Source organism: Streptomyces sp. NPDC056987 (assembly GCF_042673865.1).
GTDB lineage: Bacteria > Actinomycetota > Actinomycetes > Streptomycetales > Streptomycetaceae > Streptomyces.
Genome location: NZ_JBHURV010000016.1, coordinates 1 through 87387, shown reverse-complemented (window position 1 = coordinate 87387; position 87387 = coordinate 1). Strand labels below are relative to the sequence as shown.

Genomic DNA, 87387 nt, shown 5'->3' with positions numbered 1-87387 from the left:
ACTACCTCCCCCCGGTTAAAAAAAACCCCCCCCCCCCCTCCGGCGGTGTGGGGGGGGGGGCGGGCGGGGCCCCCCCCCCCCCCCCCGACCCGGCACCGCACGGCTGTGGCTGCGTACATCATCCGACGCGTATTCGCCGCGGTGTTGCTGCTGCTGGTGGTCAGCGCAGTCACGTTCGCGATCTTCTTCCTGGTGCCCCGGCTGGGCGGCCAGACGACCGACTCACTGGCCGCCCAGTACGTCGGCAAGGGCGCCGACCCCGACGCCATCGCCGCCATCAAGGCGAACCTGGGGCTGGAGGATCCGCTCTACCTCCAGTACTGGCACTTCATCAAGGCCATCATGGTCGGCGCCGAGTACAACTTCGGCCCCAACCCCACGGTGTGCAACGCGCCGTGCTTCGGCTACTCCTTCAAGACCCATGTCGAGGTGTGGCCCGAGATCCTCCTGCGCGTGCCGGTCACCTTCTCGCTCGCCATCGGCGCGGCGGTCATCTGGGTCGTCTCCGGTGTCGCCATCGGCGTTCTCTCCGCGCTCAAGCGGGGCTCCATCTTCGACCGCCTGGCCATGAGCGTCGCCCTCGCCGGCGTCTCGCTGCCGATGTTCTTCACCGGCATGGTCTCCCTCGCCCTCTTCAGCTTCCACTGGACGATCTGGGAAGAGCTGGAGTTCGTGCCCTTCTCCGAGAGCCCCGGTGACTGGGCCTGGAACCTCATCCTCCCCTGGTGCACCCTCGCCTTCCTGTACTCCGCCCTCTACGCGCGGCTCACCCGTGCCGGGATGCTGGAGACCATGGGCGAGGACTACATCAGAACCGCGCGGGCCAAGGGGCTCCAGGAGCGCACGGTGGTCGTCAAGCACGGCCTGCGCGCCGCGCTCACCCCGCTCATCACCATCTTCGGCATGGACTTCGCGCTGCTCCTCGGCGGCGCGGTCATCACCGAGCGTGTCTTCGACTTCCAGGGGATGGGCGCGTACGCGATCCAGGGCGTGACCAAGAGCGACCTGCCCGTCGTGATGGGTGTGACGCTGGTCGCCGCCTTCTTCATCGTTCTCTGCAATCTGCTGGTGGACCTCGTGTACGCCGCGATCGACCCCCGGGTGAGGCTCTCATGAGCGACGTGAGCAAGAAGAAGGACGCGAGCGGGGACGACGCGGGTACGGGTACGGGAGCCACCGCCGGCGCCCCGCCGGCGAAGGACGCGTTCCTCTCCGTACGGGACCTGCGCATCCACTTCGACACCGACGACGGCCTCGTGAAGTCCGTCGACGGCGTCAGCTTCGACCTCCAGGCGGGCAAGACCCTCGGCATCGTCGGCGAGTCCGGCTCCGGGAAGTCCGTCACCTCGCTCGGCATCATGGGGCTGCACACCTCCGAGCGCGCCCGCATCTCCGGCGAGATCTGGCTGGACGGCGAGGAGCTGATCGGCGCGGGCCCCGAGCGGGTGCGCCAGTTGCGCGGCCACAAGATGTCGATGATCTTCCAGGACCCGCTCTCCGCGCTGCACCCGTACTACAGCATCGGCGCGCAGATCGTGGAGGCGTACCGCGTCCACAACAAGGTCGACAAGAAGACCGCCAAGAAGCGGGCCGTCGAGATGCTCGACCGGGTCGGGATCCCCGAGCCGGCCCGGCGCTACAACGACTACCCGCACCAGTTCTCCGGCGGTATGCGCCAGCGCGCGATGATCGCGATGTCCCTGGTGAACAACCCCGAGCTGCTCATCGCCGACGAGCCGACGACCGCCCTCGACGTGACCGTCCAGGCGCAGATCCTCGACCTCATCCGGGACCTCCAGAAGGAGTTCCACTCGGCGGTCGTCATCATCACCCACGACCTCGGCGTCGTCGCCGAGATCGCGGACGAGCTGCTCGTGATGTACGCCGGGCGCTGCATCGAGCGCGGCGCGTCGGAGAAGGTCTTCTACCAGCCGCAGCACCCCTACACCTGGGGTCTGCTGGGCTCGATGCCCCGCATCGACCGCGAGCAGACCGACCGGCTGGTGCCGGTCAAGGGAACCCCGCCCAGTCTGATCAACGTCCCGTCCGGCTGTGCCTTCAACCCGCGCTGCCCGTACGCCGACGTCCCCAAGGACGACCTCACCCGTACGGTCCGTCCCGACCTGCGGGAGATCACCGACGGGCACTTCTCCGCCTGCCACATGTCGCGCGCGGAGCGGGAAAAGATCTGGACCGAAGAGATTGCGCCGAAGCTGTGACTGAGCTGACGAAGAAGATTCCGGAGCAGGTCGCGGCGGACGGGGCCGCCGCGGGCGGTCCCTCGGAGGGCCCGGAGCCGATCCTCAAGGTCACCGGCCTGGTCAAGCACTTCCCGATCACCAAGGGCGTGCTGAAACGCAAGGTCGGCGCGGTCCAGGCGGTCGACGGGCTCTCCTTCGACGTACGTCCCGGGGAGACCCTGGGCGTCGTCGGCGAGTCCGGCTGCGGCAAGTCGACCATGGGCCGCCTGATCACGCGGCTGCTCGAACCGACCGGTGGCACGGTCGAGTTCCAGGGCAAGGACATCACCCACATGTCCGCGGGCGCGCTGCGGCCGATGCGCCGCGACATCCAGATGATCTTCCAGGATCCGTACGGCTCGCTGAACCCGCGCCACACCATCGGCGGGATCGTCTCCACCCCCTTCAAGCTCCAGGGCATCGAGCCCGAGGGCGGCGTGAAGAAGGAGGTGCAGCGGCTGCTGGAGCTGGTGGGCCTGAGCCCCGAGCACTACAACCGCTACCCGCACGAGTTCTCCGGCGGACAGCGCCAGCGCATCGGCATCGCGCGGGCGCTGGCCCTCAACCCGAAGCTGGTCGTCGCCGACGAACCGGTCTCGGCGCTGGACGTGTCGATCCAGGCCCAGGTGGTGAACCTGCTGGACGACCTCCAGGAGGAGCTGGGGCTGACGTACGTGATCATCGCGCACGATCTCTCGGTCATCCGCCATGTCTCGGACCGGATCGCGGTGATGTACCTCGGCAAGATCGTCGAGCTGGCGGACCGCAAGTCGCTGTACGAGTCGCCCATGCACCCGTACACGAAGGCGCTGCTGTCGGCCGTGCCGGTGCCCGACCCGAGCCGGCGCGGCGGCAAGAGCGACCGGATCCTGCTCAAGGGCGATGTCCCGTCGCCGATCTCGCCGCCGACCGGCTGCCGGTTCCACACCCGTTGCTGGAAGGCGACGGAGGTCTGCAGGACGACGGAGCCGCCGCTGATCCAGCTCGCGCCGGGCCACCAGACGGCCTGCCACCACCCGGAGAACGCGCCGGACCAGCGTCCGCAGGACACGGTCTCGGTGGCATCGCGGGAGACGATCGAGCTGGCGGACGTGGCGGACAGTGCAGACGTGGCCGACGGTGCGGAACCGTCGACCGAGGCCAAGACCGAGGCCAAGACCGACGTCAAGCCGGAGGCCAAGCCCGACACGTCGGCCGAGGCCACGTCGGACTCCGGTTCGGACGCCGGCGGCACCTCCGAGTAGCGGACCGTACGAGGAGCAGCCCCTACGAGGGGCGCACCGTACGAGGAGTACTGAGCGACACCCGAGGCCCGGCGGACATCCGCCGGGCCTCGGCCATGCGGTCCGGCGGGCCGTCGGCCCTGCGGTCCGCCGGGAAGGGTGGGCCCGATCGGGGGTGTCCGGCGGGAGCGGCACAATGTCCGGGTGCTCCACACCCTCTTCACCCTGTTCACCCCGTCCGTCCAGCACGCGCTGGACCTCGCCGGCATCTTCGTCTTCGCGATCTCCGGCGCCCTGCTCGCCGTACGCAAGAACTTCGACGTCTTCGGCATGGCGGTGCTGGCCGAGATCACCGCGCTGGGAGGAGGGCTGCTCCGCGATCTGATCATCGGGGCGGTCCCGCCCGCCGCCTTCACCGATCTCGGCTACTTCTCCATGCCGCTGGTGGCGACCGTGCTGGTCTTCTTCCTCCATCCGCACGTCGAGCGGATCCAGGGCGCCGTCAATGTCTTCGACGCGGCGGGGCTCGGGCTCTTCTGCGTCACCGGGACCGTCAAGGCGTACGAGTACGGGCTCGGTCTCACCTCCTCGGCCGTGCTCGGTCTGGGCACGGCGGTCGGCGGCGGAGTACTGCGCGACGTCCTCGCCAACGAGGTGCCCTCGCTGCTGCGCTGGGACCGCGACCTCTACGCGGTGCCCGCCATCGTCGGCGCGACGATGGCGGCGCTCTGCATCCGCTTCGACGTGCTCAACGGCCTCACCATGGGGATCGCCGTCCTGACCGCGTTCGTTCTGCGGCTGCTCGCGATGCGCTTCCACTGGCGGGCGCCGCGCGCCTGGAACCGGCGCTCGGCCACGGTGGAGGAGCCCGCGTGACCCCGCCGAGCCGGAGCGCCGCGGAGCGCCTCGTACCGATAACTTAAGCTACCGCTTAGTAAATTCATGTTGTACGGTTGCGTTCCATGGCACAGGCATCCATTGGTGACAGCGAGTTCGATCGCGAGACGGCCGTCACCCCCGGCGCCCCGGGCGTCTACGACACACAGCTCTTCCCGGGCTGGACCGTCATGAACATCGTCAACGGCGGCTATCTGCTGGCCGTCATGGGCCGCGCGCTCGGTGACGCGCTGCCGCACTCCGACCCGTTCGCGGTCTCCGCCCACTACCTCACGCCCTCGGTGCCGGGACCGGCCGTCGTGCGGACCGAGGCCGTCCGCACCGGCCGTACGCTCTCCACCGGCCAGGCCTCCCTCTTCCAGACCGGTGAGGACGGGAGCGAGGTGGAGCGGATCCGGTTCCTCGCCTCGTACGGTGACCTGGACGCGCTCCCCGACGACATACGCACGGCGGCGAAGCCGCCCGAGATGCCACCGCTGGAGCGGTGCGTCAGCACCTCCGAAGGGCCCCTGCCGGACGGTGACTTCACCATTATCGACCGGCTCTCCATGTGGCTCGACCCCGCCACGGTCGGCTGGGCCGTGGGCGAGCCCTCCGGCCGGGGCGAGATGCGCGCCTGGTTCGGGCTCGCGGACGGCCGCGAGCCCGACCCGCTCTCGCTGCTCTTCACCGTCGACGCGCTGCCGCCGACCTCCTTCGACCTGGGCCTGCGGGGCTGGACCCCGACCGTCGAGCTGACCGCCCACATTCGCTGCCGCCCGGCGCCGGGGCCGCTCCGGGTCGCCATCACCACCCGTAACCTGGCCGGAGGCTTCCTGGAGGAGGACGCGGAGGTCTGGGACAGCGCGGACCGGCTGGTGGCCCAGTCCCGCCAACTGGCCCGTGCCCCCCGCGCCTGACGCGCCTCCCGGACGGTAGGCAATCCCGGACGGCAGGGAACCCCGGGTGGCAGGGAACCCTGGACGATAGGGAACCCCGGTTGGCAGGGAATACCGGCCGATAGGAAGTCCGGGCGGTAGGGAATCCTGGGCAGGTGAAGTCCGACCGGCTGCTCTCCATCCTCCTGCTGCTCCAGACCCGCGGGCTCGTCCCGGCCGCGGAGCTGGCCGCGCGGCTCGAAGTCTCCGTACGAACCGTCTACCGGGACGTCGAGGCGCTGGCCGTCGCCGGAGTCCCCGTCTACGCCGAGCGCGGGCGGCACGGCGGCTTCGCGCTGCTGCCCGGCTTCCGTACCGATGTGACCGGGCTGACCGCCGACGAGTCCCGCGCTCTGTTCGTCCTCGCCGCTTCGGGCGCCCATACCGCGCTCGGTCTTGACCGGGCGCTCGGCTCGGCCCTGCGCAAGGTGATGGCCGCCCTGCCGGAACCGCACCGCCCCGCCGCCGAGTTGATCAGCCGCCGGATCCTGGTCGATCCGGAACGCTGGATGCGCCCGCAGGGGCCGCCCGTCGAACTCGACGAACTGACCACGGCGGTCTTCACCGACCGGCGGCTGCGGCTGCGCTACCGGCACGGAGGCACGGCGACGCCGCGCGCCTACACCGTCGATCCGTACGGTCTCGTCGTCAAGGCAGGCGTCTGGTACCTCGTCGCCGACCACCGGGGCGCGCCCCGGCTGTTCCGCGCGGAGCGCGTCCGGAAGGCCACCGTCACCGACGCGCCCGTACGGCGGCGGGCGGGCGCTGAGCTGGCGGACGTCTGGGCGGCGCTGCGCAGAGGTGTCGAGATCCGGCCCGCGCGGGTGCGGGTCCGGGCGAGGGTGCGGGTCTCGCGCATGGACATGTTCCACCGGATCCAGGCGGCGCACCTCACCGAGGAGCCGGTGGTGGAGACCGGCGGGGAGTGGGCGGGGGTGCGGCTCGCCTATCCCGAACTCGGCGCCGTGCGCTCACTGCTGGCCTTCGGCGAGCACGTCGAGGTCCTGTCGCCGCCGGAGGCGCGGGAGCAGATGGCCCGCGCGGCGGCTGCCACTATGGAGTTGTACGCGGCCGATCCGCCCCCGGACGCACGGGAGGGCGGGCGCGAGGCGGAACGTCAGGACTGACGCGCGGGGCTGACGCGTAGGACTGACGCCCGGGACGAAACCGGCCACTGATCAGAAAACGGCCGACCGCCGCCGTGAGTTCCGCCGGCGCGTCCTCCTGCACAAGATGGCCGGTATCCGCCAGTAGCCGCAGCTCGGCGCCCGGAATCAGCGCCGCCAGCTCCGCGCCCTTGGCCGCCGGGATCCAGGTGTCCTCCGCGCCCCAGCAGATCAGCACCGGCAACTCCAGCTCCCCGTACCGATCCTGGATCTCGTCCGTGTACCGCTGGTCGTTCTGCCGGATCTGCCGGTAGAAGGCGGGCTGCCCCGCCACCCCGCACCAGTCGTCGACCAGCCGTTCCAGGACCGCAGACGACAGCCCCCGGTGGCTCGCCGAGGAGACGTACTCCCGCACCAGCGCCCGGTGCAGGGCGGGCGGCAGTTGGGCGAAGACGTCGCCGTGCGCCCCGAGCAGCCGGTACGCCGCCGAACCCCAGGGCGCCAGCGCCACCGGGTCGACCAGCACCAGCCGTTCGTACGCCGCGCCGTGCAGGAGCCGGGCCCGGAGCGCCACGCACCCGCCGAAGTCATGCGCGACGACGGCCGGTGGGTGCCCCGCGTCACCGCTCAGGCCCCAGTGCCCGAGGAGTTCGGTGAAGACCCGCGCCTGGGCCGCCAGCGACACATCCTGCCCCGCCCTCTTCTCCGAGGCCCCGTACCCCGGCATGTCCCAGACCAGGACCCGGTGGTCCGGCGCGAGCGCGCGGGCGAGGGCACGCCAGACGTACGAGGAGAACGGCGTCCCGTGCAGCAGCACGACGGGCGGCAGTCCGGGTGAGCCGAATGCGGCCCAGCGCACCTCGCCGGACGAGCTGGGGAACGTACGGTCGAGCCTCCACTCAGTCATGAGCGTCATGCTAGACACTCCTTACGGTGCCCGGCCAGCCCCCGGTACCGGCCGATACCCGGCCGTCCTGACCCGGTCGGAGCCGGCCTGTGGCGGCTGCGCGCCGTACCGGCTGCGTGGGTGCCCGTCCGCGCTCGTAGAATCGAGCCCACCATGGCTTACCTCGACCACGCCGCGACCACTCCGATGCTGCCGGAGGCGATCGAGGCGATGACCGCCCAGTTCGGCCTCGCCGGCAACGCCTCCTCGCTCCACGCCGCCGGGCGCAGGGCCCGCCGTACCGTCGAGGAGGCCCGTGAGACGTTCGCGGAGGCCCTCGGCGCGCGCCCCAGCGAGGTGGTCTTCACCTCGGGCGGCACGGAGGCCGACAACCTCGCCGTGAAGGGGCTGTACTGGTCCCGCCGCGACGCCGACCCGGCCAGGACCAGGGTGCTCGCCAGCCCGGTGGAGCACCACGCCGTTCTCGACGCCCTCGAATGGCTCGGCGAACACGAGGGCGCCACCGTCGAATACCTCCCCGTCGACTCCTACGGGCGGGTGCTGCCCGACGTGTTGCGGGCGGCGATCGAACGGAACCCGCTCGATGTCGCCCTCGCCACCGTCATGTGGGCGAACAACGAGATCGGGACGATCCTGCCGGTCCCGGAACTGGCCCGGGTGGCGGCGGAGTTCGATGTTCCGCTGCACTCGGACGCGGTCCAGGCCTTCGGCCAGACCGAGCTGGACTTCGGTGGTTCCGGGCTCGCCGCGATGACCGTATCCAGCCACAAGATCGGCGGCCCGTACGGCATCGGCGCCCTGCTGCTCGGCCGGGATTACACCCCGGTGCCCGTGCTGCACGGCGGCGGCCAGGAGCGCCATGTCCGCTCCGGCACCCTCGACGTGCCCGCCGTCGCCGCCTTCGCGGTCGCGGGCCGGCTCGCCGCCGAGCGGCGCGAGGAGTTCGTCCGCGAGATCGGCGCCCTGCGGGACGAACTGATCACGGCCGTACGGGCCGCCGTCCCCGACGCGGTCCTCGGCGGCGACCCCGACCACCGCCTCGCCGCCAACGCGCACTTCAGCTTCCCCGGCTGCGAGGGCGACTCCCTGCTCCTGCTGCTCGACGCCCAGGGCATCGAGTGCTCGACCGGCTCCGCCTGTACCGCGGGGGTGGCCCAGCCGAGCCATGTCCTGCTGGCCACCGGCAGCGACCCGGACCTGGCCAGGGGCACCCTGCGGTTCTCCCTCGGTCACACCTCCACGGCGGCGGACGTCGAGGCGGTCGCCCGGGCCATCGGCCCGGCGGTCGAGCGCGCGCGCAACGCGGGCCTGAGCTGACACGACGCTGAGCCGCCGGCCCGCCCGAGCCGCCGGTACGGAGCCCTGGGCTCCGGGCGGCTCAGGCCCCTCACGGCGGTCAGGCCCCCCGTGTCGGCTCAGGCCCCTCGCGCGGCCACCGACCCCGACGGCGAGGGGGAGGGCTCGACCGGCTCCGCCTCCCGTACCAGCTGCAGATAGCGGGGCCAGTCCCAGTGCGGCCCGGGGTCCGTGTGGTCCGTCCCGGGGACCTCGACATGCCCGATGATGTGCTCGCGGTCGACGGGTATCTCGTACCGCCGGCATATGTCGGCAGTCAGCCGCGCCGACGAGCGGTACATCGCGTCCGTGAACGACTCGGGCTTGTCCACGAAGCCCTCGTGCTCGATACCGATCGAGCGTTCGTTGTAGCTCCTGTTCCCCGCGTGGTACGCCACGTCCAGCTCGCGGATCATCTGCGCGACCTGTCCGTTCTCACCGACCACGTAGTGCGACGCGGCGCCGTGCCCGGGGTCCTGGAAGACCTTCAGCGCCACCTCGTAGCTGCCCTGGACGACATGGACGACCACCCGGTCGATGCGGAAGTCGTCGGGCCGGTCAGCCCGGCGCCAGTTCGCCGACGAGGCCGCCACCCACTCCGAGGGGGCGTAATCCAGCTCACCCTCCTTGCGCGGCTTCCCGACCCCCGGCACCTGCCACCAGAACCGCGCCAGCTCGTCCCGCGCCAGCACACCCCCGCCGACCACGGCCGCCGCGCCGCCGATCAGCACCGCCCTGCGGGCAATCTTCTTCCCGTCCCGGGGCGCGGGCGCCCGGCGGCTGCCCCTCGCGCCGCTGCCGGCCGTACCCTGCTCGTTCTCGCCCATATGATCGTCAACGCATATCCGCGCGACTGTGGTTCCCCCGGGCCGTACCCTGGTTGGGCTATGACTCAGAATTCCCAGCGTTCCCTGCGCGTACTCGCCGCCATGTCGGGCGGCGTGGACTCCGCCGTCGCCGCCGCCCGCGCCGCCGAGGCGGGCCACGACGTCACCGGCGTGCACCTCGCGCTCTCCGCGAACCCGCAGTCCTTCCGTACCGGTGCGCGCGGCTGCTGCACCATCGAGGACTCCCGGGACGCGCGCCGCGCCGCCGATGTGATCGGCATCCCGTTCTACGTGTGGGATCTCGCGGAACGCTTCCGCGAGGACGTCGTGGAGGACTTCGTCGCGGAGTACGAGGCGGGCCGTACCCCCAACCCGTGCCTGCGCTGCAACGAGAAGATCAAGTTCGCGGCCCTGCTGGACAAGGCGCTCGCCCTCGGCTTCGACGCGGTGTGCACGGGCCATTACGCGACGGTCGTCACCGCCGCCGACGGCTCGCGCGAGCTGCACCGGGCCAGCGACATGGCCAAGGACCAGTCGTACGTCCTGGGTGTGCTGGACGAGCGGCAGCTCGCCCATGCGATGTTCCCCCTCGGTGACACGCTCACCACGAAGGACGAGATCCGCGCCGAGGCGGAGCGCCGGGGCCTGGCCGTGGCGAAGAAGCCCGACAGCCACGACATCTGCTTCATCGCGGACGGTGACACCCAGGGCTTCCTCGCGGACCGCCTGGGCCGGGCCGAGGGCGACATCGTCGACGAGTCCGGTACGAAGATCGGCAGCCACGACGGCGCATTCGGCTTCACCATCGGCCAGCGCAAGGGCCTGCGCATCGGCCACCCGGCCGCCGACGGCAAGCCGCGCTACGTCCTGGACATCTCCCCGGTCGACAACCGCGTCACGGTCGGCCCCGCCGCCGCCCTCGACGTCATCGCCCTGACCGCCCTCAAGCCCCGCTGGTGCGGCACCGCCCCCGTCGGCCCCGGCGGCTACACCGCCCAGCTGCGCGCGCACGGCGGCGAGACCCCGGTGACGGCCGAGCTGATCGACGGCACCCTCCACGTCCGCTTCGGCGAACCGGTCCGCGGGGTCGCCCCCGGCCAGGCGATCGTCCTGTACGACGGCCCCCGCGTCGTCGGCTCGGCGACCATCGCCACCACGGAACGCCGCACGGGGGCGCTGGCGGGCTGACGCCCGGTGCCCCGGTTCGTCATACGGTCATGCCGCCACACCGAATCGGAGAGGCGTCCCCCGAGCAGTTCTTCGGAGCGCCTCCGGAGCGCGCGGGCGAGATCGGCGGCGAGGGCCTGAGGGCCCGTGGCGCCACGGCCTTGCGCTGGTAGTGGTAGTCCCCCGGTCACGCCGCGAAGAACTCCTCCAGGACCGGCGCCAGCACGTGCGGGGCCACCTCGTGGGTCTGGCCCGTCAGGGTGCGGTGCCGGCCGCGCGGGAGGGCGCGGGCCGCCGCGCGGGCCGCGTCGCGGACGACCGGGGGGCTCGCGCCGCCGTCCACGATCATCGCGCGGGTGGTGACCGCCGAGAGGCGGCGGAGCGGGATCAGGCCCTCGCCCAGCACCTGGTTGTCGTACGCGAGGGTGTGGGCCACCGCCGCCAGGTCCGCCCACAGGGGGGAGCGGCGCATCACCTCGATCGTCGCCGGGTGCAGATCCATGGCCGACAGGAACAGCTCCACCGCGTCGTCCCGCAGCCCGCGTGCCAGCAGCTCCGTCAGCCGCTCCGTGTACGCGGCCCTCGCCCGCAGGGCGGCCGGGTCGGTCGCGTACGGCGGTTCGTACACCGCGAACTGCGTCACCGGCAGCCCCGCCGCCACGGCCTCCAGGACCAGCGCGCCGCCCGAGGACACCCCGTACAGCGCCGCGCTGCCGCCCGCCGCCGCGAGCAGCGCCGCGAGGTCCTCGACCTCACGCTCCACGGCGTACGGGGCCCGGTCGCCGCTCGCGCCCCGGCCGCGCCGGTCGTAGGTGATCGTCGCGAAGCGCGGCGCGAGCAGCCGGGCCAGCGGAGCCTCCGACTCCGCCGTGCTGAACGCGCCGCCCACCAGAATCACCGGCGGTCCCTCGCCCGACCGCCGGTAAGCGATCGGGGTGCCGTCCCCCGACTTCACCTTGCACACGTTGTCCATGGAGAGTCAGACCGGCGGACCGCGCCCAACTCATCGCTCCACGGCAGAAGTTTTTCGCAGTGGATTTCCGCCGGCCTTCTCAGGCGGCCACGACCTCGGTGTCGTAGAAGCAGAAGTGGTCCTTGACCTGCGCCACTTCGGCCTTCGGGGTCGGGTAGCCCCAGACCAGGTCCGGCGCGTCCGGCAGCGACCAGTAGGACGCGTCGCCCTTGAACGGACAGTGGGTCGTGGTGTCCGAGGGCGTCAGCAGCTCCGTCCGTACGTCCTGCGGCGGGAGGTAGTAGCGGACCGGGCAGCCGGTCTCGCGCAGCACCAGCGGGGCACGGCTCTCCGCGACGACCTGTCCGTCCCGTACGACGCGCACGTGCTCCGTGCCCTGCTCGACCGTGATGCGGTGTCCTGCGGCCATGGTGATCGGTCCCTTCGGATGGGTGGTTCCGGTTCCCTCCTACTGTTCAGCAATGCCGCGCGCCGCGCTCTTCCCGGAGGGCGGCGGCTCGGTGCCGAGCCGGTCGGCGGGCACACGCTCGATGCGGGTCCAGCCCCTCCAGCCCCGCTCCTCCAGGATCGCCACGACCCGCCTGGCGCCCGGTGAGGACTCGACCATGCTGGAGTCCAGCAGGTCGACGAGCTGGTCGTCGAAGACGTCGGTGCCCAACTCGCCGGCCTCCACAGCGCGCATCATCAGGCGCTCCACGATGTCGGCGATCTCGACCACGCGCGGATCGTCGACCGGCCGGTCGAGTGCCCCGTTGAGAAGGCTGTAGAGCTTCACCATGTCAGGGTCGTCCAGTTCCGCGTGCTTCTTGGCGATCACCGCGTCCATCAGATGCGGCACCTGGGCGGCGATCATGATCCAGGCGTCCCGCTCCATCTCGATGTACCGCTCCTCGACGCCGAGGCCGCGCACCCGGTCGAGGTAGTCCACGACGCTCTGGGGGAGCGCCAGGTGCTCTCCGGCGGCGAGCCGGGCGAGCCGTCCGCGGGTGTCCCGCAACCGCCGGATCTCGGCGCGCAGGTCCTTGTCGATCGTCTGGACGCCCTCGGCGAACTCCTCCGGGCCGGCGTCGAGGAGTTCCTGCACCCGGGCCAGCGGCACGCCGGCATCGGCCAGGGTGCGGATCCGGATCAGCCGTACGATCGCGGCGGCGTCGTAGCTCCGGTAACCGGACCGGTCGCGCTCGGGCTCCGGCAGCAGCCCGATCCGGTGGTAGTGGCGAACCGCCCGCACCGTCACCCCGGCGTACGCCGCGAGCCGGCTGATGGTGAGCATGGGTCTCAGCCTGCCTCAGGTGAGCTTCCGGCGGTAGGCGCCCATCGCGAAGACGTACGCCACGACGAGGATGCCGACGCACCACGCGAGGGCGGTCCAGATGTCGTCCCCGACCGGCCGCTGGGCGAAGAGGTCGCGGATCGTGTTGACGATCGATGTCACCGGCTGATGCTCGGCGAACCAGCGCACCGGGCCGGGCATGGTCTCCGTGGGCACGAACGCCGAGCTGAGGAACGGCAGGAAGATGAGCGGGTAGGCGAACGCCCCCGCGCCCTCGACCGACGTCGCGGAGAGCCCGGGGATCACGGCGATCCAGGTCAGGGCCAGGGTGAACAGAAGCAGGATGCCGGCGACCGCGAGCCAGGCCGGCACTCCCGCTCCTGAGCGGAAGCCCATGAGCAGAGCGACGCCCACGACGATCACGAGCGAGATCACGTTGGCGACCAGGGAGGTGAGGACATGGGCCCACAGCACACCTGACCGTGCGATCGGCATGGACTGGAATCGTTCGAAGATTCCGCTCCTCATGTCGGTGAACAGCCGGTACGCGGTGTAGGAGATGCCCGACGCGATCGTGATGAGCAGGATGCCGGGCAGCATGTAGTTGACGTACGAGACCGACCCGGTGTCGATCGCGCCGCCGAAGACGTAGACGAACATCAGCATCATGGCGACCGGTGTGATGACGGTCGTGATGATGGTGTCCATGCTGCGTGTGACATGGCGCAGCGTCCGCCCCGTGAGAACAGCGGTGTCGCCGAAGAAGTGCGCGTTCATTGCTGTCCCCTAGTTGTCGGTGCCGGTGGTGTCGCTCTTGTCGTCGCCGCCGATGATCGCGAGGAAGATCTCCTCCAGGGTCGGCTGCTTCTCGACGTACTCGACCGTGGCGGGCGGGAAGAGCCGCTTGAGCTCGGCGAGGGTGCCGTTCACGATGATCCGGCCCTGGTGGAGGATGGCTATCCGGTCGGCCAGCTGCTCGGCCTCGTCCAGGTACTGCGTGGTGAGCAGCACCGTCGTGCCGTGGCCCGCGAGCTCCTTGACCGCCTGCCACACCTCGATGCGCGCCTCGGGGTCGAGCCCGGCCGTCGGCTCGTCCAGGAAGATCACCGGCGGATTCCCGATGAGGCTCATCGCGATGTCCAGCCGGCGGCGCATCCCACCCGAATACGTCGACACCCGGCGCGCGCCCGCCTCGGTCAGCGAGAAACGCCTCAGCAGGTCGTCCGCGATCGCCGCCGGGTCCTTGAGGTGGCGCAGCCTGGCGACGAGTACGAGGTTCTCCCGGCCGCTGAGGATCCCGTCGACGGCCGCGAACTGCCCGGTGAGGCTGATGGACTCGCGTACGTTCGCGGATTGCGTGGCGACGTCGAAGCCATGGACGCTCGCCGTTCCCGCGTCGGCCTTGAGGAGCGTGGCGAGGATCCTCACGGTCGTGGTCTTGCCCGCCCCGTTGGAGCCGAGCAGGGCGAAGATGCTGCCCGGCGCCACGTCGAAGTCCACGCCGCGCAGCACGTCGAGCTTCCCGTACGACTTCTCCAGACCCCGCACGCGCATCGCCGGACCGGCGATCGATTGGGCCGTCATGGTCATCCGCCTCCTTTGCGGAGCTGTTCCAGGCGACTGCGAGGAAGCTCCTGCCGGAAGGATGGAGGGTTGACCCGGCGTCAAGGTCAAGCCCGCTCCGACCACGGCGCCGGAACCCCTGAGACCGCCCTGCCGGAGGCTCCGCGCGGTGGGCGCTCGCCGATCCACTCCTCGGCACGGGGCGAGCCCGTACCGTTCACCCCATGAATATCTGTGTCTTCCTCTCCGCCGCCGACCTCGACGAGCGCTACACCCGCCCCGCCCGCGATTTCGGCGAGCTGATCGGCAAGGGCGGCCACACCCTCGTCTGGGGCGGTTCCGACAGCGGGCTGATGAAGGTCGTCGCGGACGGCGTGCAGGACGGCGGGGGCCGGCTGGTCGGGGTGTCGGTGGACTTCCTCCAGAGCGTGGCCAGGGCGGACGCCGACGAGATGGTGATCGCGAAGGACCTCGCGGAGCGCAAGGCCCTGCTGCTCGCCAAGTCCGACGCCGTGGTGATCATGGTCGGCGGTACGGGGACGCTGGACGAGGCCACCGAGATCCTGGAGCTGAAGAAGCACGGCATGCACCGCCACCCCGTCGTGCTGCTCAACACGGCCGGTTTCTACGACGGGCTGAAGGAGCAGTTCCGGCGGATGGAGGACGAGGGCTTCCTGCCGCTGCCCCTCACCGACCTGGTCTTCTTCGCCGAGGACGGGGTCGGTGCCCTCGCCTACCTGGAGGAGGCGGTCGGCGTTCAGTGACCGCCGAGGTGATCCCCGAGCTGATCGCGAGGTGATCGCCGAGGGCGTGCGGTCGTCGGGTTCCGGTGATGCGACGATGACCGCATGGCTACCCATCTCATCACCGGTGCGGGCTCGGGCATCGGCGCCGCCGTCGCGCGCCGCCTGCACGGACGCGGCGACGACCTGATCCTGTTCGCCCGCGACGCCGGGCGCGCGAAGGAACTCGCGCGGGCCTTCCCCGGCGCCCGCACCCTCGTCGGCGACCTGGCCAACCCCGAGCGGCTCTCCTGGGCGCTCGGCCAGCAGGAACTCCCCGACCGGCTCGACTCGCTGCTGCACATCGCGGGCGTCGTCGAACTCGGCGAGGTCGGGGAGCTGACGCCGAAGGCGTGGCACGGACAGCTCACCGTCAACCTGATCTCCCCGGCCGAGCTGACCCGGCTGCTCCTGCCGCAGCTCCGCGTCTCCCGGGGGCAGATCGTCTTCGTCAACTCGGGCGCCGGGCTGACCGCCCACGCGCAGTGGAGCGCGTACGCCGCCTCCAAGCATGGACTGAAGGCACTGGCCGACGCGGTACGCGCGGAGGAGCGGCCCCAGGGCGTACGGGTCACCTCCGTGTACCCGGGCCGTACCGCGAGCCCCATGCAGGCCAAGGTGCACCAGCAGGAGGGCAAGGAGTACGACGCGTCCCGCTGGATCGACCCCGAGTCGGTCGCGACGACCATCGTGGCCGCGCTCGATCTGCCGCGCGACGCGCAGATCGACGACGTGACCGTACGGCCGGGCCGATGAGCGGGCCGATGAGCGGGCCGATGAGCGAGTCGATGAGCGGGCAGATCAACGGGGCGAACGGGGCGTCCGACGGCTCCGGGCCCGCCGTACCTCTCTGGGGGCCCGCCACCGGGGTCGGCTCCATGCCCGGCGGCGACGCGCGGGAGGCCGCCCGGGCCGTCACCGGCACCTTCGAGGACTTCCCGTACCTCCCCGAACTCCCCGCCCGGGGGCCGGGCGCCGACATGATCGGCCGTACGACCGGGCTCCTCGCGGAGATCTACGCCCGCGTGGAGCCCAGCGGCTGGCGGATCGGGGACCGGCCGGGCCGGGACACCAAGCGGGCCAGGTCCTGGCTGGGGGAGGACCTCGACGCGCTGGAGGAGTTCACCCAGGGGTACGAGGGGCCGCTCAAGGTCCAGGCCGTCGGACCGTGGACGCTCGCCGCCGCGCTGGAGCTGCGGGGCGGCGAGTCGGCCCTCGGCGACCCCGGAGCCTGCCGGGACCTGACCGCGTCGCTGGTGGAGGGGGTGGCCGGGCACCTCGCGGACGTACGGCGCCGGGTGCCGGGCGCCGTACCCGTACTCCAGATCGACGAACCGTCCCTCACCGCCGTGCTGCGCGGGCAGATCAGGACCGCCAGCGGCTACCGCACCCACCGGGCGGTGGACCGGCAGGTCGTGGAGGGCGCGCTGCGCGAGATGACCGCGCTCGCGCCGGGGGCCGTGGTCGTCCACTCCTGCGCGCCGGACGTGCCGTTCGCGCTGCTGCGCAGGGCGGGCGCGGCGGCCGTCTCGTTCGATTTCGGCCTGCTCACCGAGCGTGACGACGAGTCGATCGGGGAGGCGGTCGAGGCCGGTACGAAGCTGTTTGCCGGGATCGTGCCCGGCGTCGAGAGCCCGTTGTCAGACCCTGCCGGTAGCGTCATGGGTGTCAGGACGCTGTGGCGCAGGCTGGGGCTGGATCCGGGGACCCTCACGGGCTCCGTGGTGCTCACGCCGACCTGTGGGCTCGCGGGTGCCTCACCCGCGTACGCGCACGCCGCGCAGGCGCACTGCGTCAGGGCCGCGAGATCCCTCGCGGACAACCCTGAGTGACGGTCCCGGATGACGGGCCATGGTGATCGGGAGGACGAGACGGTGGCTGGCGAACAGCAGAGCGTGGTGCCCGCGGAGGCACGGGAGCGGCACGGCCTCCTCGCCGAGCAGATCGAGGAGCACCGCTTCCGGTACTACGTGAAGGATCAGCCGATCGTCAGCGACGGCGAGTTCGACCGGCTGCTGCGCGCCCTGGAGGCGCTGGAGGAGACGTACGCGGAGCTGCGCACGCCCGACTCGCCGACCCAGAAGGTCGCGGGGGCGTACGAAACGGACTTCACCGCGGTCCAGCACCGCGAGCGGATGCTCTCCCTCGACAACGCCTTCGACGACGAGGAGCTGGGGGCGTGGGCCGACCGCGTCGCCAAGGACGTGGGCACGCCGGACTTCCACTACCTGTGCGAGCTGAAGGTCGACGGACTCGCGGTCAACCTGACGTACGAACACGGCAGGCTGACCCGCGCGGCGACCCGGGGCGACGGCCGCACGGGCGAGGACATCACGCCCAACGTCCGCACGATCGCGGAGATCCCGCACCGCCTCGAAGGGGAGCGGATCCCCGCGCTGGTGGAGATCCGCGGCGAGGTCTACTTCCCGATGGAGGCCTTCCAGGAGCTGAACGCGCGTCTGGTGGAGGCCGGTGACAAGCCGTTCGCCAACCCGCGCAACGCGGCGGCGGGTTCGCTCCGCCAGAAGGACCCGAAGATCACCGCGACCCGCCCGCTCCACATGGTGGTGCACGGCATCGGGGCCCGCGAGGGCTTCGACATCGACTGCCTCTCCCACGCCTACGAACTGCTGCGTGAGTGGGGGCTGCCGACCGCCCGGCACAACAAGGTGGTCGGATCGGTCGCGGAGGTCCGGGAGTTCATCGCGTACTTCGGGGAGAACCGCCACTCCGTGGAGCACGAGATCGACGGCGTGGTCGTCAAGCTCGACGAGATCCCGCTCCAGGGCCGGCTGGGCTCCACCTCGCGCGCGCCGCGCTGGGCCATCGCCTGGAAGTACGCGCCGGAAGAGGTCAACACGAAACTGGTGAACATCCGGGTCGGCGTGGGCCGTACGGGGCGGGTCACCCCCTACGCCCAGGTCGAGCCGGTCACGGTCGCCGGATCCGAGGTCGAGTTCGCGACCCTGCACAACCAGGACGTGGTGCGGGCCAAGGGCGTCTGGATCGGCGACACGGTCGTGCTGCGCAAGGCCGGTGACGTCATCCCGGAGATCCTCGGCCCGGTCGTCGACCTGCGCCCGGACGACGCCCACGAGTTCGTGATGCCGACCGAGTGCCCCGAGTGCGGTACGCCGCTGCGCGCGATGAAGGAGGGGGACATCGACATCCGCTGTCCCAACGCGCGTACCTGCCCCGCCCAGTTGCGTGAGCGGCTGTTCTATCTCGCCGGGCGTAAGTGCCTCGACATCGAGAACTTCGGCTATGTCGCCGCGGCGGCCTTGACGAAACCGCTGGAACCGGCCATTCCACCGCTGCTCGACGAGGGCGATCTCTTCGACCTCACCATCGAGCGGCTGCTGCCCATCACGGCGTACGTGCTCGACCAGGACAGCGGGCTGCCCAAGCGCGATCCCAAGACCGGCGAGGAGAAAATCGCCACCGTCTTCGCCAACCAGGCGGGCGAGCCCCGGAAGAACGCCCTCGCGATGCTGGAGAACATCGCGGCGGCCAAGGAGCGCCCGCTCGCCCGGATCATCGCCGGTCTGTCGGTCCGTCATGTGGGGCCGGTCGCCTCCGAGGCGCTGGCCAGGGAGTTCCGTTCGATCGACCGGATCGACGCGGCGACGGAGGAGGAACTGGCGGACGTCGCCGGCGTCGGACCGATCATCGCGGCCTCGCTCAAGGAGTGGTTCGCGGTCGACTGGCACCGGGAGATCCTGCGCAAGTGGCGTGCGGCGGGCGTCCGTATGGAGGAGGAGGGCTCGGGCGAGGACGAGGGCCCACGGCCTCTGGAAGGGCTCACGGTCGTGGTGACGGGCACGCTGGAGCACTACACACGGGATGGCGCGAAAGAGGCGCTCCAGAGCCGTGGAGCGAAGGTGACCGGGTCGGTTTCGAAGAAGACCGCCTTCGTGGTGGTCGGTGAAAACCCCGGGTCGAAGTATGACAAGGCGATGCAGTTGAAGGTGCCCGTTCTGGACGGAGCGGGGTTCGCGGTCCTGCTCGAACAGGGCCCGGACGCCGCCAGGGAGGCCGCGCTCACCCCCGAGGAGCCCGCGGCCACCGGGGAGGAGGCCCCGTCGTCACCCGAGGAGGCTCCGGTTCCGCCGGTGGAGTGAGCCGGTTCCGTTCTCGCGGTGCGTGGCTTCACACCGTCGATTTCGGGCCGTCAACCTCACCCGTTCGGCGCATACCAGATGGATCAGGATGGGCCGGTCGCATTCGGGCAACAGATGTAGAGCGCTGCCCGTCGAGGCCTTTCGCGGCCTACTGTTGGGATGTGCGCCTGTCGAACACGGCTCAGTAGTCCGATTCCAGCCGTGTTGCACGACAACGTGCCATCGCGTGGCATCGGCTCCGCCGGCTGTGAGAGGGACGGGAATGAAACCGACCGAGAGCGCCGCCCCGGTCTCACCCCCGCGCGGATTCGCGGGATTTGGGGGCATAGCGGCCAGAACGCCCGTTCTGGTGGTGGGACTCGCCGTCGTCGTCCTGGTGACCGGCGTGGTGGGGACGCTACGGGACGGCCACGCGCTGTTCCCCGGCTCCGACGCCGGCTGGGCGCTGGCCGTCCTCACCGGAATCATCGTCGGCCATCTCGTCGCGCTCGGCCGCGACCGCTGGTGGGGCGGGACGGGCTCCGGCGCCGCGCTCACCCTCGCCGTGCTGCTGCTGTACGGCTGGGTCGCGGCCGGACTGGTCAGCGTGGCCGTCGTCGTGCTCGTCGGACTGGCCCGCAGACACCGCTGGCGCCAGGGCGTCCTGCACGGCGCCGCGGATCTGCTGGGGACCGGGGCCGCCGCGCTCGTCCTCGCGCTGTTCGGCGTGGTCCCCACCGTCGAGCGGCCCTGGCAGCCGCTCGGCTGGACCCTCGGTGACGTCCCGGAGGTCCTGCTCGCGGCGGCCGCCCAGCTCACCGTCACCCGGGTGCTGCTCCGGTACGCCCGGGCCCCGCAGGGCGCGGCGCTGCACGCCGCCGGGCGCCCGGCCCTCTACCGGCAGGGGCTCTTCGCGGTCGCGCTGCTCGGCATCGCCCCGCTGATCTGCGTCGTCGCGATGTCGCAGCCGGTGCTCCTGCCGCTCTTCGCCATCCCGCTGATAGCTCTCGACTCCACGCTGTGGATCGCCAGAGCCCGCGCCGAGGAACAGCTCCGCGACCCGCTGACCAAACTCCCCAACCGGCAGTGGCTGCTGGAGCGGACCTGGTCGGCCCTGGAGGAGGCGGAGGACCAGGGCGCCCGGTCGGCGCTGGTCCTGATCGACCTGGACCGGTTCCGTTCCGTCAACGACACCCTCGGCCATCTCGCGGGTGACCGGCTGCTGCTGCAGATAGCGGACCGGCTCCGGCTCGCCCTGCCGCGCGGGGCCGAGGCCGCGCGGCTCGGCGGCGACGAGTTCGCCGTGCTGCTCCCGACGTGCGACTCCACCACCAGCGCGCAGCGCGTCGCCCGCCATCTCGTGGCAGACCTCTCCTCCCCGCTCGACCTCGACGGCCTCACGCTCGTCCTGGAGGCGAGCGCCGGGGTGGCCGTCTATCCCGAGCACGCGCTGGACGCGGAGGGGCTGCTGCAGCGGGCGGACGTCGCCATGTACCAGGCGAAGCGGGACCGTACGGGCGTGGAGGTGTACGAGTCCAAGCGGGACTCCAACACCCCCGACCGCCTCGGGCTCCTCGGCGATCTGCGCCGTGCGCTGGACGCGCGGGAGGTGGAGCTGCACTACCAGCCGAAGGTCCGTTTCGACGGCCAGGTCGCCGGTCTGGAGGCGCTGGTGCGCTGGGTGCATCCCGAGCGTGGCCGCGTCCCTCCGGACGAGTTCATCGCGATCGCCGAGTCCTCCGGTCTGATGCCTCACCTCACGGAGTACGTACTGGACACCGCTCTCGCTCAGGTCGCCCGCTGGCGATCTCAGGGACTGATGGTGCCGGTCGCCGTCAACGTCTCGCCGCGGGACGTGCACACCCCCGGTTTCGCGGGCGCGGTGGCGGCGCGGCTGGCCCGGCACGGCGTCCCGGCGGGCTCCCTCCAGCTGGAGATAACGGAACACGTCCTGCTGGAGGACCCCCAGCGCGCCGCCGACACCCTCGCCGGTCTCACCGGGCACGGGGTCAAGATGTCGCTCGACGACTTCGGCACGGGGTACTCCTCGCTGGTCCATCTGCGGCGGCTCCCGGTGAGCGAGCTGAAGATCGACCGTTCCTTCGTGGCCCGGCTCGCGGTCGACACCGAGGACGCGGAGATCGTCCGCTGCACGGTCGACCTGGCGCACTCCCTGGGCCTGCTGGTCGTCGCGGAGGGCGTCGAGGACGACGAGACCTGGGAGCGGCTGCGGGACCTCGGCTGCGACGCCGTCCAGGGCTGGCTGGTGGCCGCGGCGATGCCGCCCCACGAGGCGACGGCCTGGCTGCTGGCCCGCGGCGAGCGCGGCTGGCAGCGCCCGGCCGAGCTGGAGGCGGCGCGGGCCCGTGAGTCGCTGGCCCGCGAACAGTCCGGCCAGGCGGTCACGTAGGGCCAGGCGGCCGCGTAGGGCCGGGCTGTGGTGGCGGTGAGGCGGGCGCGTACGGCCGGAGCGCGGTGCGGTGGGACGGTCCGGGAGGGCCCGTCCGCGGGGCGGTCCGGGCCGCCCCGCGGGTACGGGCGTCCCGGCCGTTTCGTGAGCTGGGGTGCCCGCCCCATAGGATTGGGGCACAACCCATCACACTCACCCCTGAGGATCGCTGCATGCCTGGCATCACGCGCGAGGAGGTCGCCCACCTCGCCCGGCTGGCGCGTCTGGAGCTGAAGGCCGAAGAGCTCGACCACTTCGCCGGACAGCTCGACGACATCATCGGCGCGGTCGCCCGCGTATCCGAGGTAGCCGACCAAGACGTACCGCCGACCTCCCACCCGCTGCCGCTGACGAACGTCATGCGCGCGGACGAGGTCCGCCCGTCGCTCACCCCCGAGCAGGCGCTTTCCGGCGCCCCTGCCCAGGAGCAGCAGCGTTTCAAGGTGCCGCAGATCCTGGGGGAGGACTAAACAGTCATGACCGACACCGTCAAGACGGACATCATCAAGCTCACCGCCGCCGAGATCGCCGCGAGGATCGCCTCCGGTGACCTCACGGCCGTCGAGGTCACCGAGGCGCATCTGGCGCGCATCGAGGCCGTCGACGAGAAGGTGCACGCCTTCCTGTACGTCGACCGTGAGGGCGCGCTCGCGCAGGCCCGCGCCGTGGACGCGAAGCGGGCGGCGGGCGAGAAGCTCGGCCCGCTGGCCGGCGTCCCGCTCGCGCTGAAGGACATCTTCACCACCGAGGGCATCCCGACCACCGTCGGGTCCAAGATCCTCGAAGGCTGGCTCCCGCCGTACGACGCGACGCTCACCAAGAAGCTCAGGGCCGCCGACGTCGTCATCATCGGCAAGACCAACATGGACGAGTTCGCCATGGGGTCCTCGACGGAGAACAGCGCGTACGGCCCGACCGCCAACCCCTGGGACCTCACCAAGATCCCCGGCGGCTCCGGCGGCGGCTCGTCCGCCTCGCTCGCCTCGTACCAGGCGCCGCTGGCCATCGGCACGGACACCGGCGGCTCCATCCGCCAGCCCGCCGCCCTCACCGGCACCGTCGGCGTCAAGCCGACGTACGGCGCGGTCTCCCGGTACGGCATGGTCGCCTTCTCGTCCTCCCTCGACCAGGGCGGCCCGTGCGCCCGTACGGTGCTGGACACCGCGCTGCTGCACGAGGCCATCGCGGGCCACGACCCCCTCGACTCGACCTCCATCGACGCCCCGGTCCCGCCGGTCGTCGAGGCCGCCCGCAACGGCTCGGTGGCCGGGATGCGCGTCGGTGTCGTCCAGCAGTTCCGCGGCGACGGCTACCAGGCCGGGGTCCTCCAGCGCTTCGACGAGTCGGTCGAGCTGCTGCGCGAGCTGGGTGCCGAGATCGTCGAGCTGGACTGCCCGTCCTTCGACCTCAGCCTCGCCGCGTACTATCTGATCGCACCGTCCGAGTGCTCCTCGAACCTCGCGCGCTTCGACGCCATGCGCTACGGACTGCGCGTCGGCGACGACGGCACGCGCTCCGCCGAGGACGTCACCGCCCTCACCCGCGAGGCCGGCTTCGGCGACGAGGTCAAGCGCCGCGTCATCCTGGGGACGTACGCGCTCAGCTCCGGCTACTACGACGCGTACTACGGCTCCGCCCAGAAGGTCCGTACCCTCATCACCCGGGACTTCGAGAAGGCGTTCGAGCAGGTCGACGTGATCGTCTCCCCGACCTCGCCGACCACCGCCTTCGGCATCGGTGAGCGCACCGACGACCCGATGGCGATGTACCTCGCCGACCTGTGCACCATCCCCGTCAACATGGCGGGCAACGCGGCCATGTCGCTGCCCTGCGGCCTCGCGCCGGAGGACGGTCTCCCGGTCGGTCTCCAGATCGTCGCCCCCGCCATGAAGGACGACCGGCTCTACAAGGTCGGTGCCGCCGTCGAGGCGGCCTTCGTGGAAAAGTGGGGACACCCGTTGTTGGAGGAGGCACCGTCACTGTGAGCAGTGCAATGAGCAAGGCCAAGGGCTTCAAGAAGTCCAAGACCGGTACGTACCTGTCGATCGGCGGCTCCGTGTTCGGCGCGGTCAGTGCCGTGAAGCAGATCAAGACGGCCCGCAAGGAGCAGGACACGCTCAAGCTGATCGACGCGACGGTCTCCGCGGTGGCCGTCGTGACGACCCTGGCGCTCCTGTTCCGCGAGCTGAAGCGCCTGGGCGACGACGACATCCTGCTGGGCTGACCGGCCGCCGGGGGACCCGCCTTCGGTGGCGGGCTCCCCGGCACCGCGGCGCCCGTGCCGCCGGGGCCCCGGGTGATGACGGAGTCGGGGGTGCTCGCGGACCGGGCGGCGCCGACCCGGGTGCGGCCGGCCACCGGCCTGTCGGCGCACCCGCATCCGCGCCCCGCCGATGTGGAACCGACGAAGTGGATCTCTCCGTACTCGGAAAGCTGTCGTCCTACCAGCGCCGGCCGGCCGACACCGATGAAGCATTGATGAGGAAGAAGTACCTGTGACCGTCACTGAACTTGTGTCGTACGAGGACGCCCTCGCGGACTACGACCCCGTCATGGGCCTGGAGGTCCACGTCGAGCTCGGCACCAGGACCAAGATGTTCTGCGGCTGCTCGACCGAGCTGGGCGCCGCGCCCAACTCGCAGACCTGCCCGACCTGTCTGGGCATGCCGGGCTCGCTCCCGGTCGTCAACGCGATCGGCGTCGAGTCCGCCATCAAGATCGGCCTCGCCCTCAACTGCGAGATCGCCGAGTGGTGCCGCTTCGCCCGGAAGAACTACTTCTACCCGGACATGCCGAAGAACTTCCAGACCTCCCAGTACGACGAGCCGATCGCCTTCAACGGCCATCTGGACGTCCAGCTGGAGGACGGCGAGATCTTCCGCGTGGAGATCGAGCGCGCCCACATGGAGGAGGACACCGGCAAGTCGACGCACGTCGGCGGGGCCACGGGCCGGATCCACGGCGCGTCCCACTCCCTGCTCGACTACAACCGCGCCGGCATCCCGCTCATCGAGATCGTCACCAAGCCCATCGAGGGCGCCGGTGCGCGCGCCCCGGAGGTCGCCAAGGCGTACGTCGCCGAGCTGCGCGAGCTCATCAAGGCGCTAGGCGTCTCCGAGGCCCGGATGGAGATGGGCCAGATGCGGTGCGACGTGAACCTGTCCCTGCGCCCGAACGGCCGCGAGGAGTTCGGTACCCGCTCCGAGACCAAGAACGTCAACTCGCTGCGCAGCGTCGAGCGCGCCGCCCGCTTCGAGATCCAGCGCCACGCCGCGGTGCTGAACGGCGGCGGCACGATCCTCCAGGAGACCCGGCACTTCCACGAGGAGGACGGTTCCACCACCTCCGGCCGGATCAAGGACAACGCCGAGGACTACCGGTACTTCCCGGAGCCCGACCTCGTGCCCGTCGCCCCGGCGCGCGCCTGGGTGGAGGAGCTGCGCGCCACGCTGCCCGAGCCGCCGCGCGTACGCCGCAACCGGCTCCGCGAGGAGTGGGGCGTCACCGAGCACGACATGCAGTCGATCCTCAACGCGGGAGCGATCGAACCGATCGTCGCCACGATCGGTGTGGGCGCCCCGGCCGACCAGGCCCGCAAGTGGTGGATGGGCGAGCTGGCCCGGCACGCCAACGAGTCCGGCCGCGCGCTGGACGAGCTGCCCATCACCCCCGAGCAGGTCGCCCGCGTCGCCGCGCTCGTCGCGGCCGGCGACCTCAACGACAAGCTGGCCCGACAGGTGATCGAGGGCGTGCTCGCGGGCGAGGGCGACCCCGACACCGTCGTCGAGAAGCGCGGGCTCAAGGTCGTCTCCGACGACAGCGCGCTCGGCGCCGCCGTGGACGAGGCGATCGCGGCCAACGCGGCCGTCGCCGACAAGATCCGCGCCGGTAAGGTCGCGGCCGCGGGCGCGCTGGTCGGCGCGGTCATGAAGGCCACGCGCGGCCAGGCCGACGCGGCGCGCGTACGCGAGCTGATCCTTGAGCGGCTCGCCCCGAAGGAATAGACAAGCCACCAACAAGCACAGGCAAGTGCAGGCAAGCACGGACAAGCACTGACAGGCGCAGACAAGCACTGACAGGTACGGACAAGCGCTGACCGGCACAGACAGGCACCACCGGGAGAGGCCGCGCGTCGCGGGCCGAACCCGGCTCGTACACCACACGCCACTGGGGGCGGTGCACCGGCAACGGTGCGCCGCCCCCGTGGCTTCGCACCCCTCGGCTCCGGGCCCGTCCGAACCACCACGATCACGAGGCAGAGCAGATCCCAGTGAACACCGTCGCCGCCGAGATCGTCTCCGTCGCCCTGCTCCTCGCCGTCCTGGCGTTCGCCGTCGTCCGTCCGCGCGGTCTGCCCGAGGCCGTCGCCGCCGTCCCCGCGGCCCTGCTGCTCGTCGCCTTCGGCGCCGTCTCGCCGCAGGAGGCGTGGGAGCAGACGCACACCCTGCTGCCCGTGGTCGTCTTCCTCGCCGCCGTGCTCGTCCTCTCCCAGCTCTGCGACGAGGAGGGGCTGTTCACCGCCGCGGGCGATCTGGTGGCGCGCCTGTGCGGCGGCAGTCCGCGCAAGCTGCTCGGCGGGGTGTTCGCCGTCGCCGCCGCCATCACCGCCGTGCTCAGCCTCGACGCCACGGTCGTCCTGCTCACTCCGGTGGTCTTCGCGACCGCCGCACGGGTCGGCGCCCGGCCCCGGCCGCATGTCTACGCCTGTACGCACCTGGCGAACTCCGCCTCGCTGCTGCTGCCGGTCTCCAACCTCACCAATCTGCTGGCGTTCACCGCGAGCGGGCTCTCCTTCACCCGGTTCGCCGCGCTGATGGCCCTGCCGTGGCTGGCCGCGATCGCCGTCGAGTACGTCGTCTTCCGCCGCTTCTTCGCCGCCGACCTGGCCGCGGGGGCGCACACCCCGAGGACGGACGAGCGGCGCGACGTCCCGGTCTTCACCCTCGTCGTGCTGGGGCTGACGCTGGCCGGGTTCGCCGTCACGTCGTTCGCCGGGATCGAACCGCTGTGGGCGGCCGTCGCCGGTACGGCCGTACTCGCCGTCCGCGCCCTGCGGCAGCGGCGTACCACCCCCGCGAAGCTGGTCCGTGCCGCGTCCCCGCTGTTCTGCCTCTTCGTCCTCGCGCTCGGCGTCGTCGTCAAGGCGGTCGTCGACAACGGGCTCGACACCGGGATCAGCCGGCTGCTGCCCGGCGGCTCCTCCCTGCTGTCGCTGCTGGCCATCGCCGCGATCGCCGCCGTACTGGCCAACGCGATCAACAACCTCCCGGCCATCCTGGCCCTGCTGCCGGTCCTCGCGCCGGCCGGCCCGGGGCCCGTGCTCGCCGCCCTGATCGGGGTCAATCTGGGGCCGAACCTGACCTATGTCGGATCGCTCGCCACCCTGCTGTGGCGGCGCATCCTGCACGAGCACGACGCCGAACCCCGGCTCGGTCACTTCACCCGGCTCGGACTGCTGACCGTGCCTGCCACGCTGGCCGTCTCCACCGTGGCACTGTGGGGCACTCTGCGACTGATCGGAGGCTGACCGCTGTGCCGCACCCACCTGCCGCGACCGATCCGCCGGCGGACGCCGCGCGGCGGACCACGCTCGTCTGGATCACCGAATCCACCTGGCCCGCCTGCGTCGACGTGGCCCGCGACCGCGTCCCGCACGACGCCGTGGTGCTGCTCCACGTCAGCGACGACGAGGTCGCCGAGGCGGCCCACCGCGCCTATGCGGGGCTCCTCGGCCGGGGCCACCGCCCGGACCGCGACCCCGGCGCGCGGCTCGAAGCCCTCTCCGGCACGGCCGCGGCCGATCTGCTGGAAGCCGCCGCGCACCGGCTCGGCCGGCCCTGTGAGCTCCTGGAACACCACGGCCGGGTGGAGCACGAGGTGGTACGGGCGGCGGCCGGCGCGGATCTGCTGGTCTGCGCGCGCGACGGCGAACGCGACCACCCGGGACCGCACAGCCTCGGCCACGCCACCCGCTTCGTCGTCGACCACGCGACCTGCCCGGTCCTGCTGGTCTGGCCGTACGGGGCGTAGCGGCCCCGGCCCCCGGGGCAACGGCCCGGCGCCCCGGGGACGTTCACCTGGTGGACGCGCCGGGGTCTTCCCACTGCCATCCGCCCTCACTACCGTCCCGGACATGTCACCGGAGATGGAGCGCGGAACGATGTCGCGCAGAAGAGTCCTCGCCCTCGGCTCGGGCGCCGTCGGCGCCGCGGCCGCCGGGTCGGTGCTGCCGCCGTCCCTCCAGGCGGCGCTCGCCGCGGGACCCGCGCCCGGCGGGATGCGGGCGATCAAGCACGTGGTCGTGCTCATGCAGGAGAACCGGTCCTTCGACCACTACTTCGGCACCCTGCGCGGCGTACGGGGCTTCGGCGACCGCAACGCCGTCGAACTGCCCTCCGGGAACCCCGTGTTCGCCCAGCCGGGCCCGGAGTCCGGCACCGTACTGCCGTTCCCCGTACGGGACGCCGCCGCGACGCAGCGCAAGGACCTCCAGTACATCGGCGCCCTGGACCACTCCTGGGAGGGCGGCGCCGAGGCCTGGAACGACGGCTGGATGGACCGCTGGGTCTCCGCCAAGACCGCCGCCACCATGGCCTACTACGACCGGCGCGACATCCCGCTCCACTACGAGCTGGCGGACACGTTCACCATCTGCGACGCGTACCACTCCTCCGTCCACACCTCCACGAGCCCCAACCGCAACCACCTCTGGAGCGGCTGGACCGGCTACGAGGCCGACGGGCGGCGCGCCGTCGGCAACGACGCGTACGACGAGGCGGCCCACCCCGGCTACCCGTGGCCGACCTACGCCGAGCGGCTGGAGAAGGCGGGCCGGAGCTGGCGCACGTACACCGAGTGGGAGAACTTCACCGACAACAACATCGAGTTCTTCACCACGTTCAAGGACATAGCCCGCAAGGCGCTCACCCGGGCCCGCGCCCTGCCCGGACAGCCCGGCGCCGCCGGCTTCACCTACATGGAGGCGTTCTACGCCGCCGTACGCGACGCCGACGCCGCCGGTGACACGGCCGGGCGCACGCGGCTGCTCGCGGCCCTGGAGGAGGGCGTCGCCACGCTCACCGCCCGCGAGCGGTCGCTCTTCGAGCGCGGGCTGCGCCGGGTCGAGACCGGGACGCTCGCCGCGGCGTTCCGCGCCGACGTGGCGGCCGGGACCCTGCCCGAGGTGTCGTACCTGGTGCCCTCCGCGGTCGACTCCGAGCACCCCGGCTCCTCGTCGCCGGTCGCCAGCGCCTCCCTCGTCTACCAGGTGCTCGACGCGCTCGGCGCGCATCCGGACGTCTGGCGGCAGACCGTCGTACTGATCAACTACGACGAGAACGACGGCTTCTTCGACCACGTGCCGCCGCCCGTGCCGCCCGTCGACGACCCCGACGAGCGCTGGCAGGGCCGCCCCACCGGGCTCGGCATACGGGTCCCGCTGCTGGTCGTCTCGCCCTGGACCGTGGGCGGCTACGTCTGTTCGCAGGTCTTCGACCACACCTCCGTCATCCGCTTCCTGGAGCGGTGGACGGGCGTCGAGGAGCCCAACATCACCCCCTGGCGGCGCGCCGTCGCCGGCGATCTGACCTCCGCGTTCGACTTCCGGCGGGGCCGCGTGCTGCCCGAGGTGGAACAGCCGGGCGCGATCCCGCCGTTCACCGGCCGCTGGCACCCCGTACCCCCGGCCGAGCAGCGGATGCCCGTACAGGAGAAGGGCGCGCGCCCGGCCAGGCCGCTGCCGTACCAGCCGGACGCGCACGGGCGGGTGGCCGCGGACGGGCGGACGTTCACGGTCGCGCTGAGCAACACGGGCCCGGCCGGCGCCCACTTCGCGCTGTACCCGTACGCCGGTGAGTTCGCCGTTCCGCAGCACCGCGATGTAAGGGGCACGGCGCAATGGACGGTGCCCCTTACCGGCCGGAGCGGTACGGACCGCGACCTCTACCGTTTCACGATCACGGGTCCGAACGGCTTCCGCCGGGAGTTCTCCGGTGCGGTCGCCGGTGACGGGGCCGAGGTCGCCTCGTCCGTCGACCACCACGACCGCGATGTGCACCTCACCCTGACCAACCGGGGGACGCGTCCGGTCACCTTCACCGTGCGGCCCCTCGGGTATGTCGACGAGGCCGATCTGGACGGCTGGACGCGCCGGATCACGGTGAAGCCGGGGCGCAGCAGGCGCGTCGTGCACTCGGCGGCCGACGCGCACGGCTGGTACGACATCGAGGTCACCACCGAGGCCACCACTGACGGCGCGGGCGTTCCGTTCCGCCGCCGGCTCATGGGGCACATCGAGAACGGGCGGCCGAGCGTCGCCGGGTAGCCGGGTAGCCGGGTAGCCGGGTAGCCAGGTGGCCGGGTGAGCCACCTACTGTGAGTAACCCCACCAAGTGGACAAAGGATCACTAAGGATCAATTCCGGCTGCGATAGTGGCTCTCCGTAGGTCACGCGTTCTTTGCGGGCTCCCCCACGGGCCGTTCCCGGTAAAGATGCACGAACCACTCAGGGAGCAGTCCGTTGGCAGCCCTCGCGCGATGGTGCGTCACCCACCGGCTTCTCGCCGTCCTTTTCTGGCTGCTCGCGCTCGGCGGTACCGCGGCCGCCGCGGGGGTGACGGGGACCTCGTACTCCAACGACTACGAGGTCCCCGGCACCGAGTCCGGTCGGGCCACCCAGCTCCTGGGCACCGCCTTCCCGGGGCTCGGCGGCGACAGCGACACCATCGTCTGGCACACGGAACGCGGCTCCGTCCGCGACCCCGGCGTCGCACAGCGGACGGGGGAGATGCTCGGCGAGGTCGCCGGCCTGCCCGGCATATCCTCCGTCGTGAGCCCGTACACGGCCGAGGGCGCCGAGCAGATCAGCGCGGACGGCCGCACCGCCTACGCGCGGATCACCTTCGACCGGCAGGCCGACGACATCCCGCCGGCGCAGGCGCGCGCCCTGGTCGCCACCGCGACCTCGGTGGAGGAGACACCGCAGGCGGCACAGCGGGGCCTCACGGTCGAACTGGGCGGCAGCGCCGTGGCCCTCACCGAGACCACCACTACGCACATCGCCGAGATCGTCGGCGTCGCCGTGGCGGCCGTCGTGCTCTTCCTCGCCTTCGGCTCGCTCGCGGCGGGACTGCTCCCCATCGCGACCGCGCTCGTCTCCGTGGGCACCGCGTACGCGGGCATCGTGCTGCTCGGCCACGCGATGACGGTCGCCGACTTCGCGCCCATGCTCGGCCTGCTCATCGGGCTCGGCGTCGGCATCGACTACGCGCTGTTCATCGTCGTACGGCACCGCAAGGGCCTCCAGCGCGGACTGACCGTCCCCGAGGCCGCGGCGAACGCCGTCGCCACCACCGGCCGGGCCGTCGTCTTCGCCGGAGCCACCGTCTGCATCGCCCTGCTCGGCATGCTGATCCTGCGCCTCGGCTTCCTCAACGGGGTCGCGATCGCCGCCTCGCTGACGGTCGTCCTCACCGTCGCCGCCTCCGTGACCCTGCTGCCCGCCCTGCTCTCGTACACCGGCACGCGCGTGCTGAGCCGGCGCCGGCGCGCGCTGCTCGCCGCCCACGGCCCGCTGCCGGAACTCCCCAGCGGGTTCGCGGTCCGCTGGTCCCACTTCGTCGAACGCCACCCCAAGCTGCTGGGCGCCGTCGCGACCGTGGTGATGCTGGTCCTCGCGCTCCCCACCTTCGCGCTCCACCTCGGCACCTCCGACCAGGGCAACAACCCCGCCACGGCCACCACCCGCAAGGCGTACGACCTGCTCGCCGAAGGGTTCGGTCCCGGCGTCAACGGGCCGCTGACGCTGGTCGCGCGTGTGGACAGCGCCGCGGACCGGCTCGCCATGGACCAGCTCCCCGACGCGCTCCGTTCCACGGCAGGAGTCGCCTCGGTGGGGCCGGTCGTCTTCAACAGCGGCGGCGACGCCGCGCTGCTCACCGTCGTCCCCGAGTCGTCCCCGCAGTCGCACCGCACCAGTGAGCTGGTCGACCGGCTCCGTACGGACGTCCTGCCCGTGGCGGCGACGGGCACGTCCCTCGCGGTGTACGTCGGCGGCGTCACCGCGAGCTACGACGACTTCGCCGACATCATCATCGGCAAACTGCCCCTCTTCGTCGGTGTGGTCATCGCACTGGGCTGTCTGCTCCTGCTGCTGGCGTTCCGCTCCGTGGGCATCCCGCTCAAGGCCGCGCTGATGAACGTGGCCGCCGTCGCCTCGTCCTTCGGAGTCGTCGTCGCGATCTTCCAGTGGGGATGGGGGAGCGAACTGCTGGGGCTCGGCAGCGCGGGCCCCATCGAGCCCTTCCTGCCGGTGATCATGGTCTCGGTGCTCTTCGGACTCTCCATGGACTACCAGGTCTTCCTGGTCAGCCGGATGTACGAGGAGTGGCTGGAGACCGGTGACAACGCGCGCGCCGTGCGCGTGGGGCTCTCCGAGACCGGCCGCGTGATCAACTCGGCGGCGGTGATCATGATCGCGGTCTTCCTCGCCTTCGTGCTGAGCGGCGACCGCGTCATCGCCATGTTCGGCATCGCCCTGGCCACGGCGGTCGCGCTGGACGCCTTCGTGCTCCGGACCCTCCTCGTCCCCGCCCTGATGCATCTGCTCGGCGGCGCCAACTGGTGGCTGCCTCGGGCACTGGACCGCTGGCTCCCCCGCATCAGCATCGAGGCGCCGGAGCGCCGCGAACATGCGAAGATCCCCGTGCCGCGAGAGAGCGGGAACACGCCGCTCGTCCGGTGAACCACACCACAGGAGCCGCACAGGGGCGCGCGCCGACCACACAGGGGCGCGCGCACCGACCGCACAGGGGGATCATCATGTTCGCCGTACCACTGGGGGACGGGGCCGAACTGCGCCCGCTGGAGAGCTGGCAGGCCGAGGAGTTCCTGGCCCACATGGACCGCGCCAGGGACCTGGTCGACGAGCACATCCAGCTCGCCCGGGCCGTCACCGACCTGGAGTCCGCACGGGCGCTGCTCACCTCGTACGCGCAGAAGCAGGCGGCCGACACCGGACGCCTCTACGGAATCTGGCTCGGCCCCACGCTCGTCGGCGGCGTGCTCTTCCGTGTCTTCGACGCGGGCACGGGGAACTGCGAGGTCGGCTGCTGGCTGGAGCCCGCGGCGACGGGGCGCGGTCTGGTCACGCGCGCGGCCCGGGTCCTGATCGACTGGGCGGTCTGGGAGCGCGGGATGGAACGCGTCGAGTGGCTCGTCTCGTCGGAGAACGAGGCCAGTGTCCAAGTCGCCCGGCGGCTGGGGATGACCCGGGACGGAGTGCTGCGACGAAACTACCCGTACCGGGGCGTACGGCACGACACGGAGGTCTGGTCGGTCCTCGCCCCCGAGTGGCGCGCGCGGCCCCGTACGCCGCGCTGAGCCCGCCCGGCGACCGGCCGGGGTGAGTGGCCTGCCACCGTGCCCCACCGGTGTGCCCTACCGGTGTGCCCGAGCAGTGTGTCCGATCGAGAGATGATCACGATCGGGTGCGCTCAGGAGTGAATTCGCGCGTTCTCAGGAAGTTCTCATACCCGGCCCCTAGCGTGCGACGTATGAAGTCCACCCCCGAGACCCAGAACCCCGAGCCGGAGACGGCCGAGGCCCCCACGACCAAGGCGGCCGAGGCACAGGCCGACCTGAAGCCGGCCGCCACCACCGGTGCCGCGGACGCCGCCGACCCGGCGGAGCAGCCCAAGACGGACCTGAAGAAGGGCGACACCACCACGGACGACGCCCCGGCGGCTGACGCCGACGAGAACGACGAGAACGACGACGAACTCGACCTCCTCGACGAGGCTCCCGCCGCCGCGTCCGGTCTCGGCGCCGCCGCCGCGGCCGTCGTCGCCGTCTGCCTGGGCATCGTCGCCCTCACCGGCACCTGGACCAGCAGGGTCCTCGCGGAGCGCCAGGGCCTCGTAGGACAGCTCAAGACCGGCCAGTCCGCCACCGCCGAGCAGCAGATCTCCGCGATCTACGGCGACGCCTGGCACGTCACGGCCGCCGTCAACGGCGGGGTGGCGCTGGTCGCCCTGCTCCTCGGCGTGATCGTGCTGACGCTGCGCCAGCGCGACGGCTGGGTACGGCCCTTCGCGCTCGCCGGAGCCGTGCTCGGCTTCCTGGGGCTGCTCATGTCCATCGCCATGTACTTCGACCTGTTCGCGGCCCTGCCGACCACTGGCGCCTGAGCCGTCGTTTCCTCCTCCACCCCCCCACGACTGTCCGCCCCTTCACGGCCTAAGTCCCCGCGGCCCCGCCGCCAGGGCCTTAGGCCGTAGGTATGTCCGGCCCTGGTTTCTAAGGCCCCGGGGCCGCTCAAGATGCGGCACTCTCCCGATGCGGCCCCGCCCCCTGGGAGACGAAGGTAGAGGCATCACCAGATGCCCGACCGCCTTCGTTCCAGGGAGCCCCGGAATGTTCGAGTACGAACTCCAGAAGATCCACGCCGCCGAGCTGATCCGCAGGGCCGAGCACCAGCGGCTCGTCCGGGAGGCGGGCACGGCCCGCCGCCGGGCCCGGCGAACCGCCAGGAACGCCCCTGAGGGGCCGGTGAAACGTGGCCGGTTCGCCCGGGCCGCCTGAGCCCGGCCCCGGCCCGCCCCGCGGGCGGGCCTCCGACCCCGGCACGCTCCTGGCCGGGCCCCCCGGCCCCGCCGTCCGCCGAATAACAAGTGCCGCGTTGTCAGAGGGCTGTGCGATGCTCGGCGATGTGGAGACCAGGTCGCTCAGCCCGGTGTTCGTCGGCAGGTCGGCCGAGTTCACCGCGCTCACGTCAGCGCTCGCCCGCGCCACCGCGGGCGAGCCCCAAGCCGTGCTCGTCGGCGGTGAGGCGGGCGTCGGCAAGACCCGCCTCATCGAGGAGCTGCACCGGGCGGCCTGCGACGACAAGGCTGTCGTCGCGATCGGCGGATGCGTCGAGATCGGCGCGGACGGACTGCCGTTCGCGCCCTTCTCCACCGCCCTGCGCTCCCTGCGCCGCCGGCTCCCCGACGAGCTGCTGGCCGCGGCGGAGGGCCAGCAGGACGAGCTGGCCAGGATCCTGCCCGAACTCGGCCACTCCAGTCGGGACGCGCAGGGCGAGGACGGCACCGCCCGGCTCTTCGAGCTCACCGCCCGGCTGCTGGAGCGGCTGGCCGCCGACCGTACGATCGTGCTCATCCTGGAGGATCTCCACTGGGCGGACGCCTCCACCCGCCATCTCCTCGCCTATCTCTTCCGCTCCCTGCGCCGCGGCCGGCTCGTCGTCATCGGCACCTACCGAGCCGACGACCTGCACCGCCGCCATCCGCTCCGTCCGCTCCTCGCCGAGTTGGACCGGCTGCGCTCGGTCCGCCGTATCGAACTGCCCCGCTTCAACCGGGCCGAGGTGCGCAGCCAGCTCACCGGCATCCTCGCCGCCGAGCCGGGCCCGGACCTGCTGGAGCAGATCTTCGAACGCTCGGACGGGAACGCGTTCTTCGTGGAGGAGCTGGCCTGCTCCATCGGGACCGGCTGCGGCACCGGCCTCAGCGATTCGCTCCGCGATCTGCTGCTCGTCCGGGTCGAGACGCTGCCCGAGGACGCCCAGCGCGTCGCCAGGATCGTTGCCGAGGGCGGCACCACCGTCGAGTACCGGCTGCTGCTGGCCGTCGCCGGGCTCGCCGAGGACGAGCTGATCGAGGCGCTGCGGGCCGCCGTCGGCGCCAGCATCCTGCTGCCGACGCCGGACGGGGACGGATACCGCTTCCGCCACTCCCTCGTCCGCGAGGCCGTCAGCGACGACCTGCTGCCCGGCGAGCGCTCCCGGCTCAACCGGAGATACGCCGAGGTGCTGGAGGCCGACCCCTCCCTCGTCCGCGCCGACGAGCGCACCACGCGCCTCGCGAGCCACTGGTACCACGCACACCACCCGGCGAAGGCGCTGCCCGCCGTCCTCCTCGCCTCGGTGGAGGCCCGCGAGCGGTTCGCGCACTCCGAGCAACTGCGCCTGCTGGAGCGGGCCATGGAGCTGTGGGACGACGCCCCCCGGGCGGTACGGGCCACGCTGCGCCCGCCGGACGACATAGAGGTCTACCCGCCCTGCGGGGGAGCCTCCGAGTCGTCGCCCCTGCGCTATCTCGACCTGATGGCCGAGGCGACGGTCGCCGCGCGCTCCAGCGGCGAACGCGAACGCGCCCTGGCCATAGCCAAGAAGGCCATGCGCCTCCTGGAGGGCGAGTCGGAGGGGAAGGACCCGCTGCGCGCCGCCTGGTTCTGGATCCAGCGCTCCCGGCTCGTCCAGGACCTCACCCGCGGCGACGGCTGGCGCGAACTGGCCAACGCCCAGGAGCTGGTGCGCGGACTCCAGCCCTCCGCCGTGCACGCGGAAGTCCTCGCCAATGTCGCCTCCTGGGGCGCCCTGCACCGGCCGGGACCCGAGAGCCTGGCCGCCGCCGACCGGGCCGTGGAGTACGCCCGGCTGGTCGGTGCCGAACGCACCGAACTGCACGCCCGGCTCACCCGGGGCTGGCTCACCGCCGACGCCGGCGGCATCGAGGAGGGCATCGCCGAGATGTACGCGGTCCGCGACCGGGCCGCCGAGCTGGGCTCCGTCGCCATCCAGGGCCGCGCCGCCAACAACCTCCCGTCCACCCTGGAGAGCATGGGCCGCTCCGCGGAGGCGGTGAAGACCGCCCGGGAGGGCGTGGCCTTCAGCCACCAGCGCGGACTCACCGACACGGAGGCATGGGTCCGCACGAACCTGGCCCAGTCCCTCTTCTCGCTGGGCCGCTGGCCGGAGGCGGACACGGTCCTCGACGAGACCATGGAGCTGGCGCGCTCCAACAAGGCGCGCGCCCTGCTCGCCGTGCGCCGCGCTGAACTGGCCCTGGCCAGAGGGGACTTCGACGAGGCCGAGCGCCAGGTGGAGCTGAACCGCGGCTTCCTGGGCACGCATGACCTCCAGCCCCAGCACATCATCACCCCGGTCCGGCTGAAAATGGTCGCCCTGGCCCGGCGCGGGGCGCTGGCCGAGGCGCGCGCCGAGTTCGAGCGGATGGCCACGGGCGGCTTCCCGCTCGGCACCCACCGGTACGCACTGCCGCTGCTCTGTACGGCGGCGGCGATCGAGGCCGAGGCCCGCGGGCTGCCCGGCGCCGAGGCGGGCCGCGCGCAGGTGCTGGCGACGGTCCGCACCCACGCCAAGCGGCTCCCGACGCTGGTGCCCGTCTGGGCGGCGTACGGGCTCCTGCTGGAGGCCGAACTGGCGCGCGCGGAAGGCGGAAAAGGGCCCCGGCCGTGGGCGCGCGCGGTGGCGGCCCTCCACGACCTCGACCGCCCCTACGAACTGGCGCTCGCCCGGCTGCGCTGGGCGGCGGCCCTGCTCGACTCGGGGTGCGACCGCGCCGAGGCGGCGGCGCTGCTCGACCTGGCGCACGCCGCGGCCGGGCGCCTCGGGGCGCGCCCGCTGGCCGAGGAGATCACGCTCCTCGCGACCCGGGCCAGGATCACCCTGGGAGCCGGTCCCGCGCCCGGGGCGGGGCGCCGCCCGGGCGGCGCGTCGGACCGGCTCCGGGCACGGCGCGGCGGCGGCGCGAGCGGGCGCGGGGGCCCGGACACGGCGGTCGACCCGGTCCGCGAGCTCGGGCTCACCCGGCGGGAACAGGACGTGCTGCGGCTGGTCTCGGCGGGCCACAGCAACCGCAGGATCGCCGAGGAGCTGTACATCTCCCCGAAGACGGCCAGCGTCCACGTCTCCAACATCCTGGCCAAACTGGGGGTTTCGGGCCGCACGGAAGCCGCCGCGATCGCCCACCGGCTGCGCCTCTTCCCCGAGACCCCGGTCTGAGGGACCCCGGCCCGAGCGACCCCGGCCTGCGAGACACCGGTCTGCGAGACCCCCGGTTCGAGGAGGGCCTCCGCCCCCTGAAGGGCGCTATTCCGCGTCCGGTGGCGCGTCCGGTGGCGCGTCCGCCGTTCTTATCGTGACCTTTCCGGAGGCCAGGTCTATCGGCCCGCTGCCCGGGTCGTTGTCGTTGACATCCACCCGGCTCAGTTCCAGCCGCTTCTGCTCCTCGTTCGTGTGTTTGCGGCCCGGGGCGAAGAACTCCTCGATCATGTTGAACACAGAATGCCCACCCTCCTGAAACGCACTGCTCGCACCTCGCGGAGTTACGAAACCTCCAGCAGCAGGATCCGGTCGTCCCCGGACCGCGGTGTGCCCCGGTTGTCGGTCTCGCTGGTCACCAGCCACACCCGGTTCCCGCCGGCGGCCACCACCGTACGCAGACGGCCGTACTCCCCTTCGAGGAACGACTGGGGGTCGGCCGAGGATTCCCGGCCCGCCAGAGGAATCCGCCAGAGCCGCTCGCCGCGCAGCCCCGCCATCCAGATCGAGCCCTCCGCGTAGGCGATACCGCTGGGTGACGCCTCACTCGTCGCCCACTGCTCCACCGGGTCGACGTACCCCGCCTTCCCGGCCTTCCCCTCCGCGGTCGGCCAGCCGTAGTTCTTTCCCGGCTCGATGAGATTCAGCTCGTCCCAGGTGTTCTGCCCGAATTCCGCGGCCCACAGCCGCTTCTCGGAATCCCAGGCCAGGCCCTGCACATTGCGGTGCCCGAGCGAATAGACCAGCGAATCCGGCGCCGGATTACCGTGCACCGGCTGGCCGTCCGGCGTCATCCGCAGAATCTTTCCGGCCAGCGATTCCCGGTCCTGGGCGAGCCCGGTGTCCCCGGTCTCGCCGGTGCCCGCGTAGAGCATCTTGTCCGGTCCGAAGGCGATCCGGCCGCCGTTGTGGATGGTGCCCTTGGGAATGCCCCGCAGCACGGTGTCGGGGGCGCCCAACTGCTGCCCGGCGGGCTTCTTCGTGTCGTGGAACATCCGCGCGATGCGGTTGTCCCCCGCGGTGGTGAAGTAGGCGTAGATCAATTGGTCCGACGCGTACGCGGGGGAGACCGCGATCCCCAGCAGACCGCCCTCCCCGGCCGGGGCGACCCCCGGCACCGAGCCCATCACGGTCTTCCCGCCCGTCTCGGCGTCGACCCGTGTGATCGTCCCCTCGTCGCGTGAGGAGACCAGCAGATCGCCGTCCGGCAGCGCCGCGAGCCCCCAGGGCGACGCGAGCCCCTCGGTGACCGTCGACACCACCTTCACCGAGCCCTTCGCGGGGGCGGCGGACGGCGTGGCCGCCGCCTCCCGCGACGCCGACGCCGACGCCGTCGACTCCGAGGAGGGGGTCCGCTCGAAGGCCGGGCCCACCCCCTCGTCGGAGGAGCACCCCGTCGCCAGGAGAAGGGCGGCGGCGGCCCCCACGGCCGTCCCTGCTGAACGCTTCACGGTCCCGGTCCCTTCGACGGCTGCGGCTCTACCTGTTCTTACACCGCGAGCCCCCGCGAAGGTTCCCCAACCCGTGGACCAATGTCGCCGGTCCGGGGCCGGCCAAGGGCCCGCGGAGACTCCCGCGCGGCCCAGCGCGGCCCGTCCGGCCTCCGGCCCCGGCCCGTCACTCCCAGGACGCCCGCACCGGCGGCAGCGCCGCTATCTCGGCCACGTCCCGCTCCGTCAGGGTCAGTTCCGCCGCCCGCGCGTTCTCCACCGCCCACGGCTCCCGCTTCGTCCCCGGCACCGGCACCACGTGCCGCCCCCGCCCCAGCACCCACGCCAGCGCCACCTGCGCGGGCGTCGCCCCGTACCGCCGGGCCACCCGCCGCAGCCCCACCACCAGTGGCTGGTTCGCGGCCATCATCTCCGCCGTGAACCGCGGATGCCGGGCCCGCACGTCGTCCGGCTCGAACCCCTGCCCAGGGGTGAGCGTGCCCGTCAGGAAACCGTTGCCGAGCGGCATCGCCGCCAGGAAGCCGATGCCGCGCGCCTCGCACCACGGCAGCAGCCGCTCCAGCGCCTCCGGCGACCACACCGACAGCTCCGCCTCCACCGCGCTCACCGGGAACACCTGCTGCACGCGCTCCAGCTGCCGGATCGTCGCCGCGTGCAGATCCTCGCCGGGCCCCCGGCGCGGCGTCCGCGCCCCCGCCCCGGCCGCCCGCGCGCCCACCGCGCACAGCCCCAGCGCCCGTACCTTCCCCGCGCCCACCAGCTCCGCCATCGCCCCCCACGTCTCCTCGACGGGTATCTCGGGATCGGCGCGGTGCAGCTGGTAGAGATCGATCACATCGGTCTGGAGCCGCCGCAGCGAGGCGTCACAGGCCCGCCGCACATACTTCGGGTGGCCGTTGGCGACGATGTGCTGATCGCCCACGAGCAGCCCGCACTTGGTGGAGACGAAGGCCTCCGCGCGGCGCCGCCCGAGCACCCGTCCCAGCAGCAGCTCATTGGTGAACGGGCCGTACATGTCGGCGGTGTCGAGCAGGGTCGTACCGGCGTCCAGCGCCGCGTGCACCGTGCGCAGCGAGCGGTATCCGTACTGCTGGGAGGTGGTGTAGGCCCAGTGCATCGGCATGCAGCCGAGCCCGACCGCGCCCACTTCGAGCGACGCCGCACCGATTGTCCTGCGCTCCAACGCCGTACCCCTCCCTCGTGCCGCCCTCAAACTAACCGCATCCACCTGCGGATCCCGCCTTCGGGACCCACCGGCGACCCCCTCGATGATCTTCCCTCGGACCCCTCGGCGGAGTCACCGCAGGACCCGGTGACGGACGCGCCGCCGTACCGGGCGCCGGGGCCGCCGGCGGTGCGTCGCATAGCCTCCTGACCATGACTCCTGACGTATGGCTACCGATTCCGGCCGCTGAGATCGAAGGACTGCCCGAGGGACCGCGGTACGTGCAGTGGGACGGGGAGGACGAGTTCCCCGCCGATCCCGCCGACTGCGCCTTCTACGTCGTGCCGTACATGCGGCCCCCGGAGACCGTCATACGGCCGCTCGCCGCCATGACGTCCGTACGCGTCGTCCAGACGCTCTCCGCCGGCACCGACAACGTGGCGCCCGCACTCGGCGTGCTGCCCGCCGGAGTCAGACTGTGCAACGCCAAGGGGGTCCACGAGGCCAGTACGGCCGAACTCGCCCTCACCCTCACGCTCGCCTCCCTGCGCGGCGTTCCGGGCTACGTACGGGGCCAGGACCGCGAGGAGTGGCGCGCCGGCTTCCGCCCGGCGCTCGCCGACCGGTCCGTGCTGATCGTGGGCTACGGCTCGATCGGCGCCGCCATCGAGGACCGGCTCACTCCGTTCGAGTGCGCGCGGGTGATACGCGTCGCGCGCTCCGCACGCACCACGGAGCGCGGGCAGGTGCACGCGTTCACCGAACTGCCCGCGCTGCTGCCCGAGGCCGATGTGGTGATTCTCTCCACACCGCTCACCGAGGGGACGAAGGGCCTGGTGGGAGCGGAGTTCCTGGCCCGGATGAAGGACGGCGCCCTGCTGGTGAACGTCGCGCGCGGTGCCGTCGTCGACACCAAGGCGCTCCTCGCGGAGCTGGAGAGTGGCCGGATCGAAGCCGCCCTCGACGTGACAGATCCGGAACCGCTGCCCGCGGGACATCCGCTCTGGCATGCTCCGGGTGTCCTCATCAGCCCCCACGTCGGCGGACCCACCTCGGCCTTCCTGCCGCGCGCCAAGCGCCTGCTGGCCGGCCAGCTCACCCGGTTCGCCGCCGGGGACGAACCGCGGAACGTCGTCCTCACGACCGAAGGGCCGACCGGATCGACGGAAGGACCGACCGGATCATCCGCCGCCTGACCACCCGCCGCCGGCCTCACCGCTGGCCTCACCGCCCGCCCCGCCGTCTGCTCCGTCGTCCGGAGCGTGGCCTGCCGCCCCGTCCCGAGCGCCGTCCGGATCCCGCCGCGGACGCGTCCGCGGCGGGCCCGTGCGCCACGGGGCGCGCCGTCGCGCGAGCGGCTCGCAGCCACGCTCCGCACCCGTCCGGGCACCCTCGATACCGACAACTCCGCTGGTCGTCACGGAGAGTAGAAGAACTATGGCCCTGAGTGACGAGTCTGGTGTATCGTCCCGATCTGGGGGTTGCGCCGCGCGTGGGGCGGCGCAGCGGAGTGATCGAAATCCGAGGGGGGCGACGGGCGATGTACGGCCAATGGACGAACGATCCGACGCGGCAGGGGCGTCGGCGGCGACCTCCGGACACCCCGGCGCGCGATCCGCGCCCGTCGGCGGTGCCGGTGACGGAGACGTCTTCCGGAGCGGTCCGGTGAGCGCCGAGGGCGTGCTCGTGCGCGGGCGCCAGGTCTCCGGCGGAGGGACGGGGCTGGTCGCCCAGCTCCTCCTCGCCCTGATCTGCGGCGGATACGCGACCGGTGCGGCGGTGGGCTGGGGATCGGAGAAACTCGCCCTGTTCATGGGCGACTTCGGACTGAGTTTCGCCGCCCTGATCGCCGCGGTCTCCTGCTTCTTCTACGCACGCGGCCACACCAGCCGCTTCCGGCCCGCGTGGCTGCTGTTCTCCTTCTCCTCCGCGATGGCCTCGGCGGGCAACGCGGTCTGGGGGTGGTACGAGGTCATCCTCGAAGAGCCCGTCCCCAGCCCCAGCCTCGCCGATCTCTTCTTCCTCTGCTTCGCGCCACCCGCCATCGTCGGTCTGCTCGTCCTCGCCAAACGGCCGGTCAGCAGGGCCGGCTGGGTCTGCCTCGCGCTGGACGCCTGGCTGATCGGCGGCTCGCTGCTCACGCTCTCCTGGAGTCTCGCCCTCGCCCGGACCGCGCAGTTCCAGGGCGAGAGCGTCACCCAGGCGGCGCTCTCCCTGGCCTACCCGCTGCTGGACATCGTCCTCGTCAGCATGGTGCTGGCCCTGCACTTCCGTAAGGCCGCGGGCAGCCGCTCCGCGGTCAACACCGCGATCGCCGCGCTCGCCCTGACGGTGCTGTGCGACGCCCTGTTCACCTCGCCGCTGCTGCGCGAGACCTACCGCTCGGGACAGCTCCTGGACGCGGGCTGGTTCGCCGGGTCGCTGCTCCTCGCGTACGCGCCCTGGGGCGTCCGGCGCGTCCCCGAGGCCCCGGCCCAGTCCCGGGAGGACCGCCAGGTCCGGCCGGCCGCGCCGATCGCGGGCTCCCTGGCCGCGCTCACGCCGTATCTCGCCGCCGCCGTCTGCACGCTGGGGATCCTGTACAACGTCACGGAGGGCCGCAAGGTCGACCGGGTGGTGGTCCTCACCGGCTGCACGGTCGTGCTCGCCTTGGTCGTGCGGCAGGGCATCATGCTCGTCGACAACATCGCCCTCACCCATGAGCTGGCCCACAAGGAGAGCCACTTCCGCTCCCTGGTCCAGGGGTCCAGCGACGTCATCATGATCGCCGCGCCCTCCGGGATACTCCGCTACGTCAGCCCCGCCGCCACCGGCGTCTACGGGCGCGAGGCCGAGGATCTCGTCGGCGCCGAACTCGCCTCGATCATCCACCCCGACGACCTCGGCCGGGTCGTCCACGAAGTGCGCCGCTTCCTGGCCGCCCCACCCGCCGACGAGCCCACCACCCGCATCGAGTGCCGCTTCCGCTCCGGGGCCGGCGACTGGCTCAACGTGGAGTCCACGGTCAACCGCCACCAGGGCGGGCTGATCTTCAACAGCCGGGACGTCACCGAACGGGTCCGCCTCCAGGCACAGCTCCAGCACAACGCCGAACACGACCCGCTCACCGATCTGCCCAACCGGGCGCTCTTCACGCAGCGGGTCAGGCAGGCCCTCTCCGGCCGCCGTACGACCGATCCCGGCACGGCGGTGCTCTTCATCGACCTCGACGGTTTCAAGGGCGTCAACGACCGCCTGGGGCATCAGGTGGGGGACGAACTCCTGATCCTCGCCGCCCACCGGCTCCAGGACTCCGTCCGCGCGGGCGACACCGCGGCCCGGCTCGGCGGCGACGAGTTCGCCGCCATCGTCCTCGGCGACGGCTCCGGCGACCAGACGGCCCGGGAGTACCAGGTCCACGAGATCGCCGACCGGCTGCGCCTCCGGCTCTCCCAGCCGTACAAGATCGACGGCAACGACGTCCGCGTCGCCGCCTCCATCGGCGTCGCCTTCGCCGAGCCCGGCATAACCCCCACCGACCTCATGCGCAACGCGGACCTCGCCATGTACCGCGCCAAGGCGGGCGGCAAGAACCGTGTCGAGATGTACGCGCCCCAGATGCAGGCCGACGTGGTCCGCAGGGCCGAGCTGGCGGCCAGACTCCGCACCGCGCTGCACGACGGCGAGTTCGCCCTGGTCCACCAGCCCGTGGTGCATCTCACCTCGGGCCGGGTCTCCGCCGTCGCCGCCCAGGCCCGCTGGCGCTCCGCCCAGGGCATCCTCTTCACCCCGGCCGAGTTCCTGCGCGGCGCCGACGACGGCGACCGCACCTCGGAGCTGGGCCGCTGGCTCCTCGAAGAGGCCGTCAAGCAGGCCGCCGAGCGCTCCGACATGGGGTACTCCGCGCCCGTCTCCGTACGGATCCCCGCCCGCAGGCTCCTCGACAAGTCCCTGCCGCTCGGCACCGTGGAAGCCCTGCTGATGCGCCACGGGCTGCCCTCCGGGGCCCTGATGATCGAGCTGTCCGACCACGACCCGCGGGCCTCCCTGGACGATCTGGAGCGCCGCCTCGTCGCGCTGCGCCGCCTCGGCGTGCGGATCGCGCTCGACGGCTTCGGCAGCGGCTACGCGGCGATAAACGCCCTGCGCCGCCTCCCCGTCGACGTGCTGAAACTCGACCGCGGCCTGGTCGAGGGCGTCGTGGAGTCCGGCCGGCTGCACAAGATCACTGCGGGGCTGCTGAGGATCGCCTGCGACCTGGGCCTGCAGTCCGTCGCCGAGGGCGTCGACCTCCCCGAGCAGGTGACCGCCCTGCGCGCCATGGGATGCACCCACGGCCAGGGCATGGCCTTCTCCGGGCCGCTCGACGAGTACCGGCTGCGCCGGGCCCTGGTGGCCGGTTCGTACCCCATGCCGGGCACCAACGCCCTGCCCGTCCTCGCCGGCACCGGCGGCCCCGGGGCCGTACGCCACTCCCGCCAGCCCGTCTCCGACCGGATTCCCCAGCCGTCGATCCGCTCAAATACTGAGACTCCCGTCCCACCCACTTGACAGCCGGGGCGCGCCGGAGGGAGGGTCATTTCCATGCGCACCCGAATTCTCGTACTTGGACAGCGCGTCGGCTGACGCAGAGCCCCCTTCCCGCTCTGCAGACCGCACCCGACGCGCTCCCCTCGCCTGCCTCACGGCACGAGGGGTTTTTTGTTGCACCGGCGCACCACAAAACTCGCAAAAACCCTCAGCTTCGAGAAGAGAATGCCGATGACCGAGCAGGCCACCGGGGCCCACCATCCGCAGCCGCGGGCCCGTAACGGCGGACCGTCCTCCGCCTCAGTCGAGCACGTCACGGGCGCGCAGTCGCTCATCCGCTCTCTTGAAGAGGTGGGCGCCGAGGTCGTATTCGGCATCCCCGGCGGCGCCATCCTCCCGGCGTACGACCCGATGATGGACTCCACCCGCGTCCGGCACGTCCTCGTCCGCCACGAGCAGGGCGCCGGCCACGCCGCGACCGGCTACGCCCAGGCCACCGGCAAGGTCGGCGTCTGCATGGCCACCTCGGGCCCCGGCGCCACCAACCTGGTCACCCCGATCGCCGACGCGCACATGGACTCCGTGCCGCTCGTCGCGATCACCGGCCAGGTCGCGAGCAAGGCCATCGGGACGGACGCCTTCCAGGAGGCGGACATCTGCGGCATCACGATGCCGATCACCAAGCACAACTTCCTCGTCACCAAGGCCGAGGACATCCCGCGGACCATCGCGGAGGCGTTCCACATCGCCTCCACGGGCCGGCCGGGCCCGGTCCTCGTCGACATCGCCAAGGACGCCCTCCAGGCCCGTACGTCCTTCTCCTGGCCGCCCGTCCAGGACCTGCCCGGCTACCGCCCGGTGACCAAGCCGCACGCCAAGCAGATCCGCGAGGCTGCCCGGCTGATCACCCAGGCCGAGCGCCCCGTCCTGTACGTCGGCGGCGGCGTCATCAAGGCCGGCGCCACCGCCGAGCTGAAGGTCCTCGCCGAGCTGACCGGTGCCCCCGTCACCACCACCCTGATGGCGCTGGGCGCCTTCCCCGACAGCCACCCGCTGCACGTGGGGATGCCGGGCATGCACGGTTCGGTCACCGCCGTCACCGCGCTCCAGAAGGCCGACCTGATCGTCGCCCTCGGCGCCCGCTTCGACGACCGCGTCACCGGGAAACTGGACAGCTTCGCGCCGTACGCCAAGATCGTCCACGCGGACATCGACCCCGCCGAGATCGGCAAGAACCGGATCGCGGACGTGCCGATCGTCGGGGACGCCCGCGAGGTCCTCGCCGACCTCGTCCAGGCCGTCCAGGCGGAGCACACGGAAGGCCACGTCGGCGACTATGCGGCGTGGTGGCGCGATCTCAACCGGTGGCGCGAGACCTACCCCCTCGGCTACGAGCAGCCCGGGGGCGGCGCCCTCTCGCCGCAGCAGGTCATCCAGCGCGTCGGGCAGCTGGCCCCCGAGGACACGATCTTCGTCGCGGGCGTCGGCCAGCACCAGATGTGGGCCGCGCAATTCATCGAGTACGAGAAGCCCGCCACCTGGCTGAACTCCGGCGGCGCCGGGACCATGGGGTACGCCGTCCCGGCGGCCATGGGCGCCAAGGCCGGGCAGCCGGACCGTGCCGTCTGGGCGATCGACGGCGACGGCTGCTTCCAGATGACCAACCAGGAACTCACCACCTGCGCGCTCAACAACATCCCGATCAAGGTCGCGATCATCAACAACGGGGCGCTCGGGATGGTCCGCCAGTGGCAGGCCCTCTTCTACAACCAGCGCTACTCCAACACCGTCCTGCACGCGGGCGAGGGCGGCACGGACGGCCCGAGCGGCGGCACCCGCGTCCCGGACTTCGTCAAGCTGTCCGAGGCCATGGGCTGTGTCGCCCTGCGCTGCGAGTCCCCGGACGATCTCGACGCGGTCATCGCCAAGGCCAACGCCATCAACGACCGCCCCGTCGTGGTCGACTTCATCGTCCACGAGGACGCCCAGGTGTGGCCGATGGTCGCCGCCGGCACCTCGAACGACGAGGTCATGGCCGCCCGGGGCATCCGCCCCGACTTCGGCGACAGCGCCGACGACTGAGCCGCGAGAACGAGAGAAGAGACCGACACATGACCAGGCACACGCTCTCCGTTCTGGTGGAGAACACCCCCGGTATCCTCGCCCGGATCGCCGCGCTGTTCTCCCGCCGCGGTTTCAACATCGACTCGCTCGCCGTCGGTGTCACGGAACACCCCGACATCTCCCGCATCACCATCGTGGTCAATGTCGAGGAACTGCCCCTGGAGCAGGTGACGAAGCAGCTCAACAAGCTGGTGAACGTCCTGAAGATCGTCGAACTCGAGCCCGGCGCTGCGATCCAGCGCGAGCTCGTCCTGGTGAAGGTCCGCGCCGACAACGAGACCCGCTCCCAGATCGTCGAGATCGTCCAGCTCTTCCGCGCCAAGACCGTCGACGTGTCACCCGACGCCGTCACGATCGAGGCCACCGGATCGAGTGACAAGCTCGACGCCATGCTCAAGATGCTGGAGCAGTTCGGCGTCAAGGAGCTGGTGCAGTCCGGGACGATCGCCATAGGGCGTGGCGCGCGGTCCATCACGGACCGCAGCCTGCGGGCCCTGGACCGCAGCGCCTAGGGCTTTTCGTCCGGGCCTCCCACGCCCCGAGGGTCCGCCCTCCGGCACGGGAGGTCCCGGACAGGACCCCGACCGGTCCGGTTCGCATGCCGAGACCGGGAGACCGGCTTCGCCCCGCCGCCGTACGGTGGGACGCAAGCTTCGACATTTCACAGAAGTGCACACCAAGGAGAAGACCCAGTGGCCGAGCTGTTCTACGACGACGATGCCGACCTGTCCATCATCCAGAACCGCAAGGTCGCGGTCATCGGTTACGGCAGCCAGGGCCACGCCCACGCGCTGTCGCTCCGTGACTCGGGTGTCGATGTCCGGGTCGGCCTGCACGAGGGCTCCAAGTCCAAGGCCAAGGCCGAGGAGCAGGGCCTGCGCGTGGTGACGCCCGCCGAGGCCGCCGCCGAGGCCGACGTCATCATGATCCTGGTGCCGGACCCGATCCAGGGCCAGGTGTACGAGGAGTCCATCAAGGACCACCTGAAGGACGGCGACGCGCTGTTCTTCGGCCACGGCCTCAACATCCGCTACGGCTTCATCAAGCCGCCGGCCAATGTCGATGTCGCGATGGTCGCCCCCAAGGGCCCGGGCCACCTGGTCCGCCGCCAGTACGAGGAGGGCCGCGGCGTCCCCTGCATCGCCGCCGTCGAGCAGGACTTCTCCGGCGCGGCGTTCGCGCTGGCCCTGTCGTACGCGAAGGGCATCGGCGGCACCCGCGCCGGCGTCATCAAGACGACCTTCACCGAGGAGACCGAGACCGACCTGTTCGGTGAGCAGGCCGTGCTCTGCGGCGGCACCGCCGCGCTGGTCAAGGCGGGCTTCGAGACGCTGACCGAGGCCGGCTACCAGCCGGAGATCGCGTACTTCGAGTGCCTCCACGAGCTGAAGCTGATCGTGGACCTCATGTACGAGGGCGGCCTGGAGAAGATGCGCTGGTCGGTCTCCGAGACCGCCGAGTGGGGCGACTACGTCAGCGGCCCGCGCGTCATCACCGACCAGACCAAGGTCGAGATGAAGAAGATCCTGGCCGAGATCCAGGACGGTACGTTCGCCAAGAACTGGATGGACGAGTACCACGGCGGTCTGAAGAAGTACAACGAGTACAAGAAGGCCGACAGCGACAGCCTGCTGGCCACGACCGGCGCCGAGCTCCGCAAGCTCATGAGCTGGGTCGACGACGAGGACGCGTAACACCGTGCGCGGGCGGCCCCGGGGCGGTTCCTGATCTCCGGTACGACCGGGGAGCAAGGGGCCGGACCGGGGCCGCCCGCGCACCGGCGACGCACGGACGCTGCCGCCGGGCCGCACGTACGAGTGATCCTGTCGCGGGGGCGGAACAGCAGCCGTCGGCAGCATTACACTGCTCAACACATACGCGTCAGGCCCACAGCGTCGTGCGTCTTTCACGCGGTTAGGGCGCGCTCCGCCCTAGGACCCCTCCACCGCATGCGGCCGTCGGGACGGCCGTCCGCAATGGGACTTGTGAGGACTCACGTGAGCTCGAAACCTGTCGTACTCATCGCTGAAGAGCTGTCGCCCGCAACCGTCGACGCGCTCGGTCCGGATTTCGAGATCCGGCACTGCAACGGCGCCGACCGCGCCGAGCTGATCCCGGCCATCGCCGACGTGGACGCGATTCTCGTCCGCTCCGCGACCAAGGTCGACGCCGAGGCCGTCGCCGCGGCGGGCAAGCTGAAGGTCGTCGCCCGCGCCGGGGTGGGCCTCGACAATGTCGACGTCTCCGCCGCCACCAAGGCCGGCGTGATGGTCGTCAACGCGCCGACGTCGAACATCGTCACCGCCGCCGAGCTGGCCTGCGGTCTGCTGGTGGCGACCGCACGCCACATCCCGCAGGCCAACACCGCGCTCAAGAACGGTGAGTGGAAGCGCTCGAAGTACACGGGCGTCGAGCTGAGCGAGAAGACCCTGGGCGTCGTCGGCCTCGGCCGGATCGGCGTGCTCGTCGCCCAGCGCATGTCCGCCTTCGGCATGAAGATCGTCGCGTACGACCCCTACGTGCAGCCGGCCCGCGCCGCGCAGATGGGCGTCAAGCTGCTGACGCTCGACGAGCTGCTGGAGGTGTCGGACTTCATCACCGTGCACCTGCCCAAGACCCCCGAGACGATCGGCCTCATCGGCGACGAGGCGCTGCACAAGGTCAAGCCGTCGGTCCGGATCGTCAACGCCGCGCGCGGCGGGATCGTCGACGAGGCGGCGCTCGCCTCCGCCCTCAAGGAGGGCCGGGTCGCCGGCGCCGGTCTGGACGTGTACGCGAAGGAGCCGTGCACGGACTCCCCGCTCTTCGAGTTCGACCAGGTCGTCTGCACGCCGCATCTCGGCGCCTCCACCGACGAGGCGCAGGAGAAGGCGGGTGTCGCGGTCGCCCGTTCCGTACGGCTCGCGCTCGCCGGTGAGCTGGTCCCCGACGCGGTCAACGTCCAGGGCGGGGTCATCGCCGAGGACGTACGCCCGGGCCTGCCGCTCGCCGAGAAGCTGGGCCGGATCTTCACCGCCCTCGCGGGCGAGGTCGCGGCCCGGCTCGATGTCGAGGTGTACGGCGAGATCACCCAGCACGACGTGAAGGTGCTCGAACTCTCCGCGCTCAAGGGCGTGTTCGAGGATGTCGTCGCGGAGACGGTGTCGTACGTGAACGCGCCGCTGTTCGCGCAGGAGCGCGGCGTCGAGGTCCGCCTCACGACCTCCAGCGAGTCCCCGAACCACCGGAACGTGGTGACGGTGCGCGGCACGCTCGCCGGCGGCGAGGAGGTCTCGGTCTCCGGCACGCTGGCCGGGCCGAAGCACCTGCTGAAGATCGTCGCGATCGGCGAGTACGACGTGGACCTGGCGCTGGCCGAGCACATGATCGTGCTGCGCTACGAGGACCGCCCCGGCGTGGTCGGCACGGTCGGCCAGATCCTCGGCGAGGCCGGGCTGAACATCGCGGGCATGCAGGTCTCGCGGCGGGAGGAGGGCGGCGAGGCGCTGGTCGTCCTCACCGTCGACGACACGGTCCCGCCGGCCGTGCTCACGGAGATCGCCGCGGAGATCGGCGCGGTCTCGGCGCGCTCGGTGAACCTGACGGACTGACCCGGACGTTCATGGCCGAAGGGCCCGGTGGGATCGACGAATCCCACCGGGCCCTTCGGCCGTTTCCGGGCCGCTTCGTTTGGGCACTTCCTCGCGGGCAGATGTGAAAGTTTTATTGCGCAAGTTTTATTGCGCAACTTCTGTTGTGCAACTTTCCTTTCCTATCTACGGTGGGGGCATGCGACCCCAGCACGAGCACGAGCACGAAGACGGGCACGAGTACGGGCAGACGCACGGGCACGAGCCGACGCACGAGCGGATCACCGATCTGTCCCGGCTCAAGGCGTTCACCAACCCGCTGCGCCTCCAGCTCTACCGGGCGTTGTACGCCGCGGGCACCGCGACCGCCTCTCACCTCGCCGAGCAGGTCGACCAGGCGCCGTCGCTGGTCAGTTACCACCTGCGCAAGCTGGCCGAGCACGGCTTCGTGACCGAGGCGAGCGGCCGGAGCGCCGACGGCCGGGAGCGGTGGTGGCAGGTGGCGTCGGAGGAGGGCTGGGGCTTCCGTGACTCGGACTTCGCGGACACGCCCGAAGGGGCCGCCGCCGTCGGCGCGCTGACCCGCGGCATGCTCGATTTCCGCACCGCCCAGTACCGCGCGTATCTGGACCAGACGGCCGCCTGGGGCCCGACGTGGACCGACGCCGCGTTCAGCTCCGAGTGGCTGCTCGACCTGACCCCGGCCGAACTCGCCGAGATGAGCGAGGAACTCCAGGCCCTGTCCCGGCGCTGGCGGGAGCGCGGCCGGGCCGCCGGGGCGGCCGGCGACACCGAGGGCCGCGAGCACGTCTCCGTCCACGTCTACGGCTTTCCGTTCCGGCCCTGACCCGGCCGTTCCCGACCCCCTGGAGCCGGCCATGGCCACCGCAGCGACCGCCCCGCCCGAACCCGCCACCACGCCGGCCCATCGCGACGGCAATGTGCTGCGCTGGCTCGCCGCGCACACCGTTTCCCTCGTCGGCGACAGCGTGTACTTCGTCGCCCTCGGCTGGTCCGCGCAGCAGGCGGCCGGTCCCGCCGAGGTCGGTCTCGTCATGGCCGCGGGGGCAGTGCCGCGGGCGTTGCTCATGCTCGGCGGGGGAGTGCTGGCCGACCGGTTCGACCCCCGCCGGGTCGTGCTCGGCAGCGACGCGCTGCGCTGCCTCCTCATTCTCTCGGTGGCCGCCGGTATCGCGCTGACCGCGCCGGCCCTGTGGATCCTGGTCGCGGTGGCGCTCGTCTTCGGCGCCTTGGACGCGCTGTTCGTACCCGCGATCGGGGCGCTCCCGCCGCGGATCACCAGCCCCGGCCAGCTGGCCCGGGTCACCGGCATGCGCTCCCTGTCGATGCGCCTCAGCCAGATCGCGGGCCCGCCGATCGGCGGTCTGGCCATGGGGCTCGGAGGCACGGCGGCCACCTTCGCCGTCGCCGGCCTGCTCTTCGCGCTCTCCCTGCCGCTCCTGCTGACGGTACGGATACGGCCCCTCGCCGCGCGCGGCCACGCACGGCCGGAACCCGGCACGGTGGGGCAGGACCTCCTCGACGGCCTGCGCTACATCGCCCGCCACCGCCTCATCGGCCCGCTCGTCGCCGTCGGCGCCGTCTGCGAGCTGGGCCTCACCGGCACCCTCAACGTCGGCATGGTGCTCCTCAACGCCGAGCGCGGCTGGGGGGCTTCGGGCTACGGCTGGATCATCGGCAGCTTCGGCGCGGGGGCGGCGGCCGGTGCCACGCTGCTCGCCGTCGCCGGCCGGCTGCCCCGGGCCGGGCTGGTGCTGGCCGGGACGCTCCTCGCGGCCAGTGCGGGCGCGGCCACCGTCGCGCTGGTGCCGGCGCTCTGGACCGCCGCGGCGCTGGCCGCGGTCACCGGACTGAGCGCGGGCGTCTTCGGCGGCCTGAGCAGCACTCTCGTACAGACCGCCGCGGATCCGGCCTTCCTCGGCCGGGTCACCTCCGTCGTCATGCTCACCATGGTCGGCCTCGCGCCGCTCAGCTATCCGCTGGTCGGCGCCGCCATCGGAGCCTGGGGCGCCGCCCCGGTGTTCCTCGGCTGCGGGGCCTTCGCCTGCCTGGGGGTGGCCGTCGTCCTGGCCTGCGAGGCGGTACGGCGCGCCGAACTGCCCCGGCGGGATCCGGACGACAGCCCCTGACCCCTCCGGCCGGTCTTCACGGACCGATCTTTACGACCGATCTTTACGACCGATCTTTACGGACCAGTCCCGGCGCGGGCCCTCGGCGGCGCGGAAGGCGGTCACAGGCGGACCGCCTTCAGCGCCATGTGCAGCAGCAGCCGGTCCTCGCCCTCGGCCAGGTCCAGCCCCGTGAGCTGTTCGATCCGGGAGAGCCGGTAGTAGAGCGTCTGCCGGTGGATACCGAGCGCCGAGGCCGTACGCCCCGCCTGGCCCGCGTGGTCGAGGAAGACCTCGGCGGTGTGCGCCAGTTCGGCGTGGACGGGGTGCAGCAGCTCCACCACCGCCGGGTCGGGTGCCGTGGGCAGCGCGGTCAGCAGCCGGTACGCGCCCAGCGCCGCCCACCGCGCCACCGGGCCGAGCCGGGGCTGGGCCACCGAGGCGCGGGCCGCCGCCACCGCCTCGCGCCACGCCGCCGGCAGCTCCGTCAGTCCCCGGCGCGGGGCGCAGATCCCGGCGCCCGCGGCCGGCCCCGCCGTGGCGCGCAGCCGCGCCGCCGCCGTCAGGACGGCCGCCTCCGCGTCCGGCGAGCGCAGCCGTACGAGGAGGGCCAGCGCCCCGTCGCCGTCCCGCCCCGTACGGGGCGCCTCCGCCGCGCGGTCCGGCGGGCGGAGGGGGAGGGTGCAGAGCGCCGCCGTCCCCGGCACCGCCCGTACCGGCGGCTCCTCGGCGCCCCACGGCGCCACGCAGAGCAGGACGTGCGAGCCGTCCGCGCTGGGGCCCAGCGCCGTGCGCAGCGCGCCCGAGGCCATCTCCCGCTGCCAGCCGGGCTCCGCCGTGAGGACGGCCCGCAGCTCCCTGGCCAGGTCCGTGCCCGCCTTCGCCTCGTCGGCGAGGAGTTCGCCGATCCGGGACGTCACCTCCATGGCCGCCGCGAGCGTGGCCCCGCCCTGCCCCGGGCCCGCGTCGTCGAGCAGCCATACGTAGCCGAGGACCCGCCCCCGGTGGCGTACCGGCAGACAGATGCGGCCCCGGAACACCCCGGCGTCCGGCGCCGCGGGGATCCTGACGGGGCCGGACGCATGGGTGATGCCGAAGTTCTCGAACCAGGCGCGGACCGCGGGCGTCGACCGCCGCGTCAGGATCGAACGCGTCCTGACCGGGTCCATCGCCGTGTCGTCCTCGCTGTCGTGCACCCCGAAGGCGATCAGTCCGAAGTCCCGGTTCTCCAGGGTCGCCGGGACGCCGAGCAGGGCCGAGATCTCGTCGACCAGTTCCTGGTAATCGTCCTTCACCCGGACATTCTCCCACCGCTTTCAGACATCTGTCTGAGATCCGGGCCACGGATGCGTGACAGGTGTCGATGGCAGAGGATCGGGTCGATCCCTAGGTTTCACAGTGGTTCCTCCGCCGTACCGGAACTGGTCATTTCCGTACTGCGACCCAACGGCCGCAGTCCTGCTGCCGCGGCCTCACCGCCGCCCCGTCGTCGCACCTTGCCGCACCGTTCGATCCACCGTGGAGGTCCCTGTGCTGGGTCCCGTGATCCTTGCCGCGTCCCGCAGCGACGTCCTGCGCCGCACCCTTTCGGCCGCCCCCGTCACCAAGCCCGTGGTGAACCGTTTCATCGCCGGCGAGTCCGTCGAGGAGACCACCCCCGTCGTCCGGTCCCTCGCGGAGCAGGGCCTGGAGATCACGCTCGACGTCCTCGGCGAGGACATCACCGACCCCGCCGCGGCGCTGGCCGCCCGGGACGCGTACCTGCGGCTGATCGAGGCCCTCACCCCGCTGGAGCTCGGCGCCCGCGCCGAGATGTCGGTGAAGCTCTCCTCCTTCGGCCAGGCGCTGCCCGGCGGGTACGACCTCGCCCTGAAGAACGTCACCGCCGTCGTCGAGGCCGCCGCCGCCATCGGCACCACGGTCACCCTCGACGCCGAGGACCACACCACCATCGACTCGACGCTCGCCATCCACGCCGAGCTGCGCGAACGCTTCCCGGAGACCGGCGCGGTCGTCCAGTCGTACCTCTTCCGTACGGAGGAGGACTGCCGGGTCCTGTCCGCGGCGGGCTCGCGCGTGCGCCTCGTCAAGGGCGCCTACAAGGAGCCCGCCTCCGTCGCGTACCAGGACAAGGCCGAGGTCGACCGCGCGTACATCCGCTGCCTGCGGATTCTGATGGACGGTTCCGGGTACCCGATGGTCGGCACCCACGACCCGCGCATCGTCACCATCGCGCAGGACCTCGCCCGCCGCGCCGGGCGCAAGCCGGACGAGTACGAGTTCCAGATGCTGTACGGCATCCGGGAGGCCGAGCAGTTCCGGCTGGCCGCGGAGGGACACCGGATGCGGGTCTACATCGCGTACGGAACGGACTGGTACGGCTATTTCATGCGCCGCCTCGCCGAGCGCCCCGCCAACCTCGCGTTCTTCCTGCGTTCACTGGTCAGCCGCGGCTGAACCGGCCCACCCCACCGAAGACCGAGTAGATTTGCAGATGAAGGAGATGCGGTCCCCATGGACGCTGTGACCCAGGTTCCCGCGCCGGTCAACGAGCCGGTGCACGGCTACGCCCCCGGCTCGCCCGAGCTGGCCCGGCTGGAGGTCCGGCTCAAGGAGCTGGCCGAGAACCCCGTCGACCTGCCGATGACCATTGGTGGAGTGAAGCGGATGGGCGGCGGCGAGCGCGTCGACGTCGTCCAGCCGCACAACCACGGGGCCGTCCTGGGGACGTTCGCCGGCGCGACCCGGCAGGACGCCCAGGACGCGGTCGACGCCGCCCTGGCCGCCGCCCCGGCCTGGCGCGCCATGTCGTTCGACGACCGCGCCGCGATCATCCTGCGCGCCGCCGAACTGCTCGCCGGACCGTGGCGCGAGAAGCTCGCCGCCGCGACGATGCTCGGCCAGTCCAAGACCGCCCAGCAGGCCGAGATCGACTGCCCCTGCGAGCTGGTCGACTTCTGGCGCTTCAACGTCAAGTACGCCCGTGACCTGCTCGCCGAGCAGCCGCCCGCCAACTCCCCGGGCGTCTGGAACCGGCTCGACCACCGCCCCCTCGAAGGCTTCGTCTACGCGATCACGCCCTTCAACTTCTCGGCGATCGCCGGCAACCTGCCCACCGCGCCCGCCCTCATGGGCAACGTGGTCGTCTGGAAGCCGTCCCCGACGCAGACCCTCGCCGCGGTGCTGCTCATGGAGCTGCTGGAGGAGGCGGGGCTCCCCAAGGGCGTCATCAACCTCGTGACGGGCGACGGCATCGCCGTCTCCGACGTGGCGCTGACCCACCCCGAGCTGGCCGGCATCCACTTCACCGGCTCGACGAGGACCTTCCAGCACCTGTGGAAGACCGTCGGCGCCAACATCGAGACGTACCGCTCCTACCCGCGGATCGTCGGCGAGACCGGCGGCAAGGACTTCGTCGTCGCCCACCCGAGCGCCGACCGCGCCGTCCTCAAGACGGCGCTGACCCGCGGTTCCTTCGAGTACCAGGGCCAGAAGTGCTCCGCGTCGTCGCGCGCGTACGTCCCCGCGTCGATCTGGCACGACGGCTTCCAGGAGGAGTTCGCGGCCGAGGTCGACGGGATCGCCATGGGCGACGTCACCGACCTGACCAACTTCATCGGCGCCGTCATCGACGAGCGCGCCTTCGCCAAGAACAAGGCCGCCATCGACCGCGCCGCCGCCGACCCGAGCTGCACGATCGTCGCGGGCGGCACGTACGACGACTCCGTCGGCTACTTCGTCCGGCCCACCGTCATCGTCTGCACCGACCCCGGGAACGAGGTCTTCACGACCGAGTACTTCGGCCCGATCCTCGCGGTGCACGTCTACGACGACGCCGACTACGAGGCCGTGCTCGACCAGATGGAGTCCGTCTCGGCGTACGCCCTGACCGGCTCGGTCATCGCGGGCGACCGCGCCGCCGCGGCCCACGCGATGGAGAAGCTGCGCTACGCCGCCGGCAACTTCTACATCAACGACAAGTCGACCGGCGCCGTCGTCGGCCAGCAGCCCTTCGGCGGAGGCCGGGCCTCCGGCACCAACGACAAGGCGGGCGCGCCGCAGAACCTGATGCGCTGGACGCTGACCCGCGCCATCAAGGAGACCCTGGTCCCGCCGACGGACTACCGCTACCCCCACATGGGCTGACGCTCTCGGGTTACCGCGCCCCGTCGCCCCTCGGATTCCGCCCTCGTACCGGTCACCACACCCCTCCGGTACGGGGGCGGCTCCGTGGCCGCCGGTCCCCAGTGACGAAGGCCACCGTCTCAGATAGTAGGAAGTCCGAGTAATCGTGAAGACAGAGCGGCCTCCCTCGCTTAGCTTGGAATGAGCCGAACGTCTCGCTCCATCGAGCGAATGGCGGCCGTTGGCACGCGCCCCCACGCAGGCAACCCCTGCCGCGTTTGCCCCCGCCCCTTCCGGCACCTCGCAGATGCATCACGCGGCCCCGTCGCGTGGTTCAGCTATCTCAAGGAGTCGATCATCATGGCCGAGACGACCGTCCGACGTGTCCGCCGCACGCCCCGCACCCCGCTCACCGGCGAGTCCGAGCGCAAGAACGCCGCCGCCGCCCTCCAGCGCGCTCTCGACCGGAGGGACAACGGCGGCGCCACCGGTCACTGACCGGCGCGCCACCGCGGATACGCCGCGCCGCCCGGCGCGGCGGCCTCAGCGGGTGATCGTGAAGTGGTCCACCCGGTGGCCCGTCTCCGCGAGCGCGGAGACCGTGAGCGCCGGGCGGGGGCCCGCCGTCACCTCCACGGCCAGGAAGGAGAACCCGGTGTAGCGCACGCGCGACCACTCCACGGTCTCCGGGGCCTTCGCACCGCCCTTCGCCCAGTGGTACGAGGGGACGGCCTCCACATCGGCCACCTTGCCCTCGTAACTGTCCGGTACGGGGAAGTCGTACAGCGCCTTGCCCGCGCCGCCCGCCGTCACGTACACGATGCCGTCCCGTACCGAGCTGACGGACTCGCCGACCGGGACCCTGCGCCGCACGGCGCCCCCGCGCAGCGCGTCCGTCCGCTCGTACACGTGGTTGTGGCCGTTGACGACCAGATCGACCCGGTGCTTGTCGAAGAGCGGCACCCACGCGTCGCGCACCCCGCCGTCCGATGCGTGCGCGTTCGTCGTGGAGAAGGCGCAGTGGTGGAAGAAGACCACGACGAAGTCGATGTCGTCGTCCCCGCGCAGCTCACCGAGGCGCCGGTCCAGCCAGCGCGTCTGGGCGCCGTCCGTGTACCCGGTGTTGGCGCGGATCTCGTTCGACACGTCGTTGGCGTCCAGCGCCACCACGCCCACGTTGCCGTACGTGAACGAGTAGACCCCCGGCGCCCCCACCGGGTCGAGGCCGCCGCCCGGCAGCGACCAGCGCGCGTTCTGCCCGCCGTAGCCGTGCGGCGAGTACCAGGCCTCCATGTCGTGGTTGCCGGTGGTCACCATCCACGGCACCCGGGAGGCCACCGACTCCGTCTGCGCGAGGAACTGGTCCCACACCCGCGCGTCGTACGTGTCCGACGGGGACCCCTGCCCGCTGCCGTCCGCGTAGCAGATGTCCCCCGCGTGCAGGTGGAAGGCCGGGTTCTGGCCCAGGATCACCTGGTCGTTGGCGAGCGCGTCGTACGAGACGCCCTGGTCGCCGAAGGCCGTGAAGACGAAGGAACCGGGGTGCGACGGGGCCGTACGGAACGTTCCGACCGTCCCGAGGTTGCGCCCGTCCGCCGGGTCGAAGCCGCTGTGGCCGACACCGTAGTAGTACGTCGTGCCGGGGCGCAGCCGCTCCAGTGAGACATGCAGGTAGTACTGGTCCACGGCGGGCAGCTTCGCCGACAGCGACGGCGTGTGCAGCGGCCGTACCTCGGCCTTGATCTTCCGGCTCAGGTCCCAGGGCTCCGTCCCCACCCGCAGATACGGGTCCTTCACCGGCAGCGGCACCTGCCAGGACACCGACATCATCGTCCTCGGGTCCGCGCCGAAGGCGAGATGGCGGCCGAAGGGGGCGACCAGCGCCCCGTCCACCCGGGCGGCGGCCGACGACGGCAGGAAACCGGGGGCGGTCGCCGTGGCCCCGGCGTTGGCGGCGCTGGCGCCCAGCAGCCCGGCGCCCGCCACGGTGGACGCCACGACGGTCCCGGTGCGCAGCACGCCGCGCCGGGAGATCCGGGACCGCAGGTACTCGTGCTGCTCCGGCATGGTCATACGGGAGGCGAGACGGTCGGGAATCCCGACGCGGGGAGTTTCCATCTGCTGACGGTGACACCGGCCGGTGGCGTATGTCTGTATTTGAGGCATCGAAACGACGACACTTGAGGCGTCGTGACGACGGCGTCAAAGGCGTCCCCCTGATGCCCGGGTGACGTCCGATCCGCGAGGTGTCCACAGAATGGACGCGCCGTGTCAGCCGCTGGGACGCGGAGTAGGGTGCGGACATGTCTCGCAGCCTCAATCTCGCAGTGATCCCCGGTGACGGCATCGGCCAGGAGGTCGTGGCTCAGGGCCTCAAGGTCCTGAGTGCGGTTCTCCCGCAGGATGTGAAGCTGGAGACCAAGGAGTACGACCTCGGCGCGCGCCGCTGGCACCGTACCGGGGAGACCCTCCCGGACACGGAGCTGGAGGCCCTGAAGGGGCACGACGCCATCCTGCTCGGCGCGATCGGCGACCCGTCCGTGCCGTCCGGCGTCCTGGAGCGCGGGCTGCTGCTCAAGCTCCGCTTCGCCTTCGACCACTACGTGAACCTGCGTCCGTCGAAGCTCTTCCCCAACACGGAGACCCCGCTGGCCGGCCGCCCGGACATCGACTTCGTCGTCGTCCGCGAGGGCACCGAGGGCCCGTACACCGGCAACGGCGGCTCGCTGCGCACCGGTACGCCCGCCGAGGTGGCCACCGAGGTGAGCCTCAACACGGCGTACGGCGTCGAGCGGGTCGTCCGCGACGCGTACGAGCGGGCCAATTCCCGTCCCCGCAAGAAGCTGACGCTGGTCCACAAGAACAACGTCCTCGTCTACGCGGGCCACATGTGGAAGAACATCTTCGACCGGGTGGGCCAGGAGTACCCCGAGGTCACCACCGACTATCTGCATGTCGACGCCGCGACGATCTTCTTCGTCACCCAGCCGGAGCGCTTCGACGTGATCGTCACCGACAACCTCTTCGGTGACATCCTCACCGACCTCGCCGCTGCCGTGACCGGCGGCATCGGCCTGGCCGCGTCCGCGAACATCAACCCGGACCGTACGTTCCCGTCCATGTTCGAGCCGGTCCACGGATCGGCCCCGGACATCGCGGGCCAGGGCAAGGCCGACCCCACGGCCACCGTGCTCTCCGTCGCCCTGCTGCTGAGGCACCTCGGCTTCGACGCCGAGGCCGTCCGGATCGAGGAGGCCGTCGCGGCCGACCTCGCCGGGCGGGACGGCACGGCGTCGCGCACCACCGACGAGATCGGCGACGCGCTCGCCGTACGCGTAGCGAGCTGACCCGCGACTGACTTCTCACGCAGCCGCCGGGTCCACCACCCGGCGGCTGCCTCGTGCTGTGCGGCCGCCGGGAACCGACATCAGTTCGCGGATCGCACTCACCCCCATTTCCCGCGCCACCCCGCCCGAGCGATAATCGCTGTGGGCCGCGGCATGCGGGAATGCTCGGACGTCCTATCAGCAGTAGCGGCGTGAGCGCGGTCCGTCACACCCACACGTGAAGGACGAGTATTCATGACCACGCCCACGACCGCGCCCGCCATCGAACTCAAGCCCTCCTCCCACCCGCTGTCCGACGCGGAGCGCGAGGCGCTGCTCGCCGACCCGGGTTTCGGCCGTCACTTCACCGACCACATGGTGACGATCCGCTGGACCGAGGGCAGGGGCTGGCACGACGCGCAGCTCGTCCCGTACGGACCGCTCTCGATCGACCCGGCCAACATGACGCTGCACTACGCGCAGGAGATCTTCGAAGGGCTCAAGGCGTACCGGCTGCCCGACGGCTCGGTCGCCACCTTCCGCCCCGAGGCCAACGCCGCCCGCTTCCAGCGCTCGGCCCGCCGCCTCGCCATGCCGGAGCTGCCCGTCGAGACCTTCATCGCGGCGTGCGACGCGCTGGTCCAGCAGGACAAGGCGTGGGTCCCCGGGCACGGCGGCGAGGAGTCGCTGTACCTGCGCCCGTTCATGTTCGCGACCGAGGTCGGCCTCGGCGTGCGCCCGGCCAACGAGTACCTGTTCATGGTCATCGCCTCGCCCGCCGGCGTGTACTTCCCCGGCGGCGTGAAGCCGGTCTCCGTCTGGCTCTCGGAGAACTACGTCCGCGCCGTCCCCGGCGGCATCGGCGACGCCAAGACGGGCGGCAACTACGCGGCCTCCCTGCTCGCCCAGGCCGAGGCGGCCGAACAGGGCTGCGCCCAGGTGGCCTACCTCGACGCGGTCGAGCACCGCTGGGTCGAGGAACTGGGCGGGATGAACCTGTACTTCGTGTACGGCGACCGCATCGTCACCCCGGAACTCACCGGCTCCCTGCTGGCGGGGATCACCCGGGACTCGCTCCTCACCCTCGCGAGCGACCTCGGCTACACCTCCGAGGCCGGCCGGATCTCCAAGGAGGACTGGCGCCGCGACACCGAGAACGGCACCCTCACGGAGGTCTTCGCCTGCGGTACGGCCGCGGTGATCACCCCGGTCGGCACCGTCAAGTCGGCGGGCGGCGAGTGGACGCAGTCGGGCGGTGAACCCGGCGAGGTCACCATGAAGCTGCGCTCGGCGCTGCTCGACATCCAGCGGGGCATCGCGCCCGACCTCCACGGCTGGATGCACCGCCTCGGCTGACACGCGTTCCGGCCGGGGGACGACCCGGCCGGATGTACGAGGGTCCGCGTCCGTACGGGCGCGGTCCCTCGCGCGTTCCGCCCGGTCCCAGGGCCGCTCGTTCGTATCGTGAGACGGGTCTTTCCGGACGGGCGAGACATGCGAAAATCGGCCCGTGCTCTCGTTCGCCATGATTATCGGCAGCAAGCGCGCCGGTCCGCAGTGACCGCCCCGTACCACCCCGTACGGCGCGGCCATCGTGCCCCAGACCCGCGCGCAGACCTCTCGCACCCGCGAGGGGTTTTTTCGTTTTCCGGCCCCATCCCGGCCGAAAGCGAGCGGCACGCGATGATGGGGGCAAGTGGAGCCAGACCTTCCACTCGACAGGAGCAGGACACCATGACCACAGAGTCCACGGCGGCCGACGACAGTTTCCATGTCTTCGACACGACCCTGCGCGACGGGGCGCAGCGCGAGGGCATCAACCTGACCGTCGCCGACAAGCTGGCCATCGCCCGGTATCTGGACGACTTCGGCGTGGGCTTCATCGAGGGCGGCTGGCCCGGGGCCAACCCGCGCGACACCGAGTTCTTCGCCCGCGCCCAGCAGGAGATCGACTTCCGGCACGCGCAGCTCGTCGCCTTCGGCTCCACCCGCCGCCCCGGAGCGAAAGCCTCCGAGGACCCGCAGGTCAGGGCCCTGGTGGAGTCCGGCGCCCCGGTGGTGACGCTCGTCGCCAAGTCGCACGACCGCCATGTCGAGCTGGCCCTGCGCACCACGCTGGACGAGAACGTCGCGATGGTCCGCGACACCGTCTCCTACCTGCGTGAGCAGGGCCGCCGCGTCTTCGTCGACTGCGAGCACTTCTTCGACGGCTACCGCGCCAACCCCGAGTACGCCAAGTCCGTCGTACGCGCCGCCACCGAGGCCGGCGCCGACGTGGTCGTCCTCTGCGACACCAACGGCGGCATGCTGCCCGCGCAGATCCAGGCCGTCGTCCACACCGTCCTCGCCGACACCGGCGCCCGCCTCGGCATCCACGCCCAGGACGACACCGGCTGCGCCGTCGCCAACACCCTCGCCGCCGTCGACGCGGGCGCCACCCACGTCCAGTGCACGGCCAACGGCTACGGCGAGCGCGTCGGCAACGCCAATCTCTTCCCGGTCGTCGCCGCGCTGGAGCTGAAGTACGACAAGCGGGTCCTGCCCGAGGGGTCGCTCGCCGAGATGACCCGGATCTCGCACGCCATCGCCGAGATCGTCAACCTCGCGCCCTCCACCCACCAGCCGTACGTCGGTGTCTCGGCCTTCGCGCACAAGGGGGGACTCCACGCCTCCGCGATCAAGGTCGACCCCGACCTCTACCAGCACATCGCCCCCGAGCGGGTCGGCAACACCATGCGGATGCTCGTCTCCGACATGGCCGGCCGCGCCTCCGTCGAGCTGAAGGGCAAGGAGCTCGGCATCGACCTCGGCGGCGACCGCGATCTGGTCGGCCGGGTCGTCGGCCGGGTCAAGGAGCAGGAGCTGAAGGGGTACACGTACGAGGCCGCCGACGCCTCCTTCGAGCTGATGCTCCGCGAGGAGGTCGAGGGCCGGCCGCGCCAGTACTTCCGCACGGAGTCCTGGCGCGCGATCGTCGAGGACCGCCCCGACGGCACGCACGCCAACGAGGCGACGGTGAAGCTGTGGGCCAAGGGCGAGCGCATCGTCGCCACCGCCGAGGGCAACGGCCCCGTCAACGCGCTCGACCTGGCCATGCGGGCCGGGCTGGAGCGGATCTACCCGCAGCTCGCCAAGTTGGAGCTGGTGGACTACAAGGTCCGCATCCTGGAGGGCCGGCACGGCACGGAGTCCACCACCCGGGTGCTGATCACCACGAGCGACGGCGCGGGCGAGTGGTCGACGGTGGGCGTCGGCGAGAACGTGATCGCCGCGTCCTGGCAGGCGCTGGAGGACGCGTACACGTACGGGCTGCTGCGCGCCGGGGTCGAGCCGGCCGAGTAGGGGGCGCGCGGGTGGGTGGGGCGCGCAGGGCATACAGGCCTGCGCGCCGGTTCTCGGGGGCGGCCCCGCCCCGCCCGGTCGGCCGCGCGGCGTGCTTCTGCTTTTGCCCCGTCTTTGCCCGTCCGGTATTGCCCCGCTTCGGGTAGCGTCGACGTATGAGGTCGAGGCTGATTTCCATACTGTTCGGGCTGGTTCTCGCTCTGTCGGCCACCGCCTTCGTGGTGGCACCCGGCGCGCGGGCCGCCACCACGGGCCCCGAGACCGTGGCCGAGGCGCTGAAGAAGGGCCCGGTCTATGTGGATGCGGGGGCCAGGGACCAGCTTTCCGCGGCCCAGGCCGATGCCCTGGCGAAGAAGATCAAGGATGCCGACAAGCCGCTGTTCGTGGCGGTCCTCCCGGACACCGCGCAGTTCCCGGCGGCGAGCGTGCTCCGTACCGTACGGACCGACACGGGGGTGACCGGGCTGTACGCCATCCGCCTCGGCGACCGGTTCAACGCCGGCGCCGACCCGTCCGTCCTCTCCCGCCAGGCCGTCTCGAACCTGGTCGCCGGGGTCAAGGCGGGCGGCGCTCCCGTCGACGCCGCGACCCAGCTCTCCGACTTCGTCGACCAGGCCCTGCCGCAGACCCGCGGCCAGGCGCCGGCCTCCTGGGACGGCGGATCGGGCTCGGGCGACGGCGGGGGCAGTTCGTCCGCCGGGCTGATCGTGCTCGGCTCGGTGGTCGTGGTGGGCGGCGCGGGCGCCTACGCCGTGGTGCGCAGGAACCGCCGCAAGCAGCTGGAGCGCGAACAGGCGGCCCTGGACAAGCTGCGGGTCGTCGTGGACGAGGACATCACCGCGTTCGGCGAGGAGCTGGACCGGCTCGACTTCCACCCCGCGGAGGCGGGCGCGGACGACGCGATGCGCGGCGACTACGAGCACTCCCTGGACGCGTACGAGCGGGCGAAGTCGCTGATGGGCTCGGCCCGGCGGCCCGACGACGTCCGCGGGGTGACCCAGGCGCTGGAGGACGGCCGCTTCTCACTGGCCACCCTGGCCGCGCGCCGGACGGGCGCCCCGCTGCCGGAGCGCCGGCTGCCGTGCTTCTTCGACCCGCGCCACGGCCCGTCGGCCAAGGACGCGGAGTGGTCCCCGCCCGCGGGGGTCCGGCGTACGGTCCCGGTCTGCGCGGCGGACGCGGCGCGGCTGGCCGACGGCGAGGACCCGATGACCCGTACGGTCCAGACCGACCAGGGGCCGCGCCCGTACTGGGACGCGGGACCGGCGTACGGCCCGTGGGCCGGCGGTTACTTCGGCGGCGGGCTGCTGCCGGGGCTGCTCGTGGGCACGATGCTCGGTTCGATGATGGCGAGCCCCGCGTACGCCGCGGACTTCGGCGGCGACGGCTCCGGCTTCGCCGGCGGCGACTACTCGGGCGCGGACTTCAACCCGGACGACTTCGGGGGCGGCGGTTTCGGCGGGGGAGGGGACTTCGGAGGCGGCGGCGACTTCGGCGGGGGCGGCGGGTTCGACGGCGGCTTCTGACGAGGGCCGCCGGACCCGCCCCACCTCACCACTTCACCCTGCACCGCACCCTCGGCCTCAGGCGGCCTCGGGGCCCTGCTTGATCGCGGAGATGTCGAAGTTCAGCTTCACCTTGTCGCTGACGAGGACGCCGCCGGTCTCCAGCGCCGCGTTCCAGGACAGGCCCCAGTCGGAGCGCAGGATCGTCGCACTGCCCTCGAAGCCGACGCGCTCGTTGCCGTACACGTCGGTGGCGGAGCCGTGGAACTCCAGGTCGATGGAGAGCGGCCGGGTGACGTCCTTGATCGTCAGGTCGCCGGTGACGCGGTAGGTCTCGGCGTCGATCTGCTCGGCGGCGGTGGAGCGGAAGGCCATCGTCGGGAACGTCTCGGCGTCGAAGAAGTCCGCGCCGCGCAGGTGGCCGTCACGGTCCGGCACGCCCGTGTCGACGCTGGCGATCGAGACGTCGATCGTCGCCGTGGAGTTCGCCGGGTCCGAGCCGTCCAGGTGGAGCGTGCCCTCGTGCTCCGTGAAGGTGCCCCGCACGTTGGTGACCATGGCGTGGCGCACGGTGAAGCTGATGGTGCTGTGCGCGGGGTCGATGGTGTACGCGCCGGTCAGCGCGGCCAGGGCGGGGTCCGCCTCGACGGTGGCGGCCGGGGCGGCGCTGTCGTTCTTGCGGCCGAAGAGAGCCATGATTCCTCCAGGTGCGGTGACGTGAGGCCGTGTTGTTTAACCTTCAACGAGTGTCACCTTAGACCCGTCTCGTTCGAAGTTCAACAACATCGCGAGATTCACACGAATGGGTGAAGAGAATCCTCTGGCGGACGCGCGTAGACATCGGGCAGGATCAGCCCCGCACCGCCGGTACCGCCCGCACCACCTGCTCCACCGCACCGCCTACGCCACGACGTCACGGTTCTCAGCAGGAGGCCATCCCCCCCATGAAAATCCGCTCCGTACTCAGCGCCCTCGCCCTGGTCCTGGGCGCGCTCTTCGCCCCCGGTTTCGGTGTGTTCAGCTCCGCCACCGACGCCCAGGCGGCCACGAAGATCACGCACGCCACGGCGACCTCGATGTTCAACTCGTCCGGCATCGGCTGGGTCTCCAGCGGTGGCTGCTCCAACCGGAACAACGCGAGCTGTACCTCGTTCGACCAGCTCAACCTGGACACGGCTAAGGGGGCGCAGACGCTGAAGAGCGCCACCGGCTGCGCCCTCACCATCACCGGAGGTACGGAGACCGGCCACGCGAGCGGCACGTACTCGCACTGGAACGGCTACAAGCTCGACTTCAGCAGGACCACGTGCGTCACCAACTACATCAAGAACACCTTCGCGTACATCGGGGTGCGCGGTGACGGCGCCCCGCAGTGGAAGTCCGGCTCCGGCAACGTCTACGCGGACGAGGGCAACCACTGGGACGTCACGTACTACAACTGCGGCGGCTGCTGAGGCTCCGCAGGCTTCCGCTCACGGCGGTGCCCCGCTCCCTCCGCCCGTCACCGGGGGAGAGGCGGGGCACCGCCGTGCCGAGAGCGAACGGCCGGGTCAGGAGCCGACCGAGACCGTCCAGCGGCGCGGGTTGCCGTCGTGCGCCGCGCCCGAGACGTCCGGCTGGCCGTCGGCCTGGACGTCGTCGTACGGGAACGCGTACCCGACCGGGTTGTTCTCGTGCACGATCCGGGCGAAGTGGTTGGTCACCGGGTCCCGGTAGTAGTCCGCCGCCGTGAGGCCGTTCGGCGTCTGCGTGTGCGTGAGCAGGGTCGAGCGGTTGAAGGCGGCCCCGAGCCGGGCGAGGAGGCCCTTCTTGTCGTCCGAGTCCGCGGGGTTGTTCGCGAACGGGCCGCTGTTGCAGGTGAAGATGTCCATCGAGGTCGGCTTGGCGAAGGTGTGGCCGCCGTTGAAGGTGAGCGTGTCGCCGCTGACTCGGCCGGTGAAGACGCCCCGGCCGCCCTGGAGGTCGATCGTCAGGTCCGTGGAGCGGTACTTCTCCCAGACCTGGTCGGCGTAGCTCTCGAAGACACCGCCGAACCCTGCCTGGCCGGGCAGGTTCTGCGGCGAGATGACCCGCAGCACCTTCCCGTCGGGGTTGCGCAGGACCAGCTTGTCCCACGGATGTCCGTCCTTCGCCGCCTGCGCGGTGAGCCCGTCGGCGATCCGCTCCAGCGCGCCCTCGGGCAGCGGGGCGACCGTGTGGGTGGCATCGCCCTCCAGGGAGATGCCGATGGGCAGGGCGGTCACCAGGTCGACATAGCTGATGTTGGAGAAGAGCTGGTCCTGGTTGAAGGTGAACTCGCAGAACGACCAGGTGCGGCCGTAGTTGGGGTCCGCCTCGGTCGCGAACGCCGGCTCCACCAGGGCGGGGCCCGGGTTGAGGAAGAAGTCCAGCTTGTCGTCGCGTACGAAGTAGACGCGGGCGCCGAACATCTGGGGCAGCCGCAGCACGACGGGGGCGCCGCCCGCCGGGTTCAGCGGGATCGCGCAGTCGACCGGGAGCGGGGTCTGCGGGGCGCCGGGCGACTCGGGACGGTAGACACCGCCGTCGGCGCGCAGCAGCACCCAGCCGCCCGTGGCCTGGTCGTGGCCGGTCACATAGGCGTTGACCGCGCCGGGCAGCGACTTGTTCTGGAGCGCGAGTTCGCAGGTCTCCGGGGCTGCCGAGGCCTGCGGGCTGAGAGCGCTTCCCCAGACGGGGTAGGTGAGCGCCGTCGCCGCGGCGGCCGTGCCGGTCAGGAACAGTCGGCGGGATATCACGGAAGTACTCCTGATACGTGGGGGTGCACGAGGGCGCGGCGGGTGGGAGGAGGCGCCCAGCGTGGCCCCCCAGCCTCGCGGTGGGTGGGGAACGAGTCAAGAGCTGAGGCTGAGAGCGCTCTCACAAAGCCCGCTCGAACCGACCGGGTGTCACCCGCGCCTACGCGGAAGGCAGTTACCACCCCTACGGCCTCGCTTCCGCCCCGCGCGCTGTGCCTCCGCCTCGCGCGGTCGCGGCGTACGGCGCCCTCGCTCCCGCCCAGCGGCCCCCGCTTCCGCTCCGCGCGGTCGCGGCGTACGGTGCCGTCGCTTCCGCCCCGCGCCTCACTCCCGCCCAGCTCGGTCGCGCCGTACGGCGCCGCTCGCACCGTACGGCGCCGTCGGCTTCCGCCCCGCGGCCCGCGCTTCCGCTCCGCGTGGTCGCGGCGTACGGTGCCGTCGCTTCCGCCCCGCGCCTCGCTTCCGCTCCGCGCGGTCGCACCGTACGGCGCCACTCGCACCGTACGGCGCCGTCGCTGCCGCCCTGCGGCCCGCGCTTCCGCTCCGCGCGGTCGCACCGTACGGCGCCACTCGCTCCCCCTCCAACCGCGGTCCCCGTTGAAAGCCCCCGCCGGCGGTGCTACACCAACGGGCAGCCGGTCCATACCACTTCCGCTCCGGAGGTCTCCCCGTGCCGCAGTCGCCCGCCTGGACGCGCCGTACCGTGCTCACCGCCCTGGCCGCCACCGGCGCGGGCTCCCTCCCGCACGCCGCGGCGCACGCCGCCGGGCCACCCGTCCCCGTCCCCGCCCCCGGCGCCGGGGCTTCCGCCGACCCGTTCGAGGAGCTGCGGGTGCGCTGGGCGGAGCTCTCCCTCGGCTCCGGCTACGACCCCGCCGCCGAGCCGTACGCCTCCCGCCTCGCCGAGACCGGCGAGCTGGCCGCCGGGTTCCGGCGGACGATGGCCCCGGCCGCCGCCTCCCTCTGGCCAGACCGGCCGTACGACCCGCCCGCCAACATCACCCAGAGCTACAGCAGGCTCTGGACCATGACCCGCGCGTACGCCCAGCCGGGCACCGGGCTCACCGGGGACGCCGGGCTCCTCGACGCCGTACGCCAAGGGCTGGACCACCTCGCCGCGACCGTGTACCACCCCGCGACCGCCCCCTACGGCAACTGGTGGGAGTGGCAGATCGGCAGTCCCCGGCTGCTCATGGACATCACCGCCGTCCTGTACGACCGGCTCACCGACGCGCAGCGCACCGCCGGCGCCGCCGCCGTCGACCACTTCATCCCCGACGCCCTGCTCGCCGACTACTCGGGCACCAGCACCGGCGCCAACCGCGTCGACCTCTGCCGCTCCGTCGCCCTGCGCGGCGTCCTCGGCCGGGCGCCCGACCGGATCGCGCTGGCCCGCGACGCGCTCTCGCCCGTCTTCCCGTACGTCACCGAGGGCGACGGGCTCTACGCCGACGGATCGTTCGTGCAGCACACCTGGGTCGCCTACTCCGGAACGTACGGCCAGGTCATGCTGGACGGTCTCGGCCGGCTCCTCACCCTGCTCGCCGGATCGCCCTGGGCCGTCACCGACCCGGCCCGGCAGATCGTCCTCGACAGCGTGGAGCGCGCGTACGCCCCGCTCATCTACGACGGACTGATGATGGACAGCGTCAACGGGCGTGCCGTCAGCCGCGGTTACCTCAGGAGCGACGAGCGGCAGGTGATGCGGAGCGACCACTTCCACGGCCAGGGGGTGATCGCCGCGATCGCGCTGCTCGCGGGCGCGGCGGGCGCCGCCGAGCGCGAGCGCTGGACCGCGCTGCTCAAGGGGTGGATCGAACGGGACACGGTGTCGCCCGTCCTCACCGCCCGCCAGTTCGACGTGGCCGATCTCGCCCGGCTGCGCGCCGTCGCCGCGTCGGACGTGCCCGCCGCCCCCGAACCGACCGGCCACACCCTCTTCGCCGCGATGGACCGGGCCGTGCACCGGCGCCCCGGGTGGGCCGCCAACATCGCCATGGCCTCCGACCGGATCGCCCACTACGAGTGCGGCAACGGCGAGAACCCGCGCGGCTGGCACACCGGCGCCGGGATGCTCCTGTGGTGGTGCGCGGACCAGGGCGGCAACCCATCCACCGACCAGTACACGAACTGGTTCTGGCCCACGGTCGACCCGTACCGGCTGCCCGGTACGACCGTCTCCACCCGGCGGCTCCCGGACCGGGCGGGCGGTGAGTGGGGCGAGCCGAAACCCGTCGTACGGTGGGTCGGCGGCGCGACCGACGGGACGTACGCCGCCGTCGGGCAGCACCTCAAGGGGCTCGGCTCCACGCTCGAAGCCCGCAAGTCCTGGTTCTGTCTCTCGGACACCGTGGTCTGCCTCGGCGCCGGTATCGGCGCGACGGACGGGGTGCCCGTCGAGACGATCGTGGACAACCGCAATCTGGGGGAGCGGGCCGACGCCGTCTTCACGCTCGACCCCGGCGGGCCCCGGCCCCGTTGGGCCCATCTCGCCGGCCACGGCGGCTGGGTCTTCCCCGGGGGCGCGCGGGTACGGACCCTCGCCGAGGCGCGCACCGGCGCGTGGAGCGACATCAACACCACCAGTTCACCTGAACGCCGTACCCGGCACTACCGGAGTCTCTGGCTCGACCACGGCACCGACCCGGTGGCCGCCTCGTACGCCTATCTGCTGCTGCCCGGCGCCTCCCGGCGCGCCGTCACCGCCCGCGCCGCCGACCGGCACTGGCTGGAGATCCTGGCCAACACCGACGCGGCCCAGGCCGTGGCGGTCCGCTCGCTGGGCTGCGTCGCCGCGAACTTCTGGCACCCGGGGACGGCGGGACCGCTCACCGCGAGCGCCCCCGCGAGCGTCCTCGCCGTGGAGCGGGGCCGTACCGTCACCCTGCACATCGCCGAGCCGCCCCGTACGGGGGAACCGCTGGAGATCGTCTGGGACCGGCCGCACCGCCCCGTACGCCGCGTCACGAGCCACGACCCGGCCGTCGAGGTCCTCGCCACGGGCCGTACGGTACGGCTGAGGGTCACCCCGGGAACGGCCTGCTCCACCCACGCCTGCACCATGGAGACGCACTGACCGGCGCACCGTCCGGGGGATCTCCGCCCAGAGGTTCCGCCTGGTGGATCCCTACAACCGGCGGGGGTCGCGCGCTGTCCGGTGCCCCGCAACGGGTCCGGTTTCTGTCCATGCCCACCAGGAATACCGCCGGGAGACTGTGTGGAGTCGACGGCGCGCATTCCTCGGAGGTGTTCGTAGGGTTGGGACATGACCGTAGTGGACGAGACGCCGAGCGAGCCCATCGACGCCCGGGGCCGTGTGGCAGAACTGCACGCGCTGCGTGAGGCGGCCCGCCGGGGCCCCAGCGACCGCGCGACCGAGGCCCAGCGCGCCAAGGGCAAGCTCACCGCCCGCGAGCGCATCGAGCTGCTGCTCGACGAGGGATCGTTCAAGGAGGTCGAGCAGCTCCGCAGGCACCGGGCGACCGGCTTCGGCCTGGAGGCGAAGAAGCCGTACACCGACGGTGTGATCACCGGCTGGGGCACGGTGGAGGGCCGCACGGTCTTCGTCTACGCCCACGACTTCCGGATCTTCGGCGGCGCCCTCGGTGAGGCCCACGCCACCAAGATCCACAAGATCATGGACATGGCCATCTCGGCCGGTGCCCCCCTGGTCTCGCTCAACGACGGCGCGGGCGCCCGCATCCAGGAGGGCGTCTCCGCGCTCGCCGGGTACGGCGGCATCTTCCAGCGCAACACCCGCGCCTCCGGTGTCATCCCGCAGATCAGCGTGATGCTCGGCCCGTGCGCGGGCGGCGCGGCCTACAGCCCCGCGCTCACGGACTTCGTCTTCATGGTCCGCGAGACCTCGCAGATGTTCATCACGGGCCCCGACGTGGTCAAGGCCGTGACCGGCGAGGAGATCACCCAGAACGGCCTGGGCGGCGCGGACGTCCACGCCGAGACCTCGGGCGTCGCGCACTTCGCGTACGACGACGAGGAGACCTGCATCGCCGAGGTCCGCTACCTCCTGTCGATGCTCCCGCAGAACAACCGCGAGAACCCGCCCACGGTCGTCTCCGAGGACCCGGCGGACCGCCGCTCCGACATCCTGCTCGACCTCGTGCCCGCCGACGGCAACCGCCCGTACGACATGCACAAGGTCATCGAGGAACTCGTCGACGACGGCGACTACCTGGAGATCCACGAGCGGTGGGCCCGCAACATCGTCTGCGCGCTGGCCCGGCTCGACGGCCAGGTCATCGGCATCGTCGCCAACCAGCCGCAGTCCCTGGCCGGGGTCCTGGACATCGAGGCATCGGAGAAAGCTGCGCGCTTTGTCCAGATGTGCGACGCTTTTAACATCCCGATCGTCACGTTGCTGGACGTGCCCGGCTTCCTGCCGGGGGTCGACCAGGAACACGGCGGAATCATCCGGCACGGCGCCAAACTGCTCTACGCCTACTGCAACGCGACCGTGCCGAGGATCTCCCTGATCCTGCGCAAGGCGTACGGAGGCGCGTACATCGTCATGGACTCCCAGTCCATCGGGGCGGACCTGACCTATGCCTGGCCCACCAACGAGATCGCGGTGATGGGCGCCGAAGGTGCCGCCAACGTCATCTTCCGCAGGCAGATCGCCGAGGCCGAGGACTCCGAGGCCATGCGCGCACGCATGGTCAAGGAGTACAAGGCCGAGCTGATGCACCCCTACTACGCCGCGGAGCGCGGCCTCGTCGACGACGTCATCGACCCCGCGGAGACCCGTGAGGTCCTCGCGGGCGCGCTCGCGATGCTCCGTACCAAGCACGCGGACCTGCCGTCCCGCAAGCACGGCAACCCCCCGCAGTGACGCGGCGCCCCGCACGCCCCGCCGTCCCTGCCGAGAGCAACGGAGACACGACTCCATGAGTGATGCCACGAACGAGTCCCTGCTGCGCGTAGAGAAGGGCCACGCCGACCCCGAGGAGCTGGCCGCGATCACCGCGATCCTGCTGGCCCGCGCCGCCGCCACGCCCGAGGCCCCGGCGCACCGCGGCCGCTCCACCGCCGGCTGGCGCCGTCTGGAGCGCACCCCCGGCTTCCGCGCCCCGCACAGCTGGCAGGGCTGACCCCCCGCCGCTCGTGAGCGGACATGACGGAGCCCCCGCACTCGGTGAGAGTGCGGGGGCTCCGTCATGCGCCTCCACGGCGTCCACAGCCGTCCGTAAGCCGTCCGTACGTCCATGGAACGGCGGTGCCCGGCGCCGTGAAGGCGCCGGGCGTCCGTGGGTCCGTGCGTCCGTGACTAACGGAGTCGTGCCATGAGGGCGTGTTCGACGAGGGTGATGAGTCCGCTTTTGGCGTCGGCGCGGTGGCGGGCGTCGGTGGTGATGATGGGGGTGTCGGGGCCGATCTGGAGTGCTTCGCGTACTTCGTCGGGGGTGTAGGGCTGGTGTCCGTCGAAGCCGTTGAGGGCGATGACGAAGGGGAGTCCTGAGTTTTCGAAGTAGTCGACGGCGGGGAAGCAGTCGGCGAGGCGGCGGGTGTCGACGAGGACGACGGCGCCGATGGCGCCGCGGACGAGGTCGTCCCACATGAACCAGAAGCGGTCCTGTCCGGGGGTGCCGAAGAGGTAGAGGATGAGGTCTTGGTCGAGGGTGATGCGTCCGAAGTCCATGGCCACGGTGGTGGTGGTCTTGTCTCCGGTGTGGGTGAGGTCGTCGATGCCGGCGGAGGCGCTGGTCATGACGGCTTCGGTACGCAGCGGGTTGATCTCCGAGACGGCGCCCACGAACGTGGTCTTGCCCACGCCGAAGCCGCCCGCCACCACGATCTTCGCGCTGGTGGTCGATCGGGCCGCACCGCCGCTAGAGCTTGCGAAGTCCACTGAGCACCCTTTCGAGCAGTGTCACGTCTGGCTGGCCACCGGTGGCCTCGTCGCCACCGGGCTGATGGATGGCGACAAGGCCCGCCTCCGCCAGGTCGGCAACGAGGATCCGGGCCACGCCGAGGGGGATGGAGAGGAGCGCCGAGACTTCGGCGACCGATTTGATCTCGAAACACAGCTGGCAGATCCGCTGGTGCTCGGGCAACTGCCCCTGCAACTGGGACGGATCAGCCGTCGTACTGACCAGCGCCTCGATGGCGAGCTGGTAACGCGGCCGGGTCCGGCCGCCGGTCATGGCGTACGGGCGCACCAACGGGTTGTGCGCGCCCATGGAAGGCTCGGCTTCCGGTGAACGCCTCGGCTGCACCGGCTGGATGCGGGGCTGCCGGGGCTCGTCGTACTCGTACTGCTGCGGCGGGGGCGGGGGTTGGTACGACTGCCGCTGCGGTGCCCCGCGGCCGCCGCCCTGCCCGCCGTGGCCCTGCCCGCCCTGGTCATGGCTCGGCTCGCCCTGTCCGCCGCCCTGTCCGCTGGGCGTGGAGGGAAAGTTGAACCGGTTCTGGGCATGCTCACCCGGAGACCGGGGGCCACCGTCGTAGTGATGCCCACCTGGGGGTGTAGCCACGTTTCCTCCTCCGAGTGCCGGGGCGCCGGGCCCGATCCTGGCGGACCTGTGAGATCCGCGCCACCGCACCCTAATGGTGCGGCGGCGAACAGCGCACTGTCTGTCAGTTCAGCAGACTTCCCTGGAGCTCCGCACGCAGGTCCGGGGTCAGGACCGTACCCGCACGGTCGACCAGGAGGGCCATCTCGTACCCGACCAGGCCGATGTCGGCCTCGGGGTGGGCGAGCACGGCCAGCGAGGAGCCGTCGGAGATGGACATGAGGAAGAGGAAACCGCGCTCCATCTCGACGACGGTCTGGTTCACGGCCCCGCCCTCGAAGATCCGGGACGCCCCCGCGGTCAGCGAGGTCAGACCCGACGCGACGGCCGCGAGCTGATCGGCGCGGTCGCGCGGGAATCCTTCGGACATGGCGAGCAGGAGTCCGTCGGCGGAGACCACCACCGTGTGGGACACCCCAGGGGTGTTGTCCACAAAGTTGGTGATCAACCAGTTCAGATTCTGCGCCGCCTGGCTCATCGGGCTCACACTAACGCTCCTGGTTGTAGGTACTGCCCGGGCCGCGGCCCGGTCCGTTCTTGTCCGCTCCGGCGTTGCGGCCCCGCTCGACGCCGCGTCGCAGGTTGCTCAGCCTGCCCCGGATGTCCTCCGGGGCGCGGGAGACCTGGGGGCCGTTGTGCGTGGTCTGCTCCGCCGCGCCCTCGACCAGGTTGGCCTTGGGCACCCGGCGCGGCAGACCGGACGAGGTGACACCGCCGGCCTTGGGCTCACGGAGCTTCTCCGCGCGCTGGAACCGCTCGTCGTTGCGCACGCGCCAGTCGTCGGAACCGGCCGTCCCCGCCTGCCCGTTGGTCCGGTTGTCGCCAGGGCCGCCGCTCGGGGTGTTCCCCGCGCCGCGTCCCTTGTCCTGCTCAAGGCTCTGCCGGCTCTGCTCGTCCTGGAAGTTGCCCGGGGTGGTGCTCCGGCCGTTCAGCGCCGTCGACGAGGTCTGTCCGGCCGGCTGTCCTTCGCCCTCACCGGCGGGCTGCCACGACGCCGACGGCTGCGGCTGCTGGGGCTGGCCGCTGCCACGGCGCGGCAGACCCGCGTCCGTCAGTGTGTGACTGGTGCTCGGGGAGGGACCCGGACGGTTCAAGCCTACGTTGTCCCGGGGGTTCTCGGGAGCGCCGAGGCCCGATTCCGGTTCGGCGGGCCGCTCGGCGTCGTACGTACCCGGATAGGCACTCTGATCGGCCCACTCGCCCTGGTGGGGCTGGGGGGTGAACAGATTCTCGTACGTGCCCTCGGCGCCCTGCGCGGCGGGGTACGGGGACTCCGTATACCCCTGCTGCCCCGGGGTCCCCTGCTGCGGGAGAAACGCGTCGGACTGCTGGTACGTGTCGGGCTGCTGGTACCCGTCGGACGGCTGGTACGTACCGGTCTGCTGGTACGTGTCGGGCGCGCGGTACTCCTCGAACCCGCCCGTGGTGAACTCGGCCGTGGGGGTGGAGAAGTCCGCCCCGGGCGCGGGCTGCTGGGGCGCGTATCCCGGCTCGTACCCGGACTCGTACGACGGCTTCGCCTGCGCGTACCCGTCGGTGGACTCCTCGCGGAACTGACCGTCCACCTGGTCCTGGAAGAGCGGCTGCTCGCCCGTGTCGTTCTGCGGGGACGTCCCGAGGGCCGCGCGCCGCTCGTCGCGCTTGAGCGAGCGGTTGACCGGGTCGAGCCGCGCCGACTGCTCCGCGGCCGTCGGCTGCTGCTCGTACCGCGAGTCGTCGAAGCCCAGCTCCGCCGCGGTCAGCATCGGAGCGGTCGGGAAGGCCTGCTCCTCCTCCGGGAGGTTCGGCTGGTCCGGCATGATCTGCGAGACGGTGAAGTCCTCGCCCTGGCCGGGGGCGCCGCCCCCGCCGCCGTGCGTGATCGCGTCCGGCAGCATGACCAGCGACGTCGTGCCCGCCTGCTCGCCCGAGGGGCGGAGCTGGACCCGTACGCCGTGCCGCTCGGCGAGCCGGCCGACCACGAACAGCCCCATGCGCTGGGAGACCGTGGCGTCCACCGTCGGCGGGTTGGCCAGCTTGTGGTTGATGTCGGCGAAGTCCTCGGCGGTGAGACCGATCCCCTTGTCGTGGATCTCGATCATCACCCGGCCGTCGGGCAGCCGGGTCGCCGTGACCCGGACCTTCGTCTGCGGCGAGGAGAACGTGGTGGCGTTCTCCAGCAGCTCCGCGAGCAGGTGTACGAGGTCGGTCACGGCCTGGCCGTGGATCTCCGTCTCCGGGACCCCGGTCAGCTCGATGCGCTCGTACGACTCCACCTCCGAGGAGGCGGCGCGCAGGACGTCCACCAGCGGCACCGGCTGGTTCCAGCGGCGGCCGGGCTCCTCGCCCGCGAGGACGAGCAGGTTCTCGCCGTTGCGGCGCATCCGCGTCGCCAGGTGGTCCAGCTTGAAGAGGTTCTCCAGCTGGTCCGGGTCGCCCTCGTTGTTCTCCAGGTCCGAGATGAGGGTCAGCTGGCCCTCGATCAGCGACTGGTTGCGGCGTGAGAGGTTGGTGAAGATCGCGTTGACGTTGCCGCGGAGCATCGCCTGCTCGGCCGCGAGCCGCACCGCCTCGCGGTGGACCTGGTCGAAGGCGCGGGCGACCTCGCCTATCTCGTCGCGCGAGTCGATCGGGATGGGCTGCACCCGGGTGTCGACCCGGCCGGGCTCGGCCCGCGAGAGCTGGTCGACCAGCATCGGCAGGCGCTGCTCGGCGATCCCGAAGGCGGCCGTGCGCAGCGACAGCATCGACCGGCTCAGCTGCCGCGCCATCATCCCGGCGAGGATGAAGGCGGCCAGCAGGGCGACCAGCACGATCGCGCCGTTGATGATCGCGTTGTTCCTGGCGTTGGTCGCGATCGAGGACGCCTCCGCGACGGCCTTGTCGACCAGCTCCGTCTCGATCGTGTTGTACCCGTCGAACTTGGCGGTGGAGGCCGCCATCCAGGTCTCCGGGGTGACCCCGCGCTCGGCGAGCTGCTCGGGGGAGTCGCCGCTGGCGATCGCGGCCACCATGCCGTCGTAGACGGAGCCGTCCTTGGCGGGCGGCGCCGTGAACTCCTTGCCCGCGGCGGCGGCCTGCTGCTGTGCGGAGGCGATCTCCTTGGCCCCGGCGGCCGCCTGCGCGGTCATGACCTCCTGGAGCCTGACGGCGTCCGACTGCGTGCCGCCGGAGACGTACTCGCCGATGGCGACGTCCTCCAGGTAGGCGTACGAGGAGAACGCGATCGCCTGGCCGGTCTTGACGTCGGCCTTCTGGCTCGGCCTGACCAGCAGGTGCGTGCCGATGGAGCGCTGGAGCGACTCGGCGCCCTTGGCCAGCCCGATGGCGTAGACCGTGCGGCCGTAGCTGGTGATGTTCCCGGTGCCCAGTCCCAGTTCGTTGGAGAGCTGCATGAGCGTGTGCTCCAGCGGCACGTACGCCTCTTCGGTGGCCACGGGACCGCCGTTGCCACCGCTCTTGTCCGGGGTCTCCACGCCTGCGGTGTACGCGGTCTTCCGGATGTTCTCCAGCGTCGGCTCCGAGCTGCGGAAGAGCCCGATCCGGCGTTCGAGGCCCTCGTCGGCGGGCAGGTCCTGCACCGCCAGGTCGAACTTCTTCTTCGCCGCGTCCGTGGCCGCGTAGCTCTCGGTGACGACCTCGGCGTCCCGTTTGTTGGTGAGCAGGGACTGCGCGGTGAGATCGCGCTCGTTGAGCAGCGCGTGTCCGTACTCGGATGCGGCCCGCACGACAAGGGCCGTCTTCTGCGCGTCCTGCGCCTCCTGCCACGTGTCGATCGAGCCCTTGACCTGGAATCCCCCCATGACCAGGCCGACCATGACGGGGACCAGGAGGATCGCGTACAGCCGGGTGGTCACCCGCCAGTTACGCGGGGAGAACGGGCTGGGGCTGCCGGCCGCGGCGGGCGGACCGGTCGTGACGGCAGGCGCCGCTGCGCGCGGCGGCGGGGTGAAGTTGCCCCGCGCCTTCTGCTCCGCGGAGCTCGTCGTGCTTCGCCTCACTCGACCAACAACCTCTCGGCGTCGGCACCTACGCTGTGCCGTGTTTTGTTCAGGGCCGTACTACTCGGGAGTTCTCGAATTCCAGCACGGGGGGCGCCCCCTTTCCAAACAGCGGGAATCAGCCATTCCTTGTGGCACATGCCTCACGTAAAACGGGCATAAAGAGCGAGCCCCGCCAAAAAGCGGGGCTGCCATGAGCGCAGGGGCACCGGGCGAGTGCGCCGGGTGGCCGGAGAGCGCGAAACCTCTGTCGAAATGTTATGAACACAGAGGCGGGCCGTGTCAAAGGACATGGCCCACCTCCGGGTATGCCTACGGCAACTTCCGTAGGGCACCGTCTACTTCAGTCGTGCCATGAGGGCGTGTTCGACGAGGGTGATGAGTCCGCTTTTGGCGTCGGCGCGGTGGCGGGCGTCGGTGGTGATGATGGGGGTGTCGGGGCCGATCTGGAGTGCTTCGCGTACTTCGTCGGGGGTGTAGGGCTGGTGTCCGTCGAAGCCGTTGAGGGCGATGACGAAGGGGAGTCCTGAGTTTTCGAAGTAGTCGACGGCGGGGAAGCAGTCGGCGAGGCGGCGGGTGTCGACGAGGACGACGGCGCCGATGGCGCCGCGGACGAGGTCGTCCCACATGAACCAGAAGCGGTCCTGTCCGGGGGTGCCGAAGAGGTAGAGGATGAGGTCTTGGTCGAGGGTGATGCGTCCGAAGTCCATGGCCACGGTGGTGGTGGTCTTGTCTCCGGTGTGGGTGAGGTCGTCGATGCCGGCGGAGGCGCTGGTCATGACGGCTTCGGTACGCAGCGGGTTGATCTCCGAGACGGCGCCCACGAACGTGGTCTTGCCCACGCCGAAGCCGCCCGCCACCACGATCTTCGCGCTGGTGGTCGATCGGGCCGCACCGCCGCTAGAGCTTGCGAAGTCCACTGAGCACCCTTTCGAGCAGTGTCACATCCGGCGTGCCGCCGGCCTCTCCGTTGCCCGGCTGGTGGATGGCCACCATGCCGGCCTCCGCCAGGTCGGCCACCAGGATGCGGGCGACGCCGAGCGGCATCGTCAGCAGCGCCGACACCTCGGCCACCGACTTGACCTCGCGGCACAGGTGGCAGATCCGCTGGTGCTCGGGGAGCAGGGTGGCGAGATGCGCGGGGTCCGCGGTCGTACTGACCAGCGCCTCGATGGCGAGCTGGTACCGCGGCCGGGTCCGGCCGCCGGTCATGGCGTACGGACGTACCAGCGGCTGATCGCCCTCAGGACCGTACGAGGCGTCGACAGAGACGCCGTACGGATCGTGAGAGGCGGGTGGCGGGGTCATGAATCCTCCGGGCGTGACAGCAAGATGTCTACGTGCCGTCTGACTTGGCCGGTGGGGGGCCGGTTGGGCGGCCTGACGGTAAGTGGCTGGGGAGTTCCTGGAAAGCTCAGTGCAGCAGACTTCCCTGGAGCTCGGCGCGCAGGTCCGGTGTGAGGACCGTACCGGCGCGATCGACCAGGAGGGCCATTTCGTACCCCACCAGACCGATGTCGCACTCGGGGTGGGCGAGGACCGCCAGGGAGGAACCGTCGGAGACGGACATCAGGAAGAGGAAGCCGCGCTCCATCTCCACCACGGTCTGGTTGACCGGGCCGCCTTCGAAGATCCGGGACGCCCCCGCGGTCAGCGAGGTCAGCCCGGATGCCACGGCCGCGAGCTGATCTGCGCGGTCGCGGGGGAAGCCCTCGGACATGGCCAGCAGAAGTCCGTCTGCGGAGACCACCACGGTGTGGGACACCCCAGGGGTGTTGTCCACGAAATTGGTGATCAACCAGTTCAGATTCTGCGCAGCCTGACTCATCGGACTCAACTAACGCTCCTGCTGGTGAGAGGTGCCGAGGTTGAATCCGTTGCTCGCCGGGCCGGTGTTGCCCGCCTGACGACCTTGCTGGATGCCCCGACGGAGATTGGTCAGCCGGCCGCGCACGTCAGCGGGCGCACGGGAGACCTGCGGACCGGCCTGGGTGTTCTGTTCCTGCGCGGTACCGGGCACCAGATTGGCACGCGGCACCCTGCGGGGCAGACCGGAGGTGGTGATGCCGCCGGACTGGGGCTTTTTGGCCCGCTCCGCCTGGCGTACCAGCTCGTCGTTGGGAGAGGTGCGCCAGGAGGAGGTGGCGCCCACGCCGCCCGCGGCTGAACCCCGCGAGTCCGGACTGCCGCTGGAGAAGTTGAAGCCGGCGCCGTTGGTCCCGGAGCCGTGTCCCGCTCCCAGTCCGCCGAGCCCGGGGCGCTGGCTCAGGCCCTGGCCCGGGTTCCGGGAGTCGGAGCCGCCGGTGGCCGGCCGGCCACCGCCGAAGGCGTCGCTGCCGGAGCCGCCGACGTCGTAACCGTTGGTGGTGTAGCCGCCGGAGCCGGTGCCGTTGGTGGTGTAGCCGTTGGCGCCGTTCGTGGCCGCGCCGCCGGTGTCCGTCGTGCCGTTCGGGCCCGAGCCGTTGGCGGGCTCGCGCCGCGGTGCCGGCGGTGTCGGCGACTGCTGGGACGGGCTCTCCTGGCGCTCCGGGTCCGTGGTGCGGGACGACCGGCCGTCGTCCGCTCCGCCGCCCTGCTGACCGCCGCCCTGGGTGGCGTGGAACCAGTTGGTCTCCAGGGTGTCGTACAGCGGCGTACGGCCGTCACCGGGGCCGGAGGCCGGGGGCAGCGCCTCCGGCTGCGGCTGCGGCGGAAGACTCGGCTGGCGGTAGCCGCCCTCGGAGCCGGGCGCCGGGGCCGGCGCGGGCGGGCGCGGCGCGTTGAAGTCCTGCCGCTCGGAGCCGAAGTCCGACGACGGGCGGAAGCCGGAGCCGTCGGTCTGGCCGCCACGCTGCCCGCCGTACTCCGGGGAGTAGCCGGCCGGGGCGTTGAAGTCGGGACGGGGGAACTGGGCCGTGGACGCGGGGTCCTGGCCGGCGCCGAGCGGGCCGCTCTGATCGGGCCGGGGCCCGTCGAAGTCCGGGCGCGGGAACTCGGAGGTCGCGCCGGGGTTCTGCCGCTCACCCGTCGGACGGGCGAACTGGCCGGTGGACTCGTGCTCCTCGTGGCCGCGCGGCGCGTCCAGCGGGGCACGCCCCGACTGCTGGTCGCTGCCCCAGCTGGTGACCGGCGGGCGCTGCGGGCGCTGCGGCTGCGGGTTGCCGCCGGGCAGCTCGGCGCGCGGTCCGCCGGGGGGCGGGAGCTGCCGACCGCGGTCGGGTGCGGGGGCGCCGCCCTGCTGGAAGGCGTTCTGGGCGCGCCCGCTGAAGCCGTTCTGGCCCTGGCCGCCCTGGTTGCCGGGACCGCTCTGGCCGCCGGGCCCGCTCTGGTTGTCCTGGCCGCCCGGACCGCTCTGGCCGAAGACGCCCTGCGGACGGTCCTGGCGCTGCTGGCCCTGGCCGGGGCCACCCTGCCCGCCGCCCTGCGAGGGACCCTGCGACGAGGGGCCGAAGGCGTTCTGCGCGAAGATGTTCGGCTGTCCCGAGCCCTGCCGCTGCGGATCCTGGGCGCCGCCCTGCGATCCGGCCCCCGATCCGTCGCGGGACGGCAGCGCGGCACGCGGCCCCTGGCCGGATCCGACCTGGCCGCGCGGGGCGCCCGCGCCGAGCAGACCACCGGGCGCGGGCGCGCCGCCGGGGCCCGAACCGAGCCCGGGACGGCCGCCGCCGGGAGCGCCGGGGAGCTGGCCGCCGCCCGCGGGCGCCTGGCCGAGCGGACCGCCCTGGCCGGGTGCGCCGGGCCGGCCGGCCGGGCCCTTCTTGCCGCCGTGGGCGACATCGACGGGCAGCATGACCAGCGCGGTCGTACCGCCGGAGTCGGAGGGGCGGAGCTGGATCCTGATGCCGTGGCGCAGCGACAGCCGGCCGACCACGAACAGACCCATGCGGCGCGAGACCGAGACGTCCACGGTGGGCGGCGAGGCCAGCCGCTCGTTGATCGCCGCGAGGTCCTCGGGGGAGAGCCCGATGCCGGTGTCGTGGATCTCCACCAGCACCCGGCCGTCGGGCAGCGCGTGACCGGTGACGCGGACCTTCGTCTGCGGCGAGGAGAACGACGTCGCGTTCTCCAGCAGCTCGGCGAGCAGGTGCACGAGGTCGTTGACGACGCGGCCGGCGACCTCGGTCGTCGGTACGGAGGCCAGCTCGATGCGCTCGTACTGCTCCACCTCGGAGGCGGCGGCACGGAGCACGTCGACCAGCGGTACGGGGCGGGTCCAGCGGCGGCCCGGCTCCTCGCCCGCGAGGACGAGGAGGTTCTCGCCGTTACGGCGCATACGGGTCGCGAGGTGGTCCAGCTTGAACAGCGAGGAGAGCTGGTCAGGGTCGGCCTCGCGGGACTCCAGTTCGGAGATGAGCGAGAGCTGACGCTGGATGAGGCCCTGGCTGCGGCGCGAGAGGTTGGTGAACATCGCGTTGACGTTGCCCCGGAGCAGGGCCTGCTCGGCGGCGAGCCGGACCGCCTCGCGGTGCACGTCGTCGAAGGCCGCGGCGACCTTTCCGATCTCGTCCTTGGAGTGCACACCGACCGACTCGACGGAGGTGTCGACGTCCTGCGGGTCGGAGTCGGAGAGCTGCTTGACCAGCTCGGGCAGCCGGTCCTGGGCGACCCGGGTGGCCGTGTCCTGGAGGCGGCGCAGCGAGCGGATCATGGACCGGGCGACCACGAAGGCGCCGACGAGCGAGACACCGAGGACGACGAGGATCAGCGCGGCGTTGAAGATCGCGTCACGCTGCGACGAGTCGCGCAGCTCGCGGGCCTTGCTCTCCATCTCGCCGAGCAGCGTCGCCTCGATGGTCTTCATCGCGTTGATCCGGGTGGACGCCTGGTCGGTCCAGTCCAGGTACGAGCGGTTGGGCTGGCTCGCGAGGCCGTCGGTCGAGCCGAGCACGCGGTCCGCGTACTTCTCGGACGACTGGATCTCGGGGTTGCCCTGCCCGTTGAGCGGGGCCATCAGCTCTTCGGCGTCGCCGCCCATCGACTCGTACAGGAAGCTGAAGGAGGTGAGGGCGTTCTTCTCCTTCGTCGCCGCGGCCAGACCGTACAGCCGGTCGTTCTCGCCGAGCTTGCCCTTGGTCGAGGGGTCGGCGGGCAGCGCGGCGGCGATGATCGCCCGCTGGATCGACGCGTACTCCTTGGCGGACGAGAACGCGGCGAGCGCGCGGGTCCGCTTGATCATTTCCGGGTTGTTGGTCGCCTGCGCCATGTCCTGCGAGAGGCTCAGCAGCGAGGTGATCAGTCCGTCGTACGCGTCGACGGTCAGCGAGTCCGAACCCGAGCCGAGGTAGGCGTCCTTGCGGATGGTGTTGATCCGGTTGACCTGGGTGGCGATCTGGTTGACGTTCGAGCGGATGCTCTCCAGCGCCTGGTCGCCGTCGGTGTTGCCGATGTCGACCGTGGCGTCGAGGAACGCCTTCTTGGCCCGGTCGGTCTTCTCGCGGCGGTCCTGGACCTTGAAGTCCTTGGGGTTCGCGCCGTTGGTCAGCGGTCCGGCCGACTCGTCACGCTCCGCCTGGAGCGCCTGCGAGAGCGCGGTCGCCTCTTTGGTCATCTTGGTGAGCAGCTGCATGTGTTCGAGCTGCTGCATGTCGTTCAGCGACTCGTTGATACGCAGCCCGCCCAGCGTGGTGGCCGCGACCACCGGCAGGGTCAGCAGCGCCACGAGGCGGGTGCTGATGCGCCAGTTGCGCAGGGCTATTCGGTTCCCCGGGTCGTTCGGCGACTTCGCGTTCGGCACCGTCTGCGGAGGCGGCGGCATAGGAGGCGCGCCGAGGCCGCTCTGTCCCGGACCGGGGCGCCCGCCCCGGCCGCCGCTGTGGTCGCCCGACGGAGCCGGGCCCGGGTTCTGGGTGTGCTGGGGCGAGGAGCCGCGGTCGGAACCGCCGCGGTGCTCCTGCTCCGCCGCAGCGCTGCCATCCCTCTTGTAACGTCCCTGCACTAGCGTCGCAACCTCTGGACCAGGCGTTCCCCCGCTGAACGGCGGAACGGTGTCGGCGTCGTGGGGCGCGGAAACGCACCCCATGGTGGTCGTGAGTGACCGGCGCTGCTCCCCTTCCCCGCCGCCACTCGGCGCTGCGTTGCGCCCCTGCGCGCCGGCACATTCAAACCCGCGGCGGTGGGGGGAATTCCAGCACAGAGCGGGATCTCCAACAAGGGCGGAGGGCGGGGCTGTGACGTGAATGACAGGGCGTGAGCACCGGGTCACCAGCCGTAGAAAGTGTTCACGGAGGAATCGGACTTTCACCCACGAGGTGTCTACGGGTGGGGGGTGTCCCAGTACGGATGATCAGCAGCGGAATGCAACGTTCAGTAGCGCAATGTCCGTTTCCTTGGTCGTCAACTCGCGCCCGGAATGGGGGAAATGCCTGGCAGGTCGTGAGCAAACTCACACCGTGATCGACGATCGATCGCCGCTTCGGCGGGGAATTGGATGTTTAGCCTGACGCTTTACAGGGATGGCCCATCCGACAATCGGCGCTCCGGCGCCCGTAGCCCGACAAGGTCTGACACCACAGATGAGTCCGCAGAATCCGCAGCAGAAGACGATGATCTTCCGCAACACCGCCAACCCCCGGCGTACCACGCTGGCGCACCTCAAGGATGCCGAGGAGCTGGCCCCCGCCGCGCAGCCGGAGCACCCCGTCGCCCTGCCGAACCGTACGGCCAACCCGCGGCGCACGATCCTGATGACCGCCCCGGCCGCCCCGGCCGACGGCGCCGTCGCCGCGGCGCCCACCGCACCGTAGCTCCTGCCGGCCCGTTCCGCCCCGCACGATCAGCCCCCTCGCCCGCCCGTGTGCCACGCCGCGCTCCGTCGGTTGCTCCGCCTCGCGCACGGTAATACGCGGCGCGGACGCCCGGCGTTCACACGCGGTGCCGCACGCGCCGTGCGCCCGCCCGGTCACGGGGAACAGGGGGCTCCCCTCCTCTCGCGTTAGCCTGGGGCGTCAGTCTCCAGACCAGCCAGCAAGTGAAGGGCGACAGCTTCGTGCGCATCGCCAGATTCTCCATCGACGGCAATGTCGCCTTCGGCGCGGTCGAGGGCGACGGCAGCGGTGACACCGCCGGCCTCGTCCTCGACATCATCAGGGGCATTCCGTACACCGACTTCGAGCTCTCCGGCACCAAGGTCCCGCTGAGCAAGGTCCGGCTGCTCCCGCCCGTCCTGCCCAACAAGGTCGTGGCCTTCGGCCGCAACTACGCGGAGCACGCGGCGGAGCTCGGCAACGCGGTCCCCGACGTGCCGTTCGCCTTCTTCAAGCCCACGACCTCCGTGATCGGCTCCGGCGACGCCATCGAGTACCCGTCCTTCTCGAACGAGGTGCACCACGAGGCCGAACTGGCCGTGGTCATCGGGCGGATGTGCCGCGAGGTGCCGCGCGAACGCGTCAAGGACGTCATCTTCGGCTACACCTGCGCCAACGACGTCAGCGCGCGCGACACCCAGAAGAGCGAGAAGCAGTGGGCGCGCGCGAAGGGCTTCGACACCTCGTGCCCGCTCGGCCCCTGGGTGGAGACCGAGCTCGACCCCTCCGACCTCACGATCCAGTGCACCGTCAATGGGGAACAGCGGCAGCTCGGCCGTACGAGCGACATGATCAACTCCGTCGAGGACCTGATCGTCAACATCACCGAGGCCATGACGCTCCTCCCCGGTGACGTCGTCCTCACGGGCACCCCCGCGGGGGTCGGCCCCCTCAGCGTCGGCGACGAGGTCGCCGTCACCATCGAAGGCATCGGCACTCTCACCAACAAGGTGATCAAGCGTGGCTAGCGCACCCGTCCGTGTACGTTTCTGTCCCTCCCCGACCGGCAACCCCCACGTGGGCCTGGTCCGTACCGCCCTCTTCAACTGGGCGTTCGCCCGCCACACCGGCGGCACCCTGGTCCTGCGCATAGAGGACACCGACGCGGCGCGCGACTCCGAGGAGTCGTACGTCCAGCTCCTCGACTCGCTGCGCTGGCTCGGGCTCGACTGGGACGAAGGCCCCGAGAAGGGCGGCCCGCACGCCCCGTACCGCCAGTCGCAGCGGATGGACATCTACCGCGACACGGCGGCCAGGCTGCTGGAGGCGGGCCACGCCTACCACTGCTACTGCACCACGGAGGAGCTGGACGCCCGCCGGGAGGCGGCGCGCGCGGCGGGCCGGCCGTCGGGGTACGACGGCCACTGCCGCGACCTGACCGCCGAGCAGAAGGCGGCGTACGAGGCGGAGGGCCGCACCGCCATCGTCCGCTTCCGGATGCCCGACGAGCCGATCACCTTCACGGACCTGGTCCGCGGCGAGCTGACCTTCACCCCGGAGAACGTCCCGGACTACGGCATCGTCCGCGCCAACGGCGCGCCGCTCTACACGCTCGTCAACCCGGTCGACGACGCGCTGATGGAGATCACCCACGTCCTGCGCGGCGAGGACCTGCTCTCCTCCACGCCGCGCCAGATCGCGCTCTACAAGGCGCTGATGGAACTGGGCCTCGCCCAGCGGATCCCCAGCTTCGGCCACCTTCCGTACGTCATGGGGGAGGGCAACAAGAAGCTCTCCAAGCGCGACCCCCAGGCGTCCCTCAACCTCTACCGCGAGCGCGGCTTCCTCCCGGAGGGGCTGCTCAACTACCTCTCGCTGCTCGGCTGGTCGCTCTCGGCGGACCGGGACCTCTTCTCCATGGACGAGATGGTCGCCGCGTTCGACATCGCGGACGTCAACGCCAACCCGGCCCGCTTCGACCTGAAGAAGGCCGAGGCGATCAACGCGGACCACATCCGGCAGCTCGACGTGAAGGCGTTCGCGGACGCCTGCGCCCCATGGCTGAAGGCCCCGTACGCCCCGTGGGCACCGGAGTCCTTCGACGCGTCGGCCTTCGCGGCGCTGGCCCCGCTGGCCCAGACCCGGGTCACGGTCCTCTCGGACATCACCGCCAACGTCGACTTCCTCTTCCTGGACGAGCCGGTCGAGGACGAGGCGTCGTGGGCGAAGGCCATGAAGCCGGGCGCGGACGCCCTGCTGACCACGGCCCGCGCGAAGCTCGCCGAGGCGGAGTGGGACGCGGAGTCCCTGAAGAACGCGGTCCTCACCGCCGGCGAGGAACACGGCCTCAAGCTCGGCAAGGCCCAGGCCCCGGTCCGCGTGGCCACCACGGGCCGCACGGTCGGCCTCCCGCTCTTCGAGTCCCTGGAACTCCTCGGCCGGGAGCGCACGCTGTCGCGGATCGACAGGGCGCTGGCGAAGCTGACGTAGCCGTTCGGCGAGCCGCACATGAGGGCCCGGCGGCCCGCCCCGTACGCTGTCTCTTATACACATC

The 87387-nt window shown here is 71.6% G+C and carries 68 protein-coding genes and 1 pseudogene; 47 read left to right on the top strand and 22 right to left on the bottom strand.

Translation table 11 applies throughout. The features are described from left to right. Positions 1-105 precede the first annotated feature (105 nt). The 6 genes from ACFTZC_RS20135 to ACFTZC_RS20110 all read left to right on the top strand — a co-directional run bounded on the left by ACFTZC_RS20135 (position 106) and on the right by ACFTZC_RS20110 (position 6404). Positions 106-1116, top strand: coding sequence for an ABC transporter permease (locus ACFTZC_RS20135; protein WP_382891497.1), 1011 nt, complete (start codon positions 106-108; stop codon positions 1114-1116). Next, entirely contained in the window at positions 1113-2219 is a 1107-nt protein-coding gene (locus ACFTZC_RS20130; RefSeq protein WP_382891495.1) for an ABC transporter ATP-binding protein, read from the top strand. The genes ACFTZC_RS20135 and ACFTZC_RS20130 overlap by 4 nt, the downstream gene beginning before the upstream one ends. Continuing rightward, entirely contained in the window at positions 2216-3484 is a 1269-nt protein-coding gene (locus tag ACFTZC_RS20125; protein ID WP_382891493.1) for an ABC transporter ATP-binding protein, read from the top strand. The genes ACFTZC_RS20130 and ACFTZC_RS20125 overlap by 4 nt, the downstream gene beginning before the upstream one ends. A 183-nt stretch (positions 3485-3667) precedes the next feature. Further along, positions 3668-4339: a trimeric intracellular cation channel family protein gene (locus tag ACFTZC_RS20120; RefSeq protein WP_382891491.1), complete on the top strand. Its 672-nt coding sequence runs from the start codon at positions 3668-3670 to the stop codon at positions 4337-4339. An 86-nt stretch (positions 4340-4425) separates the two neighbouring features. Beyond that, positions 4426-5259: a thioesterase family protein gene (locus ACFTZC_RS20115; RefSeq protein WP_382891489.1), complete on the top strand. Its 834-nt coding sequence runs from the start codon at positions 4426-4428 to the stop codon at positions 5257-5259. A gap of 134 nt (positions 5260-5393) precedes the next feature. Next, on the top strand, positions 5394-6404 hold the full coding sequence (locus tag ACFTZC_RS20110; protein ID WP_382891487.1) for a helix-turn-helix transcriptional regulator: 1011 nt from the start codon (positions 5394-5396) through the stop codon (positions 6402-6404). On the opposite strand, the gene ACFTZC_RS20105 is transcribed toward ACFTZC_RS20110, so the two are convergent. Further along, the gene (locus ACFTZC_RS20105; RefSeq protein WP_382891630.1) at positions 6331-7290 is read right to left on the bottom strand and encodes an alpha/beta fold hydrolase; all 960 of its coding nucleotides are present in this window, start codon (positions 7288-7290) and stop codon (positions 6331-6333) included. The genes ACFTZC_RS20110 and ACFTZC_RS20105 overlap by 74 nt on opposite strands. Before the next feature lie 153 nt (positions 7291-7443). Between ACFTZC_RS20105 and ACFTZC_RS20100 the strand changes: the two genes are divergently transcribed. After that, positions 7444-8607 (top strand): cysteine desulfurase family protein, encoded by a 1164-nt coding sequence (locus ACFTZC_RS20100; protein WP_382891486.1) that lies wholly within the window; start codon positions 7444-7446, stop codon positions 8605-8607. A 98-nt stretch (positions 8608-8705) separates the two neighbouring features. Here the strand turns inward: ACFTZC_RS20100 and ACFTZC_RS20095 are convergent, their stop codons facing one another. Continuing rightward, a complete protein-coding gene (locus ACFTZC_RS20095) occupies positions 8706-9452 on the bottom strand; it encodes an N-acetylmuramoyl-L-alanine amidase (RefSeq protein ID WP_382891484.1) in 747 nt (248 codons plus the stop codon). Between the two features lie 60 nt (positions 9453-9512). On the opposite strand from ACFTZC_RS20095, the gene mnmA reads away from it, so the two are divergent. Then, the gene (mnmA, locus tag ACFTZC_RS20090; RefSeq protein ID WP_382891482.1) at positions 9513-10640 is read left to right on the top strand and encodes a tRNA 2-thiouridine(34) synthase MnmA; all 1128 of its coding nucleotides are present in this window, start codon (positions 9513-9515) and stop codon (positions 10638-10640) included. Positions 10641-10806: 166 nt separating this feature from the next. Here mnmA and ACFTZC_RS20085 read toward each other — a convergent pair whose 3' ends face one another. The 5 genes from ACFTZC_RS20085 to ACFTZC_RS20065 all read right to left on the bottom strand — a co-directional run bounded on the left by ACFTZC_RS20085 (position 10807) and on the right by ACFTZC_RS20065 (position 14449). Further along, positions 10807-11583, bottom strand: a complete 777-nt coding sequence (locus tag ACFTZC_RS20085; RefSeq protein WP_382891480.1) for an alpha/beta fold hydrolase — start codon at positions 11581-11583, stop codon at positions 10807-10809. Positions 11584-11671: 88 nt separating this feature from the next. Next, a complete protein-coding gene (locus ACFTZC_RS20080; protein WP_382891629.1) occupies positions 11672-12007 on the bottom strand; it encodes a DUF427 domain-containing protein in 336 nt (111 codons plus the stop codon). Between the two features lie 33 nt (positions 12008-12040). Continuing rightward, a complete protein-coding gene (locus ACFTZC_RS20075; RefSeq protein WP_382891478.1) occupies positions 12041-12865 on the bottom strand; it encodes a MerR family transcriptional regulator in 825 nt (274 codons plus the stop codon). A 15-nt stretch (positions 12866-12880) separates the two neighbouring features. Beyond that, complete coding sequence (locus ACFTZC_RS20070) at positions 12881-13642, bottom strand: ABC transporter permease (RefSeq protein WP_382891476.1); 762 nt, start codon at positions 13640-13642, stop codon at positions 12881-12883. 9 nt (positions 13643-13651) lie between these two features. Continuing rightward, entirely contained in the window at positions 13652-14449 is a 798-nt protein-coding gene (locus ACFTZC_RS20065) for an ABC transporter ATP-binding protein (protein ID WP_382891474.1), read from the bottom strand. A 203-nt stretch (positions 14450-14652) separates the two neighbouring features. Here ACFTZC_RS20065 and ACFTZC_RS20060 point away from each other — a divergent pair, with 203 nt between their 5' ends. From ACFTZC_RS20060 to ACFTZC_RS19980, 17 genes are all read left to right on the top strand, one after another. Further along, a complete protein-coding gene (locus tag ACFTZC_RS20060) occupies positions 14653-15192 on the top strand; it encodes a TIGR00730 family Rossman fold protein (RefSeq protein ID WP_382891472.1) in 540 nt (179 codons plus the stop codon). An 84-nt stretch (positions 15193-15276) separates the two neighbouring features. Beyond that, positions 15277-15966, top strand: coding sequence for an SDR family oxidoreductase (locus tag ACFTZC_RS20055; RefSeq protein ID WP_382891470.1), 690 nt, complete (start codon positions 15277-15279; stop codon positions 15964-15966). Between the two features lie 32 nt (positions 15967-15998). Continuing rightward, on the top strand, positions 15999-17042 hold the full coding sequence (locus tag ACFTZC_RS20050; protein ID WP_382891627.1) for a methionine synthase: 1044 nt from the start codon (positions 15999-16001) through the stop codon (positions 17040-17042). Between the two features lie 9 nt (positions 17043-17051). Beyond that, a complete protein-coding gene (gene ligA / locus ACFTZC_RS20045; protein ID WP_382891468.1) occupies positions 17052-19331 on the top strand; it encodes an NAD-dependent DNA ligase LigA in 2280 nt (759 codons plus the stop codon). A 262-nt stretch (positions 19332-19593) separates the two neighbouring features. Next, entirely contained in the window at positions 19594-21720 is a 2127-nt protein-coding gene (locus ACFTZC_RS20040) for a putative bifunctional diguanylate cyclase/phosphodiesterase (RefSeq protein ID WP_382891466.1), read from the top strand. A gap of 212 nt (positions 21721-21932) precedes the next feature. Next, a complete protein-coding gene (gatC, locus tag ACFTZC_RS20035; protein WP_010984178.1) occupies positions 21933-22229 on the top strand; it encodes an Asp-tRNA(Asn)/Glu-tRNA(Gln) amidotransferase subunit GatC in 297 nt (98 codons plus the stop codon). 6 nt (positions 22230-22235) lie between these two features. Beyond that, a complete protein-coding gene (gene gatA, locus ACFTZC_RS20030; protein ID WP_382891464.1) occupies positions 22236-23744 on the top strand; it encodes an Asp-tRNA(Asn)/Glu-tRNA(Gln) amidotransferase subunit GatA in 1509 nt (502 codons plus the stop codon). Positions 23745-23752: 8 nt separating this feature from the next. Continuing rightward, positions 23753-23983, top strand: a complete 231-nt coding sequence (locus tag ACFTZC_RS20025; protein WP_382891625.1) for a hypothetical protein — start codon at positions 23753-23755, stop codon at positions 23981-23983. Positions 23984-24254: 271 nt separating this feature from the next. Further along, positions 24255-25763 (top strand): Asp-tRNA(Asn)/Glu-tRNA(Gln) amidotransferase subunit GatB, encoded by a 1509-nt coding sequence (gatB, locus tag ACFTZC_RS20020; RefSeq protein ID WP_382891462.1) that lies wholly within the window; start codon positions 24255-24257, stop codon positions 25761-25763. 266 nt (positions 25764-26029) lie between these two features. Continuing rightward, entirely contained in the window at positions 26030-27286 is a 1257-nt protein-coding gene (locus tag ACFTZC_RS20015) for an SLC13 family permease (RefSeq protein WP_382891460.1), read from the top strand. Positions 27287-27291: 5 nt separating this feature from the next. After that, positions 27292-27789, top strand: coding sequence for a universal stress protein (locus ACFTZC_RS20010; protein ID WP_382891458.1), 498 nt, complete (start codon positions 27292-27294; stop codon positions 27787-27789). 130 nt (positions 27790-27919) lie between these two features. Then, complete coding sequence (locus ACFTZC_RS20005) at positions 27920-30082, top strand: phosphocholine-specific phospholipase C (protein WP_382891623.1); 2163 nt, start codon at positions 27920-27922, stop codon at positions 30080-30082. Between the two features lie 195 nt (positions 30083-30277). Beyond that, positions 30278-32500, top strand: coding sequence for an MMPL family transporter (locus ACFTZC_RS20000; RefSeq protein WP_382891456.1), 2223 nt, complete (start codon positions 30278-30280; stop codon positions 32498-32500). Between the two features lie 77 nt (positions 32501-32577). Beyond that, positions 32578-33138, top strand: coding sequence for a GNAT family N-acetyltransferase (locus ACFTZC_RS19995; protein WP_382891455.1), 561 nt, complete (start codon positions 32578-32580; stop codon positions 33136-33138). 173 nt (positions 33139-33311) lie between these two features. Next, entirely contained in the window at positions 33312-33944 is a 633-nt protein-coding gene (locus ACFTZC_RS19990; RefSeq protein WP_382891453.1) for a hypothetical protein, read from the top strand. A gap of 226 nt (positions 33945-34170) precedes the next feature. After that, positions 34171-34338 carry a hypothetical protein gene (locus ACFTZC_RS19985; RefSeq protein WP_382891451.1) on the top strand — a complete coding sequence of 56 codons (168 nt, stop codon included), beginning with the start codon at positions 34171-34173 and terminating at the stop codon, positions 34336-34338. Positions 34339-34453: 115 nt separating this feature from the next. Continuing rightward, positions 34454-37561 carry an AAA family ATPase gene (locus ACFTZC_RS19980; protein WP_382891449.1) on the top strand — a complete coding sequence of 1036 codons (3108 nt, stop codon included), beginning with the start codon at positions 34454-34456 and terminating at the stop codon, positions 37559-37561. 87 nt (positions 37562-37648) lie between these two features. Here the strand turns inward: ACFTZC_RS19980 and ACFTZC_RS19975 are convergent, their stop codons facing one another. From ACFTZC_RS19975 to ACFTZC_RS19965, 3 genes are all read right to left on the bottom strand, one after another. After that, positions 37649-37831 carry a DUF6191 domain-containing protein gene (locus tag ACFTZC_RS19975; protein ID WP_382891621.1) on the bottom strand — a complete coding sequence of 61 codons (183 nt, stop codon included), beginning with the start codon at positions 37829-37831 and terminating at the stop codon, positions 37649-37651. Positions 37832-37884: 53 nt separating this feature from the next. Then, positions 37885-39051 (bottom strand): PQQ-dependent sugar dehydrogenase, encoded by a 1167-nt coding sequence (locus ACFTZC_RS19970; protein WP_382891448.1) that lies wholly within the window; start codon positions 39049-39051, stop codon positions 37885-37887. Between the two features lie 166 nt (positions 39052-39217). After that, on the bottom strand, positions 39218-40234 hold the full coding sequence (locus ACFTZC_RS19965) for an aldo/keto reductase (protein ID WP_382891446.1): 1017 nt from the start codon (positions 40232-40234) through the stop codon (positions 39218-39220). 194 nt (positions 40235-40428) lie between these two features. On the opposite strand from ACFTZC_RS19965, the gene ACFTZC_RS19960 reads away from it, so the two are divergent. The 8 genes and pseudogenes from ACFTZC_RS19960 (at position 40429) to ACFTZC_RS19925 (ending at position 52568) form a co-directional block, all read left to right on the top strand. Further along, the gene (locus ACFTZC_RS19960; RefSeq protein ID WP_382891444.1) at positions 40429-41412 is read left to right on the top strand and encodes a 2-hydroxyacid dehydrogenase; all 984 of its coding nucleotides are present in this window, start codon (positions 40429-40431) and stop codon (positions 41410-41412) included. Between the two features lie 469 nt (positions 41413-41881). Further along, a complete protein-coding gene (locus ACFTZC_RS19955) occupies positions 41882-44746 on the top strand; it encodes a putative bifunctional diguanylate cyclase/phosphodiesterase (protein ID WP_382891619.1) in 2865 nt (954 codons plus the stop codon). A 210-nt stretch (positions 44747-44956) separates the two neighbouring features. Continuing rightward, positions 44957-46807 (top strand): acetolactate synthase large subunit, encoded by a 1851-nt coding sequence (locus tag ACFTZC_RS19950; protein ID WP_382891442.1) that lies wholly within the window; start codon positions 44957-44959, stop codon positions 46805-46807. A gap of 29 nt (positions 46808-46836) precedes the next feature. After that, positions 46837-47361, top strand: coding sequence for an acetolactate synthase small subunit (gene ilvN / locus ACFTZC_RS19945; RefSeq protein ID WP_329822124.1), 525 nt, complete (start codon positions 46837-46839; stop codon positions 47359-47361). 165 nt (positions 47362-47526) lie between these two features. Beyond that, positions 47527-48543, top strand: a pseudogene (gene ilvC / locus ACFTZC_RS19940) (ketol-acid reductoisomerase); the annotation flags it as partial. Positions 48544-48846: 303 nt separating this feature from the next. Continuing rightward, positions 48847-50439, top strand: a complete 1593-nt coding sequence (gene serA, locus ACFTZC_RS19935; protein WP_382891440.1) for a phosphoglycerate dehydrogenase — start codon at positions 48847-48849, stop codon at positions 50437-50439. 178 nt (positions 50440-50617) lie between these two features. After that, the gene (locus ACFTZC_RS19930) at positions 50618-51265 is read left to right on the top strand and encodes an ArsR/SmtB family transcription factor (RefSeq protein ID WP_382891438.1); all 648 of its coding nucleotides are present in this window, start codon (positions 50618-50620) and stop codon (positions 51263-51265) included. Positions 51266-51296: 31 nt separating this feature from the next. Continuing rightward, a complete protein-coding gene (locus tag ACFTZC_RS19925; protein WP_382891436.1) occupies positions 51297-52568 on the top strand; it encodes an MFS transporter in 1272 nt (423 codons plus the stop codon). A gap of 101 nt (positions 52569-52669) precedes the next feature. Here the strand turns inward: ACFTZC_RS19925 and ACFTZC_RS19920 are convergent, their stop codons facing one another. After that, positions 52670-53842, bottom strand: coding sequence for a PucR family transcriptional regulator (locus ACFTZC_RS19920; RefSeq protein WP_382891434.1), 1173 nt, complete (start codon positions 53840-53842; stop codon positions 52670-52672). A 235-nt stretch (positions 53843-54077) separates the two neighbouring features. On the opposite strand from ACFTZC_RS19920, the gene ACFTZC_RS19915 reads away from it, so the two are divergent. From ACFTZC_RS19915 to ACFTZC_RS19905, 3 genes are all read left to right on the top strand, one after another. Further along, positions 54078-55004, top strand: a complete 927-nt coding sequence (locus tag ACFTZC_RS19915) for a proline dehydrogenase family protein (RefSeq protein ID WP_382891432.1) — start codon at positions 54078-54080, stop codon at positions 55002-55004. A gap of 57 nt (positions 55005-55061) precedes the next feature. Then, positions 55062-56693 (top strand): L-glutamate gamma-semialdehyde dehydrogenase, encoded by a 1632-nt coding sequence (gene pruA / locus ACFTZC_RS19910; protein ID WP_382891430.1) that lies wholly within the window; start codon positions 55062-55064, stop codon positions 56691-56693. Positions 56694-57032: 339 nt separating this feature from the next. Next, entirely contained in the window at positions 57033-57170 is a 138-nt protein-coding gene (locus ACFTZC_RS19905; protein ID WP_365812351.1) for a hypothetical protein, read from the top strand. Between the two features lie 45 nt (positions 57171-57215). On the opposite strand, the gene ACFTZC_RS19900 is transcribed toward ACFTZC_RS19905, so the two are convergent. Further along, positions 57216-58790, bottom strand: coding sequence for a purple acid phosphatase family protein (locus tag ACFTZC_RS19900; protein WP_382891427.1), 1575 nt, complete (start codon positions 58788-58790; stop codon positions 57216-57218). A gap of 185 nt (positions 58791-58975) precedes the next feature. Here ACFTZC_RS19900 and ACFTZC_RS19895 point away from each other — a divergent pair, with 185 nt between their 5' ends. From ACFTZC_RS19895 to ACFTZC_RS19880, 4 genes are all read left to right on the top strand, one after another. Continuing rightward, a complete protein-coding gene (locus ACFTZC_RS19895; RefSeq protein ID WP_365812347.1) occupies positions 58976-60019 on the top strand; it encodes a 3-isopropylmalate dehydrogenase in 1044 nt (347 codons plus the stop codon). A gap of 234 nt (positions 60020-60253) precedes the next feature. Beyond that, positions 60254-61354, top strand: coding sequence for a branched-chain amino acid aminotransferase (locus tag ACFTZC_RS19890; protein ID WP_382891425.1), 1101 nt, complete (start codon positions 60254-60256; stop codon positions 61352-61354). Positions 61355-61732: 378 nt separating this feature from the next. Beyond that, positions 61733-63340, top strand: coding sequence for a citramalate synthase (gene cimA, locus ACFTZC_RS19885; protein WP_382891423.1), 1608 nt, complete (start codon positions 61733-61735; stop codon positions 63338-63340). 155 nt (positions 63341-63495) lie between these two features. Further along, positions 63496-64866: a hypothetical protein gene (locus ACFTZC_RS19880; protein ID WP_382891421.1), complete on the top strand. Its 1371-nt coding sequence runs from the start codon at positions 63496-63498 to the stop codon at positions 64864-64866. Positions 64867-64923: 57 nt separating this feature from the next. Here ACFTZC_RS19880 and ACFTZC_RS19875 read toward each other — a convergent pair whose 3' ends face one another. Beyond that, a complete protein-coding gene (locus tag ACFTZC_RS19875; protein ID WP_382891419.1) occupies positions 64924-65541 on the bottom strand; it encodes a YceI family protein in 618 nt (205 codons plus the stop codon). A gap of 248 nt (positions 65542-65789) precedes the next feature. Between ACFTZC_RS19875 and ACFTZC_RS19870 the strand changes: the two genes are divergently transcribed. Further along, complete coding sequence (locus tag ACFTZC_RS19870; RefSeq protein ID WP_382891417.1) at positions 65790-66299, top strand: hypothetical protein; 510 nt, start codon at positions 65790-65792, stop codon at positions 66297-66299. A gap of 96 nt (positions 66300-66395) precedes the next feature. Here the strand turns inward: ACFTZC_RS19870 and ACFTZC_RS19865 are convergent, their stop codons facing one another. Next, positions 66396-67601 (bottom strand): glycoside hydrolase family 64 protein, encoded by a 1206-nt coding sequence (locus ACFTZC_RS19865; protein ID WP_382891415.1) that lies wholly within the window; start codon positions 67599-67601, stop codon positions 66396-66398. Between the two features lie 670 nt (positions 67602-68271). Here ACFTZC_RS19865 and ACFTZC_RS19860 point away from each other — a divergent pair. The 3 genes from ACFTZC_RS19860 (at position 68272) to ACFTZC_RS19850 (ending at position 72709) form a co-directional block, all read left to right on the top strand. After that, positions 68272-70677, top strand: a complete 2406-nt coding sequence (locus ACFTZC_RS19860) for a polysaccharide lyase 8 family protein (RefSeq protein ID WP_382891413.1) — start codon at positions 68272-68274, stop codon at positions 70675-70677. Positions 70678-70866: 189 nt separating this feature from the next. Then, on the top strand, positions 70867-72450 hold the full coding sequence (locus ACFTZC_RS19855) for an acyl-CoA carboxylase subunit beta (RefSeq protein WP_365812332.1): 1584 nt from the start codon (positions 70867-70869) through the stop codon (positions 72448-72450). Between the two features lie 55 nt (positions 72451-72505). Next, positions 72506-72709 carry an acyl-CoA carboxylase subunit epsilon gene (locus ACFTZC_RS19850; protein ID WP_382891411.1) on the top strand — a complete coding sequence of 68 codons (204 nt, stop codon included), beginning with the start codon at positions 72506-72508 and terminating at the stop codon, positions 72707-72709. Between the two features lie 176 nt (positions 72710-72885). On the opposite strand, the gene ACFTZC_RS19845 is transcribed toward ACFTZC_RS19850, so the two are convergent. The 8 genes from ACFTZC_RS19845 to ACFTZC_RS19810 form a co-directional block, all read right to left on the bottom strand. Further along, positions 72886-73467, bottom strand: a complete 582-nt coding sequence (locus ACFTZC_RS19845) for an ATP/GTP-binding protein (protein WP_031229389.1) — start codon at positions 73465-73467, stop codon at positions 72886-72888. Then, positions 73448-74092 carry a DUF742 domain-containing protein gene (locus ACFTZC_RS19840; protein WP_382891409.1) on the bottom strand — a complete coding sequence of 215 codons (645 nt, stop codon included), beginning with the start codon at positions 74090-74092 and terminating at the stop codon, positions 73448-73450. The genes ACFTZC_RS19845 and ACFTZC_RS19840 overlap by 20 nt, the downstream gene beginning before the upstream one ends. Before the next feature lie 103 nt (positions 74093-74195). Beyond that, on the bottom strand, positions 74196-74609 hold the full coding sequence (locus tag ACFTZC_RS19835; protein WP_010984131.1) for a roadblock/LC7 domain-containing protein: 414 nt from the start codon (positions 74607-74609) through the stop codon (positions 74196-74198). A 10-nt stretch (positions 74610-74619) separates the two neighbouring features. Continuing rightward, a complete protein-coding gene (locus tag ACFTZC_RS19830; protein ID WP_382891408.1) occupies positions 74620-78111 on the bottom strand; it encodes a nitrate- and nitrite sensing domain-containing protein in 3492 nt (1163 codons plus the stop codon). Between the two features lie 338 nt (positions 78112-78449). Then, the gene (locus tag ACFTZC_RS19825) at positions 78450-79031 is read right to left on the bottom strand and encodes an ATP/GTP-binding protein (RefSeq protein ID WP_189282429.1); all 582 of its coding nucleotides are present in this window, start codon (positions 79029-79031) and stop codon (positions 78450-78452) included. Next, on the bottom strand, positions 79012-79419 hold the full coding sequence (locus ACFTZC_RS19820; protein WP_319683976.1) for a DUF742 domain-containing protein: 408 nt from the start codon (positions 79417-79419) through the stop codon (positions 79012-79014). Before ACFTZC_RS19820 ends, ACFTZC_RS19825 begins: the two co-directional genes overlap by 20 nt. Before the next feature lie 106 nt (positions 79420-79525). Further along, positions 79526-79939, bottom strand: coding sequence for a roadblock/LC7 domain-containing protein (locus tag ACFTZC_RS19815; protein WP_030351794.1), 414 nt, complete (start codon positions 79937-79939; stop codon positions 79526-79528). A gap of 9 nt (positions 79940-79948) precedes the next feature. Further along, positions 79949-84025 carry a nitrate- and nitrite sensing domain-containing protein gene (locus ACFTZC_RS19810; protein WP_382891405.1) on the bottom strand — a complete coding sequence of 1359 codons (4077 nt, stop codon included), beginning with the start codon at positions 84023-84025 and terminating at the stop codon, positions 79949-79951. Between the two features lie 577 nt (positions 84026-84602). Here ACFTZC_RS19810 and ACFTZC_RS19805 point away from each other — a divergent pair. From ACFTZC_RS19805 to gltX, 3 genes are all read left to right on the top strand, one after another. After that, complete coding sequence (locus tag ACFTZC_RS19805) at positions 84603-84833, top strand: hypothetical protein (protein WP_382891403.1); 231 nt, start codon at positions 84603-84605, stop codon at positions 84831-84833. Between the two features lie 242 nt (positions 84834-85075). Continuing rightward, positions 85076-85861 carry a fumarylacetoacetate hydrolase family protein gene (locus ACFTZC_RS19800; RefSeq protein ID WP_382891401.1) on the top strand — a complete coding sequence of 262 codons (786 nt, stop codon included), beginning with the start codon at positions 85076-85078 and terminating at the stop codon, positions 85859-85861. After that, complete coding sequence (gene gltX, locus ACFTZC_RS19795; RefSeq protein ID WP_382891399.1) at positions 85854-87323, top strand: glutamate--tRNA ligase; 1470 nt, start codon at positions 85854-85856, stop codon at positions 87321-87323. Before ACFTZC_RS19800 ends, gltX begins: the two co-directional genes overlap by 8 nt. Positions 87324-87387 lie beyond the last annotated feature (64 nt).

Bases quoted from the DNA above. Each gene is read 5' to 3' on its own strand.
- ACFTZC_RS20130 (WP_382891495.1), top strand. From the start codon at position 1,113: ATGAGCGACGTGAGCAAGAAGAAGGACGCGAGCGGGGACGACGCGGGT.
- ACFTZC_RS20115 (WP_382891489.1), top strand. From the start codon at position 4,426: ATGGCACAGGCATCCATTGGTGACAGCGAGTTCGATCGCGAGACGGCC.
- ACFTZC_RS20105 (WP_382891630.1), bottom strand. From the start codon at position 7,290: ATGACTGAGTGGAGGCTCGACCGTACGTTCCCCAGCTCGTCCGGCGAG.
- ACFTZC_RS20100 (WP_382891486.1), top strand. From the start codon at position 7,444: ATGGCTTACCTCGACCACGCCGCGACCACTCCGATGCTGCCGGAGGCG.
- ACFTZC_RS20095 (WP_382891484.1), bottom strand. From the start codon at position 9,452: ATGGGCGAGAACGAGCAGGGTACGGCCGGCAGCGGCGCGAGGGGCAGC.
- mnmA (WP_382891482.1), top strand. From the start codon at position 9,513: ATGACTCAGAATTCCCAGCGTTCCCTGCGCGTACTCGCCGCCATGTCG.
- ACFTZC_RS20075 (WP_382891478.1), bottom strand. From the start codon at position 12,865: ATGCTCACCATCAGCCGGCTCGCGGCGTACGCCGGGGTGACGGTGCGG.
- ACFTZC_RS20070 (WP_382891476.1), bottom strand. From the start codon at position 13,642: ATGAACGCGCACTTCTTCGGCGACACCGCTGTTCTCACGGGGCGGACG.
- ACFTZC_RS20065 (WP_382891474.1), bottom strand. From the start codon at position 14,449: ATGACGGCCCAATCGATCGCCGGTCCGGCGATGCGCGTGCGGGGTCTG.
- ACFTZC_RS20060 (WP_382891472.1), top strand. From the start codon at position 14,653: ATGAATATCTGTGTCTTCCTCTCCGCCGCCGACCTCGACGAGCGCTAC.
- ACFTZC_RS20055 (WP_382891470.1), top strand. From the start codon at position 15,277: ATGGCTACCCATCTCATCACCGGTGCGGGCTCGGGCATCGGCGCCGCC.
- ACFTZC_RS20050 (WP_382891627.1), top strand. From the start codon at position 15,999: ATGAGCGGGCAGATCAACGGGGCGAACGGGGCGTCCGACGGCTCCGGG.
- ligA (WP_382891468.1), top strand. From the start codon at position 17,052: ATGACGGGCCATGGTGATCGGGAGGACGAGACGGTGGCTGGCGAACAG.
- ACFTZC_RS20040 (WP_382891466.1), top strand. From the start codon at position 19,594: ATGAAACCGACCGAGAGCGCCGCCCCGGTCTCACCCCCGCGCGGATTC.
- gatC (WP_010984178.1), top strand. From the start codon at position 21,933: ATGCCTGGCATCACGCGCGAGGAGGTCGCCCACCTCGCCCGGCTGGCG.
- gatA (WP_382891464.1), top strand. From the start codon at position 22,236: ATGACCGACACCGTCAAGACGGACATCATCAAGCTCACCGCCGCCGAG.
- ACFTZC_RS20025 (WP_382891625.1), top strand. From the start codon at position 23,753: ATGAGCAAGGCCAAGGGCTTCAAGAAGTCCAAGACCGGTACGTACCTG.
- ACFTZC_RS20005 (WP_382891623.1), top strand. From the start codon at position 27,920: ATGTCGCGCAGAAGAGTCCTCGCCCTCGGCTCGGGCGCCGTCGGCGCC.
- ACFTZC_RS19995 (WP_382891455.1), top strand. From the start codon at position 32,578: ATGTTCGCCGTACCACTGGGGGACGGGGCCGAACTGCGCCCGCTGGAG.
- ACFTZC_RS19990 (WP_382891453.1), top strand. From the start codon at position 33,312: ATGAAGTCCACCCCCGAGACCCAGAACCCCGAGCCGGAGACGGCCGAG.
- ACFTZC_RS19985 (WP_382891451.1), top strand. From the start codon at position 34,171: ATGTTCGAGTACGAACTCCAGAAGATCCACGCCGCCGAGCTGATCCGC.
- ACFTZC_RS19980 (WP_382891449.1), top strand. From the start codon at position 34,454: ATGCTCGGCGATGTGGAGACCAGGTCGCTCAGCCCGGTGTTCGTCGGC.
- ACFTZC_RS19975 (WP_382891621.1), bottom strand. From the start codon at position 37,831: ATGATCGAGGAGTTCTTCGCCCCGGGCCGCAAACACACGAACGAGGAG.
- ACFTZC_RS19960 (WP_382891444.1), top strand. From the start codon at position 40,429: ATGACTCCTGACGTATGGCTACCGATTCCGGCCGCTGAGATCGAAGGA.
- ACFTZC_RS19950 (WP_382891442.1), top strand. From the start codon at position 44,957: ATGACCGAGCAGGCCACCGGGGCCCACCATCCGCAGCCGCGGGCCCGT.
- ilvN (WP_329822124.1), top strand. From the start codon at position 46,837: ATGACCAGGCACACGCTCTCCGTTCTGGTGGAGAACACCCCCGGTATC.
- ACFTZC_RS19930 (WP_382891438.1), top strand. From the start codon at position 50,618: ATGCGACCCCAGCACGAGCACGAGCACGAAGACGGGCACGAGTACGGG.
- ACFTZC_RS19925 (WP_382891436.1), top strand. From the start codon at position 51,297: ATGGCCACCGCAGCGACCGCCCCGCCCGAACCCGCCACCACGCCGGCC.
- pruA (WP_382891430.1), top strand. From the start codon at position 55,062: ATGGACGCTGTGACCCAGGTTCCCGCGCCGGTCAACGAGCCGGTGCAC.
- ACFTZC_RS19905 (WP_365812351.1), top strand. From the start codon at position 57,033: ATGGCCGAGACGACCGTCCGACGTGTCCGCCGCACGCCCCGCACCCCG.
- ACFTZC_RS19900 (WP_382891427.1), bottom strand. From the start codon at position 58,790: ATGGAAACTCCCCGCGTCGGGATTCCCGACCGTCTCGCCTCCCGTATG.
- ACFTZC_RS19895 (WP_365812347.1), top strand. From the start codon at position 58,976: ATGTCTCGCAGCCTCAATCTCGCAGTGATCCCCGGTGACGGCATCGGC.
- ACFTZC_RS19890 (WP_382891425.1), top strand. From the start codon at position 60,254: ATGACCACGCCCACGACCGCGCCCGCCATCGAACTCAAGCCCTCCTCC.
- cimA (WP_382891423.1), top strand. From the start codon at position 61,733: ATGACCACAGAGTCCACGGCGGCCGACGACAGTTTCCATGTCTTCGAC.
- ACFTZC_RS19880 (WP_382891421.1), top strand. From the start codon at position 63,496: ATGAGGTCGAGGCTGATTTCCATACTGTTCGGGCTGGTTCTCGCTCTG.
- ACFTZC_RS19875 (WP_382891419.1), bottom strand. From the start codon at position 65,541: ATGGCTCTCTTCGGCCGCAAGAACGACAGCGCCGCCCCGGCCGCCACC.
- ACFTZC_RS19870 (WP_382891417.1), top strand. From the start codon at position 65,790: ATGAAAATCCGCTCCGTACTCAGCGCCCTCGCCCTGGTCCTGGGCGCG.
- ACFTZC_RS19855 (WP_365812332.1), top strand. From the start codon at position 70,867: ATGACCGTAGTGGACGAGACGCCGAGCGAGCCCATCGACGCCCGGGGC.
- ACFTZC_RS19850 (WP_382891411.1), top strand. From the start codon at position 72,506: ATGAGTGATGCCACGAACGAGTCCCTGCTGCGCGTAGAGAAGGGCCAC.
- ACFTZC_RS19835 (WP_010984131.1), bottom strand. From the start codon at position 74,609: ATGAGCCAGGCGGCGCAGAATCTGAACTGGTTGATCACCAACTTTGTG.
- ACFTZC_RS19820 (WP_319683976.1), bottom strand. From the start codon at position 79,419: ATGACCCCGCCACCCGCCTCTCACGATCCGTACGGCGTCTCTGTCGAC.
- ACFTZC_RS19815 (WP_030351794.1), bottom strand. From the start codon at position 79,939: ATGAGTCAGGCTGCGCAGAATCTGAACTGGTTGATCACCAATTTCGTG.
- ACFTZC_RS19805 (WP_382891403.1), top strand. From the start codon at position 84,603: ATGAGTCCGCAGAATCCGCAGCAGAAGACGATGATCTTCCGCAACACC.